This window comes from Streptomyces sp. NPDC001443, from assembly GCF_053597355.1.
In genome coordinates this window covers 1-84,840 of the sequence record NZ_JBSFIA010000023.1, presented here as the reverse complement: position 1 = coordinate 84,840, position 84,840 = coordinate 1, and the positions used below count along the sequence as shown (strand labels likewise).

83 protein-coding genes, 2 tRNA genes and 1 riboswitch are annotated in these 84,840 nt (G+C 72.7%); of the genes, 23 read left to right on the top strand and 62 right to left on the bottom strand.

Translation table 11 applies throughout. The features are described 5' to 3' along the window. The 5 genes from ACWC24_RS23645 to ACWC24_RS23625 all read left to right on the top strand — a co-directional run. Positions 1–2,187 (top strand): 4'-phosphopantetheinyl transferase superfamily protein (locus ACWC24_RS23645; protein ID WP_450664844.1); only part of this gene is annotated, 2,187 nt, incomplete at its 5' end. Then, positions 2,184–2,516, top strand: coding sequence for an acyl carrier protein (locus tag ACWC24_RS23640; protein ID WP_450664843.1), 333 nt, complete (start codon positions 2,184–2,186; stop codon positions 2,514–2,516). The genes ACWC24_RS23645 and ACWC24_RS23640, both read left to right, overlap by 4 nt. Before the next feature lie 3 nt (positions 2,517–2,519). Further along, on the top strand, positions 2,520–3,341 hold the full coding sequence (locus ACWC24_RS23635) for an alpha/beta fold hydrolase (protein WP_450664842.1): 822 nt from the start codon (positions 2,520–2,522) through the stop codon (positions 3,339–3,341). Next, positions 3,338–4,564 (top strand): glycosyltransferase, encoded by a 1,227-nt coding sequence (locus ACWC24_RS23630; RefSeq protein ID WP_450664841.1) that lies wholly within the window; start codon positions 3,338–3,340, stop codon positions 4,562–4,564. The genes ACWC24_RS23635 and ACWC24_RS23630 overlap by 4 nt, the downstream gene beginning before the upstream one ends. Further along, positions 4,561–5,685, top strand: a complete 1,125-nt coding sequence (locus tag ACWC24_RS23625; RefSeq protein WP_450664840.1) for a class I SAM-dependent methyltransferase — start codon at positions 4,561–4,563, stop codon at positions 5,683–5,685. The genes ACWC24_RS23630 and ACWC24_RS23625 overlap by 4 nt, the downstream gene beginning before the upstream one ends. Before the next feature lie 108 nt (positions 5,686–5,793). On the opposite strand, the gene ACWC24_RS23620 is transcribed toward ACWC24_RS23625, so the two are convergent. The 6 genes from ACWC24_RS23620 to ACWC24_RS23595 form a co-directional block, all read right to left on the bottom strand. Then, the gene (locus ACWC24_RS23620; RefSeq protein ID WP_450664839.1) at positions 5,794–6,357 is read right to left on the bottom strand and encodes a hypothetical protein; all 564 of its coding nucleotides are present in this window, start codon (positions 6,355–6,357) and stop codon (positions 5,794–5,796) included. Positions 6,358–6,486: 129 nt separating this feature from the next. Beyond that, the gene (locus ACWC24_RS23615) at positions 6,487–7,560 is read right to left on the bottom strand and encodes an Ldh family oxidoreductase (RefSeq protein ID WP_450664838.1); all 1,074 of its coding nucleotides are present in this window, start codon (positions 7,558–7,560) and stop codon (positions 6,487–6,489) included. 20 nt (positions 7,561–7,580) lie between these two features. Then, positions 7,581–9,290, bottom strand: coding sequence for a thiamine pyrophosphate-dependent enzyme (locus ACWC24_RS23610; RefSeq protein WP_450664837.1), 1,710 nt, complete (start codon positions 9,288–9,290; stop codon positions 7,581–7,583). A 13-nt stretch (positions 9,291–9,303) separates the two neighbouring features. Continuing rightward, positions 9,304–10,164, bottom strand: a complete 861-nt coding sequence (locus tag ACWC24_RS23605; protein ID WP_152891885.1) for an amidohydrolase family protein — start codon at positions 10,162–10,164, stop codon at positions 9,304–9,306. Between the two features lie 238 nt (positions 10,165–10,402). Further along, positions 10,403–11,602 (bottom strand): L-2-hydroxyglutarate oxidase, encoded by a 1,200-nt coding sequence (gene lhgO / locus ACWC24_RS23600; RefSeq protein ID WP_450664836.1) that lies wholly within the window; start codon positions 11,600–11,602, stop codon positions 10,403–10,405. Between the two features lie 59 nt (positions 11,603–11,661). Next, a complete protein-coding gene (locus tag ACWC24_RS23595; RefSeq protein ID WP_450664888.1) occupies positions 11,662–13,101 on the bottom strand; it encodes an aldehyde dehydrogenase family protein in 1,440 nt (479 codons plus the stop codon). A 301-nt stretch (positions 13,102–13,402) separates the two neighbouring features. Here ACWC24_RS23595 and ACWC24_RS23590 point away from each other — a divergent pair, with 301 nt between their 5' ends. Continuing rightward, positions 13,403–13,690 (top strand): putative quinol monooxygenase, encoded by a 288-nt coding sequence (locus ACWC24_RS23590; protein WP_450664835.1) that lies wholly within the window; start codon positions 13,403–13,405, stop codon positions 13,688–13,690. Between the two features lie 79 nt (positions 13,691–13,769). On the opposite strand, the gene ACWC24_RS23585 is transcribed toward ACWC24_RS23590, so the two are convergent. The 12 genes from ACWC24_RS23585 to ACWC24_RS23530 all read right to left on the bottom strand — a co-directional run bounded on the left by ACWC24_RS23585 (position 13,770) and on the right by ACWC24_RS23530 (position 25,194). Beyond that, positions 13,770–14,798, bottom strand: a complete 1,029-nt coding sequence (locus ACWC24_RS23585; RefSeq protein WP_450664834.1) for a methionine synthase II (cobalamin-independent)-like protein — start codon at positions 14,796–14,798, stop codon at positions 13,770–13,772. 3 nt (positions 14,799–14,801) lie between these two features. Further along, positions 14,802–15,275, bottom strand: a complete 474-nt coding sequence (locus ACWC24_RS23580) for a GlcG/HbpS family heme-binding protein (RefSeq protein ID WP_450664833.1) — start codon at positions 15,273–15,275, stop codon at positions 14,802–14,804. Beyond that, positions 15,272–16,057, bottom strand: coding sequence for an alpha/beta fold hydrolase (locus ACWC24_RS23575; RefSeq protein WP_450664832.1), 786 nt, complete (start codon positions 16,055–16,057; stop codon positions 15,272–15,274). The genes ACWC24_RS23580 and ACWC24_RS23575 overlap by 4 nt, the downstream gene beginning before the upstream one ends. A 26-nt stretch (positions 16,058–16,083) precedes the next feature. Then, positions 16,084–16,455, bottom strand: coding sequence for a VOC family protein (locus ACWC24_RS23570; RefSeq protein WP_152891899.1), 372 nt, complete (start codon positions 16,453–16,455; stop codon positions 16,084–16,086). Then, positions 16,452–17,249 carry a fumarylacetoacetate hydrolase family protein gene (locus ACWC24_RS23565; protein WP_450664831.1) on the bottom strand — a complete coding sequence of 266 codons (798 nt, stop codon included), beginning with the start codon at positions 17,247–17,249 and terminating at the stop codon, positions 16,452–16,454. The genes ACWC24_RS23570 and ACWC24_RS23565 overlap by 4 nt, the downstream gene beginning before the upstream one ends. Further along, positions 17,246–18,694: an NAD-dependent succinate-semialdehyde dehydrogenase gene (locus ACWC24_RS23560; RefSeq protein ID WP_450664830.1), complete on the bottom strand. Its 1,449-nt coding sequence runs from the start codon at positions 18,692–18,694 to the stop codon at positions 17,246–17,248. Before ACWC24_RS23560 ends, ACWC24_RS23565 begins: the two co-directional genes overlap by 4 nt. A gap of 55 nt (positions 18,695–18,749) precedes the next feature. Beyond that, a complete protein-coding gene (locus ACWC24_RS23555) occupies positions 18,750–19,673 on the bottom strand; it encodes a VOC family protein (RefSeq protein ID WP_450664829.1) in 924 nt (307 codons plus the stop codon). A 148-nt stretch (positions 19,674–19,821) separates the two neighbouring features. Continuing rightward, positions 19,822–20,730 carry a LysR family transcriptional regulator gene (locus ACWC24_RS23550; protein ID WP_450664828.1) on the bottom strand — a complete coding sequence of 303 codons (909 nt, stop codon included), beginning with the start codon at positions 20,728–20,730 and terminating at the stop codon, positions 19,822–19,824. 189 nt (positions 20,731–20,919) lie between these two features. After that, a complete protein-coding gene (locus ACWC24_RS23545; protein WP_450664827.1) occupies positions 20,920–21,870 on the bottom strand; it encodes a sugar ABC transporter substrate-binding protein in 951 nt (316 codons plus the stop codon). A 179-nt stretch (positions 21,871–22,049) separates the two neighbouring features. After that, positions 22,050–23,066: an ABC transporter permease gene (locus tag ACWC24_RS23540; RefSeq protein ID WP_450664826.1), complete on the bottom strand. Its 1,017-nt coding sequence runs from the start codon at positions 23,064–23,066 to the stop codon at positions 22,050–22,052. Next, positions 23,063–24,592, bottom strand: a complete 1,530-nt coding sequence (locus ACWC24_RS23535; protein ID WP_450664825.1) for a sugar ABC transporter ATP-binding protein — start codon at positions 24,590–24,592, stop codon at positions 23,063–23,065. The genes ACWC24_RS23540 and ACWC24_RS23535 overlap by 4 nt, the downstream gene beginning before the upstream one ends. Before the next feature lie 38 nt (positions 24,593–24,630). After that, positions 24,631–25,194 (bottom strand): carboxymuconolactone decarboxylase family protein, encoded by a 564-nt coding sequence (locus ACWC24_RS23530; protein ID WP_450664887.1) that lies wholly within the window; start codon positions 25,192–25,194, stop codon positions 24,631–24,633. A 234-nt stretch (positions 25,195–25,428) separates the two neighbouring features. Between ACWC24_RS23530 and ACWC24_RS23525 the strand changes: the two genes are divergently transcribed. Next, positions 25,429–25,833: a cupin domain-containing protein gene (locus ACWC24_RS23525; RefSeq protein ID WP_450664824.1), complete on the top strand. Its 405-nt coding sequence runs from the start codon at positions 25,429–25,431 to the stop codon at positions 25,831–25,833. A gap of 98 nt (positions 25,834–25,931) precedes the next feature. On the opposite strand, the gene ACWC24_RS23520 is transcribed toward ACWC24_RS23525, so the two are convergent. The 7 genes from ACWC24_RS23520 to ACWC24_RS23490 all read right to left on the bottom strand — a co-directional run bounded on the left by ACWC24_RS23520 (position 25,932) and on the right by ACWC24_RS23490 (position 32,617). Continuing rightward, positions 25,932–27,263 carry an MFS transporter gene (locus tag ACWC24_RS23520; RefSeq protein ID WP_450664823.1) on the bottom strand — a complete coding sequence of 444 codons (1,332 nt, stop codon included), beginning with the start codon at positions 27,261–27,263 and terminating at the stop codon, positions 25,932–25,934. Positions 27,264–27,527: 264 nt separating this feature from the next. Further along, positions 27,528–28,478, bottom strand: a complete 951-nt coding sequence (locus tag ACWC24_RS23515) for a catechol 2,3-dioxygenase (protein WP_450664822.1) — start codon at positions 28,476–28,478, stop codon at positions 27,528–27,530. Continuing rightward, positions 28,478–29,617, bottom strand: coding sequence for a 4-oxalomesaconate tautomerase (locus ACWC24_RS23510; RefSeq protein WP_450664821.1), 1,140 nt, complete (start codon positions 29,615–29,617; stop codon positions 28,478–28,480). Before ACWC24_RS23510 ends, ACWC24_RS23515 begins: the two co-directional genes overlap by 1 nt. Continuing rightward, complete coding sequence (locus tag ACWC24_RS23505; RefSeq protein ID WP_450664820.1) at positions 29,614–30,324, bottom strand: 4-carboxy-4-hydroxy-2-oxoadipate aldolase/oxaloacetate decarboxylase; 711 nt, start codon at positions 30,322–30,324, stop codon at positions 29,614–29,616. Before ACWC24_RS23505 ends, ACWC24_RS23510 begins: the two co-directional genes overlap by 4 nt. Next, positions 30,321–31,073 carry a PIG-L deacetylase family protein gene (locus ACWC24_RS23500; RefSeq protein ID WP_450664819.1) on the bottom strand — a complete coding sequence of 251 codons (753 nt, stop codon included), beginning with the start codon at positions 31,071–31,073 and terminating at the stop codon, positions 30,321–30,323. The genes ACWC24_RS23505 and ACWC24_RS23500 overlap by 4 nt, the downstream gene beginning before the upstream one ends. Before the next feature lie 185 nt (positions 31,074–31,258). Further along, positions 31,259–31,909 carry a GntR family transcriptional regulator gene (locus ACWC24_RS23495; RefSeq protein WP_450664818.1) on the bottom strand — a complete coding sequence of 217 codons (651 nt, stop codon included), beginning with the start codon at positions 31,907–31,909 and terminating at the stop codon, positions 31,259–31,261. Between the two features lie 198 nt (positions 31,910–32,107). Further along, positions 32,108–32,617 (bottom strand): hypothetical protein, encoded by a 510-nt coding sequence (locus ACWC24_RS23490; RefSeq protein WP_450664817.1) that lies wholly within the window; start codon positions 32,615–32,617, stop codon positions 32,108–32,110. Positions 32,618–32,747: 130 nt separating this feature from the next. Here ACWC24_RS23490 and ACWC24_RS23485 point away from each other — a divergent pair, with 130 nt between their 5' ends. The 3 genes from ACWC24_RS23485 (at position 32,748) to ACWC24_RS23475 (ending at position 35,645) form a co-directional block, all read left to right on the top strand. Further along, complete coding sequence (locus ACWC24_RS23485) at positions 32,748–33,092, top strand: cupin domain-containing protein (RefSeq protein ID WP_450664816.1); 345 nt, start codon at positions 32,748–32,750, stop codon at positions 33,090–33,092. A gap of 309 nt (positions 33,093–33,401) precedes the next feature. Further along, positions 33,402–34,562, top strand: coding sequence for a Gfo/Idh/MocA family protein (locus ACWC24_RS23480; RefSeq protein WP_450664886.1), 1,161 nt, complete (start codon positions 33,402–33,404; stop codon positions 34,560–34,562). 78 nt (positions 34,563–34,640) lie between these two features. Further along, entirely contained in the window at positions 34,641–35,645 is a 1,005-nt protein-coding gene (locus ACWC24_RS23475; protein ID WP_450664815.1) for a Gfo/Idh/MocA family protein, read from the top strand. Between the two features lie 37 nt (positions 35,646–35,682). Here the strand turns inward: ACWC24_RS23475 and ACWC24_RS23470 are convergent, their stop codons facing one another. From ACWC24_RS23470 to ACWC24_RS23440, 7 genes are all read right to left on the bottom strand, one after another. Beyond that, positions 35,683–35,868, bottom strand: a complete 186-nt coding sequence (locus tag ACWC24_RS23470; protein WP_152891614.1) for a hypothetical protein — start codon at positions 35,866–35,868, stop codon at positions 35,683–35,685. A gap of 69 nt (positions 35,869–35,937) precedes the next feature. Beyond that, positions 35,938–37,188 carry a serine hydrolase domain-containing protein gene (locus tag ACWC24_RS23465; protein WP_450664814.1) on the bottom strand — a complete coding sequence of 417 codons (1,251 nt, stop codon included), beginning with the start codon at positions 37,186–37,188 and terminating at the stop codon, positions 35,938–35,940. Between the two features lie 199 nt (positions 37,189–37,387). After that, complete coding sequence (locus ACWC24_RS23460) at positions 37,388–38,284, bottom strand: ATP-binding cassette domain-containing protein (RefSeq protein WP_450664813.1); 897 nt, start codon at positions 38,282–38,284, stop codon at positions 37,388–37,390. A gap of 2 nt (positions 38,285–38,286) precedes the next feature. Further along, a complete protein-coding gene (locus tag ACWC24_RS23455; protein ID WP_450664812.1) occupies positions 38,287–39,351 on the bottom strand; it encodes an ABC transporter permease in 1,065 nt (354 codons plus the stop codon). Position 39,352: 1 nt separating this feature from the next. Next, a complete protein-coding gene (locus ACWC24_RS23450; protein WP_450664885.1) occupies positions 39,353–40,372 on the bottom strand; it encodes a substrate-binding domain-containing protein in 1,020 nt (339 codons plus the stop codon). 98 nt (positions 40,373–40,470) lie between these two features. After that, positions 40,471–41,457 carry an aldo/keto reductase gene (locus ACWC24_RS23445; RefSeq protein ID WP_450664811.1) on the bottom strand — a complete coding sequence of 329 codons (987 nt, stop codon included), beginning with the start codon at positions 41,455–41,457 and terminating at the stop codon, positions 40,471–40,473. A gap of 221 nt (positions 41,458–41,678) precedes the next feature. Continuing rightward, positions 41,679–41,752, bottom strand: a tRNA-Pro gene (locus tag ACWC24_RS23440). Between the two features lie 100 nt (positions 41,753–41,852). Between ACWC24_RS23440 and ACWC24_RS23435 the strand changes: the two genes are divergently transcribed. From ACWC24_RS23435 to ACWC24_RS23425, 3 genes are all read left to right on the top strand, one after another. Then, the gene (locus tag ACWC24_RS23435; protein WP_450664810.1) at positions 41,853–42,371 is read left to right on the top strand and encodes a DUF309 domain-containing protein; all 519 of its coding nucleotides are present in this window, start codon (positions 41,853–41,855) and stop codon (positions 42,369–42,371) included. 47 nt (positions 42,372–42,418) lie between these two features. Continuing rightward, positions 42,419–43,192, top strand: coding sequence for a precorrin-6A synthase (deacetylating) (gene cobF, locus ACWC24_RS23430; RefSeq protein WP_450664809.1), 774 nt, complete (start codon positions 42,419–42,421; stop codon positions 43,190–43,192). Positions 43,193–43,318: 126 nt separating this feature from the next. Continuing rightward, the gene (locus ACWC24_RS23425) at positions 43,319–43,858 is read left to right on the top strand and encodes a hypothetical protein (protein WP_450664808.1); all 540 of its coding nucleotides are present in this window, start codon (positions 43,319–43,321) and stop codon (positions 43,856–43,858) included. Here the strand turns inward: ACWC24_RS23425 and ACWC24_RS23420 are convergent. Further along, positions 43,770–44,546, bottom strand: coding sequence for a cobalt-precorrin-6A reductase (locus tag ACWC24_RS23420; RefSeq protein WP_450664807.1), 777 nt, complete (start codon positions 44,544–44,546; stop codon positions 43,770–43,772). The genes ACWC24_RS23425 and ACWC24_RS23420 overlap by 89 nt on opposite strands. A 119-nt stretch (positions 44,547–44,665) precedes the next feature. On the opposite strand from ACWC24_RS23420, the gene ACWC24_RS23415 reads away from it, so the two are divergent. Next, positions 44,666–45,454 carry an HAD-IIA family hydrolase gene (locus ACWC24_RS23415; RefSeq protein ID WP_450664806.1) on the top strand — a complete coding sequence of 263 codons (789 nt, stop codon included), beginning with the start codon at positions 44,666–44,668 and terminating at the stop codon, positions 45,452–45,454. Positions 45,455–45,484: 30 nt separating this feature from the next. Here ACWC24_RS23415 and ACWC24_RS23410 read toward each other — a convergent pair whose 3' ends face one another. Both ACWC24_RS23410 and ACWC24_RS23405 read right to left on the bottom strand, forming a co-directional pair. After that, positions 45,485–46,285 carry a sulfite exporter TauE/SafE family protein gene (locus ACWC24_RS23410; RefSeq protein ID WP_450664805.1) on the bottom strand — a complete coding sequence of 267 codons (801 nt, stop codon included), beginning with the start codon at positions 46,283–46,285 and terminating at the stop codon, positions 45,485–45,487. Between the two features lie 80 nt (positions 46,286–46,365). Next, positions 46,366–47,553, bottom strand: coding sequence for a thiolase family protein (locus tag ACWC24_RS23405; RefSeq protein ID WP_450664804.1), 1,188 nt, complete (start codon positions 47,551–47,553; stop codon positions 46,366–46,368). Between the two features lie 175 nt (positions 47,554–47,728). Between ACWC24_RS23405 and ACWC24_RS23400 the strand changes: the two genes are divergently transcribed. Then, entirely contained in the window at positions 47,729–48,538 is an 810-nt protein-coding gene (locus ACWC24_RS23400) for an alpha/beta fold hydrolase (protein ID WP_450664803.1), read from the top strand. A 46-nt stretch (positions 48,539–48,584) separates the two neighbouring features. Here ACWC24_RS23400 and ACWC24_RS23395 read toward each other — a convergent pair whose 3' ends face one another. Together ACWC24_RS23395 and ACWC24_RS23390 are read right to left on the bottom strand one after the other, a co-directional pair. Further along, positions 48,585–49,829: an amidohydrolase gene (locus ACWC24_RS23395; protein ID WP_450664802.1), complete on the bottom strand. Its 1,245-nt coding sequence runs from the start codon at positions 49,827–49,829 to the stop codon at positions 48,585–48,587. A 65-nt stretch (positions 49,830–49,894) separates the two neighbouring features. Next, positions 49,895–50,794 (bottom strand): Cof-type HAD-IIB family hydrolase, encoded by a 900-nt coding sequence (locus ACWC24_RS23390; RefSeq protein ID WP_450664801.1) that lies wholly within the window; start codon positions 50,792–50,794, stop codon positions 49,895–49,897. Between the two features lie 507 nt (positions 50,795–51,301). On the opposite strand from ACWC24_RS23390, the gene ACWC24_RS23385 reads away from it, so the two are divergent. The 3 genes from ACWC24_RS23385 to ACWC24_RS23375 are packed head-to-tail and all read left to right on the top strand — an operon-like array spanning position 51,302 to position 54,413. Then, positions 51,302–52,705, top strand: coding sequence for a glutamine synthetase (locus ACWC24_RS23385; RefSeq protein WP_450664800.1), 1,404 nt, complete (start codon positions 51,302–51,304; stop codon positions 52,703–52,705). Position 52,706: 1 nt separating this feature from the next. After that, entirely contained in the window at positions 52,707–53,858 is a 1,152-nt protein-coding gene (locus ACWC24_RS23380; protein WP_450664799.1) for an amidohydrolase family protein, read from the top strand. A 24-nt stretch (positions 53,859–53,882) separates the two neighbouring features. After that, a complete protein-coding gene (locus ACWC24_RS23375; RefSeq protein ID WP_450664884.1) occupies positions 53,883–54,413 on the top strand; it encodes an NUDIX hydrolase family protein in 531 nt (176 codons plus the stop codon). A 39-nt stretch (positions 54,414–54,452) separates the two neighbouring features. On the opposite strand, the gene ACWC24_RS23370 is transcribed toward ACWC24_RS23375, so the two are convergent. The 3 genes from ACWC24_RS23370 to ACWC24_RS23360 form a co-directional block, all read right to left on the bottom strand. Continuing rightward, positions 54,453–56,294 (bottom strand): ABC transporter ATP-binding protein, encoded by a 1,842-nt coding sequence (locus ACWC24_RS23370; RefSeq protein WP_450664798.1) that lies wholly within the window; start codon positions 56,292–56,294, stop codon positions 54,453–54,455. Between the two features lie 329 nt (positions 56,295–56,623). Continuing rightward, positions 56,624–56,881 carry a hypothetical protein gene (locus ACWC24_RS23365; protein WP_450664797.1) on the bottom strand — a complete coding sequence of 86 codons (258 nt, stop codon included), beginning with the start codon at positions 56,879–56,881 and terminating at the stop codon, positions 56,624–56,626. Positions 56,882–56,990: 109 nt separating this feature from the next. Further along, on the bottom strand, positions 56,991–57,422 hold the full coding sequence (locus tag ACWC24_RS23360) for a DUF1360 domain-containing protein (RefSeq protein WP_450664796.1): 432 nt from the start codon (positions 57,420–57,422) through the stop codon (positions 56,991–56,993). A 395-nt stretch (positions 57,423–57,817) separates the two neighbouring features. Between ACWC24_RS23360 and ACWC24_RS23355 the strand changes: the two genes are divergently transcribed. After that, complete coding sequence (locus ACWC24_RS23355; RefSeq protein ID WP_450664795.1) at positions 57,818–60,070, top strand: WD40 repeat domain-containing protein; 2,253 nt, start codon at positions 57,818–57,820, stop codon at positions 60,068–60,070. Positions 60,071–60,168: 98 nt separating this feature from the next. On the opposite strand, the gene ACWC24_RS23350 is transcribed toward ACWC24_RS23355, so the two are convergent. Beyond that, positions 60,169–60,242 (bottom strand) — tRNA-Pro (locus ACWC24_RS23350). Between the two features lie 139 nt (positions 60,243–60,381). On the opposite strand from ACWC24_RS23350, the gene ACWC24_RS23345 reads away from it, so the two are divergent. Together ACWC24_RS23345 and ACWC24_RS23340 are read left to right on the top strand one after the other, a co-directional pair. Next, on the top strand, positions 60,382–61,089 hold the full coding sequence (locus tag ACWC24_RS23345; RefSeq protein ID WP_450664794.1) for a transketolase: 708 nt from the start codon (positions 60,382–60,384) through the stop codon (positions 61,087–61,089). A 44-nt stretch (positions 61,090–61,133) separates the two neighbouring features. Further along, positions 61,134–62,054 carry a transketolase family protein gene (locus tag ACWC24_RS23340; protein ID WP_450664793.1) on the top strand — a complete coding sequence of 307 codons (921 nt, stop codon included), beginning with the start codon at positions 61,134–61,136 and terminating at the stop codon, positions 62,052–62,054. Positions 62,055–62,136: 82 nt separating this feature from the next. Here the strand turns inward: ACWC24_RS23340 and ACWC24_RS23335 are convergent, their stop codons facing one another. The 13 genes from ACWC24_RS23335 to ACWC24_RS23275 all read right to left on the bottom strand — a co-directional run bounded on the left by ACWC24_RS23335 (position 62,137) and on the right by ACWC24_RS23275 (position 75,349). Continuing rightward, positions 62,137–63,474, bottom strand: a complete 1,338-nt coding sequence (locus ACWC24_RS23335; protein WP_450664792.1) for an MFS transporter — start codon at positions 63,472–63,474, stop codon at positions 62,137–62,139. A gap of 129 nt (positions 63,475–63,603) precedes the next feature. After that, positions 63,604–63,960, bottom strand: coding sequence for an MmcQ/YjbR family DNA-binding protein (locus tag ACWC24_RS23330; RefSeq protein ID WP_450664791.1), 357 nt, complete (start codon positions 63,958–63,960; stop codon positions 63,604–63,606). Positions 63,961–63,990: 30 nt separating this feature from the next. Further along, the gene (locus tag ACWC24_RS23325; protein WP_450664790.1) at positions 63,991–64,530 is read right to left on the bottom strand and encodes an N-acetyltransferase family protein; all 540 of its coding nucleotides are present in this window, start codon (positions 64,528–64,530) and stop codon (positions 63,991–63,993) included. Next, positions 64,527–65,132, bottom strand: coding sequence for a helix-turn-helix domain-containing protein (locus tag ACWC24_RS23320; RefSeq protein WP_450664789.1), 606 nt, complete (start codon positions 65,130–65,132; stop codon positions 64,527–64,529). Before ACWC24_RS23320 ends, ACWC24_RS23325 begins: the two co-directional genes overlap by 4 nt. Positions 65,133–65,243: 111 nt before the next feature. Beyond that, entirely contained in the window at positions 65,244–66,146 is a 903-nt protein-coding gene (locus ACWC24_RS23315; protein ID WP_450664788.1) for a LysR family transcriptional regulator, read from the bottom strand. Positions 66,147–66,210: 64 nt separating this feature from the next. After that, the gene (locus tag ACWC24_RS23310) at positions 66,211–67,410 is read right to left on the bottom strand and encodes a glycine C-acetyltransferase (protein ID WP_450664787.1); all 1,200 of its coding nucleotides are present in this window, start codon (positions 67,408–67,410) and stop codon (positions 66,211–66,213) included. Between the two features lie 34 nt (positions 67,411–67,444). Beyond that, positions 67,445–68,473, bottom strand: coding sequence for an L-threonine 3-dehydrogenase (gene tdh, locus ACWC24_RS23305; RefSeq protein WP_450664786.1), 1,029 nt, complete (start codon positions 68,471–68,473; stop codon positions 67,445–67,447). Between the two features lie 446 nt (positions 68,474–68,919). Then, entirely contained in the window at positions 68,920–69,489 is a 570-nt protein-coding gene (locus tag ACWC24_RS23300) for a GAF domain-containing protein (RefSeq protein WP_450664785.1), read from the bottom strand. Between the two features lie 130 nt (positions 69,490–69,619). Further along, entirely contained in the window at positions 69,620–70,240 is a 621-nt protein-coding gene (locus tag ACWC24_RS23295) for a GTP-binding protein (protein WP_152894160.1), read from the bottom strand. Continuing rightward, positions 70,218–70,589, bottom strand: coding sequence for a DUF742 domain-containing protein (locus ACWC24_RS23290; RefSeq protein WP_351604946.1), 372 nt, complete (start codon positions 70,587–70,589; stop codon positions 70,218–70,220). The genes ACWC24_RS23295 and ACWC24_RS23290 overlap by 23 nt, the downstream gene beginning before the upstream one ends. Before the next feature lie 2 nt (positions 70,590–70,591). Further along, positions 70,592–71,026 (bottom strand): roadblock/LC7 domain-containing protein, encoded by a 435-nt coding sequence (locus ACWC24_RS23285; RefSeq protein ID WP_384720877.1) that lies wholly within the window; start codon positions 71,024–71,026, stop codon positions 70,592–70,594. A gap of 56 nt (positions 71,027–71,082) precedes the next feature. Further along, complete coding sequence (locus ACWC24_RS23280; protein WP_450664784.1) at positions 71,083–73,743, bottom strand: ATP-binding protein; 2,661 nt, start codon at positions 73,741–73,743, stop codon at positions 71,083–71,085. A gap of 424 nt (positions 73,744–74,167) precedes the next feature. Continuing rightward, a complete protein-coding gene (locus ACWC24_RS23275; RefSeq protein ID WP_450664783.1) occupies positions 74,168–75,349 on the bottom strand; it encodes an MBL fold metallo-hydrolase in 1,182 nt (393 codons plus the stop codon). 200 nt (positions 75,350–75,549) lie between these two features. Here ACWC24_RS23275 and ACWC24_RS23270 point away from each other — a divergent pair, with 200 nt between their 5' ends. Then, on the top strand, positions 75,550–76,161 hold the full coding sequence (locus ACWC24_RS23270; protein WP_450664782.1) for a TetR/AcrR family transcriptional regulator: 612 nt from the start codon (positions 75,550–75,552) through the stop codon (positions 76,159–76,161). Between the two features lie 126 nt (positions 76,162–76,287). Here ACWC24_RS23270 and ACWC24_RS23265 read toward each other — a convergent pair whose 3' ends face one another. Together ACWC24_RS23265 and ACWC24_RS23260 are read right to left on the bottom strand one after the other, a co-directional pair. Further along, complete coding sequence (locus ACWC24_RS23265) at positions 76,288–77,073, bottom strand: SGNH/GDSL hydrolase family protein (RefSeq protein ID WP_450664883.1); 786 nt, start codon at positions 77,071–77,073, stop codon at positions 76,288–76,290. 252 nt (positions 77,074–77,325) lie between these two features. Then, positions 77,326–78,252, bottom strand: coding sequence for a M23 family metallopeptidase (locus ACWC24_RS23260; RefSeq protein ID WP_450664781.1), 927 nt, complete (start codon positions 78,250–78,252; stop codon positions 77,326–77,328). Between the two features lie 4 nt (positions 78,253–78,256). Next, positions 78,257–78,416, bottom strand: a riboswitch (cyclic di-AMP (ydaO/yuaA leader). A 452-nt stretch (positions 78,417–78,868) separates the two neighbouring features. On the opposite strand from ACWC24_RS23260, the gene ACWC24_RS23255 reads away from it, so the two are divergent. Then, positions 78,869–79,666, top strand: a complete 798-nt coding sequence (locus ACWC24_RS23255) for a tyrosine-protein phosphatase (protein WP_450664780.1) — start codon at positions 78,869–78,871, stop codon at positions 79,664–79,666. Between the two features lie 53 nt (positions 79,667–79,719). Here ACWC24_RS23255 and ACWC24_RS23250 read toward each other — a convergent pair whose 3' ends face one another. The 6 genes from ACWC24_RS23250 to ACWC24_RS23225 form a co-directional block, all read right to left on the bottom strand. Next, a complete protein-coding gene (locus tag ACWC24_RS23250; RefSeq protein WP_450664779.1) occupies positions 79,720–79,845 on the bottom strand; it encodes a DUF6126 family protein in 126 nt (41 codons plus the stop codon). Beyond that, positions 79,842–80,516: a helix-turn-helix domain-containing protein gene (locus tag ACWC24_RS23245; protein ID WP_450664778.1), complete on the bottom strand. Its 675-nt coding sequence runs from the start codon at positions 80,514–80,516 to the stop codon at positions 79,842–79,844. Before ACWC24_RS23245 ends, ACWC24_RS23250 begins: the two co-directional genes overlap by 4 nt. A gap of 166 nt (positions 80,517–80,682) precedes the next feature. Then, positions 80,683–81,075, bottom strand: a complete 393-nt coding sequence (locus ACWC24_RS23240) for a hypothetical protein (protein ID WP_450664777.1) — start codon at positions 81,073–81,075, stop codon at positions 80,683–80,685. Positions 81,076–81,106: 31 nt separating this feature from the next. After that, positions 81,107–82,492 carry an aspartate aminotransferase family protein gene (locus ACWC24_RS23235; RefSeq protein WP_450664776.1) on the bottom strand — a complete coding sequence of 462 codons (1,386 nt, stop codon included), beginning with the start codon at positions 82,490–82,492 and terminating at the stop codon, positions 81,107–81,109. Continuing rightward, positions 82,489–84,372, bottom strand: coding sequence for a 1-deoxy-D-xylulose-5-phosphate synthase (dxs, locus tag ACWC24_RS23230; RefSeq protein WP_450664775.1), 1,884 nt, complete (start codon positions 84,370–84,372; stop codon positions 82,489–82,491). Before dxs ends, ACWC24_RS23235 begins: the two co-directional genes overlap by 4 nt. A gap of 27 nt (positions 84,373–84,399) precedes the next feature. Beyond that, on the bottom strand, positions 84,400–84,840 hold a 441-nt coding region (locus ACWC24_RS23225), incomplete at its 5' end, for a flavodoxin-dependent (E)-4-hydroxy-3-methylbut-2-enyl-diphosphate synthase (protein WP_450664774.1).

Sequence of the window (84,840 nt, the reverse complement as noted above, 5' to 3'; positions counted from 1 at the left end):
TCCGCCACCATGACCGGACCGGGATCCGCCGCCGGAACCGAGCCGGAGTCCGCCACCATGACCGGACCGGGATCCGCCGCCGGAACCGAGCCGGAGTCCGCCACCATGACCGGACCGGGATCCGCCGCCGGAACCGAGCCGGAGCCCGCCACCATGACCGGACCGGGATCCGCCGCCGGAACAGGGGCGGGATCCGCCGGGGCCGGGCCGGGATCCTCCGTCGGTCCGCTGCCGTCGCGGCCGCCCGTGCGGCTCGACCTCGGCGGGGCACTGATCTCGCTCGCAGGACCGGAACTGGCGAGCCTGCGCGCCGAGTTACAGGCGACTCCGGCGGCTCCCCGCGCCGCCACCAGGTCCGTGCTGGGCACGCTGACCGACCAGTTCCCCGCCGCCGCCGAGCTGGACGCCCTGCTGCGCGACACCGCGGACACGGCTGCCGCGCTGATCACCGCGCGTACCGCTCCCCGGCCGACCGGCCCACCCGCTCCCCCGGCCCCCGCCGCCGCCCCGGCCCCGGCCGCCGGGCCCGGCCCCGCCGGCGCCCCGGTTCCGGTGTCCGTCACCGGGACGTGGACGCCGGGCGGCAGCCCACCGGCGACGGGCACCGGCATACGGACGTCGGTCGTCCGCGTCTCGCCGGAGACCATGCCGTACCTGCTCGACCACTGCTTCTTCCCCCAGCGGCCCGGCTGGCCGGACGTGGCCGACCGCTGGCCGGTCGTCCCGGCGACCACGATCGTGCAGCACCTGATGGACGCGGCCCGGGAGGCGGCGCCGGGCAGGGTGCCGGTCGCGGTGCACGGCGCCCGGTTCGAGGAGTGGCTCACGGCCACCCCCGCCGTCGACGTCCAGGTCACGGCGGAGCCGGTGGCACCGGACCGGCTCGCGCTGTCCTTCGGCCCCCGGGCCCGCGCCACCGTGGAACTCGCCGACGGCTATCCGGCCCCGCCACCCGCGCGCTGGCGGACCGACCCCGCGGGCGAGCGCGCGCCCGGCCGCACGGCGGCCCAACTGTACGGCGAGCGCTGGATGTTCCACGGTCCGGCGTTCCAGGGGGTGACCGAGCTCTCCGCGCTCGGCGAGCGGCACATCCGCGGGATCATCACCGTCCCGGCCGCGCCCGGCGCCCTGCTGGACAACGTCGGCCAGCTCCTCGGCTACTGGATCATGGCGACCCGCACCGAGCGGACGGTCGTGTTCCCGGTCGGGATGCGGGAGATGCGCTTCCACGGCCCGCATCCGGCGCCGGGGACGCCGGTGGCGTGTCTGGTGCGGATCACCTCGCTCACCGACACCGTGCTGGAGGCCGACGTACAGCTCTCGGTGGCCGGTGCGGTGTGGGCGGAGCTGCGCGGCTGGCAGGACCGCCGGTTCGACAACGACCCGCACACCCGGCCGGTGGAACGCTTCCCGGAGCGCAACACCCTGTCCGAGGTGCGTCCGGGGGGCTGGTCACTGGTGCACGAGCGGTGGCCGGACCTGGCGTCGCGCGAACTGATCATGCGCAACTCGCTCGGCGGGGCGGAGCGTTCGGAGTACGCCAGGCACGCGCCGCGCGGTCGTCGGCAGTGGCTGCTGGGCCGGATCGCGGTCAAGGACGCGGTACGCCAGTGGCTTTGGGACCACGGCGAGGGCCCGGTGTTCCCGGCGGAGCTGCGGGTGCACAACGACGACGTGGGCCGCCCGTACGTCACCGGGGTGCACGGCCGCGAACTGCCCCCGCTGGACGTCTCGCTGGCCCATCGCGCGGAGGCGGGCGTGGCGATCGTACGGCCGCACACGCCCGCGCCCGGGCCGGGCATCGACATCGAGGAGGTCACCGACCGCGACCCGCAGGCGGTGGCGAGCGTGCTCCGCGCGGACGAACTGCGGCTGCTGCACGGGCTGTGCGCGGCCACCGGCGACTCCGAGGCCCTGTGGTTCACCCGGTTCTGGGCCGCGAAGGAGGCGGTCGCCAAGGCGGAGGGCACCGGATTCGGCGGCCGGCCACGGGACTTCGTCGTGCTGGAGGCGTCCCCGGCCGGGGACGAGCTGACCGTCTCGGGGCGTCTGGAACGCGCGTACGCGGTGCGCTGTGCGCCGGCCGTGAATCCGTCCGGACTGACCGAGCGGGCCTATGCCGTGGCCTGGACCACGGGACCGATCGGTCCGACCGGAATCCCCCACGAGGAGGAGTACGCCCGATGAACGCCACCCCCCGCCCCGCCGACGCGGACCCGGTGCCGCAACAGGCGACGGTCCTCGCCGACATCGCCGGACTGCTCGCCCGGCTCGTCGAGGACGAGTACGGCCTGGACGACGTCGAGATCGGCATGACGACCACCTTCAACCGCGATCTGGAGCTGGAGAGCATCGACCTGGTGACCCTGTCGGGACTGCTGGAGGAGCGGTACGGCGGACGGGTCAACTTCGCCGAGTTCCTGGCCGGGATGGAGTTCGACGAGATCATCGAGCTCACCGTCGGGCGGCTCGTGGAGTACGTGGTGAGCAGCCTGAAGGCGGCGGGGGCGAGCTGACGCATGACGATGGTCGACATCGGCGGACTCCGGTTGCACGTACAGCGCCTCGGCCCCCGGGACGGCCGTCCGGTCACCGGCACCGCGGTGCTCGTCCACGGTCTGCTCACCGACAGCCTCGCCAGCTACTACTTCACCGTGGCCCCCGGGTTCGCGGCGGCCGGCCTCGACGTCGTCATGTACGACCTGCGCGGCCACGGCCGCAGTGAACGGCCGCCCGACGGCTACACGCTGGACCGGAGCATCGACGACCTCGAGGCGCTGCTGGACCGGCTGGCGGTGACCGGACCGGTGCACCTGGTCGGCAACTCCTACGGCGGCACGATCGCCTTCGGCTACGCGGCCCGTCACCCCGGGCGGGCGGCCAGTGTGTCCCTGATCGAGTCCGAACCGGCCACCGCCGCCTGGGCGTCGAAGCTCGGCGGCATCCTCGACCGGGTGATGACCGAGCTGGCGCACAACGAGCCCGACGCCCTGGCCTGGATCACCGCCCATCGGGGCCACAACACGGCGCGGCTGGCCCGGGGCGCGGCCCGGCTCGCCCGGGACACCACCCTCGGCAGGGACATCCCGGCCAGCGGGGTCCTGACCGAGGAGCGGATCGGCGCGGTGCACTGTCCGGTGCTCGGCGTGTACGGGGGTGACTCCGACCTCGTCGAACTGGCGCCCTACCTGCGGTCGTTGCTGCCGGACTGCCGGACGGTGGTGGTACCGGGGCACGAGCACTCGGTGCTGGTGGAGGCGGCGGGGACGGTGGGCGGCCACGTCCTGGCGCTGATCCAAGGGGCCTCGGCGGTCCGGCGGCCGGGGGTCGGTGCGCCGTGAGCGGATTCCTTTTCGTGGCACCGCCGTTGGTCGGGCACATCAACCCGGCCGTCGGGGTAGCCGACCGACTGCTCGCGCGGGGTCACCGGGTGGCGTGGGTCTGCCCCGACCCCGCCCTGGTGGGACGCCTCGCGGGTGACCGGGCCCCGGTGTTCCCGTGCGCCGGGCCGGTGCCGGGGACGGGCGAGGCGAGGCGGCCGCCCGACCTGCGAGGTCCCGAGGCGCTGAGGTTCCTGTGGGAGTGGTACCTGCTGCCGCTGGCCGAGGCGATGGCGCCGGGGGTGCGGGCGGCCGTCGAGACGTTCCGTCCGGACGTGGTCGTCGCCGACCAGCAGGCCTTCGCCGGTGCGCTGGTCGCCGAGCGGGCGGGGCTGCCGTGGGCCACCTCGGCCACCACCTCGGCCGAGTTCGCCGACCCGCTGGCGGGACTGCCGAAGGTCGGCCGGTGGATCGCGGAGCGCCTGGCGGACCTGCGCGCGGCCGTCGGGGACCCGGCGGGCGACACCGATCCGCGGTTCTCTCCGTATCTGGTGCTGGCGTTCAGCACGGCCGAGTTCGCCGGTCCGCACGCGGCGGCTCCGGGCGGCCCGGTCCACTGGGTCGGCCCGTCCGTCACGGCCCGGCCTGAACCGTCCGCCTTCCCCTGGGAGTGGCTCGACCCCGGCCGGGCCGCGGTGCTGGTGACCCTGGGCACCGCGAACACGGACGTCGGCGGGCGCTTCCTCGCCGTCTGCCGGGAGGCCCTGCGCGAACGGGCCGACCGGGTGCAGGCGGTCGTCGTCGACCCGGCGGGCACCCTGGGCGCGGACGACACACCGGCGCGGTACGGCACCGGGCGCGCGGCCGGGCACAGCCCGGACAAGGATCTGCTGGTGCTGCCCTCCGTGCCCCAACTCGCCCTTCTGGAAAGGATGGACGCCGTGGTCTGCCACGCCGGTCACAACACCGTGTGCGAGGCGCTGTGGCACGGGGTCCCGCTCGTCGTGGCCCCCATCCGCGACGACCAGCCGGTGGTGGCCGGGCAGGTCGTGGCCGCGGGGGCGGGCGTCCGGGTCAGGTTCGGGCGGGTGACCGCCGCCCGGCTGGGCGCCGCGCTCGACTCCGTGCTGCACGAACCCGGGCACCGTGCCGCCGCCGAGCGGATCGGTACGGCCTTCCGCGCCGCCGGGGGCGCCCCCGCGGCGGCGGACCGTCTCGAACAACTCGCCAGGGAGAGCCGATGAGTGACCACACCGAGCAACCGGCCGAGCAAGAGATCGGGCGGCCGGCCGGACCGGACGCCGAGGAGCCGGACCGGGCCGGACGGGTGGCCGCGCTGCGCCCCGGCTACCTGGCCGAGCTGGCCGAGGGCCCGGAGCGTTTCTTCGAGCCGCCGCGCACCACCTGTCCCTGGTGCGGCTCCGGTCGGCTGACCACCCGCCTGCGCACCACCGACCTGCTCCAGCACAAGCCGGGCCGGTTCGTCCTCGACCGGTGCGAGGACTGCGGGCACGTCTTCCAGAATCCCCGGCTGAGCGAGGCGGGGCTGGAGTTCTACTACCGCGACTTCTACGACGGCCTCGGCGAGAAGAAGCTCGGCGACACCTTCGGCGGCCGCACCGGGATGTACCGGGACCGCGCCGAGTCGATGCTGCCGTACGATCCCGCCCCGAAGACCTGGCTCGACGTCGGCACCGGGCACGGCCACTTCTGCGCGACCGCCCGCGAGGTGCTGCCCGGCACGGAGTTCGACGGGCTGGACTTCACCGACGGAGTCGAACTCGCCGCCGCCGAGGGCCGCGTGGCGCACGGCCACCGCGGCGCCTTCCCTGACCTGGCACCACAACTCGACGGCCGGTACGACGTGGTGAGCATGTTCCACTACCTGGAGCACAGCACCGACCCCGAGCGGGAACTGCGGGCCGCGTGGCAGGCGGTGCGGCCCGGCGGCCATCTGCTGATCGAGGTCCCGGACCCCGAGAGCCGCTACGCCCGGCTCCTGGGCCGCTGGTGGCTGCCCTGGCTCCAGCCGCAGCACCTGCACCTCGTGCCGGTCGCCAATCTGCGCCGCCGGCTGACGGACCTGGGGTTCACGGTGGTGGCGGAGCAGCACGCCGAGCCGCACGACCCGGTGGACCTGCTCGCCGCCGTGTGGCTGGCGCTGGACCACGCCGCCCCGCGCGAGGACGCGCCCTGGCTGCCGCGGCCGCCGGACGCGCTGCGCCGGGCCGGACGGGTGGCGCTGCTCGTCGCGGGGATCCCGGCGCTCGTCCTGGGCACGCTGCTGGACCGGTTCGCGGTCCGCCCGTTGTCGCACCGCCTGGGTCTGTCCAACGCCTACCGTCTGGTGGCCCGCCGGGACTGACCCGAGCGGCACCGCGCGGCCCCCGTACCGCCCGTCCCCACCCCCGAAAAGCGGGACGGGCGGTACGGGGGCCGGACCCGGACGGCCCGGTCCCCGCCCGCGACGCGGTCAGCCGAGCTTCAGCTCGGCGTAGACCTTGTTCGCGGTGTCGCGCACGACGACGCGTGAGACGGCGAAGCTGTCCCAGTCGCCGATCGCCGACAGGTCGATGGTGGCGTACCAGACGCCCCAGCCCGGCTTGCCCGGCAGTTCCAGGAGCTTGCCGTGCGCGACGCCGGCGGTGGTGTGCACCGTGACGCGGGAGGCGGTGCCCTTGCCTCCGTAGTACAGACCGGAGAAGAGGTAGTGGACGCCCGCCCCTTCCGTCTGCATCGACACACCGGGCTGACCGAGGTCGATGTTGCCGTCGACCACGCTGCGGAACTGCGGGTCGGGGTCGTCGACCGTCGTCCAGTGCTTGCCCTCCTCGGTCAGCCAGAACTCGGCGGTGCCGGGCACGACGACGTGCTCTCCCGGGGCGACGATCCGGGGCGTGGCGGCGGCCTTCCAGGCCACCGGCGCGGCGGAGACGGACGCCGTCCGGTCCGGTGCGGCGGCGTGCGCCACCGTGGGCGCACCGATCAGCGCGACGGCGACCGCGGCCGCGGCCACGTGCTTCTGGATCCCGGTCATGGAATGAACAACTCCTTGCGGTGTGACCGACGTTCGGACGATGGGAGGGCGCCTCTCCACTCGTCCAGACCACCGATGTCCGCCGATCGGTTGCCCGTACCCCGACCTGAATCCCGCGTCCGGGTCCGGCTATTCGGCGGTCGCCGGCAGGGCGACGCCCAACTGCCCGGCGCGTTCGGTGAGGTCGCGCCAGACCTTCGGCGCGACCGGCACACCCCGCGCGGCCCGGTCCGCCGCCGTCGCGGCGCTGCGCTCACCGGGGTAGTACACGCCGTCCGCGCCGTCGGCCGTCGGCAGGCCCTTGAGGGTGCTCAGGGTGTCGTCGACCGCTGCCGTGAAGCCGTGCGTGCCGCCGAAGGCCGCCGGGTCGAGCGCGATGAGCAGCGCGTTCTGGCGGTGCTTGCGGCCGGCCGGGTCGTCCGAGTGGAAGGCGGCGAAGATCGGCGCGCCGACCAGGACGCTGGTGAGCAGTTCGAAGGCGAGGGACATGCCCGAGCCCTTCGCGCCGCCCAGCGGCAGCGGCATGACGGCCTGCTCGGGGTCGGTGGTGGGGATGCCGTCCGCGGTGGCGGCGGCACCCTCGGGCAGCGGGGTGCCGTTCGTCTTCGCCTGGCGGATCTTTCCCAGCGCGATGGTCGCGGTGGCCATGTCGAGGAGCAGCGGGGCGTGGTCCTCGGCGGGTACGGCGACGGCGAGCGGGCTGGTGGCCACGGCGGCGCCCTTGACGCCGGTGTAGCCCATGTTCGGCATGCCGGCGACGAAGCCGATCCCGACCAGGCCCTGCTCGGCGATCCGGGAGACGTAGTAGCCGATGGCGCCGGTGTGCACGGTCTCCCGTACGCCCACCGAGGCCACGCCCGTGACCTTGGCGCGACGGACGGCCTCGTCGGCTGCCGCGGTGAGCGCGACCGGGCCGGGGGCGCGGTCGGCGTCGACGACGGCGGCGGCCGGGGTGCTCGACTCGACCGTGACGTCGGGGTCGGCGTTGGCGACGCCCTTGGCCAGCAGGTCCAGGTAGGCGGGGACGCGGGCGATGCCGTGCGAGTCGACGCCGCGCAGCGCGGCCCAGACGAACACGTCGGCGGTGGTGCGGGCGTGCTCGGGGCCGAGCCCGCCCTTCTCCAGCAGGGCGGCGGAGAAGGTGCGCAGGTCCTCGGCATGGACCAGGACCTTGCCCGGCTTGGGCGTTGGGGTGTCGGACATGGTGGCGGGTGCCTCCTGGATCAGCGGGTGACGAGGACGTCGACGACGGCGGTGGTGCCTTCTTCCACGGCCTTGAGCGCGCGCTCCAGGGCCGGGAGGAGGGCGTCGGTGGTGTCGACGGTCTCGGTGTGCAGCCCGAACGGCTCGGCGAACGCGGCCAGTCGGGGCAGGCGGGTGAGGTCCTGGCCGAGCCATTCCCCGGTCTCGGCCGCCGCGCCCTCGGGGTAGAACCTGCGGTGGTTGAGGTTCATCGACTTGTAGACGCGGTTGTTGAACACCACGATCAGCACCGGGATGCCGTACGCCTTGGAGGCGTCGTACGACTGGATGACCGGGTTGTAGGCGAAGGCTCCGTCGCCGACGGTGAAGACCACCGGGCGTTCGGGGACGGCCAGTTTGACGCCGAGCGCGACCGCGATGCCCTGGCCGAGGCCGCCCTGCACGTAGAAGTACGAGTCGGGGGCGTCGGTCCGGACGTGGCGCTTGACCACCTTGCTGTGGGTGATCGTCTCGTCGACGACGATGCCGTCCTTGCCTTCCAGCAGCTTGCGCAGCAGGGTGGCGACCCGCACCGGGTCGACACCCTCGGAGTCCGCCGCCTCGGTCTCGGCCCGGTCGATCGCGGCCTGCTCGGCGGCGAACCGGGTCTGCTGGGCGGCGACCCGCTCGGCGACCTCGGCCTCGTCGAGGTCCTTGGCCCGCTTGGCGAGCTGGCGCAGGGTGTTGGCGGCGTTGCCCTCCAGGTACTTGTCCGCGAACAGGACCTGGTAGACGACGTGCGGGCGCTGCGGGACCTGGTCGATGACGACGATCTTCGCCTTCGAGGGCTTGCGGCTCGGCGGGTAGAACGGGACGCGGCAGTTCACCAGGAGGATGAGGTCCGCGGTGTCCATCCAGGGGCCGATGTCGGTGCCGGCGTGCAGCGGGTGGGTGCGCGGGAAGTTGCCGCACACCGCCGAGTCAGGTTCGACGACCGGGATGTTCCACGCCTCGGCGAAGGCGACCAGGGCCTCGAAGCCGCCGGCCTCGCGGCCGATGGTCTCGGTGACGATCACGGGGTTCTTCGCCTCGCGGATCATCTGGGCGACCGGGTCGACCTCTTCGGGCGAGCTGTGCGTGGAACCCGGCTCGACGATCGGCTTGGCCTCACGGCCGTTCCACGGCTCCAGCAGGATCTCCAGTGGGATGTTCAGGTACGCCGGGCCCTGCGGGGCGCGCCAGGACAGCTCGGCGGCGCGGGAGATCATGGTCGGCAGCGTGTGCACGCTGGCGGCCTCGTTGGACCACTTGGTGAACGGCTGGGCGATGTTGTGCGGTCCGCCGACGATCGACAGGTTGCGGTACCACTGGCCGCCCGGGTCGTGGCCGGGGGCGTCGCCGTAGGTGGTGGACTCCGAGGAGGTGACCACCATGGGGACGCCCGCCAGGAGCGCGCCGTGCACGGCCATCGAGCCCTGGAGCAGGCCGGGGGCCGCGTGCAGGAGCACTCCCTGGGGGCGGCGCTTGACGAGTCCGTAGCCGGTGGCCATGCCGACGGCGACGGTCTCGTGCGTGAGGTCGAGGTACTGCGGTGCGGGCTCCGCGTCGCGGTGGCGGCGGGCCAGGGCCTCCCACACCGGGGCCCACTCGGACCCCGATGAGCAGAAGAGGTAGTCGGCGCCGACGGCGTTGAAGGCGGAGACGACGGCGTCACCGCCGTCGACGCCCGGCATGTCGTTGCTGTCCGTCATCTCTGGTGTGTCCTCAGCCCTCGATCGGCCAGTTCAGGACCTCGGAGATACCGCGGCCCATGATCCATTCAAGCTCCTCGGGGGTGAAGTCCCAGTGCTTGGTGAACTGCTCGATCGTGTCGGTGTAGGTGATGCCGTGGCCGAGCAGGCGGGTGATGTCGGTGCCGTAGAAGCAGCGCTGCGGGCCCATCTTGTCGACCATCTCGCGCACGTACTTCTGGATGTTGTGGTTCGGGAACGGCTGCGTGGAGTAGCCGGGCAGCGCCGAGACCTTGACGTAGATGTTGGGGTGGGCGGCGAGGTCGGCGGTCTCCTGGACCCAGTAGCCGATCGCGTCGTCGACACAGCGGGCCATGATGCCCATGTGGTCGATGATGATCTTCAGCTCGGGGTGCCGGGCGGCGATCTCGCCGAGCTCGCGCTTCCAGATCGGGGCGTGGACCATGGTGGGGATGCCGAGTTCGGCGGCGACCGGCCAGTACCAGTCGTTGGTGCCGTCGATCATCCAGTTGCGGTCCTGCGGCCGGTGGAAGGTCAGGCGCGTGCCCTTGACGTGCGGGTTCTGCGCGAAGTCCGCCAGCATCGCCTTGCCCTCCTCGGGCTTGTTCTGCGGGATGCGGGCCATGATGCCGAACCGGTCGGGGTGCGCCTCGCAGGCCTCCAGGGCGTAGTCGATGCGGTCGCCCTCCCAGGACGGCGGCAGGATCAGCGCGCGGTTGACGCCGGCCTCGTCCATCAGCTCCAGGGCCTCCTCGTAGGAGAAGGGGTCCTCGCGGTGGCCGTTCAGCCGGATCCGCTCGCGGGCGCCGGGGACCCAGGGGCGGTCCGGGGTCTCTTCCTTCCAGATGTGGATCTGGGTGTCGACAACGAACATGCCGCTACTTCTTTCTCTTCGCGGAGCAGGGGGGTGGGGCGTTGCTGAGGGAACGCTAGGCGGGCCGTGAGGCCTTGCGGAGCCCCTGGGAGCGCAAGCTGTTGTTGCGCGAAATCACGCTGTACGCAGGGCATTCGTTGGATGCGCGGGCGTATGCGAAGGCGCCGGGCATCGCCCGGCGCCTTGGTCGTACGTCACCCCTTGCCGTGCCGGGCGTCACCCGGCACGGCAAGGGGCGTCAGGCGTCGCCGAGAGCCGCGTCGGTGATGTGCTCGGCGATGGCCATGGAGGCCGTGGCGGCCGGCGAGGGGGCGTTGCGCACGGCGGTGATCCGGCCCACCCGGTGGATGCGGAAGTCGTCCACGAGGGTGCCGTCGCGGTCCAGGGCCTGGGCGCGGACGCCCGCGCCGCCGCGGACCACGTCCCGGACGCCGACGCCGGGGACGTAGTGCCCCGCGTCCCTCATGAAGGCCGCCGTGGAGAACGATCCGCGGTACTCCTTGATGCCGGTACGCCAGTGCCGGGCCGCCATCCGCCAGGTGCCGGGGTAGGCGGCGAGGCCGAGCAGGTCCCGCGGCGAGATCCGGGTGCGCCGGTAGCCCTCCCGGGCCAGCGCCAGGACCGCGTTGGGCCCCACCTCCACCGTGCCGTCGACCCGGGGGGTGAAGTGCACGCCGAGGAAGGGGTAACGCGGGTCGGGCACCGGGTAGATGAGGCCGCGCACCAGGTTCGTGCGGTCCGGCCTGAGCAGCATGTACTCGCCCCGGAAGGGGACGATCCGCGGCTCCTGCCGGTCGTGGGCGAGCCCGGCGACCGTGTCGGACTGGAGTCCCGCGCACAGGATCAGCCGGTCGACGCGCACCCGCTCCGCCGCGGAGGTCACGTCGATGCCGCCCGGTGCCTCGGTGATGCCGGTGACCTGGAAGCCGAGCCGCACCTCGCCGCCGCAGTCGGTGACGTCCCGCGCGAACTCCCGGGCGATCGCCGGGTAGTCGGTGATGGCGGTGCGCGGGGAGTGCAGGGCGGCGATGCCTCCCGCGTGCGGCTCCAGCTCCTTGATCTCGTCCCGGGAGATCCTCCGCAGGTCCGGTACGTGGTTGTTCCTGGCCCGCTCGTAGAGGCTGTCCATGCGGCCGAGTTCGTCCTCGCGGACCGCCACCACCAGTTTGCCGATCTCCCGGTACGGCAGCGCGCGGTCCTGGCAGTACTCGCGCAGCAGGGACACCCCGCGCACGCACAGGGCGGCCTTGAGGCTGCCCGGCGTGTAGTAGAGACCGGCGTGCACGACGCCGGAGTTGTGGCCGGTCTGGTGGAGCGAGACCTCCTGTTCCTTCTCGAACACCACGACGCGGGTGCCGGGGCGGCGCAGGGCGATCTCGCGGGCCGTGGCCAGGCCCACGATGCCGGCCCCGACGACGCCGATCGTCTCGTCGGCCATAGGCGTCCTCCTCTCTTCTCCGCTTGCTCGCTGGCTCTTTGCTGTCCTGCGGTCCTGCTTCAGGCGCCGAAGTGGACGGCGACCGTCTTGACCCGGGTGGAGAAGCGCAGGACTTCCTCCCCCTGCTCCTTGTAGGCCGTGCCGGAGTCGTGGAAACCACCGAAGGGCAGGTGCACGTCCCAGCCGGTGGTCGTGGTGTTGACCGCGATCTGGCCGCACTCGGCCTCGTCGGCGAAACGGTACGCGGCGCCGAGGTCGCGGGTGAAGACGGCGGCGGCGAGCCCGAACCCGGAGTCGTTGACCGCCTCGACGGCCTGCTCGAAGCCGTCCACGGCACGCACCGCGAGGACCGGTCCGAAGACCTCCTCGCGCCAGATCGCCGTCTCGGGGGTGACGTCGGCGAGCACGGTGGGCCGGACGTAGCAGCCGTGCGCCCGCTCGCCCTCGGTGTCGGCGCCGCCGCCGGTGAGGACGACGGCCCCCTGCCCGACGGCCCGGTCCAGGTCGGCGAGGACGCTGTCGCGCTGCCGGGGGCTGGACAGCGGGCACAGAGTGGTGGCCGGGTCCGTGCCCGGTCCGACGGTCAGTGTCTCGACCTCGGCGACCAAGAGACGGGTGAACTCCTCGTACACCGGCCGCTCCACGATCACCCGGCTGGTGGCGGTGCAGCGCTGGCCTGCCTGGCCGAAGGAGGCGGCGACGACCGCCTTCGCGGCGGCAGGCAGGTCCGCGTCGGCCAGCACGACGGAGGCGTTCTTGCCGCCGAGTTCGCCCTGGAAGCGGACGTTGCGGTCGGCGAGGCGACGACGGATGCGGTCGCCGACGGCGTTGGAACCGGTGAAGGTGACCCCGGCGATCCGCGGGTCGTCGAGGAGCGCGTCCTCGATCAGGGCGGTACGGCCCGTGACGACGTTGAGGACCCCGGCCGGCAGGCCCGCGTCGTGCAGGGCGCGGGCGAAGTGCAGCCCGGACAGCGGGGTTTCGGTGGCGGGCTTGAAGACGGCCGCGTTGCCGGCCGCGAGCAGCGGGGCGAGCTTGCGGGCCGGGGTGATCAGCGGGTCGTTCCACGGGCTGATCACCAGGATCACCCCGATGGGCTCGCGCTGGGTGTGGGTACGGGTGTCCGGGCGGACGTCGTGCAGCAGGGTGCCGTAGCCCTGCCGGGCCAGGCCCGCGTAGTAGTCGAGGAAGTCCGCGGCCTTCCCGGCCTCGCCCCGGGCCTCGGCCAGGGTCTTGCCGTTCTCGGCGGTGACGTCGGCGGCGATCTCGTCCAGCCGCTCGCGGATCAGCCGTGCCGCCCCGGTGAGGATCCGGGCCCGCTCGAAGGGGCTGGTGCGCCGCCATTCGGCGAAGGCGCGCTCGGCGTGGTCGTAGGCCCGGGTGACGTCCTCGGCGCCGAGGGCCGGGACACGGGCGAAGGGGGTGCGGACGTCGGCGGGGTCGTGGACGTCGATCCACGCGCCGGTCGCCACCCACTCTCCGCCGGAGAGCGCTTCCACAGTACGCAAAGAGATCACTTCCTTGGTCGGCCGCGGTGCGGGCGGTGTGGTCCGGACAAGTGGTCGGGACCGGGCGGTCCGGCCGTGCGGCCGGGCGGGCCGGATGCGACAACACACCATGTCGGGGCGGGTCCACCAGCTCCGCGACGGCAGGCAATGCTTGCGCCGCGCGCGGGTCGGCGCCGGCGGGATCCGTGCTGGAATCGGCGGGCCGGACGGCCCGTGCGGGACCGCCGGGAAGTCGATGACCATCCGAGTACGACCCGAGTACCGCCCGAGTACGACCCGAGGAGAGACAGTCATGGCCTACGCAGTCGTCGCCCACTACCGCTGCGCGCCCGCCGACGAGGCCACCGTGCGCGCCGCGCTGCTGAAGGCGCGGGAGTCCACCCGTGCCGAGCCGGCGAACCTGCTGTACGAGGTGCACGCCGTGGCAGGCGAGCCCGGCGGCTTCCTGCTCTACGAGCGGTACACGGACGTGGCCGGCTTCGATGCGCACAAGGCGGCCGGGCACTTCAAGGAGCTGATCGTGGAGACGGTGTGGCCGTTGCTGAGCGACCGCACGGTCACCTTCGCCGAGGTCCTCTGAGTCCGGCCGGAAAGCCGGAGGAAGCCGGAAGGAGGGGGCCCGGCCGGGTCCCCTCCTTCCGGCCGCTTACCGCCCCGGGTCAGAACTCGTTGCCCCACACATAGCGGGCGAGGGTCTCCACCAGGACGAGCTTGCGGCGCTGGTCCTCCGCGTCGAGCAGCGGCCGTGCCGCCACGTCGGCGAAGCCGCGGGACGGGCTGACGGCCGCGTCCTCCAGGTCCTTGAACTCCCCCACGGCGTCGATCCGTTCCATCATGGAGTCGATGTCCTCCAGGTCCGGCACGGTCGCGTCCACCACGCCGAGGCAGACGTCCCGGTCCTCGGGCAGCGCCCTGAGCAGGTCCAGTTCGGCCTCGGTGCCCCGGTCGAGGGGCAGTACCCAGCGGTCCACCGGGACCTCGGCGTACAGCCGTTCGGCGCGGGCCCGGTCCACCGCGGCGGGCGCCGTCCAGCCGGGTGCGAGGGCGATGCGTACGCCCTCCGGGCGCCGGTCCAGACGTACCGCGGCGGCTTCCACGGCGAGCGCGTCCTCGAAGGAGAGGGCGCCGGGGACGTCCGGGTCGATGGCCAACTCGCCGAGAAGCAGCGGGTTGTCGAGCTGGATGACGCGTACGCCCTGGGCGACCAGCAGCTGGATCTCCGCGTGGACGATCTCCGCGAGAGCCTCGCCCAGCTCGCGGGCCGAGGCCACCCCGAGGCCGGGCTCGAACGTGGTGGCGGCCAGATAGGCCGGTGACGGCAGGGTCGCCTTCGTGGCGATCACCGTGAGTTCGGTGAGCCGGGCGGCCCAGTCCGCGAGCAGCGGCCCGTTGGCCTTGGGCAGTGCCTCGGCGACCCAGCGGACCAGACCGTCGGCGTCCTGCTCGCCGGTCCGGCGGAAGCCGGAGACCCCGTCGAGGACCGCGCCGCGGAAGTCCTCGCGGGGGAAGTGGCCGTCGGTGACGACGGTGGAGCGCAGCCTGCGCTGGAACACCACCGCCTCCTGGACCGCCTTGAGTTCGGCCGCCGCCAGGGCGTCGGCGTCACCGGCGGCGCGGGCGGCGACGAGCTCCGCGGGGCGCACCAGGCTGCCGTGGTGGTCGATGCGGTAGTTGAACGTGTCCGCCATGGGTCAGTCCTTTCCGGGCCCGGCCGGCTTGCCCGCGACGCCCCAGGCGGCGAACTCCAGCTCGTAGCCGAGGGATGCGAGGACGTCGTCGGCGAGCTGCTGGTCCTCGTCCGCGGTGCCGCCCGCGATGCCGAGGCCGCCGATGATCTCGCCGTCCTTCTTGATGGTGACGCTGCCCTCGGCGGCCATGATCGGCAGGGCCGCGCCGGGCAGTTGGGACAGCTGGGAGAAGAAGACCGGCTGGCTCTCCTGCCATTTCTTCAGCATCGGGCCGGGGCGCTGCATCACGGCCGCGGTGTACGCCTTGGCGCGGGCGATGTCCGGGGTCAGGGGGCGGGCCCCGTCGGGCCGGCGGATCGCCACGACGAAGCCGCCGGCGTCGACCACGGCCACGCTGACCGCCTTGCCGAGGGACTGGGCGCGGTGGTGGACGGCGGCGATGATCTCCTCGGCCGCTTCGAGGGTCACGTTGCTCATGCGGTGTCCTTCGGGACGGTCAGGGTGCGGCGCAGCCGGGCGATCGCCGCGTTGTAGGCCTGGGGTGTCTCCCAGTACATGGAGTGCGGGGCACCGGGGACGATCTCCAGGTGCGAGCCGGGCAGCAGTTCGTGGGCGCGGGTGACGGTCTTGACGCCGAGGACGGCGTCCCGCTCGCCGGCCAGGAAGGCGACCCGCACCCCGCTGTCGCGGATGTCGTCCAGGGACGGTCCGTCGGTGTCGAGGTTGCGCAGGTCCTGCATCCGGGCGACGTTGAAGGTGCCCATCTGCTGGAAGAGGAAGGTGAGGTCGGCGCGCTCGCGCTGGAACGGCTTGGTGAGCAGGCGGTCGATGACGGGCAGCTTGACCGCCTCGGCGCGGTCGGCGGCGGCCAGTTCCCTCAGCTCGGGGTGGCTGATGCCGCCCAGGGAGTGGCCGAGGACGACGGAGGCGACGCGTTCGGGGCGCAGCAGGGCGGCCCGCAGCGCGGCGACGGAGCCGATGGACTGGCCGACCAGCATGACGTCGGTCAGGTCCTCGGTGTCGAGGACGGCGACCACGTCGCCGGGGAAGTCCTGGCCGTCGAACTCGGGCATGGAGGAGTCGGACTTGCCGAAGCCGCGCAGGTCCACGGTGACGACCGTGAACTCCTCGCGCAGCGCGGCGACCTGCTGCCACCAGGCGGCGTGGTGGCCGCCGCTGCCGTGCACGAACAGGATCGCCGGACCGCTGCCGTGGCGCTCGTAGTAGATGGAGGTGCCGTCGGAGTCGGCGAAGGGCATGGGGAGGAACTCCTGCTCGGTGGCGGTCAGTTGGGGCGCTTGGCGTGGTAGACCAGTTCGATCATGGTGTGGTCGGGGTCGTGGATGTAGCAGAACTTCGACTGGTTCTCGGGGCGTTGGATCGGGCGGGTGTGCCGGATGCCGAGCTCCTTGAGGTGGGCGAGGAAGTCGTCCCAGTCGTCGACCTCGACGGCGAAGTGGTAGGGCGCCATGCGCTCCATCTCCTCGACCGGGGTGAAGTGCAGGTCGAAGTTGCCGCGTGTCATCAGCACCACGCGGGTGTTGGACTTGGGCATGATGCGCTTCATCCCGAAGACCTTCGTGTACCAGGCGGCGGTCCGGTCGGGGTCGGTGGTGGGGAAGTTGACGTGGTGGATGTAGCGGGGTTCTGCGCTCATGGCCGGTTCCCTTGCTCCTCTTCGAGTTGTACGGGGTTGGACAGCGTGCCGATGCCGCTGATCTCGACCTCCACGGTGTCCCCGGGCGCGAGTCCGCAGGTGGACTCGGCGCCCATCCACAGCACGTCCCCGGGCAGCATGGTGTTGTGCCTGGTGATCTCGACGATGTAGTCGAAGGGGTCGAAGACCATGTCGCCGGTGGGGAACGCGGCGCGTACCTCGCCGTTCACCCGGAGCGTCGTCGTCTGGGCGAGGGCGTCGACGTCCGTCTCGATCCAGGGCCCCATGGGTTTGAAGGTGTCGCTGTTCTTGCTGCGCCAGAAGGTGCGGTCCTGGTGCTGCCAGGTGCGGGCGCTGACGTCGTTGCCGATGGTCCAGCCGAAGACGGCCGCGCGGGCCTCGTCGTACGTGGCGTGGCGCAGGGTGCGGCCGATGACGGCGACGAGTTCCGGCTCGGCCTCGAAGCGTCCCTCCACCTCGGCCGGTCGGACGATCGGCGTGCGGTGGCCGGTGAGCGCGTTGTTGGCCCGGTAGCCGACCTCGGGCCGCTCGGGCACGACGGCGGCGGGGTTGCCCAGCCGGGCGGCGTGCTCGATGTGCCGGGGGTAGTTCATGCCGACCGCGTAGAACACGGGCGGCACGACGGGCGGCAGCCAGACGGCGTCGGCGCGGGGCAGGACCCCGAGGACCTCGGGGTGGGTCTCGATCGGGGAGCCGGACAGCAGCTCGACGTCCTCCTCCCCCACCCTGGCCCACATCGCGCGCCCCCCGGCCGAGACTCGGGCGTACCTCATGGCACCAGCAGGTGGGAGACGCGCTTGGTGACGAGGTACGCGTCCAGCGCCTCGGGGCCGCCCTCGCGGCCGTAGCCGCTCTCCTTGACGCCGCCGGAGGGGGCCTCGGAGACGGATCCGCCGCAGTGGTTGACGGAGAGGATGCCGGCCTCGAGCCCGGCCACCAGCCGCTCGGCGGTGGCCGCGGACTCGGTGAAGGCGTAGGCGGCCAGTCCGTACGGAGTCGCGTTCGCGATCGCGAGCGCCTCGTCGAGGTCGGTGAACGGGACGATCGGCGCGAGCGGCCCGAACGGCTCCTCGTGCATCAGTTCCGCGTCCGCCGGTACGCCGGTCAGGACGGTCGGCGCGAAGAAGTAACCGGGGCGGTCCAGGCGTTCGCCGCCGGTGCGGATCTCGGCGCCGCGGGCGACGGCGTCCGCGGTCAGGCGCTCCATGGTCTTCAGCCGACGCTCGTTGGCCAGCGGGCCCATCGTGGTGCCCTCGGCGAGGCCGTCCCCGACGACGACGGCCTCGGCGGCCCGTACGAACTCGGCGGTGAAGGCCTCGACGATGCTCTCGTGGACCAGGAAGCGGCTGGGCGAGGTGCACACCTGGCCGGCGTTGGCGAACTTCGCCTGTGCGGCCCGGCGTGCGGCCTTCACGGGGTCGGCGTCCGCGCAGACGATCACCGGGGCGTGTCCGCCGAGCTCCATCAGGGAGGGCTTCATGACCCGGCCCGCGTGGGCGGCGAGCAGCTTGCCGACGGGGACCGAGCCGGTGAAGGCGACCAGGCGGACGGCCGGGGCGTCGATCAGGTGGGCGGAGACCTCGGCCGGCTCTCCGAAGACGAGGTTGAGGACCCCGGCGGGCAGGCCCGCGTCGGCGAAGCAGGCGACCAGGGCGGCGGCGGTGGCGGGGGTCTCCTCGGAGGCCTTGATGACGATCGAGCAGCCCGCGGCGAGCGCGGAGGAGATCTTCCGCATCGGGCCGCCGGCCGGGAAGTTCCACGGTACGAACGCGGCGACGGGGCCGACCGGTTCGCGCCGCACGGTCAGCAGGGTGCCGGGCTCGGAGGGGATGATGCGGCCGTAGGCGCGGCGCGCGTCGTCGGCGTGCCAGCGCAGGGTGTCGGCGACCCGGCGGGCCTCGCCGGTGGCCTCGGCCAGCGGCTTGCCCTGCTCCAGGGTCATCACCCGGCCGACCTCGGCGGCGCGCTCGGTCAGCAGGTCGGCGGCGGTGTGCAGGATCCCGGTGCGCCGGGCTACGGGCGTCTCGCGCCAGGTCCGGAAGCCGGCCGTCGCGGCGTCGAGCGCGCGGTCCAGGTCGGCGGGGGTGGCCAGCGGTACCTCTCCGATCACCTTCTCGGTGGCCGGGTCGACGATCGGGGCGGTACGTCCGGTGCCGCCCTGGCACCACTCGCCCGCGATGTACATGCGGACGGCGGGGTAGCCGTGGTCGGTGGTCATGGGTGGGTGCCCTCTCAGGAGCGAGCTGGGGTCCGGCCCGCGGGCCGGGGACGGTTCAGGACGCGGGGGTGGCGTCCTGCTGGTCGCGGTTGGTGCGCAGCGCCCAGATGTGGTGGGGCGGGGTGGTCTCGTGCACCCGGGTCTCGTAGGTGTCGTCGACGCGGTCCATGTCGGCCGCGTACTCGACCCGGCCGCCGCAGGGGGCGTGCAGGAAGCGGAAGACGTTGGAGCCGATGGTGTGGCGGCCGAGCCGGCGGGCCTCCCGCCACCCGTGGTCGATCATGTGGTTGCCGCCCTCGATCACGTCGTCGAAGCCGGGGACCTCGTAGGCGATGTGGTTGACGCCCGCCTTGTCGGGGCGGTGGCACAGCAGCATGGTGTGCTGGTCGTCGTCGCCGGGGGCCTGCATGAACACGCCCATGGGTTCGACCACGTCGGTCGGGCGGAAGCCGAGGCGGCCGGTGTAGAACGCGACGGCCTCGTCCTTGCCCTGTTTGGGGATGTTGAGCGCGACATGGCACATGCGCAGCGGGCGCACCCGGGTGATCGGCTCCAGCGCCGCGTTCCAGCGCCGGACGCTGCCGAGCGCGTTGGCGGGCCGGGGCTCGACGGTCGCGGGCCGCGGCCGGGCGAGGGTGAGGCCGACGCCGAAACCGGTCTCGTCCACGGTGTGGTGGACGCCGTCGGCGCTCTCGCGCACCGGGCGGTCCTTCGCCACCGCGGCCACCAGCCGTTCCAGCTCCTGCGTGGTGTCGACGCCCCAGACCACCTCGCGCAGGGTGGGGCCGCTCTCCACCGGCGGCGGCAGCAGGGTGCCGGGGTCGGTGTCGAGGTGGAGGGTCTGTCCGGTGAGCGTCTCGAACACGGCGTGTTCGCCGGTCCGTTCCAGTAGGAACAGACCGAAGTCGTCGAAGAACCGGGCGCATTCGTCGAGGTCGTCGATGCTGTAGGTGACCGATTCGATTCTCTGGATTCCCATGGATTCCTCGTTTCCGGGTCGCCTGGCGAGCGTAGATTTCGGGGTGCGAGGGCCTCAATGGCCCGAGCTCCACGGAGTGCGCAATCGTTTCTTGCGCGACCGGCCCGCGCTCTCGCGCTTTCGCACCACCGCGCTTTTCGTACGGCCGTTATCGCAGCGCGGGGAACGGATTGCGCGCGAACCAGTCGGCGAGGAACTCCAGGAACACACTGATCTTGCGCGGGGTGTCCTGCCCCGGACCGTAGATCGCGTACAGCGGGCGGTCGGGTACGGCCAGTTCCGGCAGCAGCACCTGGAGGGCGCCGGAGACGAGGTCGTCGTAGGCCGGCCGCTGGGGCAGCAGTGCGATGCCCCGGCCGTGCACGGCGGCCTTCTGGAGGGCGATGTAGGAGTTCGACGAGAACGCGATGTTGCGGATCTTGTGCAGGGTGCTCGCGTGACCGTGCCCGATGCGCCACACCGGGTCGTTGACGTGCACGAGGCAGTCGTGGGCTGCGACGTCGTTCGGGTGCGCGAGGGCGCCGTGCCGTTTGATGTAGTCCTGCGAGGCGCACAGCACGAAGGGCAGCGAGGAGATCTTCTTCAGGCGGACGCTGGAGTCCCGCAGGTCCCGGGTGTGGAAGGCGACGTCGAATCCGCCGTCCAGGAAGTCGTAGGTGCGGTCCGACATCCCGCCGAGTTCGAACCGGACCTGGATTTTCGGATGGGCGGCGGAAAAGGCGGCGATGGCGTCGCCGAGATCCAGACTGCCTATCCATTTGGGGCAGATGATGCTGAGCGTCCCCTCGGCCCGGTCGTGCAGCCGGGCGATGCCGGCGTCCTCGGCCTCGATCTCCTCCAGGATGCGGGCGGCGAACTCCGCGTACCGCTGTCCGGGCTGGGTGAGGCTGACCGAGCGGGCGGTGCGGTTGACCAGGCGGACCCCCACCTGGCGTTCCAGCTCGGCGACGTGCCTCGACACCAGCGAACCCGACGAGCCCAGCTTCTTGGCGGCCCCGCTGAAGCTGCCCACCTGGGCGACGGTGACGAAGCTGTGCATGAGGAGCAAGCGATCCATGTTTCCTCCGGGGACCACTCCCTGTCCGGCCCGCGCCGGGACAGGGGGCAAAGGGGTCGCCGAACCCCGCCGGAATGTCCTGACAGCGGCTCCACCAGGACATCTCGGCGACTCGACGGACGTGCGGCTCGGACATGACGAGTCGGGCACCGGTGACCGGTGGGGGCCCGGCGGCAGGTCCGGTGGGACCTACTTCGGGCAGTACTGCGGCGCCTCGCTCAGGTTGTCCTTGGTGACCAACACAAGAGGAATGTTGGCAATCTTGTCAACCTTCTTCTTGGCAAGGAGGGCGACCGAGTTCTTCACCGCGGTCTGCCCGATGGTCAGCGCGGAGTTCGCGACGGTGGCGGAGAACTGACCGCTCTTGACCGCGGCGAGCCCCTCGTCGGTGCCGTTGACGGTGACGATCTTGACGTCCTTGGCGCCCGCCGCGTCGAAGGCCTTGCGCACGGCGAAGGCCATCTCCTCGTTGGCGACGAAAGCGTAGTCGAGGTCCGGATTGGCCTGGATCATGTTCTCCGCCACGTCCTGGGCCTTTGCGGGGTTGAACATGCCGGGCTGGTTGGCGACCACCTTCGCGGTCGCCGGCAGCCCGCTCTTGAACCCGCCCACCAGCAGGTCGGAGGCGGCCCCCGGGGCGCCCGCGACGATGCCCACCTGGACGTCCTTGCCACCGGCGTCCTGGGCGATCCAGCCCGCGTCCAGGCTGCCGACCTTCTTCAGGTCCACGACGGCCGCGCCGAGGATGTCGCCGGCGTCGCTGGTGGCCACGGAGGTCAGGTAGATCGGGATGCCGGACGCCTTCGCCTTGGCTATGTCGCCCTTGAGCGCGTCGACGTTCACGGTCTGCACGATCAGCGCGCTGACGTTGCGGGAGATCATGTCCTCGATGTTGGACAGCTCGGTCCCGGCGTTCTGGTGCGAGTTGGACGTGTAGACCTTGGCGTCCTCGGTCTTCGCCGTCTGCTCGACGGCCTTCTGCAGACAGCTGTGGAAGCTGGTGTCGCCGCCGTTGACGAACCCGAGGGTGACGTCACCGGAGCTCGACGGGTCGTCGCTGTCGGCACAGGCGCTGAGCACCAGGGTGGTGCAGGCGACCGCGGCGAACAGGGCGTGGCGGGAACGGGCGGGAAGTCTCATGGTGGACCGCCTTTCGGGACGGGCTGGGGCACGAAGGACCGCGGGCGCGGCGGACTGCCGGTACGACGGGCTGCGGGCGCGACGGACCGTGAGCACGGCGGGCTGTGATCAGGACGTGCGGGAGCGAGGAGGGTGCGAGGGGGTGAAGAGGGTGCGGGGGGAGAGGGTGCGGGGGGTGCTCAGTGCCGCGCGGAGCGGGCCTTGTGCATCTCGTTGGCGACGGCCGCGACGAGCAGCACCGCGCCGACGGAGACCGGCTGGTAGTTGCTGGAGAAGTCCAGGAGGTTGAGGGCGTTGGCGACCACGCCGAGGAGCACCAGGCCCAGGGCGGTGCCGGTCACGGTGCCGTAGCCGCCCGCGAGCGAGGTGCCGCCGATGACGACCGCGGCGACGACGGCGAGTTGCAGCGAGAGGCCGGCGGTGCCGCCGGGGCTGCTGGAGCCCAGCCGGGACAGCAGCATCAGGCCCGCCAGCCCGGAGAGGGCGCCGGTGGTGCCGTAGAGCACGAGCTTGCGCGCCGTGACGTTGATGCCGCTGAGGCGGGCGACGTGCTCGTTGCCGCCGATGGCGAAGGCGTCCCGGCCGAACACGGTGAACCTCATGACCAGGGCGGTGGCCGCCAGCACCAGGACCGCCACGACCAGCAGATACGGGACGCCGAGCACCTTGTTGTTCCCGAGCGCGAACATCCGGGTGCCGATGGAGATGGTGTTGCCGTCGTGCACGAGGAGGGCGACACCGTCTAGCAGGGTGGCCGAGGCCAGGGTCGCGACGAAGGGCGCCACCCTGGTGAACGTCACGACCAGCCCGTTGACCAGGCCGATGGCCGTGCCCAGCAGCAGCGCGACGGCCACCGCGTAACCGGTGGGCTGTCCGCTCGCCAGCAGCTTGGCCGCGACGGCGGCGGTGACCGCGACGTTGCTGCCCATGGAGAAGTCCATGCCGCCCGCGGTCATCAGCAGCGTGAGACCGGCGGCGAGCACGGCGTTGACGCTCACCTGGCTCAGGATGTTGACGATGTTGCGGTCGGTGGCGAAGGTGTCGGTCCGCAGCGCGGTGAAGGCGACCACGATCACCAGGACCGCGAGGAGACCGGCGTGCGGCACGCCGCGCAGGGCGCCGGGCGAGAACCGGGAGCGGCGCCGGGCGGGCGGCTCGGAGACGCCGGGGGCGTCGGCAAGGGTCTTGACGCTCACTGCGGTTGACCTCCGAGAGCGGTGGCGACGAGCTCGTCGCGCGTGATGGCGGTGATGTCGTGCACGGCGACCGTGCGGCCGGCGCTGACCACGACGACCCGGTCGGCCAGCCGCATGACCTCCTCGGCGGAGGAGGAGGCGAGCAGTACGGCCACTCCGCGCGCGGCGAGGTCGTCGACGAGGGTGTGGATGTCGGCCATGGCCGCGATGTCCACGCCGTTGGTTGGGTCTTCGAGGAAGCAGGCGGCCGGTCCGGTCTCCAGCCACTTGCCCAGCAGGACCTTCTGCTGGTTGCCGCCGGACAGCGCGCTCACCGGAGGGTTCCCGGAGAGGGAGACCACCCCGTAGGCGCGGCGCACCGGTTCGGCCCGGCGGGCGAGCCGGTCCCGGCGGTGCAGCCGGCGGCGGGTGAAGCGGTCGTCGGCGAGCATCAGGTTCTCGTCCAGGGACAGGTCCGGTACGAGTCCCAGGGTGCGGCGGTCGCCCGTGACGCAGCGCAGGCCGCTGCGGAGGGAGGCCGGGATGCTGCCGACGGCCACCGGGCGGCCGTCCACGTGCAGTTCGCCGCGGTCGGGCCGCTGCCGTCCCGACAGCAGGTCGAACAGCCTCGACTGCGCGTCGCCGGCCGGTCCGAGGACGGCGACGACCTCGCCCCTGCGCACCTCGACGGAGAAGTCCCTGATCGCCCGACCCTGACTCAACGAACGTATGTCCAGGCCGAGTTCGTCCTTCGGCGCGGGGCGTTCGGGGCGCCGTGAGACGACGTCCCGGCCGACCATGGCGCGGACCAGTCCGGCGGGGTCCAGGTCCGCGGCCGGCCCGGTGCGCACCACCGATCCGTCCCGCAGGACGGTCACGCGGTCGGCGACGGCCATCACCTCGTCGATGTAGTGCGAGATGTAGACGACGGCGACGCCGTCGTCGCGCAGCCGGCGCACCAGGGCGCGGATCCGGTCGGCGTCCTTGGCGCTCAGACAGGCGGTCGGTTCGTCGAGGACGAGGACGCGGCCGCCGCGGCGGACCTCGCGGGCCACCTCGACCATGGTCTGCTCGGCGACGGTGAGCGAGCCCGCGGTCCGCGCCACGTCGATGTCGATGCCGAGCGAGCGCAGCGCCTCGCGGGCCTGCTGCCGTACGGCCTTCCAGCGCACCGCGGCGGCCCGGGTGGGCAGGTCGCCGAGCAGGACGTTCTCGGCGACCGTGAGGCCCATGGCCAGTTCGCGGCGCTGCGGCACCGAGGCGATGCCGAGCCGGCGGGCCCTGCGCACGGTCAGCCCGGGGTGCGCGTGACCGTCGACCTCCACGGTGCCGCCGTCGGGCTGGTGCACCCCGGACAGCACCTGCACTAGGGTCGACTTGCCGGCGCCGTTCATGCCCATCAGGGCGTGGATCTCGCCCGGGTACAGGTCGAGGTCGACCCCTTTGAGCGCCGCCGCCCCGCCGAAGCTCTTGCGGACGCCCCGGATCCGCAGGACGGCCGTGGCGGCCGTACCGGCACCGCTGTCGGTGCTCTTGCTCGCGGTCACGGCAGTACCTCCCTGCGTACGCGGGCGGGTCGGGGAACTCACGGCTGCGGCCGTTCGGCCGCGGCGAGGAGGCGTCCGTAGCCGCGGATGTCGGGGAACGGGGGTTCCTTGTCGGCCTGGAGGTCGACCTGGAAGGTGTTCAGACACATGCCGAGCATGGTGAAGTTGCCGAGCGCGCCGATGGTGTCGACCAGGCCTTTGGAGCCGAAGTGCGCGAGGGCGCGGGCGAACGTCTCGTCGGTGACGAAATGCTCGTCGAGGATCTCCCGGCAGAACTGGTAGAAAACCTGGTCCACTTCGTTGTCGAAGACCGCTTCGCGCTTTTCGGCGATGGCCTCCACGGCGGTCCGCGGAATGCCGGCCTCGATCGCCTGGTGCACGTGCGCGTTCCACGAGTACTGCGCGTCCCAGTTGCGGGCCGCCATCAGCAGCGTGAGTTCCCGCAGATGCTTGGGAAGACTGCAGTCGAACCGGGCGAACGCGCCGAGCGACTCGGCCCGTTCGCACATCTCCGGGCTGTGCAGCCAGACCCGGAAGGGGCCGCGGACGGCACCGCGGCGGCCGGCGATACGGGCCGCCAGTTCCTGCTGCCGCGGGTCCATTTCCTCTTCGTCGAGAACGGGGAGCCTCATCTGGCCGTTACCTGCCTTTTCTTTCCGGCGCGTTTCACTCACGGGTCGAGAAGCCGTGCGGTGACAGGTGACGGTACAGCCGGGTCCGGGATGCTCACCCTCCTCGGAATGCAAGGTAAACCTGCACGCCGGAGGGCACTTGTCGACGCCCCGGCGACCTAACGTCGTTCCTCGCATCACGTCGGAAGTGGAAGGGAACCCCGGATGACCACGATCATCAAGGTCGCGTCAGTGCCGCTGCTGGACAGGGGCGGTTCGGTCGTGACGACGCCGCTGATCACGACCCCGTCGGCGGGCGGGGAGAACCGCATCACCAGCGGGATGAGCGTCTATCCGGTGGGCTCCGGCGCGCCGCTGCACTCGCACAACTGCGACGAGCACGTGACGGTCCTCGACGGCGAGGCGGAGGTGTGGGTCGACGGCGAGGTCACCAGGCTGGAGCGGTACGACACGACGTACATCCCCTCCCCGGTCCCCCACCTCTTCCGCAACGTCGGCGACCGTCCGCTGCGCATCCTGTGGGTGTACTCCTCAGGCCACGTCACGCGGACGTTCACGGAGACGGGCACGACGGTGGAACACCTCTCGGCCGCGGACCAGATGGGCTGATCCCGGCCCGGCACCCCCCCAAAGGCGCGACGCCGGCCCCCGCGTGGTTGCGGGGGCCGGCGTCCCTCATGGTCCCCCGGGTCCGGGTGGGGTCGCGGTCAGTGGGCGGCGACCAGTTCCTGTTCCGCGCTGTCCGTGCCCGCGGCCCTGGTGCTGCGCAGGGCGGCGATCCCGATGAAGACCATCGAGGACAGGCCTGCCAGGGCGAAGGCGGTGAAGCCCCAGTCGCCGTGGTTCGCGGCGAGCAGCTGGCCGCCGAGCCACGGGCCGAAGACGGCACCGAAGCGGCCCATGCCGGAGGTCCAGCCGACGGCGGTGGCGCGGTCGCCCGGGTTGGAGCGGATCGAGACGGTCGCGTAGATCATCGTCTGGGCGCTGTTGAGGAAGACGCCGGTGAGGAAGACGACCACCATGGTCACGCCCATCGGCATGTGGACGCTGAGCAGGAAGACTCCGGCGGCGGTCAGCGCGAACCAGAGCGCGGAGACCCGCGGGGCGCCGAAGCGGTCGGCGGCCCGGCCGGCCAGCAGCATGCCCACGATGCCGCCGAGGTTGAAGACGACCACGAAGGTCAGGGCGGAGCCGAGCTCGTAGCCCTCGGCGCGCATCAGGGTGGGCAGCCAGGTGGCGACGCCGTAGACCAGCAGCAGACCGCCGAAGGAGGCCAGCCAGTACAGCAGGGTCTGCGTCCACTCGCCCCCGCGGAAGAGGTTGACCAGCGCGTTCCAGCGGTCGGCCGCGCCCTGGCGGACGGACGACTTGGTCGCGGGCAGCTCCACGTCGTAGCGGTCGGCCAGCGCGCGGGCCTCCTCGGTGCGGCCCTTGGCGACCAGGAAGCTCAGCGACTCGGGCAGGAACTTGGCCAGCACCGGGGCGAAGAGCAGCGGGGTGACACAGACCCAGAACGCGGACTGCCAGCCGACCGGCTCCACCAGCCACTTGGCCACGTAGGCGGAGAGGATGCCGCCGGCGTGGTGGGCGGTCATCAGCAGGCCGATGACGATGGCGCCGCGGCCGCGGGGGGCGTAGTCGGAGACCATGCTGATCGCGGTGGGCAGCAGGCCGCCGAGGCCGATGCCCGCCAGGGTCCGGCCGAGGCCGAAGACCGCGAGGCTGTCCGCCAGGGCGCACACGCCGGAGGCCAGCGAGAACAGGGCCACGCAGGCGACCATGAGCTTCTTGCGGCCGATCCGGTCGGCGACGGTGCCCGCGGTGAGGGCGCCGACCAGCATGCCGAAGGTGGCGTAGCTGCCGAGGTCGCCGGCCTGGTCGGGGGTGAGGCCGAAGGTCTTCGTCGCGAGCAGGTGCGGCAGCACCGAGCCGTAGATGAACATGTCGAGGCCGTCGAAGAGGACGGCCAGCCAGCACAGACCGACGACCAGGAAGGCCAGTCTGCTGCCGCGGGCGGGCAGCGCGAGGGAGGAGGACATCTTTGTTTTCCTCTCGTCCAGGAGGCGTTCCCTGGAGGAACTCGATGAGGGTCCCCCTGCTCGGGCGGGACCGAGGACTCGGGGGAGGGTCGTCGCGGCTCGTGCGGCCGACCCGGTGTGCGCTAGACGCTAAGGATCTCCCCCAGGAGTGTCAACGCTTTTGTCAACAATCTCATCAACGATCTGGTGGAGGGGCCTCGTCGTCGTATGCGCGCGGGGGTGGGCGCGCACCTCGGTGCGCGCCCACCCCCGCGGAAGTCCCCGTTACGCGACCGGCGGTGTGCCGTGCGTGTGGAAGGACTGGATCGTCTTGAGGCCCCAGGCCTGCCCCTTGGCGCGCTCCGCCTCGGTCCAGGTGATCAGCGGCCAGTCGGGGGCCAGCACCAGCCGCGTGAGCGGGTTGCACAGCTCGATCCGGTTGCCGCCCGGCTCGTAGACGTACAGGAAGAACGTCTGCTGGATGGCGTGCTTGTGCGGACCGGTCTCGATGAACACACCGCTGTCGATGGCGAGATCGGCGGCGCGCAGGACGTCCTCGCGGGTGTCGGTCGCGAAGGCGATGTGGTGCAGCCGGCCGGCCGAGCCGGTCCAGTCCGAGGTGTAGACGACGTCGTACGACTTGTCGGTGAAGGTCAGCCAGCGGGCGGCGATCTTCCCGGTGTCGAGGCGGATCTGCTCGGTGGGCCGGGCGCCCAGCACGTTCTGCTGGAACTCGGCGTTGGCGAGCACGTCGGCGGCCAGGAAGTTGATGTGGTCCAGGCGCCGCACGCCCACGCCCCGGTTCGGCTTGGCCTGCGGCTGGTTCTTCAGGGCCGGCTTCAGCTCGTCGGGGGCCCGGTAGTACTCGCTCTCCCAGTACAGGGCGTGCTCGTGGCCGTCCGGGTCGGTGGTGACGTACAGCTTGCCCAGGCCCGGTTCGTCCTCGGCCCAGTGGCCGGTGCCGCCCGCCGCCTCGATCGCCTCGATCCGGCGGTGCAGGGCCTCCTCGCTGGAGGTGCGCAGGGCGAGCCGGCCGAGGCCGGGCTGTTCCCGGGCGGTGAGCACCAGGCTGTGGTGCTCGTAGTCGTCGAAGGTGCGCAGATATACGGTGTCGCCCTGCTGCCCGTTGACGGTGAGGCCCAGGTAGTCGGTGAAGAAGGCGACGCTGGCGTCCAGGTCCGGGGTGAAGAGCTGGGCGTGGCCGATGTGGGCGATGTCGCCGAGCGGCGGAGTCATCACTGACCTCCTCGGGATGGTGCGGATGCGGGCGCGGCACACGGTGCCGGGGACCGGAACGGTCCCGTCTCGGCGGACCTGGGGAACACGGTGCCGTCGAAGATCTTGCGAGCCGTGCGGACGACGGCCGTGCGGCGGGCTGTGGGCAGGCCGTCGGGTCCGGCCCCGAGGCTACTTTCGATGTCCAGGAACCCGGTGGGATGTTCTATGCGAACTCGGTCACCCCGGGCCGGGAGCCGGGCGAGCCCGGCGCCCACGCCCCCTTCGATCCGAAGGCCCGCGGCGACGCTCGCGGCCCCGAGCACCCCGATCGACGGATGGCAGCGCACCGGAATGAAGGTCCGGGTGGTGATCGCACCGCCGTCACGCGGTGCGGCGAGCAGAGTGAGCTTGGGCACGGTGGTGTCCGAGACGTCGCCCAGCCCCATCAGCCGGCCCGCCGCCAGGCGGATCTCCCGCAGCCGGTCGGCCAGCGCGAGGTCCTCCTCCAGGTCCTTGGGGCTCTCGTAGCCGGTGACCTTGAGGTCGGCGGCGGCCATGAGCACGGTCGGCATGCCGTTGTCCACACAGGTCACCGGTATGCCGTCGATGATGTCCCGGACGTTGCCGGTGGGCAGCAGCGGGCCCTCCCCCGGCGGGAACTCGATCGTCACCGCCGCAGCCGTACCGGGCACCCCGGAAATCTCTGTGACCCCAGCGTAGGAAAGGCGGCCGCCAGGCGTCGGGAAGGTCGCGGTGGCGAGGTCGCCGCTGTTGACCATCCGGATGCGTACGGCGGTGCGCTCCGGCCCCGCCGGGACCAGCCCGCGTTCCACCGCGAACGGGCCGACCCCGGCCAGGATGTTCCCGCAGTTCTGACGGTCGCTCACCTCCGGCCGGTCGACGGCCACTTGAAGAAACAGGTAGTCGACGTCGGCCCGCGGGTCGGCGGACGGCGAGATCACGCCCACCTTGCTGGTGAGCGGGTGCGCCCCGCCCAGGCCGTCGATCTGCCGCTCGTCCGGGCTGCCCATGACGCGCAGCAGCAGCGCGTTGCGGGCGGCCGGTTCGGCGGGCAGGTCGGCGGCCAGGAAGTAGGCGCCCTTGGAGGTGCCGCCCCGCATCAGCAGGCAGGGCACCTCCTCGGACCCGCCGGTCACGATCCGGCTCCCTCGCCGGTGTACTCCTCGTAGCTGCGGTACTCGACGCCGAGGCGCACCAGGGTCTCGCGCAACCTGTAGCGGTCCAGGCCGAGTTCGCCGTCGAGGAAGGCGGCCCGGGTCCTGGCCTCCTTGGCCTCGCGGGCCTCGGACGCCTCGACCGTGGCGCGGGCGCGTTCGCGGGGGACGACCACCACGCCGTCGTCGTCGGCGAGGATCACGTCACCGGGGCGCACGACCTGGCCGTCGATGGCGATCGGCACGTTGACCGAGCCGCCGGTGGCCTTGACCGTGCCCTGCGAGGAGACCGCCCGCGCCCAGGCCGCGAAGCCCATGTCGCGCAGTTCCTGGGTGTCGCGGATGCCGGCGTTGGTGACCACGCCCCGCACGCCGCGCCGCTGGAGCGCGGTGGCGAACAGCTCGCCGAACATGCCGTCGGTGGACGGCGAGGTGGTGGTCACCACCAGGATGTCGCCCTCGCCGCACTGCTCGACGGCCGCGTGGATCATGAGGTTGTCGCCGGGCCAGCTGAGCACGGTGACCGCGGTGCCCGCGACCCGTACGCCCTGCTGGACGGGACGGATGTCCGGGCCGAGCAGGCCGGTACGGCCCATCGCCTCGCTGACGGTGGCCACGCCGAAGCCGGCCAGCGCGTCGACGTCCTTGGCGTCCGCCTTCGGCGGGCCGGTGACGATCACGCCGCTCATGCCAGCTCCTTCGCGATCTCCGGGTACGGACGCATGTAGGCCTCGGCCATGGTCTTGTGCGCCAGGCCCAGGTTGGGGCCCGCGTTGCGCTTGAGCTGGACGCCGCGGCGGACGGCGAGGTCGGTGTAGTAGTCCCACAGGTGCTGCTGGGCGCCCAGGCACTCCATGGCCTTGCGCTTGGTGTCCCACACCTCGGTGATGTCGAGCAGCACCTCGGGCTTGAAGCCGCTCATCTCGGGCTGGTGCGGCTCGAAGAAGAAGACCGGCGGGGCGCCGATGATCTCGCCGGGGCCGGGGTAGCCGATGGCCTGGGCGAGCACGCGGGCCTCCAGCGCCATGCGGTTCGCGGCCGGGTGGTCGCCGTTGTAGGGGTCCTCGACCGGGTGGGTGAGGACGACGTCCGGCTGGGTCTCGCGGTAGACCTCGACGAGCTTGTCGGTCAGCTCGGCGGTGGCGACCAGGGGGTAGTCGCCGGCGTCGAAGAAGCGGACCTCGGCACCGAGGGCGGCGGCGGCGCGCTCGGCCTCGTCGCGGCGTATCGCCTTGATCTCGTCGAGCGTCCTGCCCTCGCGCCACGCCTTCGCGGACTCCCCGCGCTCCCCGAAGGTCAGGCACGCGATGGTGACCTTCTCTCCCCTGGAGGCGGCCAGGGCGATGGCTCCGCCCGCACGCCAGACGAAGTCCCCGGCGTGCGCGGTGATGACGAGGGTCGAGCGTGGTGGGCCGGCGGGCGCGTTGCCATGCGTCATTGCTGGGATCTCTCCTTCTTACGGGCTCGGTCGGCCGCCGGGCGCTGTCGCCTGTGCCGACGGGGCGGGCGCGCTCGGCCCTTCGGGCCTGCGCGCGCACCCTTCCGACACAGGCACGCCCTCTCGGCTCACCGGCCTTGATGGACAGGTACGCGCCCGTCCCGCGTGTGCCGGTCGGCTGCGCTTCAGTCGCGCAACGCCGCGATCACGCTGTCGAGATGGGCGCGGACGGCCGCTTCGGCCGCCTGCGGGTCCCTGGCCCGGATCGCTTCGATCATGGCCAGGTGCTCGTTCAGGGATTGCTGCGGTCGTCCGGGACGCAGCGCCAACTGGAAGCGGTGTCGCACCAGTTGGGCGTTGAGCCGTTCCAGCAGTTCCTGGGCGGTCCGCTGGTCGGAGAACTCCCGGATCCGGACGTGCAGTTCGTGGTTGAGGTCGGAGTAGGTCACCGGCTCGCCGTCGGCCACGGCCTTGGTCATGGCCGTGCCGAGGTCGGTCAGTTCGCTCAGCTGATCGTCGCTGGCCGCGACGGCCGCCTTCGCCGCGCACAGCCCTTCGAGGACCATGCGGCACTCCGTGATGGCGACCGCTTCGTCCACGGTCACCACCCGCACCCGCGAACCGCGGTTGCGGATGCGCTCGACGAGTCCCTGGGACTCCAGGTCGATGAGCGCGGCCCGGATGCTGGCCCGTGTCACACCGAACTGCTCGGCGAGCTCGTTCTCCACCAACCGCTGCGCCGGTGCCATGTCGCCGTGCAGGATCGCCTGCCGCAGCCGCGTCAATGCGTGCTGCTTGGCCTGCTCCCCGGTGCTCGGACGGGCTTCTGTCGGCATGTGCCCTCCCTGAGTGAGTGCCTGTCGAACCTAAATCTAGCCAAACAAGATTGTCAACAATTTTGTCTGCTGTATTGCGCGCATGATCGGCCCCAGGGGCGCGTGATTCGTCGGCGCCGCGGTCCCGGGGCGGTGCCGGGTGCTCCTTCCGCGCCGTCCCCGACCGGCCCACCGACCGGCCGGGCGCGGGTCCGGTCCCTACTTGATGAGGGCGTTCGCGACCACGACGGCCAGTCCGAGCAGCGCGTCCCCCAGCCCGACCAGCACGCACTTGGTCCAGGACCGCCGCAGGCGCCGCGAGGTGACCAGGCCCAGCGCGAACAGCAGCGCGATGTTCAGGGCGAACGCCGGGTACTCCACGCCGTTCGGCGGCAGCCTGCCCCAGCCCGCCGCGGCCAGCAGCGCCACCGTGGGCAGCACGGCGGCGACCAGCGGCCACTCGTCGGCGAGGCTGCGCAGCAGGTCCCGGCGGCGCTGGGGCCGGCGCTCGGCGACGTAGTGGGCGTAGCCGTGCGCGAACGCCGACGCGAGCGCCGTGACCAGCAGCCAGGCGGCGTCGTAGCGACGGCCCGCCTGGTCGGTGCGGCCGTACTGGGTCAGCGCCGCGACCATCGAGCTGGCCAGTACGGCGCCGTAGACACCGCCGAAGAAGACGGCCTCCAGGGTGTCGTGCCGGTGCGCGTCGGCGGTCGCCGTCGTCTCGGTCATACCTCGACGATCACGCGCGCCGGGCGCCCGCGCCAGCGCGCGCGGCCCCGACGAAGTGTCCCGCCGCACGAGCCGATACTGCACACCCTGTCGGCGGCCGTCCGGCGGCTCCGCTGGCTAGGGTCGGCCCATGATCCCCAGCTTCGTGGTCCACGTCCCCGACGCCGAGCTCGAACCCGAGCCGCTCGACCCCGCCCAGATCGTCTCCGGCAGCCCCGAGGTGACCGGGAAGGTGGTCTGGGAGTCCGACGACGGCCGGCAGCTCCGCGGGGTCTGGCAGATCACGCCCGGCGTCGTCACCGACACGGAGGCCGACGAACTGTTCGTCGTGGTCAGCGGCTCGGCGACGATCGAGGTCGAGGGCGGTCCCACGCTGCGGGTCGGACCGGGTGACCTGGCGGTGCTGCGCGAGGGCGACCGGACGACGTGGACGGTCCACGAGACCCTGCGCAAGGTGTACGCGATCAATCTGTGAGGGCCGCCGGGCACCGCGCCCGCCCGGACGGGCCCGGACAGCGCAGGACCGGGCCGGGCGGGGCGGGACAGGGCGGGATAGGGCAGGGCCGGGCAGGACAGGACAGGACAGGACAGGACAGCGTAGGACCGGACAGCGCAGGACCGGACAGGGCGGGGGCGGACAGGACCGGGCAGGGCAGGGCCGGACAGCGCAGGACCGGGCAGGGCGGGGCCGGGCAGGGTGCCGTCCAGGGTCTTTGACACCGGGGTCTCCCGCGCCCAGGGTGGGCCGGACGGATACCCGGACCGGTCCAGGAGGGCTGTCATGGTGCTGCGTACGCTCGGTGTCGCCGTCGTCGGGTTCGGCTGGATGGGCCGGGTGCACTCCCGGGCGTACGCCCGGGTCCGGCACCACTATCCGCACCTGCCCCTGGCTCCGCGGCTGGTGGCGGTCGCCGACGACGTGCCGGGCCGGGCGGAGGAGGCCGCCGGACAGTTCGGGTTCGCCACCGCCGTGCGCGACTGGCGCGAGGTGGCCGCCGACCCGCGTGTCGAGGCGGTCAGTGTCACCGCCCCGAACTTCCTGCACCGGGAGATCGGGGTCGCGATGGCCGAGGCGGGCAAGCACCTCTGGATCGAGAAGCCGGTGGGCCTGACGGCGGCGGACGCCCGCGCGGTGGCGGACGCGGTCGCCGGGGCCGGAGTGCAGGGAACGGTCGGCTTCAACTATCGCGCCGCACCGGCCGTCCAGGCCGCCCGCGAGCTGATCGCCACCGGCGGGATCGGCACCGTCACCCATGTCCGCATCCGGCTGTTCAGCGACTACGCCGCCCATCCGGAGGCCGCGCTGACCTGGCGGTACGAGCGTCGGCGGGGCGGCAGCGGAGTGCTGGGCGACCTCGCCTCGCACGGCGTGGACCTGGCCCGGTACCTGCTCGGCGACCTCGCGTCGCTGACCGCCGACACGGCCGTCTTCGTGCCGCGGCGGCCCCGCCCGTCCGGCGCGACGGCCGGGCACGAGCGGGCCCCGGGCGGGGAGTGCGGACCGGTCGAGAACGAGGACTACGTCAATTGTCTGCTCCGCTTCGCCTCCGGGGCCCGCGGTGTACTGGAGGCCTGCCGGGTGTCGGTCGGCGAGCAGAACAACTACGGCTTCGAGGTGCACGGCACCCGCGGCGCCGTCTTCTGGGACTTCCGCCGGATGAACGAGCTGGGCGTAAGCCGTGGCACGGACTACCAGGACCAGCCGGTGACCACGCGCCATGTCGGGCCGGGCGACGGCGAGTTCGGCGCGTTCCAGCCGGGCGCCGCGAACGCGATGGGCTACGACGACCTGAAGGTGATCGAGGCGTACCGCTTCCTGCGCTCGGTCGCCGAGGGCACCCCGTACGGCGCCGGCCTCGGCGACGCCGTGGCGAGCGCGGCCGCGCTGGACGCGATGGCGCGGTCCGCACGGGACGGCACCTGGGTCGACGTGGCGTCGCGGTAGGCGGGTTCGGGGTATTTGTACCGACAAGAGTGGCGGCCAGACGTCGCCCGCCCCCGCACCCAAGGAGCGTCCGTCCCCATGCGCATCGGAATCCTCGGCCTCGGCCGCATCGGCGCCTTCCACGCCGAGACCCTCTCCGCGCTCGACGCCGTTCGGTCGCTCGTCGTCGCCGACCCGTTCGCCCGGGCGGCCGAGGCGGCGGGCGAGCGGTTCGGCGCCGAGGTCGCGGACTCGCCCGAGGAGATGCTGGCCGCCGGGGTGGACGGCGTCGTGGTGGCGGCGGCGACCGACGCCCACCCGGCGCTGATCCTGGCCGCCGTGGACGCGGGTGTCCCGGTCTTCTGCGAGAAGCCCGTCGCGCGCACCATGCGCGAGGGCGTCGAGGTGATGAAGGCGGTCCGGGGCCGTGGCGTCCCGGTCCAGATCGGCTTCAACCGCCGCTTCGACGCGGGCTTCGTCGCGGCCCGCGCGGCCGTCCGGTCCGGCGAGCTGGGCAGGCTGCACACGGTCCGGTCGACCACCCTGGACCCGGCGCCGCCGCCGGCCGCGTACGTCGCCGCCTCGGGAGGCATCTTCCGCGACTGCTCCGTGCACGACTTCGACATCATCCGCTGGGTGACGGGCCGTGAGGTGACCGAGGTGTACGCGGTCGGCGGCAACCGCGGCGCCGACTTCATCCGGGAGGCCGGTGACGCCGACACCACGGGCGCGGTCCTCACCCTGGACGACGGCACGATCGCCCTGGTCTCCAACAGCCGTCACAATGCCCGTGGTTACGACGTCCGGCTGGAGCTGCACGGCTTCTCGGACTCGATCGCCGTCGGCCTCGACGACAAGCTGCCGCTGCGCTCGGTGGAACCGGGCGCGCGTTTCCCGGCCGGTGTCCCGCACGACTTCTTCATGGACCGCTTCGGCGACGCCTACCGCGCCGAACTCGCCGCGTTCACCGAGGTCGTCGCCGGCACCAGGCCGTCCCCGTGCCGGATCGCGGACGCGCTGGAGGCCGGCTGGATCGCGGAGGCATGCGCGCTGTCGCTGCGCGAGCACCGGCCGGTACGGATCGACGAGGTGCGGGCCACCTGACGGGCGGCCCGGGCTTCCCATCGCCGTCACCGTCGACTCACAGACAGTAGCGCACCAGCCACTCGTCCGGGTCGTAGGCGTTGCGTGCCGGGTCCGGCGCGGTGGCCGGCCGCTCCTCGACCGTGTCCTGCGGCCGGATCCGCTCCGGCAGGGCGCCGAACCGCGCCTGCCGCCGGGCCTCCGCGGTGTCCGGCACCGTCTCGTCGTGCTCCGTGTGCGTCAACTCGGCCTCCCCGTAGCAATGTCCGTCCACGTGTCCGGCACGCGGGCGCCTTCACCGCTTCGACGTATTTCACCGGGCCGCGGGTTCCGCCGGAAGGTTGAAGACATGGTCGGGAGAGATGATTTTTGTGATCGCCTCGCCGAGGACGGTGCTCGGCTCGGTGCCCTTGTAGTCGACATCGGTGTTGATGAGCACGACCAGCGTCGCCTGCGCCGAGGGCAGGTAGACGGTCAGCGACTCGTAGCCCGGCAGCGAGCCGTTGTGACCGATCCAGCCCTTGACGTTGAAGATGCCGAGGCCGTAGCCGACACCCGGGACCGGGGTCGCCGGAGTGGTCAGCCGCTGCTTCTGGACGGCGGGGCTGACCATGGCGCTGCCGTCCGGCAGGACCCCCGTGGCGACCGTCCGTGCCCAGATCCGCAGGTCGTCCAGTGTCGAGACCATCGCTCCCGCGGTCCAGGCCCAGGAGGTGTTCCAGCCCGCGGCGTCCTCGACCTGCCCGCTGGCGGTCTGGTTCGTGTAGCCCTGCGCGTGCGGCTCCGGGAACTCGGCCCCGGTCGGGAGGAGACTGTGGTCCATCCCGGCCGGCTTCAGGATGTGGTCGTGGATGTAGTCCTCGACGTTCTGCCCGGAGAGCTTCTCGACGACCAGGCCGAGCAGGATCAGATTGGTGTTGGAGTAGTCGAACTTCTGGCCCGGCTGGAACAGCACCGGATGCTTGAACGCGTAGTCGAGGAGCTGCTGAGGCGTGAAGGAGCGCTGCGGGTCGGACGTGAGGGCCTTGAAGAAGCCGTCGTCGTCCGTGTAGTTGAACAGGCCGCTGCGCATCCCGGCCAGCTGGCGCAGGGTGATCCGGTCCCCGTTGGGCACACCGTCGACGTACCGGTCGATCGTGTCGTCGAGGCCGGCCTTCTTCTGGTCGACCAGTTGCAGCAGCGCCGTGACGGTGAACGTCTTGGTCTCGCTGCCGATCCGGGTGTACAGGTCCGTCGACATGGCCCGGCCGTCGCTCTTGTCGGCGACGCCGAAGGCCTTCACGTACTGCCCCTGGTCGGGTGTCCAGATGCCCACGCTCGCACCGGGGATGCCCGCCTCTCTGATCACGTGCTGCACGGTCGCGTCCAACAGCCGCTGCACGGCCGGGGTGAGGTCGCGGACGCCGCCGGCGGAGGGGGACGGCAGCCGCGGGGCGACGGCGGTGGCGCCCGGATCGGTCGGTGGCGCGGCCAGGGCCGCCCCTCCGGCGACCGGCACCATGAGCATCCCCACCGCGGTGGCGAGGACGGCTCCCCTGCGCAGTCGTGTGCACGCGTGCGTCATGGGCCAGCTCCTCCGTGCGGAGACAGAAGGAAGCGGATCCGCCCGGTCGTCGCCTCGCGCGGCGAAGGCCGGACGGCCCCGCATCCCCTCAGCATAAGAGCGGCCGTACCCCGCCGCCTGTCGACGACGGCGCGGGGCCCGTGCCACGGCCGCACGCCGTCCGGGCGGGGAACGGGCGCGGATGGCACGCGTCCCTGCTCTACGCCTCGGGCAGTTCCTCCACGTCGACTCCGTGGACCTGGGCCAGCTCGTGCCTGAGCGCGGCGAGTTCGGCCCCGCCGGCCATGTGGTCGGTGAGCTCCGCCAGGCTCACCTCGCTGCGGTCGGCGCCGAGCTCGAGGGTGCCCAGGCGCAGCACGCAGAAGTGGTCGCCGACCAGGTAGGCGTGGTGCGGGTTGTGGGTGACGAGGACGACCCCGAGGCCGCGCTCGCGGGCGGCGGCGATGTACTTGAGCACGACGCCGGACTGCTTGACGCCGAGCGCGGCCGTCGGCTCGTCCAGGATCAGCACCCGGGCGCCGAAGTGGACGGCGCGGGCGATGGCCACGCACTGGCGCTGGCCGCCGGAGAGCGTGCCGACGGGCTGCTCCAGGTCGTCCAGGACGATGCCCATGGTGCGCAGTTCCCCGTCCGCGGTCCGCTTCATCCGCTCGATGTCGAGGCGGCGCAGGGGCCAGGGACCACGCGTCATCTCCGAGCCCAGGAAGAAGTTCCGCCAGACCGGCATGAGCGGGACGGTGGCGAGGTCCTGGTAGACGGTGGCGATGCCCAGGTCGAGGGCCTCGCGCGGGGTGCTGAAGCGCACCGGCGCGCCGTCGACGAGGAGTTCGCCCTCGGTGTGCCGGTGCAGCCCCGAGATGATCTTGATGAGGGTGGACTTGCCCGCGCCGTTGTCGCCCAGGACGCAGGTCACTCGGCCGGGGCGGACCGCCAGGTCGACTCCGTGCAGGGCGCGGATGTTGCCGTAGGACTTGCCCGCGCCCCGGAGTTCGACGACGGGCGCGACCTGCGCGGGCGCGGTGTCCTCGCGGACGCCGCCGTGCGGACCGTTGTCATGCGGGCCGCTGCCGTGCGGGCCGCTGCCGTTGGTAGTCATGTTCACCTCCGGGTCGCCGTACGGCGGACCCACAGATTGACGAGGGCCGCGACCAGGAGCATCACGCCGAGGAACGCCTTGAACCAGTCGGGATTCCAGTTGGCGTAGACGATGCCCTGGTTGACCATGCCGAAGATGAAGGCGCCGATGACCGGGCCGATCGCCGAACCGTAGCCGCCGGTCAGCAGGCAGCCGCCGATGACCGCGGCGATGATGTACAGGAACTCGTTGCCGACACCCTCGCCCGACTGCACCGTGTCGAACGAGAACAACAGGTGCATACCGACGAACCAGGCGCCGGCCCCCACCCCCATGAAGAGGACGACCTTGGTGCGGCCGACGGGCACGCCGACCGCGCGGGCGCTGTCCTGGTCGCCGCCGACCGCGAAGATCCAGTTGCCGAACCGGGTGCGCAGCAGCAGCCAGGTGGCGGCCGCGGCGAGCACCAGCCAGTAGACGATGGTGATCTTGAAGCCCACTCCCCCGACGGTGAACTCGGAGGCGAAGACCTTCCTGGCCTGGTCGAAGCCGTCCATGTCGGCGATCGAGTCGCTGGCGACGTTGCCGGTGAAGATCTTGGTGACGGCGAGGTTGGAGCCCTGGAGGACCAGGAAGGAGCCCAGGGTCACCAGGAAGCTGGGCAGCCCTGTCCTGATCAGCAGCCAGCCGTTGAAGGCGCCGACGGCCAGGGAGACGACCAGGGCCACGGCCACACCGGTCCACACGTTCACCGTGAGCTGGAAGCTCAGGACGGCGGCGGTCAGCGCCGAGGTGGTGACCGCGACACCGGCGGACAGGTCGAACTCGCCGCCGATCATCAGCAGGGCCACCGGCAGCGTCATGATGCCCATGACGGACGCCTGGTAGAGGACCGTGGACAGGGCGCCCGTGGTGCGGAACGAAGGGGCGACGGCGAAGAAGAAGACGTAGACGCCGATCGCCGCGATCAGCGCGCCCACCTCAGGGCGGGCCATCAGTCTGCGCACCGGGGAACGCCGGGTGCCGCGGCCGTCCGTGCGGCCGGCCGGCGGCGAGGCGCTCGCCGCCGGTGCCGTTGCTCGGGTCATCTCAGCGGGTGCCCTTCGCGGCGAACGCGGCCACCTTGTCGACGTTGGACTTGTCGACGAACGCCGGACCGGTCAGCACCGGTTGCTCCCCGCCGCCGCTGTAGTTCCCGTTGTTCTTGTAGAGCCACAGGGAGTCCACCGCCAAGTAGCCCTGGAGGTAGGGCTGCTGGTCGACGGCGAACTGGATGTCGCCCTTGGAGATGGCACTGGTGAGCTGCTTGTTGAGGTCGAAGGTGGCGATCTTCGCCTTGCTGCCCGCGTCCGCGACCGACTGCACCGCGGTCAGCGCGTACGGCGCGCCGAGGGCGACGACGTAGTCGATCGCGCCGTCCTGCTTCAGCTTGGCGGTGATGGTGGACTTCACGGACGGCATGTCGGTGCCGTTGACGTAGAGGGTCTGTGTGATGCCCCGGAAGGACTTCTTCAGGCCGTCACAGCGCTGGGTGAGGCCGACGTTGCCCTGTTCCTGGATCACACAGACGGCGTTCTTGGCGCCGACCTCGTTCAACTTCTTGCCGAACGCCTCGCCCGCCACGCTCTCGTCCTGCCCGAAGAACGACATCAGACCGAGGTTCTTCCAGTCGCTCAGCCCGGAGTTGAGACCCACCACGGGTATCCCGGCCGCTTGCGCCTTGCTCGCGACGGCCTTCATCGCGTCCGGCTTGGCCAGGGTGATCGCGATGCCGTCGACCTTCTGGTCGATGGCGTTCTGGACCAGGTTGGCCTGGCTGCCGGCGTTCGGGTCGGCGGAGTAGACGAGCTTGATGTTGTCCTTGTCGGCGGCGGCCTGCGCGCCCTTGTGGACGATGTCCCAGAAGGTGTCGCCGGGGGCCTGATGGGTGACCAGCGCGACGGTCATCGCGGGCGTGCCGGCCTTGCCCGCGGCCGCGCCGTCCCCGCCCTCCTCGGACTTCTTGCCGCCCGAACCGCTGGAGCAGCCCGCGAGGATCAGAGCCGCCGTGGCGGCCAGCGCCGCCACGGGGGCCCATCTGCGGGAGCGGACGTGCGAAGAGCGATCCATCATGCCTGCACCTCACTGTGCGACGGGGGGAACGCCGGGTCGGCTTCCAGACCTACCCGCTGCGGTCGGGCGTATCCCTGACGACGGCAGGCACCGGGTCAGTGGGCCCCGTCCAACCTGGCTCGCTGATGGACCGTCAACTCCAGTTCCACGGACGCGAGATTCTCCTCCAGCTGGGCCACCGAGGACGCCCCGGCCAGCGGTACGACGGGCAGCGGACCGCCCAACTGCCAGGCCAGGACGACCTGGTTGACGGTCGCCCCCGTCTCCCGGGCCACCTCGCGCAGCACGGCCAGGCGGGCCGGGGTGCCGGGGTGGTCGTAGTCCGGCGGGAGCGGCTTGTCCGTACGGGTGTAGGCGCCGCCCACGAGCGGCGAGTAGGCGACCAGGGTCAGCTCGGGCTCCGCCCGCAGATAGCCGAGCAGTTGGCCGTCCGCGTGGCCCAGACTGCCGTCCGGGAACAGTCCGCTCGGCATGTCGGTGCGCGGGCGCAGATGGCTGTGCTGGTACTGGAGCACCTCGTAGCCGGGCAGTCCCGCCGCCGCCGCGAGGGCACGGGCCCGCTCCACCCGCCAGACGGCGTGGTTGCTGACGCCGAGCAGGCCGACGGTGCCCTCGGCGACCAGGGCCGCGAAGCCCTCTACCGTCTCGTCGAGCGGGACGGTGTGGTCATCTATGTGGGCGTAGAGCAGGTCGAGCCGCTCCATGCCGAGCCGCTCGCGGCTGCGTTCGGCGGCCTCGCGGATCGCCTTGGCCGACAGGCCCTCCGGGTTGTCGAGGTAGCCGGTGCCGGGAGCCAGCGGGCGGGCACCCAGCTTGGTGGCGATGACGATCTCGTCGCCGACGCCCCGGCTGCGCCGCCAGCGGCCCAGCAACTCCTCGCTCTGGCCGCCCTGACCCCCGTCCTCCCAGAAGGCGTAGTTGTTCGACGTGTCGATGAAGTTCCCGCCCGCCTCGACATAGCGGTCGAGGACGGCGAAGGAGGTCTTCTCGTCGGTGCGCGAGCCGAACAGCATCGCACCCAGCGCGAGCACACTCACCTCGCGGCGGGTACGCGGATCGGCGCCTATCGTGCGGTACTTCATTATGATTCCTCCCGTTCGCCCACGTTCGGGGCCTGTGAAACGGGAGTCTGCAACTTGAAGAGCACTTGAAGTCAAGACCGTTTACGCGGCCCGGACGGGCAGAGGACCCGGGGCCCACGCGGCCCGGCCGCCGAAGACGCCGAAGGGAGTCAAAGAAAGCCAAAGAAAGCCAAAGAAAAAGGGCCTCCCCGGGCTTTCGCCCGTGAAGACCCTTCGCACCGTCGGGACGACAGGATTTGAACCTGCGACCCCTTGACCCCCAGTCAAGTGCGCTACCAAGCTGCGCCACGTCCCGGTGCGGTTCCCGCGGCGAACCGCGTGATCACGCGGTCCGTACTTTACCCCACCGCGGGGGCTGCGCCGAAGGGGACGCCCGGCGCGGGACAATCGGTGGCATGAGCAGCACATCGGACGCGGGCGGCGTACGTGACCGGGACGGCGAGGGGCGGGCCCGCAGTGCCCGGCCCCGGGACGGGCTCGGACGGCCGCTGCCCTACGGCGCGCCCGGCGTGGAGCGCCAGCCCGAGGGGATCGTACGCACCCCCGAGCAGACCGTCGCCGAGGCGCAGGCGCTGCTGGACGACGGAAAGCCGTTCCACGCGCACGAGGTCTTCGAGGACGCCTGGAAGTCCGGCCCCGACCGGGAGCGGTCCCTGTGGCGCGGGCTGGCCCAGCTCGCGGTGGGGCTCACGCACGCGGCCCGGGGCAACGCCACCGGCGGGGCACGGCTGCTGCGGCGCGGGGCGGGGGCCGTGGAGGAGTGGGCGGCGGGCACCGGAGCCCGGCCGTACGGGCTGGACCTCCCGGGGCTGACCGGCTGGGCGCGGGAGCTGGCGGGCGAGGTGGAGAGCGGCCGGGGCGAGGTGGACGCGCGGGAGCGGGCGCCCCGGCTGCGGGGGCGCGCCGCCGGGTGACTGGACCCGCACCGCCCGGTGTCGGTGCCGTACGGCAGACTCGGGGCGTGCGAAGGATTCATGTCATCGGTATCGGCGCGGGCGACCCCGACCAGCTGACCCTCCAGGCGGTCAGGGCGCTGCGCGGCACGGACGTCTTCTTCATCCTCGACAAGGGCGAGGTGAAGAGCGACCTGACACGGCTGCGCCGGGACATCCTCGACGCGCATCTGCCGGAGGGGTCGTACCGCCTGGTGCAGGCGCGCGACCCGGAGCGGGACCGGGCCGCGGGCGGCGGCGCGTACTCCCCGGCGGTCGGCGACTGGCGCAGCGCCCGCGCCGGCATCTACGAGCGGCTGATAGCCGAGGAACTGGGCGAGGACGACAGCGGCGCGTTCCTGGTCTGGGGCGATCCCGCGCTGTACGACAGCACGATCGGCATCCTGGAGGAGGTGCTCGGCCGGGGCGAGGTCGCCTTCGAGTACGACGTCGTGCCGGGCATCAGCAGTGTCTCGGCGCTCGTCGCCCGGCACCGCACGGGACTGAACCGGGTGGCGCGTCCGGTGCAGATCACCACGGGGCGGCGGCTGGCCGAGGGGTTCCCGCAGGACGTGGACGACGTGGTCGTGATGCTCGACGCGCACCAGACCTTCCGGCAGTACGCGGACCAGGACATGGACATCTACTGGGGCGCCTACATCGGCACCCCGGACGAGATCCTCGCCTCGGGCCCGATCGCCGAGGCCGCCCCGCGCATCGAACGGCTGCGGGCCGAGGCCCGCGAGCGCAAGGGGTGGATCATGGACACGTATCTGCTGCGCCGCAATCCCGACGCGCGGTAGGCAGCCGCCCGGTACTCGGGGCCCGGCGCCCGGGTGCCACGCACACGGGTGCTCGGCACCCGCAAGCCCTGGGCCGCGGGCCGAAATCCGGGTGCCGGGTGCGGCGGCGGTCGCCATATTCTGGGCATGTCCCCGGCCCCCGTCCGCTTCCACGATCCCGGTGTCACCGACGGCCGCTTCAGGTTGTCGGCGCTGGTGTGCTGCCCGCGCTGCGAGCGGGTCGCCCACTTCGAGCGGCTGCCGGGCGCCGCAGCGGACGGGCAGTTCCGGTGCCGTCCGCGGCAGCGGGTGGTGTGCCGGTCCTGCGGCCTGTCGCGGGTCTCGGGCCCGGGAAGCGGCTGGATCCGGCCGCCCCTGTGGCTGGAGACCACCACCCGGCACGGCACGATCTCGGCGTACAACCTCGAACAGCTCGACCTGCTCCGGCGGTTCGTGGCCGCGTCGCTGAGGGAGCGGGCGCCCTGGTACGGGGAGGCGCGGAAGACGACGTATGTGGCCCGGCTGCCCGCCTGGATCAAGAGCGCCAAGAACCGGGACGAGGTGCTGCGCGCCATCGACCGGCTGCGGGCCCCGGTGGTCAGCGCGGACCCGGGTCCGGCTGGTCGAGGCCCGACCGGTCGAGGCCCAGCCGATCGAGGACCCCGGCGACATCGGGCACCGGCGTGACGCCCTCGGGCAGCGCGGGCCGTCGTACGACCACCACCGGCAGGCCCAGTTCACGGGCGGCCGTGAGTTTGGCCGCCGTCGCCGCTCCCCCGCTGTCCTTCGTCACCAGCACGTCGATCCGGTGCGCGCGCAGCAGCCGGGACTCGTCGGCCAGGGTGAACGGTCCGCGCGCCGCGACCACCACGGTGTCCGGTGGCAGCGGCGGCTCGGGCGGTTCCACCGACCGTACGACGAAGTGGAGTTCCGTCAGTCGCGCGAAGGCCGCGAGGCCCAGCCGCCCGGTGGTCAGCAGGACCCGTCGGCCGATCCCCGGCAGCAGTGCGGCGGCCGCCTCCAGGGAGTCGACGGAGTGCCACCGGTCCCCCGGGCCGGGCCGCCAGCCCGGGCGGCGCAGCACGACCAGCGGCAGCCCGGTGGCCGCCGTGGCGCGGGCCGCGTGAGCGGTGATGCCGGCGGCGAAGGGATGCGTGGCGTCGACCACGGCGTCCACCCGGTGTTCGCGCAGCCAGTCGGCGAGCCCCTCCGCACCGCCGAACCCCCCGACCCGCACGTCCCCTTCGAGCGCCGCCGGCCGGGACACGCGTCCGGCCAGGGAGGTGGTCACCCGCACCCCGGGACGTGCCGCGAGGTCGGCGGCGAGGAGGCGGGCCTCGGTGGTACCGCCGAGGACCAGGATGTGCGCGGACATGACGACGAGCCTACGGGGCCGCCGCTCCGCCTTTCCGGCGGGCGGGTGTGCCGGTGAGCGGTCCGCCGGGTGGGTGCTGTCCGCGGGCCGGGGGCGGCCGCGGTCGCTATCGTCCCCCCATGGAGTCAGTGCGTGCCGTCCTGGTCGACATCGACGGTGTGCTCACCGTGTCGTGGCAGCCGCTGCCCGGCGCGGTCGAGGCGCTGCGCAGGATCCGCGAGGCGGGCCTCGGGGTCGTGCTGGTGACCAACACCACCTCCCGGACCCGGGCGTCCATCGCGGCCGCCCTCGGGGACGCCGGGTTCCCGGTCACCGCCGATGACGTGCTCACCGCGCCCGCCGCCACCGCCGCCCATCTCGCCGAACGGTTGCCGGGTGCCCGCTGCGCGCTGCTGAACTGCGGGGAGATCGGGGAGGACCTCACGGGCGTCACGGTGCTCGACGACGGTGACAGCGGCACGGTGCCGGACGTGGTGATCGTCGGGGGCGCGGGTCCCGGGTTCGGCTACGCCGCCCTGAACCGGGCGTTCGCCCATCTCCAGCGGGGGGCGCGGCTGGTCGCCATGCACCGCAATCTGTACTGGCGGACGGACCAGGGGCTGCAACTGGACTCCGGGGCGTTCCTGCTGGGGCTGGAGGCGGCGGCGCGGACGGAGGCCGAGGTCACCGGGAAGCCGTCGCGCGCGTTCTTCGAGGCCGCGCTGGCCCGGCTCGGCGCCGCTCCCGGCGAGGCGCTGATGGTGGGCGACGACATCGAGTCGGACGTACTGGCGGCCCAGCGCGCCGGTCTGACCGGGGTCCTGGTGCGGACCGGCAAGTACCTTCCGGAGACCCACCGGGACGCGAGCGGCACCCCGGACCATGTGATCGACTCGTTCGCGGACCTTCCCGGCCTGCTGGGGCTGTAGCCGCCGGACGGCAGGCCGGGGCAGCGCCGCCTACCGCAGCAGGAGCTGCACGCCTCCCACGACCGTCGCCGCGATCACGAGCCGTTCGAACAGTCGCTGGTTGATCTTCTGCGCGGCCCAGGTGCCGAACACCGCGCCGGGCACGACGAACACCGCGAGCGCCGCGTCGAGGAGCAGCGAGCGGCCGTCGATCAGGCCGAGGCCCACGCTGAAGGGCACCTTGCCGACGTTCACGATCAGGAAGAAGAAGGCCGAGGTGCCCAGGAAGCCGAGCTTCCGGAAGCCCGCCGACAGCAGGTACAGCGACATCACCGGGCCGCCGGCGTTGGCGACCATGGTCGTGAAGCCGCCGAGCACTCCGTAGGAGCGGGCCTTGATCCGGCCCGCCCGGCCGGTGACCGCGTCCGGTTCGCCCCCCTCGTCCGTCGAGTCCGCCGCCTCCGCCGCGTCGGACCTGCGGCGCCGCCAGACCGTCACCCCGGCCATCAGCAGCAGGATCGCGCCGATCGAGGTCCGTACCGCGCCGTCGTCGGCCCATTCCAGGAACAGGGTGCCGACGACCACGCCCGCCACCACGGCCGGGAACAGCTTCAGCAGCGTGGGCCAGTGGGCGTGCCGCCGGTAGGTGCGGACCGCGAGCAGGTCGCCCGCGATCAGGACCGGCAGCAGCACGCCGGTGGAGGCGCGGGCGGGCAGCACCGCCGCGAAGATCGCGAGGCTGACCGTGTTGGCCCCGCTGACGGCCGTCTTCGAGAAGCCGACCAGCAGCGCCGCGAAGGCGAGGGCGGCGAACTGCCAGCCGGATATGTGCCAGAGCGTCATCGTGTTCATGCGGAGGCCGATGCTATGCGCACGCAACCCGCGCCCGTAAGCACCGTCCCACCCGGCGCCTCCTGCCGCCCGGCAGGGGGCTAGGAGCGCTCGACCAGCACCGCGCTCCCCTGGCCGACCCCGACGCACATGGTGGCCAGGCCCCGTCGGCCCCCGGTGCGGCGCATCCGGTGGAGCAGGGTGGTGAGGATGCGGGCGCCGGAACAGCCGAGCGGGTGGCCGAGGGCGATGGCGCCGCCGGTGGGGTTGACGAGCTCGGGGTCGATGCCGAGTTCGTCGACGCAGGCGAGGGCCTGGGCGGCGAACGCCTCGTTGAACTCGGCCTCCTGGAGGTCGCCGATCGCCCAGCCGGCCCGGGCGAGCACCTTGCGGGTGGCGGGGACCGGCCCGATGCCCATCACGTCGGGGTGGACCCCCGCGGAGCCGCCCGCCACATAGCGGCCCAGCGACTCCAGGCCCAGTTCCTCCAGCGCCTCCTCGCTGACCAGGAGCAGGCCGGCGGCGCCGTCGTTCATGGGCGAGGCGTTGCCCGCGGTGACCGTGCCGCCCTTGCGGAAGACGGGCTTGAGTCCGGCCAGCCGCTCGTAGGAGGTGTCCTCGCGGATGCATTCGTCGGCGTCGACGACCACGCCGTCCGCCCGCCGCACCGGCAGGAGTTCGGCGTCGAAGTGGCCGTTCTTGCGGGCCTCGGCGGCGAGCCGGTGGCTGCGCAGGGCGAACTCGTCCTGCCGCTCGCGCGGGACGCCGTACCGTCCGGCCACCTCCTCCGCCGTCTCGCCCATCGACAGCAGTCCGTGCAGGTCCTTCATCGCGGGGTTGACCAGGCGCCAGCCGAGCCGGGTGTCGACGGTCTCGATGCGGTGGGGCAGGGCCTCGTCGGGGCGCGGCAGCACGAAGGGGGCGCGGCTCATCGACTCGGAGCCGCCCGCGAGCACGATCTCGGCCTCGCCCGCGGCGATGGTGCGGGCCGCGGCGGTGACGGCCTCCAGGCCGGAGGCGCACAGCCGGTTCACGGTGGCGCCCGGCACGGACTCGGGCAGGCCGGCGAGCAGGGCGGCCATCCGGGCGACGTTGCGGTTGTCCTCGCCGGCCTGGTTGGCGGCACCCCAGTAGACGTCGTCGACGCGGGCCGGGTCGAGCGCGGGCACGTCCGCGACCAGCCCGCGGATCACGGTCGCGGCGAGATCGTCGGGCCGTACGGCGGACAGGGAGCCGCGCAGCTTGCCGATGGGGGTGCGGCGGGCGGCCGCGAAGTGGACGGGGCGCACGACTGGACTCCTGACCGTCATCGCCGGGCCGACGGGCCGGGCCGCCGGACGTCCGGCCGCCGGACCTGGCACCGGGCGTCGACTTAATTAGCACTGCTAGTTTTCGATGATAGACCGTCGCCGGACCACCTGGGAAGATCCTCCCGAGATCTTCGCCGACCCGACCGGAGGAGTCATGGCCGACACCCGCGAGCACGTGTTCAGCGGCACCCGGGGCAGGGTCGTCGTCCGCGAGTGGCCGCACGAGCGGCCGCGGTACCTCGCGCTCCTGGCGCACGGCTACGGCGAGCACATCGGCCGGTACGAGGGCGTGGCCGCGGCCCTCGTGGCGCACGGCGCGGCCGTCCTCGGGCCCGACCACCAGGGGCACGGCAGGTCGGCGGGCGAGCGCGTGCTGATCGAGGACTTCGAGGACGTCGTCGACGACGTGCGGGCCGTGGCCGCACTGGCCGTGGCCGCGCACCCGGACCTGCCGCTGGTCGTGGTGGGGCACTCCATGGGCGGTCTGGTCGCCGCCCGGTACGCGCAGCGCCACGGCGGCACGGTCGCCGCGCTGGTGCTGTCCGGACCGGTCATCGGGGCGTGGCGGACGCCGAGCCTGCTGCTCGCCCACGACGAGATCCCGGACGTCCCCGTCAGCCCGGCCGCGCTCTCCCGCGACCCGGCCGTCGGCGTCGCGTACACGGCGGATCCCCTGGTCTGGCACGGCCCGATGAAGCGGCCGACGGTGGAGGCGTTCGTACGGACCCTGGAGACCGTCGCCGAGGGCGGCGACGTCGGCCGACTGCCGCTGCTGTGGCTGCACGGCACCGACGACCGGCTCGTCCCGCTCGCCGGCAGCCGGACCGGGGTCGAGCGGCTCAGCGGCGGGAGCCTGGTCCAACGGATCTACCCGGGCGCCCGGCACGAGGTGTTCCACGAGACGAACCGGGCCGAGGCGCTCACAGACCTCGTCCACTTCCTGGACGGCGTGCTCACCGGCTGACCGACCCCGGCCGACAGACCCCGCGTCCGCCACGGCGCGGTCGGCGTCAGGCGGCGAACCGGCTCAGCGCGGCCGACACCAGTGTCCGTACGCCGGGCACCAGCACCGAAGGGTCGGGGGCGAACAGCGGGCTGTGGTTGCCCGGCACCGCCGCGACCTTCTCGGCGAGTTCCGCGCCGGGCGCCGCCTCCCACACGTCGGCCGGGGTCGAGGTCACGAACCAGTAGTCGTACGGCACGCCGGGCGGCGCCAGCAGGGAGAAGTCCTCGCTGCCCATCGCCGGGCCGAAGTCGAACACCGTGGCCGCGCCGAACAGTTCACGGTGCACGGCGGCGATCTCCGCGTCGAGCGCGGCGTCGTTGACCGTGTTCGGATAGCCGGAGCGGACCGTGACCTCGGGCGGCCGCGGGCAGCCCGCCGCCGCGCACTCGCCCTCGGTGATGCGCCGTACGGCGGCGAGGACCCGCTCGCGCACCACCGGGTCCTGGGTGCGCAGGTTCAGCGCGAGCCGGGCCTCGGCGGGGATGATGTTGCGCTTCGTGCCGGCGTGGAACATGCCGACCGTGAGGACCGCCGGGTCCTTCGCGGCGATCTCCCGGGAGACGACCGTCTGGAGCCGGGTGACGACGTACGCGGCGGTCACCACCGGGTCGACCGTGGACTCGGGCCGCGAGCCGTGCCCGCCGACCCCGTGCACGACGATGTCGACGTCGTCGGAGGCGGACATGGTCAGGCCCGGGGTGTGCGGGTAGAAACCGGCGAGGCCGGGCGCGACGTGCTGGCCGAACAGGACGTCGGGGCGCGGGAAGCGCTCGTGCACCCCGTCGGCGACCATCGCGCCCGCCCCGCCGCCGGACTCCTCGGCGGGCTGTCCCACCACGACCAGCGTGCCCGACCAGGTCTCCCGGGCGGCCGCGAGCGCCTCGGCGGCGCCCACCAGCCAGGTGATGTGCAGGTCGTGGCCGCAGGCGTGCATCACGCCGTCGACGGTGGAGGCGTAGTCGAGACCGGTGGCCTCCTGCACGGGCAGCGCGTCCATGTCGCCGCGCAGCCACACCACCGGCCCGTCCCCGTTGGCGAGGACGCCGACGACACCGGTGCCGGCGACGCCTTCCGTCACCGTGTACCCGGCCGCGCGCAGCCGCCGGGCGAGCCGGTCGGCGGTGCGGTGCTCCTTGAAGGACAGTTCGGGGTGCCGGTGCAGGTCCCGGTAGAAGTCCTCCAGTTCACCGGACTTCAGCCCGGAGGTCAGGTCCAGGGCGAGGCGGGCGACGGCGGCCGGTTCGGTCATGCGGCACTGCTCCCTCGGGTCGCGGGTCGAGGAGCTCACCTTGACACAGGACCGGCCCTCGGCGACTACCGGTTCGGCCCGCTCCGCACCGGCAGGTCCAGCATCCGTACGACGGTGCGCAGGACGCCGTTCTCGTTGTTGGAGGGGGCCAGGTGCCGGGCCCGGCGCACCACCTCGGGGTGGGCGTTGGACATGGCGAACGACCACTCGGCGGTGTCCAGCATCTCCAGGTCGTTGAGGTAGTCCCCGAACACCATGGTCTGCGCGGGCGTGATGCCCAGGTCGCGCTGGAGCCGGCGGACGGCGGCGCCCTTGTCTGCGGTGCGGTTCATCACGTCGACCCAGTGCTCGCCGGAGACCACGACCTGGTGGGAGGCGGCGAACCGCTCCAGGGCCGGGGCGACGGTGTGCTCGGCCGAACCGAAGGCGAACAGGGCCACCTTGATGATGTCGTCGTCGACGGCGGTGACGTCCTCGACGATCCGGTGCTCCAGGTAGTACCGGCGCACCTCGGCCAGGAAGGCCTCGTCGGTGCGCTCGACGTAGGCGGCCTTCTTGCCGCACAGGATCGCGCCCATGTCGACGCCGTCGGCCACGAGCCGGCGCGCGGTGTGCGCGATCCCGTGGGCGACTGCGGGATCCAGCGGGTCGGAGCTGAGCTCGACGCCGTCCCGGACGACGTACGTGCCGTTCTCCGCTATGAACACCATGCCCTCGGCCACCTCGGCGAACTCCCGCGCCAGGGTGGCGTACTGGCGGCCGCTGGCCGGGCTGAACAGCACGCCCCGCTCGCGCAGCAGCGCCAGCACCTCCCACAGCCCGTCCGGTACGCGCTTGTCGTCGTCCAGGAGCGTGCCGTCCATGTCCGTGACGACGAGCCGGATGTCCGCACGGGCCTCGGCGGCCAGGTGCTCCGCGGCCGGATGCTCGGTGGGCGTGTCGAGGGGCGTGCGGGAGTACGGCATGTCCTGGCTTTCCGCTGTGGGAGGAATTGTCCCCCATCCTACCGGGGGCGCCCGCCGGAGCCGTCCTGCCCCCTGGTCAGGGCACCGCCCGGCCCTTGGTCGGGGCACCGTCCGGCCCTTGGTCGGGGCACCGCCCGGCCCTTGGTCGGGGCACCGTCCGGTCTCCGGTCGAGGCACCGTCCGATCTCTGGCCGGAGCACCGCCCGGCCGATTCCCGGGACAGGCCGATCACCGGACGGCACAATGACGAGGGTGTCCACCGACGCGCCTGTTCCCGGTGATCCACCAGGTGGCCCGCGCGGACCGCGACCTGCGCGGCGGGCCCGACCCGCCGGACCGGCTCCGCCGCCCCGCTCGCGGTGGCACGCCGGCCCCGACTCCCCCGACGCGGTACCGCAGTTCCGCGCGGTGGCCGTGAAACCCTGACGCGAGACCCTGACGCCAGATTCCGACGCGAGATCCTGACGCGAGACACCGAGCCGACCGAGTCCGTCGAGGAGGACGTCCATGACCACCCTTGCCGATCCCGTCCCCGGCGGGCGTCCCGGTGACGTCGAGCGGGCCACCGCGCTCGCGGCCGAGCTGACCGGGCGGGGCGTGCACGGTGTCGTGCTGGCCTACGTCGACACCGCGGGCATCACCCGGGTGAAGACGGTCCCGACCGCGAAACTGGCCGCCGCGACCGCCTGGGGCGTCGGCATGTCACCGGTGTTCGACACCTTCCTCGCCGACGACCGCATCGTCACCACGGACGTCCTCGGCACCCCGGACGGCGATCTGCGCCTCTACCCCGACCTCGACCGGCTGGTCGTGCTGGCCGCGCAGCCCGGCTGGGCCTGGGCCCCGGTGGACCGGATGACCCAGGACGGCGAACGGCATCCGGGGTGCGGCCGTACGCTGCTGCGCCGGACCGTCGCCCGCGCCGAGCGGGAGAGCGGGATCACCTTCCGGGCGGCCGTCGAGGTCGAGTGGGCGGTGGGCCTCGGCCAGGCTCCCGACGGAGAGTTCGTGCCCGCGGTGTCGGGGCCGGCCTACGGCGCCGTCCGGCAGGTGGAGCTGAGCGACTTCACCGCCGAGCTGCTGGCGGCGTTCGCGGCGCAGGGCGTGGAGGTCGACCAGCTCCATCCCGAGTACGCGGCCGGGCAGTTCGAGGTCTCCGTGGGCGCGCTCGACCCGGTGGCGGCGGCCGACCGCAGCGTGCTGGTGCGGCAGACGATCCGGGCGGTGGCCCAACGGCACGCGCTGCGGGTCTCCTTCGCCCCGGCGGTCCTCGCCGAGGGCGTCGGCAACGGCGGCCATGTCCATCTGTCCGCCTGGCGCGACGGGGTGAACCTGCACTCCGGCGGCGACCGCAGACACGGCATGACGGCGGACGCGGAGGGCTTCGCGGCCGGGCTGCTCTCCCATCTCCCGGCCCTCACGGCGGTGATCGCGCCGAGTCCGGTGAGCTATCTGCGCCTCAAACCGTCCCAGTGGGCAGGGGTGTTCACCGCCTGGGGTCTGGAGACGCGGGAGGCGGCGCTGCGCGTCATCAGGGGTACGGCGGGACAGCGCGCCCGCAGCGCCAACCTGGAGGTCAAGCCGGTGGACCTGGCCGCCAACCCCTATCTCGCCCTCGCCGCCCTGATCGCCGCCGGGCTGGACGGTACGGCGTCGGGGGCGGAGCTGCCCGAGGAGATCACCGGGGACCCGGCCGGGCTCGGCGCGGAGGAGGCGGCCGCGCGGGGCGTGCGCCGGCTGCCGGTGTCGCTGGCGGAGGCGGTCGCCGAGTTCCGCAAGGACGAGGTGCTGCGCACGGCCCTGGGCCCGGTCCTGGCCGACGCGGTGATCGCCGTGCGCGAGGGGGAGATCGCGGCCGCCGGGGGGCTGGACGACGCGGGGCTGGCCGCCGCCTACCGCTGGAAGTACTGACGTGGACGGCCGCACCGGCCCGGTGCACGAGGCGCTCGCCGCACTGCCCCTGACGGACCATCACTGCCACGGCGTGCTCACCGGCACCCCGGCCGACGGGGACTTCGAGTCGCTGCTCACCGAGGGCGAGGCCTGGCCCGGCAGCGGGATCTCGCCCTTCGACGCGCCGGCCGGTGTCGCCGTACGACGCCACTGCGCACCCCTGCTGGACCTGCCCCGGCACGTCGGCGTCGAGGAGTACCTGCGCCGCCGGAGCGAACTCGGCGCGGCGGAGGTGAACCGTCGCTTCCTGACCGCCGCCCACACGGACGTGTTCTGCGTGGACACCGGCTTCGCCCCGCACCCCCTCACCACCCCGGCCGCTCTCGCCGCGGCCGCAGGGGCGGGCGCGGTGGCGTACGAGGTCGTCCGGCTGGAGAGCGTCGCCGAGGCGGTGGTGGCCGGCGGCGTGGAACCGGACGGGTACGCGCAGGCGTTCCGGTCGGCCGCCGAGGCGGCCGTACGGCGGCCGGGCGTGGTCGCGGTGAAGTCGGTGGCCGCCTACCGCACGGGCTTCGACCTGGACCCGGCACGGCCCACGGCGGCGGAAGTCACCGACGCGGCCCGCCGCTTCACGGCGGACGGCGGACGGCTGGCCGATCCGGTCCTGGTGCGCCAGCTGCTGTGGACCGCCGTCGACCTCGGTCTGCCGCTCCAACTGCACACCGGTTTCGGCGACAACGACCTCCGCCTGCACCGGGTGGATCCCAGCCTGCTCACCGACTGGCTCCATCGGGTGGCCGGCACGATCCCGGTGCTGCTGCTGCACTGCTGGCCCTACCAGCGTCAGGCAGGCTATCTGGCGGCCGTGTTCGAGCAGGTGTACCTGGACGTGGGGCTCACCCTCCACCATGTCGGCCCGGTCCGGGCGCGCGCGGTTCTGGAGGAGGCGCTGGAGCTCACGCCTCCGCGCAAACTCCTGTACAGCTCGGACGCCTATGGTGTGGCCGAGTTCTACTGGCTGGGCGCGCTGGCGTTCCGCCGGGGGCTGGCCGAACTGCTCCAGGCCCGGGTGGACGACGACGAACTGGGCCTGCCCGACGCGCTGCGGTTCGCGCGGTGGGCGGGAGCCGACAACGCCCGCCGGGTCTACCGGTTTTCCGACAGCCACTGAAAGTATGATCAAGCAATGTCTGACATGACCGAAACCACGCCCGGTTGGCTGAGTTCCGACGACCTCGAACAGGCGCGTGCCCGCATGCCGATCCTGTACGTCGACGCCGTGCCCGTCCGCGTCGACGACAGCGGGGAAGTCACCAGCATCGGACTTCTGTTGCGGATCGGACCGGACGGCACGGTCAGCCGCACCCTGGTCTCCGGCCGGGTCCTGCACCACGAGCGCGTCCGGGACGCCCTGCTGCGCCATCTGGAGAAGGATCTCGGCCCGGTGGCCCTTCCCCGGGTCCCGACGTCCATGCAGCCGTTCACCGTCGCCGAGTACTTCCCGACGCACGGCGTCACGCCTTACCACGACCCGCGCCAGCACGCGGTGTCCCTCGCCTACATCGTCCCGGTGACCGGCGACTGCCGCCCCGCCCAGAACGCCCTGGACCTGGTCTGGTTCAGCCCGCAGGAGGCGGCGTCGCCCGCGGTGCAGAGCGAGATGCCGGGCGGCCACGGCTTCCTGCTGCGGCAGGCGCTGGCGCACGTGGGCCTGTCGGCGTCCTGACCGCCGTACCGCCCGTCCCGGCCGGCCGGGACGGGCGGATCAGTGCAGGTCGGCGGGTGCGGGACCGGTGGTTGCCGGGCCTGTGGTTGCCGGGCCCGCGTCGAGGAAGCCGCCCGACTGGTGCTGCCAGAGTTTCGCGTAGGCGCCCTGCGACGCGAGCAGCTCCTGGTGGCTGCCCTGCTCGACGATCCGTCCGCGGTCGAGGACGACGAGCCGGTCCATGGAGGCGACCGTGCTCAGCCGGTGCGCCACCACCAGCGCGGTACGCCCCTCCATGAGCCGCCACAGCGCCTTCTGGACGAGGATCTCGCTCTCGGAGTCCAGGGCGCTGGTCGCCTCGTCGAGAAGCAGGATCGGGGCGTCGCGCAGGATCGCCCGCGCCAGGGCGACCCGCTGGCGCTGTCCCCCGGACAGCTTGACCCCGCGCTCGCCCACCATGGTGTCGAAGCCGTCCACCAGGGCGTCGGCGAACTCCGTGACGTGCGCCGCCTCGGCCGCGCGGCGGATCTCGGCGTCGGTGGCGTCCGGCCTGGCGAAGGCGATGTTGTCGCGCAGCGAGCGGTGGAACATCGCGGGGTCCTGCGGTACGTAGGCGATCAGGCCGCGCAGGTCGGCCTGGCGCAGCCTGCTGATGTCCTGGCCGCCGACCAGGATCCGGCCGGCGTCGATGTCCGTCATCCGCAGCAGCAGCCGGGTCAGGGTGGTCTTGCCCCCGCCGGACCGGCCGACGAGACCGACCCTCGTCCCGTCGGGCACGCACAGCTCGAGGCCCTCGAAGAGCGGCGTCGCGCCGTGGTGCGCGAAGGTGACCTGCTCGAAGTGGACGTCGGCGGGCCGGGCCGTCAGGGGTTCGGGCGTCTCCGGGTCGAGCACGGTCGGCGGGGTGAGCAGCAGTTCGGTGAACTGTGCGGCCTCGGTCAGCGAACTCTCCAGGCGGCGGTAGATCTGGTTGAAGTCGAACATGATGCGGGTGGCGTTGGAGTAGTAGGTGAAGGTGACGACGACCGTCTCCACGTCGTGCCCGCCACCGAGCGCGACCGCGAGCAGCAGGCCCAGCGCGTTGGTCAGCACGGACATCGGCGCGACCAGGGTGTCGATGCGCAGGTTGCCGTAGTCCCAGGACCGCAGGGTGAGCCGCCTCGACTCCGCGACGCGGGAGCGGTGTTCGGCGGCCTCGCGCTCCTCGGCGGCGAACGCCCGGACCGTGTCCATGTTCATCAGGCTGTCGGCGACATGACCCGAGACCCGGGCGATCGCCTCCTCTCGCCGGTCGACGAGCTTCTGACGGCGGCGGATCAGCGGGACCACGCACAGCGCCGTCGTCGCGATCATGGCCAGGAGCCCGACGACGAGCAGCGGCTCGTAGCGCCACAGCACCACCGACCCGAAGAGCAGCGGTACGAAGCTCCCCATGACCTGGAAGGTCATCGTGTCGACGAACTCCTCGAAGCGGGAGGCGAAGCTCAGCACCCGCTTGGTCAGCGACCCGGCGAAGTTGTCGTGGAAGAACGCGGCGTCCTTGGCGAACAGTTCGTCCATGCCGACGACGTACAGGTGCTCGATGCCGAGCGCGTCGAGGCGGTTGAGGCAGTGCAGGCCGACGCGCCACAGCGTCTCGGCGAACAGCAGCACGCCGGCGAAGGCGAGAACGTACGGCAGTGCCGCGCCGATGCCGACGTCCCCGTCACCGGCGATACGGCCGACGAGCCTGGCGACGACCAGCGGCGCGATGTAGTTGAGGCCGATGTTGCCCAGTGCCGGAAGCAACATGCCGGGCACCGCCAGCCGGCGGAGCCGGGCCGTCTCCCTCGCGTAGTGACGAAGGGCGAGGAGCACCGGGCCCCTGCCCGGCCTGGCCTTGCGCGATTCGGGCGATCCCATGCCATCCTCGTGAGGTCTGGTCCGGGCTGCTCTGGAATCGCAGTGTCCCGCGACGGGCACGCGCGGTTCAAACGGTTTTCCGCGCGCAAGGGCGATTTACGGACGCCTGACGGCCTGCGCACGCCTTGCGCCGTTTCGCCCGGTCCGGAAGTTCCGGGAGCGGTGACGGGCATGAGCACGGGCATGCGAAAAGGGCCCGGGCGGGACCGGGCAGGGAGACACCGGTGGCGGCATCGAAGTGGACCGCGCCGTAGTGGCGTTCGCCCCGGACGTCGTGCTGTTCGTCGGCGTCGCGCGCGGCGTCGAGGACGTCGCTCCGGGGGCGTCGGTCACGAGCTGGGTGCCGCGCCCCGGGGGACCGTGATCCGGGCGTGCCCGCCGTGCGGACAGTGCACCAGACGTTCGCCGAGGCCTACGGCTTCGATCTCCGCGAGGAACGCGGACGGCGGCGAACGCATCACCGTGCAGTCGTCGTAGTGCACCGGCAGGACCGTGCGGGGGGCGAGGCGCCGGGCCGGCTCCGCTCCCTGGCGGCAGCAGTCCGCGCGGCGGGCGGGGGCCGGCAGCCGGCCCGGCAGCGCCGTCACGCGTGCCCGGGAACCCGCGTGGTGCACCGTGAGGGAGCGCCCGGTCCGCAGGCACCGCCGGGACCGGCCGCACCCCGGTCCCGGCCGACCCGGGTCGGGCCGGGGCAGGTCAGCTGTGGCCGGTCGTCTTGTCCACCAAGGCGCCGTACAGCAGTTGTGAGACGTCCGCGCCCGCCACGGCCGCGAGACCGCCCATGACGGTGCGCGTCGCACGCGGCCAGAGCAATTGGCCGGCGGTCAGCGTCGAACCCACCCACACGTTCATGCAGAACGGACAGGTCACCAACTCCCCCACCGTCTCCGCCCCCTCGTAGGACCATGTCGTCTCGTGCAGCTCGGCGGGACCCTGCGGGCCGACGTACCGGGTGAAGGGTGCGCGCAGCGGGCTGGTCACCGAGGCTTTGGTGAGCAGTCGGCTGAGGCGGAAGGTGGCCAGTGAGGTCAGCACCACGTCCCGCGGTTCGAGACGGTCCGGCAGCGGACGGCCGCGCAGTCGTACCGCCGTCGCCCAGACGGCCGTGTACGCCCCGAAGCCCGCCATGGCCGCGAGGTAACCGCCGAGTGGGCGCTCGTGCCCGGCGGAGTAATCGTGTCGAGCGTGCCGTAGAAGCCGGTCGCACCATCGTGCGGTGCGGCTGTCGTCTGCTGTCTTCATGGGCCCGGTCCGTCCTGTCCGCCGCGTTCTCGGTCCCTCGTGGCGCGGAGATGCCGGCCACTGGTTCGGCGGCGACCGGACATCGCGCTCCTCGACGCCGGGTCCCCGCCCGTCCTCGCGACAAACAAAGCGGCGCCGTCGGCCCCCGAAGGGACGACGGCGTCCTGCTTCCGGACACCGGGCGCCCCCGTCCGGTCCGCCCGCGCCGCCGACAGCCCGGTCGGCGCCTCCGGCAGCGCCGGGCCGGGGGAAGTGTCGGTGTGGGCTGGTTGGATGGGGTCATGTCTGATGGTCTGCGCGCTGATGGTTCCGGGGTGCGATCCGCCGAGGTGGACGGGCGACCGGCGGACGGGGGGTTCCTGGTGCATGCCGATCCGGGGGAGGTGCTGAAGCTGCTGGACGGGGCCTCGGGTCCAGCGGCCCGGTTGACGTCCGCGGTCTACCGGGGGTCGCTGCACCTGCACCGGGGTGCGGGCCCAGCGGTACGGCGTCAGGTGCTGGCGTTGACGGCGGCCCGGTTCGGGGATCAGGACCTGGCGCGACGGTTGGCCGAGGTGACGGTCGACGGTGCCCCGGCAGGGGCGGGCGGCTGGGTCCCGGTATGGGCGACCGGGGCGTCGGCGGATCAGCGGTTCCGGCAGTGCCTGACGGGTCATACCGACGGGGTGTGCGCGGTGGCGACCACGGTCGTCGACGGCCGCCCGGTCGCCGTCACCGCAGGCTCGGACACAACGGTGCGCGTGTGGGACCTGGCCACCGGTCAGCCTGCCGGACCGCCCCTGGAAGGCCACGCCCACAAGGTGACCGCAGTGGCGACGGCCGCCGTCGACGGTCGGCCGGTCGCCGTCACCGGTGATGAGGACACGGTCCGGGTGTGGGACCTGACCACCGGTGGTCCGATCGGTGCCCCGCTCACCGGCCGCACCGACCAGGTTGCCGCGTTGGCCACGGCGATGCTCGACAGCCGTGCCGTCGCCGTCGTGGGAAGTCACGACGGAACGGTGCGCGTGTGGGACCTCGGCACGGGCCGGGTGCTCGCCTCGGCCGAAGGCGTCGGCCGCCCCCGGGTACTGGCGACGGCGGTGGTGGACGACCGCCCGGTCGCCCTCACCGTCCCCGCGGACCACGACGGGACGGTGCAGGTCCGGGACCTCGGCACGGGCCGGACGCTCGGCCCGCCCCTCGAAGGACACACCGGCTCGGTGTACGCCGTGGCGACGGCCGTCATCGACGGTCGACCCGTCGCCGTCACGGGCGGTTACCATCCCGACCCCACGATACGGGTGTGGGATCTGGCCACGGGTCGACCCGTCGGCCCGCCACTCGCCCCCGAGGCCGACACCGACTCCGTCGGGGCGGTGGCGACGGCCATCGTCGATGGCCGCCCGGTGGCCGTCGCCATCACCGAATTCAACGGAAGCACGTCGATGCAGATGGTGGATCTGGGCACGGGCCGAACAGTCGGCCGGCCCATGCACACCCGTAACCACGCTGCCGGCGTCAACGGCCAATGCGCGATGACCTGTGTGGCGACGACAGTGGTGGACGGTCGCCAGGTTGCCGTCACCGGCTGCGACGACGGGACGGTCCAGGTGTGGGACCTCACGGCCGGTCAGCCCGCCGAACCGTCCCCGGAAGGCCACGCCCACGAGGTGACCGCGGTGACGACGGCTGTCGTCGACGGTCGGCCCGTTGCCGTCACCGGCACGTGGAGCACCGATGACGACGGCACCGTCAACTTGTGGGACCTGGCCACCGGCCGGCCGGTGGGCGAGCCCCTCCACGCCCACTACAGTCCCGTCCACGGGCTGGCGACCGCAGTGGTGGACGGCCGAACGGTCGCTGTCAGCCTCGGCGACGACCCGACGGCTGCGGTCTGGGACCTGACGACCGGCCAACCCGCCGCCCAGCCCTCCGAAGGCGGCATCTGGTGTACGGGTGTAGTGGTGACCACGGTCGTCAACGGTCGTCCGGTCGCTGTCACGGGCGACAGGAACGGCATGCAGATGTGGGATCTGGGCACGGGCGATGCCACGGAACCCTTCGGCAACTGCCACGTGATCTCATTGGCGACCGCTGTCGTCGGCGACCGTCCGGTCGCCGTCACCGGCAGCGCGGACGCGACGGTACGGGTGTGGGACCTGACCACCCGCCGGCAGGTCGGCGAACCCCTCACCGGCCACACCGGGGGCGTTCGGGCAGTGGCGACCGCCGTCGTCGGCGACCGTCCGGTCGCCGTCACCGGCAGCGCGGACGCGACGCTGCGGGTGTGGGACCTGACCACCCGCCGGCAGGTCGGCGAACCCCTCACCGGCTCGGTGCATGCCGTGGTGACGGCCGTGGTGGAAGGCCGCCCGGTCGCCGTCACCGGCAGCGGGCACGGAGTGCGGGTGCGGGACCTGACCACCCGCCTGCAGGTCGGACCCGAACTGCTCTTCCCCGGCCGGGTCAACGCGCTGGCCGTCACGTCCGACGGGCGGATCGTGGTGTGCTTCGACCGTGACATCACGGTCCTCACCCACCTCGACCACTGATCCGTCCCGGGGCGCCGGTCCCCGACCGGTCCCCGAAAAAGATCGAGGGCCGGTTTCGGATGTCTCCGAAACCGGCCCTGATCTGCGACTGTCTCCAGTCGGGACGACAGGATTTGAACCTGCGACCCCTTGACCCCCAGTCAAGTGCGCTACCAAGCTGCGCCACGTCCCGGTGCCTTCTGACCTGGGGTTTCCCCCGGCCGAGCACGCAGGAAAACAATACCGCACTCCGGCCGGTGGTCGCGCACCCCTTTGTCCGGGGTCCACTTCCGCTTGACCTCAAGTTTGGTCGAGGTTGAAGGATCGTCCGTATGACGACCACCACGGAAGAAGACCGGACGTACGGCTTTGCGGACCTGCCCCGGCTGATGGGGCTGATGACGGGCGACGAGAAGCACGGCCCGGCCGCGACCTCCACGCTGGACGTGCTCTGGGTGCTCTACGACCGGGTGCTGCGGGTCGGTCCCCGGAGCGCGGGAGACCCCGGACGGGACCGGTTCCTGCTGTCCAAGGGCCACGGGCCGATGGCGTACTACGCGGTGCTGGCCGCCAAGGGCTTCGTGCCGGTGGACCTGCTGGCCGGGTTCGGCTCGTACGACTCGCCGCTCGGTCACCATCCCGACCGGGTGCTGGTCCCGGGCACCGAGATCGGCAGCGGGTCGCTCGGGCACGGTCTGCCGATCGGCGTCGGTACGGCGCTGGGACTGCGCGCGCAGGGGCTCGACGACCCCCGGGTGTGGGTGCTGGTCGGCGACGCCGAACTGGACGAGGGCAGCAACCACGAGGCGATCGCGTTCGCCGGGCCCGCCGGGCTCGACCGGCTGCACACGGTCGTCGTCGACAACGCCTCCGCCGCCCACGCCCGGCCCGGCGGGATCGCCGCCCGGTTCGAGGCGGCCGGCTGGTCCACGGCCACCGTCGACGGCCGGGACCACACGGCGCTGTACGAGGCTTTCACCGCCGCCCATCCGGGACGCCCACGGGTCGTGGTGGCCCGGGTCGAACCCAAGTACTCCTGAACCGCAGCCCCCTCACCTCGCCCAGGAAAGGAACCGAGGCATCCATGGACACCATGCGCGACCGCTTCGCCCCCACCGTCTCCCGGCTGCTCGACGAGGATCCGCGGGTCGCGGTCGTCCTCGCCGCGATCGGCACGGACGGCTTCGCGGCGGCGGCCCGCCGGCACCCGGACCGGGTGATCAACGTCGGCATCCGGGAACAGCTCCTGATCGGCACGGGGGCCGGTATGGCGCTGACCGGCCTGCGGCCGGTACTGCACACGTTCGCCAGTTTCCTCGTCGAGCGGCCCTTCGAGCAGATCAAGCTGGACCTCGGGCACCAGGACGTCGGCGCGGTGCTGGTGAGCGCCGCCGCGTCCTTCGACTGGCCCGCGGGCGGGTACACCCACATGGCTCCGGGCGACGTGGCCCTGCTGGACACCCTGGACGGCTGGACCGTGCACGTGCCGGGACACCCCGACGAGGCCGAGACCCTGCTGCGGCACGCCGTGGCCGCGGGCGACGACAAGGTGTACGTACGGCTGTCCGTGCAGGCCAACGCCCGGGCCCTGCCGGTCGACGGGCTGCGGGCGCACACCGTGCGCGAGGGCCGCCGGGGTGTGGTCGTCGCCGTCGGTCCCATGCTCGACGCCGTACTGGCCGCCACGGAGGGGCTCGACGTCACCGTGCTGTACGCGGCGACCGTACGGCCCTTCGACGCGGCCGCGCTGCGACGGGCCACCGAGGGGGCGGCGGCGGACGTGGTCCTGGTCGAGCCGTATCTGGCGGGCACCTCGACGGCGGCCGCGAACGACGCCCTCGGCGACGTGCCCCACCGGGTCCTCGGCCTGGGCGTGGGCCGGCGGGAGCTGCGGCGCTACGGGACCCTGGCGGAGCACGTGAGCGCGCACGGGCTGGACCCGCACTCGCTCCGGCAGCGGATCACCGGCTTCCTGTCCGGCGGGCGGGTCGCGGTACACGGCTGAACGGCGGTGCGCGGGAGTCGGTCAGCCGCACTCGGGGCGTACGGGGGCTCGGCCGGTGCGGGCGGCAGGACGGGCGCGGGCGTCAGCCTCGTCGCGGGATGTCGGCACGGTCGGCACGGACGAGACCGCGGATCGCGGGGACCGCGAGCAGGGCGACGGGGACGACGAGGCTGACCGCGGCGGAGACCAGCAGCACATGGCCCGCGCCGAGCAACGACGCCGCGGGGCCGGCCAGCGCCTGTCCGACGGGCATCATGGCCAGCGAGCCGGCGACGTCGTACGCGTGGATGCGGTTGAGGACGTCCGGCGGGACCTGGGTCTGCACACTGGTCGCCCACATCACGCCCCAGAAGGACATGCCCGCCCCGGCGACGGCGGCGCAGGCCGCCATGGCCGGTGTCCCGAGACCGGCGCCGACCGCCCACGGGAACGCGGCGAAGCCGAACAGCGCGACGGCACCGGCCCGCAGCATCCGGCGGGGGCGCAGCCGCAGGGCGAGCAGCCCGCCGACGACCGTACCTGCGCCGAGGGCGGAGTTGACCAGGCCGTAGGCGCGGGGGCCGTGCTGCTGCACCACCTCCGTGGCCACCAGCGGCACGGTCGGACCCCATACCGCGACCATGTACAGGCACCAGATCGCGATCACGCCCCACAGCCAGGTGCGGGCCCGGAACTCCCGCCAGCCCTCGACCAGATCGGTCCTGAAGCCGGCCGTGGCCGTGTCGGATCGCGCGGCGGCGGCCGGGGCGAGCGGGGGCAGGCGGAGCAGCAGCAGGCACAGGGCGCTGACCGCGTAGGTGGCGGCGTGGACGGCGAACACCGCGCCCGGCGAGGCGAAGCCGACGAGCAGTCCGGCCAGGGCGGGGCCGGCGAGCTGGGCGGCGGACTCGGCGACGCGTATGGCGCCGTTCGCGCCCTGGACGTCGGCGGCCAGCCGGGGCACGGTGCTGGCGACACCGGGCTGGAACACGGCGGCGGCCACGCCGTTGACGAAGCCGATCAGACAGATCTCCCAGAGCACCACATGGCCGGCGAAGAACAGGCAGGCGGCCAGGGCCTGGGTGCCCAGGCGCACCAGATCGGCGCCGATCATGAGGCTGCGGGTGTCGAAGCGGTCGGCGACGACCCCGCCGAACACGACCAGTCCGGCGAAGGCGGCGGCCGTCGCGGCCATGGCGAGACCGACCGCGCCGGCGCCGTACCCGTGCTGGAGCAGGCCCGCGGCGAGGGCGACCGGCAGCATGGTGTCGCCGAGTCGGGCGACGGCACGGCCGACGAAGAACAGGGCGAAGTCCCGCGACCGGAACAGCCGCGACCGCTCCCTGGGCGGTGCCTCTTCGTACGCCCGCCCGGCCGCCCCGGTCGAATCGGTCGTCCTGGCCGTCTCGGCCGTCTCTTCCGACGGCGGTGTCCCGGTCATCCGCTGCTGCGCCCCTCCCCGACGAGGTACGGGTGCCGTGGGACCCGGCCCCACCCCGGCCGGTCCGGTCCCGCCCCCCGCTACCGCCGACGGATCATGCCACGCGGCACCGGCGACGCCCACGGAATTTCAGTCCGCGGGCCGTCCGAGGTCCGGGTGCTCCTCCAGCAGCCGGGGCGATGCCGCCTGGCGCCAGGAGTCGGCGAGGATGTCCCGCAGCTCCCCCTCGTCCTCCAGCGCGGCCAGCCGGGTCCGCACCCAGGCGAACTGCGCCTCGTGACCGGCGATCCAGAACTTCCCGGGCTCGGCCAGGACCAGTTCCTCGCGCTCCTCCTTCGGGCAGCGCACGGCCATGGAGGTCTCGTCCTCGGGCAGCGTGGCGAACATCTTCCCCGCGACCCGGAAGGTGGGCATGTTCCAGGCGGTCTTCTCCGTGGTGTCCGGCAGGGAGAGGGCGATACGGCGTACGTCTTCGGCATCCGGCATGAGGGGCACCGTAGCCGCTGCCACCGACAGTCAGCCCGCGCCGACCGTCCCGCCCACGTGCTTGTAGTAGAGGGTGGTCGGCCGCAGCACCCCGTCCGGACTCGCCGCGTAGTCGGGGATCACGCCGGCCCTGGTCCAGCCGGCGGAGCGGTAGAGGCGTTCGGCGGGGCTGTCGGTCTCCGTGTCGAGGTGCAGGAGGGTGATGCCGGCTTCGGCGGCCGCCTGCTCGGCGGTGGCCAGCAGGGCGCGCCCGAGGCCCCGGCCGCGGGCGTCCCGGTGCACCATCAGTTTCACGAGTTCGGCGCGGTGCCGGCTGTTGGGCTTGTCGGCGAAGGCCAGGGTGACGGTGCCGAGCACGCGCCCCGCGTCCCGCGCCACCCACACCGCGAGCCGCCCGGAGTCGACCGCCTCGGCCCGCCCGCGCCACCAGGCGATCGCGTCCGTACGGTCGAGCGGTGCCAGGAAGCCGATCGAGGCGCCGCCGTGCACGGTGTCGGCGAGCAGTTCGGCCAGCTCCGGGACGACGGCGAGCAGCCGGGGCGCGTCGAGCCGGGTCGTGGTCGCGGTCACGGCAGCACCACCGCCAGCACGTACCGCGCGTCCACGCCTGCGGGGCACCGGAACCGGGTCGGCCCCCACACCCGCAGCCGCAGGCAGTCACCCGCGTCGAGCCGGTGTGCGACGTCCTGGGCGGTCACCTCCAGGGTCCCTTCGAGCACCCAGACGTGCTGTTCCAGGCCCGGCACGGGCGGCCGGTCGTAGGCGATGTCGGCGCCCGCCGTGAGCCGTCCCTCGACCAGTTCACCGCGCAGTCCGGCCTGTGGCGGCGACACGGACCGCCGTACGAACCCGGAGGCCGGGTCCTCCCACACCGGTTGCTCGGCCGCCCGCACCAGCCGGGCGGGCTCCGCCTCCACCTCGCTGAGCAACTGGGACATGGTCCGCCCGTAGACCGCGCACAGCCGGTTGAGCTGCGCGGCGGTGGGGCTGATCTCGGCCCGCTCGGCGCGGGACAGGGTGGAGCGGCTGACCCCGCTGCGCTCCGCCGCCTCCCCCAGCGACCAGCCATGCCCGGCACGCAGCTCGGCCAGCCGGGCACCGAGCCGGATGTCCAGTCGGGCATCGGCGCCCTGCCCGGCGCCCGCTCCGGTCGTATCCACTTCCTGCTTCATACCGAAGAGGGTATCCCAGATTCGGGAATCAATCCCAAATTCGGGACGAGGCAACGCAAGTCCGCTCCAGAATTCAGGACACATCAGGACAAAAAGAGAACGCGCCCGGCTTCAGTGCCGTGCAGCTTCGGCCAGCGCGTCCAGCACCGGCCGGATGAGCGGATGCCCCTCGGCGCCTCTGCGCACCGCCGCGAAGACCCGGCGGGTGGGGGCCACCCCGTCGACCGGTCGTACGACCACACCGCTCAGGTCCATGCCGCGCAGCGCCGACCGGGGCACCAGGGCCACCCCGGCGTCGGCCGAGGCCAGCGCCACCACCGCGCGGAAGTCGTCCGAGGAGTGTTCGAGCCGGGGCTGGAAACCGGCGTTCTCGCAGGCCATGACGACCACGTCATGGCAGGGGTTGCCGGGGTAGGGGCCGATCCAGGGGTCCTTGGCCAGCTCGGCGAGCGGGACCTCGACGGTGTCGGCGAGCCGGTGGACGACCGGAACGACCGCGTCGAAGGGCTCGGCGTACAGCGGGACATGGGTCAGCCGCGGGTCGTCGGCCGACGGGGCCCCGCGGTACTCGACGGCCACGGCCACGTCGACCTGCCGGTCCAGCACCATCGGGAGGCTGGCGTCGCCCTCCGCGTCCTGGACCCGGATGCGGATGCCGGGCGCCGAGACGGCGAGCCGGGCCACCGCGGGCGCGACGACCTGGGCGATGCCGGTGGCGAAGGCCGCGACGGTGACCGTGCCGGCCTCGCCCGAACCGTAGGCGGCGAGTTCCGCCTCCGCCCGCTCCAACTGGGCCAGGACCGCGTTGGTGTGGCCGAGCAGGATCTCGCCGGCCGGGGTCAGCCGTACCCCCTTGGCGCTGCGCTCGACCAGGCGGTGGCCGGTCTCCTGCTCCAGCGCGGTGAGCTGCTGGGAGACCGCGGAGGGGGTGAGGTACAGCGCGGCGGCCGCCGCCGTGACCGTACGGTGGTCGGCCACCGCACGGAGGATGTGGAGCCGCCGCGCTTCGATCATGGGACCGATTCTCTCAAACGGAACGAGGTGTCCCGTTCCGCCCGCTCGGTCCCGGTACCCCGGGTCAGGCCTCCAGCTCGGCGCGGGCCGCGACGAAGGCGTCGACCGCGCGGTTGACGTCGTCCGTGGAGTGCGCCGCGGAGAGCTGGACGCGGATGCGGGCCTGGCCCTGCGGGACGACCGGGTACGAGAAGCCGATCACGTACACCCCGCGCTCGAGGAGCAGTTCCGCCAGCCGCGCAGCCCGCGCCGCGTCGCCGATCATCACCGGCGCGATCGCGTGGTCGCCGGGCAGGACGTCGAAGCCCTCCTCGGTCATCCGGGAACGGAACAGCGTCGTGTTCTCCCGCAGCCGCACCCGCAGGTCGTCCGCCGACTCCAGCAGGTCGAGGACCTTGAGGGAGGCCGCCGCGATCACCGGGGCCAGGGTGTTGGAGAAGAGGTACGGACGGGACCGCTGGCGCAGCAGCGCGACGATCTCCGCGCGGGCGGCGACATAGCCGCCGGAGGCACCGCCGAGGGCCTTGCCGAGCGTGCCGGTGATGATGTCCACACGGTCCATCACGCCGTGCAGCTCGGGGGTGCCGCGGCCGCCGGGGCCGACGAAGCCGACCGCGTGGGAGTCGTCGACCATGACCATGGCGTCGTAGCGCTCGGCGAGGTCGCAGATCTCGTCCAGCGGTGCCACGTAGCCGTCCATGGAGAAGACGCCGTCGGTGACGATGAGCTTGCGGCGCGCACCGCCCTCGCCGGCCTCCTTCAGCTGCCGCTCCAGGTCCGCCATGTCGCGGTTGGCGTAGCGGAAGCGGCGGGCCTTGGACAGCCGGATGCCGTCGATGATCGAGGCGTGGTTGAGGGCGTCGGAGATCACCGCGTCCTCGGCGCCGAGCAGCGTCTCGAAGACACCGCCGTTGGCGTCGAAGCAGGAGGAGTACAGGATCGTGTCCTCCTGGCCGAGGAACGCCGACAGCCGCGCCTCCAGCTCCTTGTGCACCTCCTGCGTACCGCAGATGAAGCGCACCGAGGCCATGCCGTAGCCCCAGCGGTCGAGGGCCTCGTGGGCGGCGGCGACGACCTCGGGGTGGTCGGCGAGGCCGAGGTAGTTGTTCGCGCAGAAGTTGAGGACCTCGCCGGGGCGGCCGCCGGCGGTGACGGCGACGGTCGCGGACTGCGGGGTGCCGATCACGCGCTCGGGCTTGTGCAGACCGGCGGCGCGGATCTCGTCGAGGGTGGCGCGCAGGTCGTCGCGCACGGAGTCGAACATCGAAAGCTCCTAGGAAGAGGCGGGTGACTTGCGGCTACGCGGTCCAGTCGAGGATGACCTTGCCGCCGCGGCCGCTCGCCGCGTCGGCGAACGCCGCCTCGAAGTCGCGGTGGCCGTACCGGCCGGTGATCACCGGGGCGAGGTCGAGGCCGCCCTCCAGCAGGACCGACATCGCGTACCACGTCTCGAACATCTCACGGCCGTAGATCCCCTTGATGGTGATCATCGAGGTGACGATGCGGGCCCAGTCGACCGGGAACTCCTCGGACGGCAGACCGAGCATGGCGATCCGGCCGCCGTGCGTCATGTTGGCGATCATGTCGCGCAGGGCCTCGCCGCGCCCGGACATCTCCAGACCGATGTCGAAGCCCTCGCGCAGACCGAGGGTGCGCTGGCCGTCGGCGATGGTGGCGTCGGAGACGTTCAGCGCGAGACTCGCGCCGATCTTGCGGGCGAGTTCCAGGCGCTCCTCGCTGACGTCCGTGACGACGACGTTGCGGGCGCCGGCGTGCCGGGCCACCGCCGCGGCCATCAGGCCGATCGGACCGGCGCCGGTGATCAGCACGTCCTCGCCGACCAGCGGGAACGACAGCGCGGTGTGCACGGCGTTGCCGAACGGGTCGAAGATCGCGGCGACGTCGAGGTCGACCGGGACGCGGTGCACCCAGACGTTGGAGGCGGGCAGGGCCACGTACTCGGCGAAGGCTCCGTCGCGGCCGACCCCGAGCCCGACCGTCGCCCGGCACAGGTGACGGCGCCCGGCCAGGCAGTTGCGGCACTTGCCGCAGACCAGGTGGCCCTCGCCGCTGACCCGGTCGCCCTCGTCGATGTCCACGACGTCACGGCCGGTGGCGACGACCTCGCCGACGAACTCGTGCCCGACCACGAGCGGGGTGCGGATGGCCTGCTGCGCCCAGCCGTCCCAGGCCCGGATGTGCAGGTCGGTGCCGCAGATACCGGTCCGCAGGACCTTGATCAGAACGTCACCGGGACCGATCTCGGGCTCCGGGACGTCCATGAGCCACAGTCCGGGCTCAGCCTTCTGCTTGACCAGCGCCTTCAACGGTACGGCTCCTGTGGGTGAGGTCCCTGCCGCGGGCATGCCGAAGGCACCCGCAGCCGGGGAGTGCAGTGGAATCGCCTAGCAATCTGCCGTATCGCGTTGCCCCGGTCCATCGAGGTTTTCTTAAGCGGCGCCACAGCTCTGCTTCACACCGGTCCGCCGTGCCCGCCCGGCCCGGCCCACCCGGCCCGGTCCGTCCCCCGGTCGGCCCAGTCCCCCGTGTCCCCCTGACGGCCCAGCCCGCCCGTCCCCCGGTCGGCCCTGTCCGCCCGGAGCGGGAGGCCGCTCCGGCAGGAGAGGCCGTCTCGGAGCGGAAGGCCTTTTCCGAGCAGGAGGCCGCTTCCGAGCGCGAGGCCGTCCCGGAGCCGGGGGCGGCTCAGAGCGGGAGGCCGTCCCGGAGCCGGGGGCGGCTCAGAGCGGGAGGCCGTCCCGGAGCCGGGGGCGGCTCAGAGCGGGAGGCCGTCCGCCTCGCTCCGTTCGATCCGTGCCGTGAGCTCGGCGGCCGTCGACTTGATGGTCTCGAGGCCGGTCCTCCCCCAGGGCCGGGGCGCGGCGTCGGCCACGCACACCGTGCCCAGCACCATCCCGCCGGAGGCGACGAGCGGGGCGCCGAGATAGGAGTGGATGCCGTAGTCGTAGACGATCGGGTTGCCCGCGAACCGCGGATAGTCGCGGACGTCCTCCAGGACCAGCGCCTTGCGCCGGACGACGACGTGGGGGCAGTACCCGTGGTCGCGGGGCAGCCAGCGGCCCACCTCGGGCCGGCCGGGCGGCGCGGGCGGGGGGACTCCCGGCAGGTGCAGCCCGGCGAAGTACTGCCGGTCCTCGTCGATGAAGTTGACCATGGCGTACGGGGCCCCGGTGAGGTGGGCGAGCCGGTCCGCGAAGGCGTCGAGCTCGGGCTCGGGCCGTTCCCCCAGCCCCAGCCGCCGCAGCCGCAGCGCGCGGGCGGGCGCCTCCCTGTCCTCGGGGGTGAGCAGCAGCCGGCCCGCCGGACGCGGTGGGTCGTAGCTCATGACCGGTCTCCGGCCGGGCGCGCGAGGGCCGGAGCCGGATGGGTGCGGGCCGGGTCCGGGTGGGTGCGGGTCATGTGCGGGCTCCGTGGGCGGGTGCGGGGGTCGCGGGCCCCGTGGACGGGTGCGGGGATCACAGGTGGACGCCACGGCTGGGCTCGGGGGCCGCCGGGGCGTGGGCGATGAGGTGGCGTACGAGGGTCAGCAGGGTCTGGACGCCCGAGGCGGAGATACGGGCGTCGCAGCGCACCACGGGGATACCGGGGCCGAGGTCGAGGGCGGCCCGGACCTCTTCGGAGGCGTAGCGGTGGGCGCCGTCGAACTCGTTGATCGCCACGATGAAGCCGAGACCGCGTTCCTCGAAGAAGTCGACGGCGGCGAAGCACTCCTCCAGGCGGCGGGTGTCGGCCAGGATGACCGCGCCGAGCGCGCCTTCGGAGAGCTCGTCCCACATGAACCAGAACCGCTCCTGTCCGGGCGTGCCGAACAGGTAGAGGACGTGCTGAGGGTCGAGGGTGATGCGGCCGAAGTCCATCGCCACGGTCGTCTCGACCTTGTTCTCGATGCCGTCGAGATTGTCGGTCGTGGCGCTGACGGTGGTGAGCAGCTCCTCCGTGCTGAGCGGGGCGATCTCGCTCACCGTGCCGACGAAGGTCGTCTTGCCGACCCCGAAACCGCCCGCCACCAGGATCTTCAGCGCGGTGGGGAAGGGCATGGGGCCGTTCTCGTACTCAGAGCTGTCGTCGTAGTCCATCGAGCACTGCCTCCAGAAGGGCCCGGTCGGTGGGGTTGTGGTGGAACTCGGGAGGTTTGGTGGTCAGTACCCCGCAATCGACCAGGTCGGACAGCAGCACCTTGGTGACGGCCGCCGGCAGTTTCAGATGGGCGGACACCTCGGCGACCGAGACGGGCGCGCGGGAGAGGGCGAGGGCCTGTGCGTGCTCCGGGCCGAGGTAACCGAGGGGGGTGACTCCGGTGGCCCGCACCTGCGAGATGAGGTCGAGCGCGATGGTGGGCCTGGTGCGGCCGTTGCTGACGGTGAAGGGCCGCACCAGCCGTCCGGCCGCGTCGTCGAGCCAGGGCCCGTCGCCGGCCGCCGCCACGCTCAACGCCTCATCACCGGGGGGTCGGCGGCGTGCTGCCGTGGCGCGGTCACCAGGTACGGGCGGACGCTCTTGACCAGCATGGCCATCTCGTAGCCGAGCACCGCGGCGTCGGCCTCGCGGCCGGCGAGCACCGCGAGGCAGGTGCCGGAGCCGGCGGTGGTCACGAACAGCAGGTTCGCGTCGAGTTCGACGACCACCTGCCGTACGTCGCCGCCGTCGCCGAAGCGCACCCCGGCGCTGCGCCCGAGGGAGTACAGGCCGGAGGCCAGGGCGGCCATGTGGTCGGCGCTGTCGTGGTCCAGGCCGTGGACGGACTTCACGAGGCCGTCGCAGGAGAGGAGGACAGCACTGGTGGTGTGCGGGACGCGCTGCACGAGGCCGCTCATCAGCCAGTCGAGATCGGACGAATGACTGGTCGGCACATCGCTCGCCATGGTGGATCGACTCCTTGGGGTACGAAGGTCGGCGGGAGCTGTGGGGGGTGCGGTGGTCATCCGGCAGGCGCGCTCCCGTCGTGCCGGGCGGTGTGCTGGTCGGTGTGCCGGTCGGGTCCGGGCGCGGACCGGCTGTCGCGCGCACCGGACGCCTCGGGGGCGGCGGGCGCCACGGGCGGGTCCGCGGGCTGCGCCCGGGCTATACGTGCCTTGTCCAGGAAGGACGTCGGTACGACGACGACGGGTGGCGACGGTTCGACGGCGGACGGCGCCACGGCGGCAGCGGGCGGCGGTACGGCGATGGGCGTCGGCGTCGGCGTCGGCGTCGGCGTCGGCGTCGGCGTCGGTACGAGCTGTACGTCGGAGAGGGACGAGCCGGGGGGTGCGGCCGCCTCCAGGCTCTGCTGGGCCTCGGCCAGACCGACACCGCGCTGGAAGGCGGCCATCAGGCCGGGGTCGTGCGCGGCGACGTGGTCGGAGTCATGGCGGGGCGCGGGGCCGCCGCGGAGCTGGGGGACGATGTGCTCCTGGGCGCGTCGGCGGGGCAGCCGGGGTTTGCCCATGGTGCCGCGCACCGCGCCGACGCGCGGCGTGGGCAGGCCTTGGGTGCTCTCCGCGACGGTCCGGCGTTCCTCGGGCCGGATCCCGGGCACGGCCGAGGCCGGGTTGGACCGTTCCCCCCGGGGGCCGCGCACGGGCAGGGGGACGGGCGCGCCCCCGATCGGCGGGGAGGCGTCGGGGGTGCCGCGCGGGGCCGGCAGCTCGCCGTGGCCGCCGGACGCTCCGCCGCCGTCCGCGCCCGGCGGCGGCCCCGGTTCACCGGCGCGCGCCGGTGCGCCCGGACCCGCGGTGCCCTGCGGCAGGGCGCGGACCCCGGCGTTCGACCGCGGACCGGCTCCGGCCGCCTCCGGCCGCGTACCGCTGCCCGCACCGCCCGTGGACGCGGCCGGGCCCGAGCCGCTCCCCGGCCGGGGGGCGGCGGAGCCGTTCGCCTTCGCACGCGGACCGGTGCCGTTCGCCACGGGGGACGCCCCGCCGCGGCCCGGCGCGGGACCAAGTCCGCCGCCGTCGCGGGTGAGGGCCGGTCCGTTCCCGGTGAGCGGGCGTCCGTTCCCGGTGCGGGAACCGCCGTTCACCCCGTCGGTCGGGTGTGCCGACCCGGCACCGCCCGGCATCGGGATCGGGCCGCCGCGGCGGCTCGGCACGGGGGCCCGGCCGCCGGCACCTGCCGGGGTCGAGGCGGAGCCCGGGGAGGCCGTGCCGTTCCCGGTCGACGCACTCCCGCGGCCACCGGGGGAACGTCCGGCCGTCCCCCCGCCGTCGGCGGGAACGACGGTGCCACGGTCGTCGTCACGCCCCTGCCGACGCCGTCGGCCGGTCGGGACGGCGGGCGCGAGGTGCCGTCCGGCCTCCCGGGCCGATCCGGTCCCGGACTGCTGCGGTCCGGGCGGACCGGCCGCCGGGTCCTGCGGCCGCGTCACGGCCACGGCCCCGACGACGCCGTCCGGCGCCGTGCCGAGCAGCCCCTGCGGTACGACCAGGACGGCCTGCACCCCGCCGTAGATGTTGGTCTGGAGGCGGACCCTGATGCCGTGGCGGCGCGCGAGCTGGGAGACGACGAAGAGCCCGATGCGGCCGTCGGCGAGCAGCCGGGCCACATTGACCTGGTCGGGGTCGGCGAGCAGGTCGTTCATCCTGCTCTGCTCCTCGGCGGGCATACCGAGCCCGCGGTCCTCCACCTCGACGGCGAGCCCGGAGGTGACGAGGTTGGCGCGCAGCAGCACCTGGGTGTGCGGGGCGGAGAACACCGTGGCGTTCTCCACGAGTTCGGCCAGCAGGTGGATGACGTCGGCGACGGCGTGACCGCGCAGCTCGCCGTCGACCGGGGGGACGAGCTTGACGCGCGAATACTGCTCGACCTCGGCGATCGCGGAGCGCAGCACCTCGGTCATGGAGACCGGGTTGCTCCACTGCCGGCGCGAGACCGCCCCGCCGAGCACGGCGAGGTTCTCGGCGTGACGGCGGATGCGGGTGGCGAGGTGGTCCACGTGGAAGAGGCCCTTGAGCAGGTCGGGGTCCTCGATCTGGTTCTCCAGCTCGTCGAGGATGGAGATCTCCCGGTGCACCAGCGACTGGAGCCGCCGGGCGAGGTTGAGGAAGACCTCCAGCTTCTGTTCGCTGCCCGTCTGACTGGAGAGCTGGGCGGCCTGCACGACGGCGGTGACGGCGCCGTCGTGCGCGCGGGCCAGGTCCGCGGCGAGCAGTTCGAACTCGTCGGCGTCCTTGGCCGGACCGCCCCGCGGCTTGCGCCGGGGCGCGTTCTCGCCGCGTCGTAACGCCTCGACGACGGCGCGCAGATCGGCCTCGCCGCGGGCGCTGCTGCGGCGCAGCGCGGCGATCCGGTCGGTCACCGACCGGGCGGCACGGTCGGCGGCGACGGCGGCGATCAGGATCCCGGCCACGGTGACCGCGAGGGCGCCGGTCAGTACCGCCCACAGGGTGATGCCCTGTCCGGCTCCGGCGGAGCGGGCGGTGACCAGGATCGCCGCGCACGCGCTGAGGGCGACCGCGATCGGCGGCAGCACGGCGAGCCGCAGGAGTTGCGGCCGTATGTGGGCCTCGGGCAGCGGAGCGGCGGGGCGGGCGACCGGCCGCCCGTGCCGCCCGCCGCCGTCACGGCGGTCTGCGCGTGCGGCCGGTGCGCGGAGGTGAGACATCGGTGTCCTCGTGCTGGTCCGTCGAGCCTGAGCCTGGTTGCTCGCGCGTGGTGCGCAGCTCGGGCGTGCGCCATCGCGGTGCCGGTCGGGAGAGCCGAAGAATTCGGCCCTGCGTCGCCCGGCGGACACTCACAGTAGTCGCGGTTGCGACAGGTGCGGTGGGCAGTTGGCAAACTCCCACGGTGAGCATCCCGCTCTGGTATGAGGCCTCGCACGGAAGACCGATGAACCCATCAGACCCCCCGCCCCCAGGGGGAACACGAAGGGAACCCGGGAGCAAAAGAGCGATCTCAACCGATCAGAAACAGTCACTGTCGGTGATGGCGACAGGGCGGGAACCGCCACCGCCCGACCGCGCATGGGCACTGACGAAGCACTAGAGGGAACGGGGCCGTGCGTGGTCCGGCCCCGGAAGGATCGACCGCTACTCCACCGCGAGAGCCGGTTCCGGTCCGGACGACGCCACCGGCGGCCACGTGGGCCAGCCCCCGGCGGGCGCCTTGGCGACGGCACGCCACCACGGCGCCGAGGGTGCTGCCACGGTCGGCTCGAACGGCTCGCCCGCCACCGGGGCCGCCAACGCCACACCCGCCTTGTGCGTGGCGCGCATCGTGCCCTCGCCCGGCTCCGCCCACGGGTGCGGCGCCAGATTGAAGGTGGCCCAGTGGATGGGCATCATCACGCCGACCGTCGGGTCCGCGGACTGGAGGTCGAGGTGGGCCTGGACACCCTCCTCCGGAGTCATGTGAATATCGGGCCAGAACTCCGAATAAGCACCGATCTGGATCATCGTGGCGTCGAACGGGCCGTGGGCCGCGCCGATGTCCCGGAAGCCGTCGAAGTAGCCCGTGTCGCCGCTGTGGTAGATCCGGTGCTCCTCACCGGCCACGACCCAGGAAGCCCACAGCGTGTGCTGGGTGTTGCGCAGACCCCGGCCGCAGAAGTGGCGCGCGGGGGTCGCGGTCAGGGTGAGGCCGCCGATCCGGGTCGACTCGTGCCAGTCCAGCTCGCGCAGCCGGTCGGCCGCCACACCCCAGTGTTCGAGGTGCTCACCGACCCCGAGCGGCACGGCGAACAGGGTGTCCGTGCCCGCCAGCGCCTTGATCGTGGGCATGTCGAGGTGGTCGTAGTGGTCGTGGGAGATGACGACGACGTCGACCGGCCCGAGCGCGGCCAGCGGCAGGGGAACCGGGTGCAGCCGCTTGGGGCCGGCGAAGGCGAACGGCGAACAGCGCTCGCCCCAGACCGGATCGAACAGCACCCGTCGGCCGTCGATCTCGGCGAGCACGCCGGAGTGCCCCATCCAGGTGAGCCGCAGTCCGGAGGCGGGCGGCCGGGCGAGGTCGGCGAGGGTGGTGGCGTGCACCGGGATCGTGCCGCTCGGCGCGCGGTGCGACTTGGCCTCCCGGTCGAAGTACACCTTCGCGAGGGCGGAGGCGGAGCCCGAGGGCCGGATCCGGGACGGGCCGCCGGGGTTCTGGAAGACCCCGTCCTTGAAATGGGGCGATCTGCGGATACGCGCGAGGCGCCCGCCGCTCGGGTCCGCGCCGAAGGCCGCGGGCTGCAACGAGCGGAGCCCGAGGCTCGAGGAACGGAAACCGGGCACGGCACCTCCAGGTGGAGTCGGGACGTTTCATTATGGTCAGCTCCCGGGACGACACCGGCCCCCGGCCGTACGTTCCCGCTCTGCGACAACGCCGGTGCCCGGCCGTACGTTCCCGTCCTGCCGCAACACCGGTCGGCCCTACGTTCCCGCCCGCCCGCATCGCCGTTCCGGCGACCGAGGTGCGGCACTAAGGTGACCGGGTGGCGAGAGTGCGGTTGAACGTGGCGGAACGGCGCGAGGAGTTGCTGCGGGCCGCCGTGCAGCAGATCGAGGCGCGGGGCGTGGCGGCGGTCAGGATCGTCGACGTGGCCTCGGCGCTCGGGGTGAGCAACGCGCTGGTGCTCTACCACTTCTCGACCAAGGAGAAGCTGGTCGCCGCCGCCTTCACGTACGCGGCCGAGGAGGACCTGGCCCGGCTGAGCAAGCTGCTCGGCCGCCGGACGACCGCGCTGCGGCGGCTGCGTTCGGCCGTGCGCTGGTACGCCCCCACCGGGCAGGCCAAGGGCTGGCGGCTGTGGATCGAGGGCTGGGCGGCGGCGCTGCGCGAGCCCGCGCTCCAGGACGTCACCCGCGACCTCGACCGGCGCTGGAAGGCGGCGCTCGCCGAGGTGGTCGCGGACGGTGTGGCCGCCGGGGAGTTCGAGTGCCCGGACCCCGCGGCCACGGCGCTGCGTCTGACGGCCCTGCTCGACGGGCTCGCCGTACAGCTGACGTCGTACGCCGGTGCCGTCTCGCGGGCCCGCGCGCAGGAGTGGGTGGACGAGGCGCTGGCCCGGGAACTGGGTCTGGCGCGGGAGGCGTTGACGGCGTAGGCGCTCGGGCCTGTCCGGCAATTCCCGTCCGCCCGGCGACGAGGCGAATTGCCGGACAGGCCCTGGACCGGACGCGGGCGCGGAGCCGACCGGAGAGCCGGCCCCGCACCCGTGACTGTCGGCCGCTCAGGCCACGGACGCGATGCGTTCCTTGATGTCGTCCGGGGACAGCGCACCCTTGGCGGTGACGTGGTCGCCCGAGGACTCCCCGCGCAGCCGTCGGCCGATCCACGGGACCAGGTACTCACGCGCCCAGTGGACGTCGTCGCGCCGTACTTCGAGGGTGCCGCGCGGCGGCAGCGCCGGCCAGGGCTGCTCCGGGTCCGCCGGCACCTCCACGCCGAGGGTCTGGCCCGCGCGCAGTGCCACGCGCGTGTGTCCCTCGGGCGAGAGGTGGAGCCGGTCGCCGTCCCAGGCCCGGCGGTCCTGGACGGACTTGAGCGACCACAGGTCCAGCACCGGGCAGCCGTACCGGTCGGCGACGGCCCGGACGTGCCCGTTGTAGGTCGCGATCTTCCCGCGCAGGTGCTTGAGCAGGGGAACACCGCGGGTGTCGAAGCCGGTTGTCACCATGACGGTGCCGGACACGGCGGTCAGCGCGGCGATCGCGCGCTCGAACCGCTCCGCCACCTCGTCGGGGTCGGTCCCGGGCCGGAGGATGTCGTTGCCGCCGGCACAGAAGGAGACCAGGTCCGGCGCGAGCCGGACGGCCTGCGGAAGCTGGTCCTCCACGATCTGGTCGAGGAGCTTTCCACGTACCGCGAGATTGGTGTACTGGAAGTCGCCCTCGGGCTGCCGGTCCGCCAGGAGTACCGCGAACCGGTCGGCCCAGCCGACGAACGCCCCGTCGGGGCCGGGGTCGCCGACGCCCTCGGTGAAGCTGTCCCCCACCGCTACGTACGACCCGATCACTGCTCTGCCGTCACTCTTCGAATCGTCTGCCACATCGGCTCATGATTCACCCTCGAATGTGACCTACGCGACCGTAGCCACGGGTTGACGGACGGTGAGATAAGCCACTCCTAAAGAGTTGTCCAATCGGGGAATAAGCGTGCGATCCGGGACGTCGACGCAGTACCCGCACCCGGGTGCGCCAAAGGCCGGACCCGGGGATCGGGGTCCGGCCTTCGACGGCGGAGAGGCGCGCGGGAGACGGCCCGTCGGTCAGACGGCGACGCCGTGCGAGCGGAGGTAGGCGAGCGGGTCGATGTCCGAGCCGTAGTCCGGGGTGGTGCGGATCTCGAAGTGCAGGTGCGGGCCGGTCACGTTGCCGGTCGCGCCCGAGAGACCGACCTGCTGACCCGGGGTCACGGCCTGGCCGGCCGAGACGGAGAGCTGGGACAGGTGGGCGTACTGCGCGTAGTGGCCGTCGGCGAGCCGGATGACGACCTGGTTGCCGTACGCGCCGCCCCAGCCGGCCGAGACGACCGTGCCCGCGCCGACGGCCTTGAGCGAGGTGCCGGTCGGGACGACGAAGTCGACGCCGGTGTGGTGACCGCTGGACCACATGCTGCCCGCCACGTGGTACGCGGTGCCGATCGGGGCACCGGCGACCGGGAGCACGAAACCACTGCCGGCGGTCTGCGGGACGGCGGACTTCGCGGGGGACGACTCCACCGAAGAGGAAGAGGTCTCCGCCGACGCGGACTTCGGGGCGGCGGCCTGCGGCGCGGCGGACTCGGCGCCCCCGCCCGTCACGGCCTTCGCGCCGATGGTGAGCTTCAGACCGGGGTGGATCAGCGACGGATCGGCCCCGACGGCCGCCCGGTTGTCCTGGTAGAGCCGGTGCCAGCCGCCGTCGACGTGCTGGGCGTCGGCTATCTTCGCGAGGTGGTCGCCGGCGACCACCGTGTAGATACGGGTACCCGCGCTCTGCCCGTCGGTCTGCTCGGCGGTCTTCTGGCCGCTCGTCGCGACGGACTGCACGGCCGTTCCGGGAACCGGCTGGGCGGCGGACTGCGGCGTCGCCGCGTGGGCTCCGGTGGCCCCCAGCAGCGGGAGGGCGAGCGCGGCGCCGCCGGTTCCGGCGACGGCGAGCGAGCGGCTGAGGCGCGGGGCCTTGGGACGGCGGTGCTTACCCTTGGCGGGCATGGCGAATTCCTCTCCGGCGCCTACGAGGTGAGCTGTCGGGTGCGGACTGGAGATGTCCGGCCGCGCTCGCGGCGCGGCTGAACCCCTAGCCTGTTCCGATGACGGGACCAGGCGGTCGAGCCTGTGGGTCCCCCGCTCCTGCCGTGCACGGGTGAGTGTGCGGGCACCGGGCGGCGGCAGGATTAGGCGTCCGCCCGGATCGGTGTGGAACGTAAGCGAGCCCGCCACAACGGGACAAGCGACGCCTTCCGGATGTGCCCGTTTTGCTTGATCCGTTACGAGAGATCCCGATTACCCTCCGTGAATTCCCTCCCCTCCCGCTTCACATCTCCCCAAAAAAGCGCACTGATTGCGTGAACATGACATAGCACTCACGGTCACCGATATGACCCTCCTCACGCACCCTCCACCCAGTCACCTTTATTCCGGGGCGACTTCCAGCAAAGAGCGTAATTGGGGCAGATCAGATAGAAGTGACATACGAGGCTGATCGCCGCACCGAGGCTTTGGCCTGTGGACAACGCGGTCGCCCTCGAACCGATGTCGTATCGTCGTCAGCGCATCCCGTCGGCCACCCGCCGAGCCACGCCGACGGGGCGAGCGGGAGGAGCCCCCCTTGACGCAGCAGGTCCCGTCGACCGAGCCCGAACTGGCCGGAGTGCGCAACTTCCGCGACGTCGGCGGACTGCCCACCGCCGACGGGCGGCGGGTGCGCCACGGCGTGCTGTTCCGCAGCGGTCACCTGGCGCACGCGACGGACGAGGACACGGCGTTCCTGTCCTCCCTGAAGCTGCACACGATCTTCGACTTCCGCAACGCGGCGGACCGGAAGCTGGAGGGCCCGGACGTCGAGCTGCCCGGCGTGCGCAACGTGAACCTGCCGCTGTCGGACCCGGCGGACGGCTCCGAGTTCTGGAAGATGGTCCGCGACGGCGAGATCGAGCAGCTGCGCGCGATCCTCGGCGAGGGCAAGGCCGCGCACCGGATGATCATGTCGTACCGCACCATCGTCAAGGAGCGGACGGGCGAGCACTCACGGGTGCTGCACTCGCTCGCCGAGGACAGCGTCCCGGCCCTGATGCACTGCGCGGCGGGCAAGGACCGCGCCGGCCTGTCCATCGCGGTGACGCTGCTGGCCCTGGGCGTGGAGCGCGAGGCGATCCTCGCCGACTACCTGGAGTCCAACGCCACGCACCGCCGCTACAAGGTGCGCCGCAGCGACAAGTCCTCGGCCGGCTACTCCCCCGAGGTCATGGAGTTGCTCGGCCCCCTGTTCGACGCGCGGGCGGAGTACCTGACCGCGGCGCTGGAGACCATCGAGGAGAACTGGGGCGGCGTGGACACCTACCTGGAGCAGGGCCTCAAGCTGACCCCGGAGACCCGGGAGCGGCTGCGCGAGCGGCTCCTCGACTGACCTCTCGGCCCGGCGGCGGCCCGCCGCCGGGCTCGTACTACTGCTGCTGCCTGCTACTGCTGCTGCGCGCCGATCTCGAAGAGCAGCCAGATGAACGCCGCGAGGACGTGTCCGACGGCGATGTAGATGATCAGCCTGATCCAGAGGGAGCGGGGGAACTTCTCCTCGATGTCGCTCATGGCCTCTCTCCGATGACGTTGCCGAGGCACAGTGCGGCCGTCGGACTCTGCAGCAGGGTGTGTACGAACAGCAGCTCGACCCCGTCGGGGTCCTGAGCGGCGATACGGTGCGGGGTCAGCGAGTCGAAGTGCGCGCTGTCGCCCGGACCGAGCAGGTGGGTGGCGTCGGCCAGACGCAGCCGCAGGCGCCCGGTGAGGACGTACAGCCATTCCTCGCCGGGGTGCACGCGGACGATGTCGCCCTGCGAGCCGTACGGGACGCGCACCCGCAGGGCCTGCATCCCGCGGCCGGGCGAGCCGGCCTGCCAGTACGTCCAGCCGCCCGCGGCGGTCGGCTCCGTGTCACCGGCGCGCAGTACGGCGTCCCGGTCGGGGACCGTCTCGCCGAGCAGCTCCGAGACTGTCGTACCGTAGACGCGGGCGAGCGTGAGCAGCATCGGCAGCGAGGGCTGGCGCCGCCCGGTCTCCAGCCGGGAGAGATGGGCGGGCGACAGCCCGGCGGCGCGGGCGGCGGCCTCCAGGGTCAGCGAGGCCTGGCGGCGCAGGGCGCGCAGCCGCGGCGCGACGGCCGAGAGACCTTCGGCGCTCTCCGCCGCCGGTTCCGCGGCCGGCTCTGCTGCCGGGCCGAGCGGCGGCCCGGACCCGGCTTCTGGGAAGCTCATGGCATCCATTGAGCCAGCTCGATTGCCTCCCTGGCAAATAGCTTGCCTCTCAGGCAAACCGAAAGGTGTGGGACGCGGACCGGCCGTACGGCGCCGAAGCCTCGGGTCCCGGAGCCGGCCCGCTCCCGACGGCCCCGAGCCGGTGATCCACCGGACAGGACCTGGTGCCGCGGGACTACTCCGCCCCGCCGCGCCTGTCCTCGACGTGGACGACGTGGAGTTCGGTGCCGTCGCGGTGGCGCTTGGACCGCCCGAACACCCCTATCGCGATGTCCGACCGCTCGTGCGGCTCGTCGGGGCCTACGTAGGTGAGGACGTCGTTGTGCTGCCCGGTGACGACCCACCCCTCGGCGTCCTTGAGGTCGATCACCCCGAAGTCCCCCGCCGGGGATCCGGCGTGCACCGGTCCGAACTCCCGCAGGATCCCGGTGGCCTGGTCCGCGAGGTCTCCCTCCGGGGCGGTGAGCACGACACAGGTGCCGTGCTCGAACAGCACCCACGACTTGCCGGGGTCGGTGAGGAGCCGCCGCCACATGTCCTTGAGCATCTCGGTGTTCACGGCCGTCATCATGCCGCAGGGCACCGACACCCCGCCCGGACTACCGGTTGGCCACCGCCTGCTTGATCAGTGTCCGGCCGAAGTCCCAGACCAGTCCGCCCCCGTTGTGCGCGTCGTCCATCACCTCGGTGAAGGCGTCCACGAACCGGTCCACCTCCCGTTCGCCGACGACCAGCGGCGGGATCAGCTTGATCACCTCGAGGTGGTCGCCGGAGACCTGGGTGAGGATCCGGTGCCGCTGGAGCAGCGGGACGACCACCATCTGCGCGAACAGCCCCTTGCGCGCGGCCTGGAGCATGCTCCAGCGGCCGCGCAGCTTCAGCGACTTCGGCCGGCCGAACTCGATACCGATCATCAGGCCCCGGCCACGGACGTCGGCGAGCAGCTCGTACTTGTCGGTGAGCGCGGCCAGCCGGGACCGCAGCAGGTCCCCGGTGGCGCGGGCGTTGGCGACGATCTGGTCGTTCTCCATGACCGACAGCACGGCGAGCCCGGCGGCCATGGCCTGGGCGTTCGACCCGAAGCTCGCCGAGTGGACGAGCACCCGGTCCATCGACGAGTAGACCTTCTTGAAGATCCAGTCCCGGCCGAGCGTGGCGCCGACCGGCACGTAGCCGCCGGAGAGCGCCTTGGCCACGCACACCAGGTCCGGTTCGACGCCGTCCTCGTGCTGGTAGGCGTAAAAGTCGCCGGTCCGACCCAGCCCCGTCTGCACCTCGTCGGCGATGAGCAGCGCCTTGTGCCGGTGCAGCAGTTCCTGGGCGGCGCGCAGGTAGCCGGGCGGGGCCTCGTGCACGCCCTTGCCCTGGATCGGCTCGACGACGAGGGCCGCCACGTCGCCCTTCCTCAGCTCCCGGGCCAGCGCGTCGAGGTCGCCGAGCGGGACCGCGGTGTCGGGCAGCAGCGGCGCGAAGCCGTCCCGGAAGCCGGTCTCGCCGTTGACGGAGAGGGAGCCGGTGGTCAGGCCGTGGAAGGCGTGGTCGCAGTACAGGATCCGCGGCCTGCCGGTGGCGTAGCGGGCGAACTTCAGCGCGGTCTCGACCGCTTCCGTGCCGCTGTTGCCGAAGAACACCCGGTCCAGGTGCGGGCTGTGGGCGAGGAGCCGCTCGGCCAGCAGTCCGGGCAGCGGCTGGCAGTCGAAGCGGGTGAGGTCGGCGAGCGAGGCGTCGAGGACGTCGTGCAGCGCCTTGCGGACCACGGGGTGGTGGCGGCCCAGGCCCATCACCCCGAACCCGGCGAGCATGTCCAGGTAGTCGTCGCCGTCCTCGTCCCAGAAGTAGGCGCCCTCGGCGCGGGTGTAGACCTTGTCGAAGCCGATGGTGTGCAGCATGCGCGGGAGCTGGTGGTTGAGGTGCTTGGCGTGCAGCTCGTAGCGCTCGGCCCCGCGCTCGGCCAGCAGCGCGGCGAGGTCGAACTCCTCGGTCATCCGTGTTTCTCCTTGACTGCCAGGCTTGCGCTGATCCGTCCGGCGATCTCGACCGGGGTGAGACCGATGTCGGCGAGCACCTCGGCGCGCTTGGCGTGCGCGAGGAACTGCTCCGGGATGCCGAACCGCCGCACCGGTACGTCGACCTCGGCGTCGCCCAGGGCCAGCGCGACCGCCGCGCCGACCCCGGCCGCGCGGCTGTTGTCCTCGACGACGGCCACCAGGCGGTGCTCGGCGGCCAGGCCCGGCAGCGCCGGGTCGACGGGCTTGACCCAGCGGGGGTCGACCACGGTGCAGCCGGTGCCGCGCGCTTCGAGGAGCTCGGCGGCCTGGAGGCAGACCGGGGCCATGACGCCGACGGCCACCAGCAGCACCTCGGGCGTGCCCGGGCTGCGGTGCAGGACGTCGAGGCCGCCCACCTGGCCGACGGCCGGGATCCGTGGGCCCACCGACTCCTTCGGGAAGCGCACGAGCGTCGGCGCGTCGTCCACGGCCACGGCCTCGCGCAGTTGGGCGCGGAGCTGGTCGGCGTCGCGCGGCGCGGCGATCCTGAGCCCGGGGACGACCTGGAGGATCGACAGGTCCCACATGCCGTTGTGGGAGGCGCCGTCGACACCGGTGACGCCGGCCCGGTCGAGCACGAAGGTGACGCCGCACCTGTGCAGGGCCACGTCCATCAGTAACTGGTCGAAGGCGCGGTTGAGGAAGGTGGCGTAGACGGCCACCACGGGATGCAGTCCGCCGGTGGCGAGACCGGCCGCCGAGACGGCCGCGTGCTGTTCGGCGATGCCGACGTCCCACACCCGGTCGGGGAAGCGGGCCGCGAACTTGCCGAGGCCCACGGGGTGCAGCATCGCGGCGGTGATCGCCACGACGTCGTCGCGCTCCTGCCCGATCGCGACCATCTCGTCGCCGAACACCGAGGTCCAGGACGGCCCGCCGGCCGGGGCGAGCGGCGCGCAGGTGAGCGGGTCCATCACGCCGACGGTGTGGAAGTGGTCCTCCTCGTGGGCGAGGGCGGGTTCGTAGCCGCGGCCCTTCTCGGTGAGGCAGTGGACGAGGACGGGCCCGTGGAAGCGCTTGGCGCGGCGCAGCGCGGACTCGACGGCGTTGAGGTCGTGGCCGTCGATCGGTCCGACGTACTTCAGCCCCAGGTCCTCGAACATGCCCTGTGGCGCGAAGGCGTCCTTGAAGCCCTTCTTCGCCCCGTGCAGCGACTCGTACAGCGTGGGGCCGACCACCGGGGTGCGCAGCAGTACGTCCTTGCCCCAGGCGAGGACCTGCTCGTAGCCGTCGGTGGTGCGCAGGGTCGCCAGGTGGTTGGCGAGGCCGCCTATGGTGGGCGCGTAGGAGCGCTCGTTGTCGTTGACGACGATGATCAGCGGGCGGTCCCTGGCGGCCGCGATGTTGTTCAGCGCCTCCCAGGCCATCCCGCCGGTGAGGGCGCCGTCGCCGATGACCGCGACGACATGGCCGTCCTCCCCCTGTACCTGGCGTGCCTTGGCGAGGCCGTCCGCCCAGCCGAGCGCGGTGGAGGCGTGGCTGTTCTCGACGATGTCGTGCTCGGACTCCTCGCGCGAGGGGTAGCCGGAAAGGCCGCCCTTGCCGCGCAGCTTGGAGAAGTCCTGACGTCCCGTCAGAAGCTTGTGCACGTAGCTCTGGTGGCCGGTGTCCCAGACGATGCGGTCGACCGGGGACTCGAAGACCCGGTGGAGCGCGATGGAGAGTTCCACCACCCCCAGGTTGGGCCCGAGGTGTCCGCCGGTCCTGGCCACCGCGTGCACCAGGAAGTCCCTGATCTCCTCGGACAGTTCACCGAGTTCCGCCTCGGACAGCGCCTTAAGGTCGCGTGGTCCCCGGATGGTCTCCAGAATGGTCACGCTCGGGCCCCCTTCGGTTCGTGCCGTTCAGTTCACGGTGACGGCCGGCTCCCCCGCCGCGACGCCGTCCTGTTCCATCTGCTCGGCGATCTTCATCGCCTCCTCGATCAGGGTCTCCACGATCTTCGACTCGGGCACGGTCTTGATGACCTCGCCCTTGACGAAGATCTGCCCCTTGCCGTTGCCGGACGCCACACCCAGGTCGGCCTCACGCGCCTCACCCGGACCGTTCACCACACAGCCCATCACCGCGACCCGCAGCGGGACCTCCATGCCCTCCAGGCCCGCCGTGACCTCCTCGGCCAGCCTGTAGACGTCGACCTGCGCACGGCCGCACGACGGACACGAGACGATCTCCAGACCCCGCTGCCTCAGGTTCAGCGACTCCAGGATCTGGATACCGACCTTCACCTCCTCCACCGGCGGCGCCGACAGAGACACCCGGATCGTGTCCCCGATCCCCTGCGA

Excerpts from the sequence above, each read along its gene's own strand:
- ACWC24_RS23640 (WP_450664843.1), top strand. The coding sequence starts at position 2,184 with ATGAACGCCACCCCCCGCCCCGCCGACGCGGACCCGGTGCCGCAACAG.
- ACWC24_RS23635 (WP_450664842.1), top strand. The coding sequence starts at position 2,520 with ATGACGATGGTCGACATCGGCGGACTCCGGTTGCACGTACAGCGCCTC.
- ACWC24_RS23625 (WP_450664840.1), top strand. The coding sequence starts at position 4,561 with ATGAGTGACCACACCGAGCAACCGGCCGAGCAAGAGATCGGGCGGCCG.
- ACWC24_RS23620 (WP_450664839.1), bottom strand. The coding sequence starts at position 6,357 with ATGACCGGGATCCAGAAGCACGTGGCCGCGGCCGCGGTCGCCGTCGCG.
- ACWC24_RS23615 (WP_450664838.1), bottom strand. The coding sequence starts at position 7,560 with ATGTCCGACACCCCAACGCCCAAGCCGGGCAAGGTCCTGGTCCATGCC.
- ACWC24_RS23610 (WP_450664837.1), bottom strand. The coding sequence starts at position 9,290 with ATGACGGACAGCAACGACATGCCGGGCGTCGACGGCGGTGACGCCGTC.
- ACWC24_RS23605 (WP_152891885.1), bottom strand. The coding sequence starts at position 10,164 with ATGTTCGTTGTCGACACCCAGATCCACATCTGGAAGGAAGAGACCCCG.
- lhgO (WP_450664836.1), bottom strand. The coding sequence starts at position 11,602 with ATGGCCGACGAGACGATCGGCGTCGTCGGGGCCGGCATCGTGGGCCTG.
- ACWC24_RS23590 (WP_450664835.1), top strand. The coding sequence starts at position 13,403 with ATGGCCTACGCAGTCGTCGCCCACTACCGCTGCGCGCCCGCCGACGAG.
- ACWC24_RS23585 (WP_450664834.1), bottom strand. The coding sequence starts at position 14,798 with ATGGCGGACACGTTCAACTACCGCATCGACCACCACGGCAGCCTGGTG.
- ACWC24_RS23580 (WP_450664833.1), bottom strand. The coding sequence starts at position 15,275 with ATGAGCAACGTGACCCTCGAAGCGGCCGAGGAGATCATCGCCGCCGTC.
- ACWC24_RS23575 (WP_450664832.1), bottom strand. The coding sequence starts at position 16,057 with ATGCCCTTCGCCGACTCCGACGGCACCTCCATCTACTACGAGCGCCAC.
- ACWC24_RS23570 (WP_152891899.1), bottom strand. The coding sequence starts at position 16,455 with ATGAGCGCAGAACCCCGCTACATCCACCACGTCAACTTCCCCACCACC.
- ACWC24_RS23565 (WP_450664831.1), bottom strand. The coding sequence starts at position 17,249 with ATGAGGTACGCCCGAGTCTCGGCCGGGGGGCGCGCGATGTGGGCCAGG.
- ACWC24_RS23560 (WP_450664830.1), bottom strand. The coding sequence starts at position 18,694 with ATGACCACCGACCACGGCTACCCCGCCGTCCGCATGTACATCGCGGGC.
- ACWC24_RS23555 (WP_450664829.1), bottom strand. The coding sequence starts at position 19,673 with ATGGGAATCCAGAGAATCGAATCGGTCACCTACAGCATCGACGACCTC.
- ACWC24_RS23550 (WP_450664828.1), bottom strand. The coding sequence starts at position 20,730 with ATGGATCGCTTGCTCCTCATGCACAGCTTCGTCACCGTCGCCCAGGTG.
- ACWC24_RS23545 (WP_450664827.1), bottom strand. The coding sequence starts at position 21,870 with ATGAGACTTCCCGCCCGTTCCCGCCACGCCCTGTTCGCCGCGGTCGCC.
- ACWC24_RS23530 (WP_450664887.1), bottom strand. The coding sequence starts at position 25,194 with ATGGACCCGCGGCAGCAGGAACTGGCGGCCCGTATCGCCGGCCGCCGC.
- ACWC24_RS23525 (WP_450664824.1), top strand. The coding sequence starts at position 25,429 with ATGACCACGATCATCAAGGTCGCGTCAGTGCCGCTGCTGGACAGGGGC.
- ACWC24_RS23520 (WP_450664823.1), bottom strand. The coding sequence starts at position 27,263 with ATGTCCTCCTCCCTCGCGCTGCCCGCCCGCGGCAGCAGACTGGCCTTC.
- ACWC24_RS23515 (WP_450664822.1), bottom strand. The coding sequence starts at position 28,478 with ATGACTCCGCCGCTCGGCGACATCGCCCACATCGGCCACGCCCAGCTC.
- ACWC24_RS23505 (WP_450664820.1), bottom strand. The coding sequence starts at position 30,324 with ATGAGCGGCGTGATCGTCACCGGCCCGCCGAAGGCGGACGCCAAGGAC.
- ACWC24_RS23500 (WP_450664819.1), bottom strand. The coding sequence starts at position 31,073 with ATGACGCATGGCAACGCGCCCGCCGGCCCACCACGCTCGACCCTCGTC.
- ACWC24_RS23495 (WP_450664818.1), bottom strand. The coding sequence starts at position 31,909 with ATGCCGACAGAAGCCCGTCCGAGCACCGGGGAGCAGGCCAAGCAGCAC.
- ACWC24_RS23490 (WP_450664817.1), bottom strand. The coding sequence starts at position 32,617 with ATGACCGAGACGACGGCGACCGCCGACGCGCACCGGCACGACACCCTG.
- ACWC24_RS23485 (WP_450664816.1), top strand. The coding sequence starts at position 32,748 with ATGATCCCCAGCTTCGTGGTCCACGTCCCCGACGCCGAGCTCGAACCC.
- ACWC24_RS23475 (WP_450664815.1), top strand. The coding sequence starts at position 34,641 with ATGCGCATCGGAATCCTCGGCCTCGGCCGCATCGGCGCCTTCCACGCC.
- ACWC24_RS23465 (WP_450664814.1), bottom strand. The coding sequence starts at position 37,188 with ATGACGCACGCGTGCACACGACTGCGCAGGGGAGCCGTCCTCGCCACC.
- ACWC24_RS23460 (WP_450664813.1), bottom strand. The coding sequence starts at position 38,284 with ATGACTACCAACGGCAGCGGCCCGCACGGCAGCGGCCCGCATGACAAC.
- ACWC24_RS23455 (WP_450664812.1), bottom strand. The coding sequence starts at position 39,351 with ATGACCCGAGCAACGGCACCGGCGGCGAGCGCCTCGCCGCCGGCCGGC.
- ACWC24_RS23450 (WP_450664885.1), bottom strand. The coding sequence starts at position 40,372 with ATGGATCGCTCTTCGCACGTCCGCTCCCGCAGATGGGCCCCCGTGGCG.
- ACWC24_RS23445 (WP_450664811.1), bottom strand. The coding sequence starts at position 41,457 with ATGAAGTACCGCACGATAGGCGCCGATCCGCGTACCCGCCGCGAGGTG.
- ACWC24_RS23435 (WP_450664810.1), top strand. The coding sequence starts at position 41,853 with ATGAGCAGCACATCGGACGCGGGCGGCGTACGTGACCGGGACGGCGAG.
- ACWC24_RS23425 (WP_450664808.1), top strand. The coding sequence starts at position 43,319 with ATGTCCCCGGCCCCCGTCCGCTTCCACGATCCCGGTGTCACCGACGGC.
- ACWC24_RS23420 (WP_450664807.1), bottom strand. The coding sequence starts at position 44,546 with ATGTCCGCGCACATCCTGGTCCTCGGCGGTACCACCGAGGCCCGCCTC.
- ACWC24_RS23415 (WP_450664806.1), top strand. The coding sequence starts at position 44,666 with ATGGAGTCAGTGCGTGCCGTCCTGGTCGACATCGACGGTGTGCTCACC.
- ACWC24_RS23410 (WP_450664805.1), bottom strand. The coding sequence starts at position 46,285 with ATGAACACGATGACGCTCTGGCACATATCCGGCTGGCAGTTCGCCGCC.
- ACWC24_RS23400 (WP_450664803.1), top strand. The coding sequence starts at position 47,729 with ATGGCCGACACCCGCGAGCACGTGTTCAGCGGCACCCGGGGCAGGGTC.
- ACWC24_RS23395 (WP_450664802.1), bottom strand. The coding sequence starts at position 49,829 with ATGACCGAACCGGCCGCCGTCGCCCGCCTCGCCCTGGACCTGACCTCC.
- ACWC24_RS23390 (WP_450664801.1), bottom strand. The coding sequence starts at position 50,794 with ATGCCGTACTCCCGCACGCCCCTCGACACGCCCACCGAGCATCCGGCC.
- ACWC24_RS23385 (WP_450664800.1), top strand. The coding sequence starts at position 51,302 with ATGACCACCCTTGCCGATCCCGTCCCCGGCGGGCGTCCCGGTGACGTC.
- ACWC24_RS23375 (WP_450664884.1), top strand. The coding sequence starts at position 53,883 with ATGACCGAAACCACGCCCGGTTGGCTGAGTTCCGACGACCTCGAACAG.
- ACWC24_RS23370 (WP_450664798.1), bottom strand. The coding sequence starts at position 56,294 with ATGGGATCGCCCGAATCGCGCAAGGCCAGGCCGGGCAGGGGCCCGGTG.
- ACWC24_RS23360 (WP_450664796.1), bottom strand. The coding sequence starts at position 57,422 with ATGGCGGGCTTCGGGGCGTACACGGCCGTCTGGGCGACGGCGGTACGA.
- ACWC24_RS23355 (WP_450664795.1), top strand. The coding sequence starts at position 57,818 with ATGTCTGATGGTCTGCGCGCTGATGGTTCCGGGGTGCGATCCGCCGAG.
- ACWC24_RS23345 (WP_450664794.1), top strand. The coding sequence starts at position 60,382 with ATGACGACCACCACGGAAGAAGACCGGACGTACGGCTTTGCGGACCTG.
- ACWC24_RS23340 (WP_450664793.1), top strand. The coding sequence starts at position 61,134 with ATGGACACCATGCGCGACCGCTTCGCCCCCACCGTCTCCCGGCTGCTC.
- ACWC24_RS23335 (WP_450664792.1), bottom strand. The coding sequence starts at position 63,474 with ATGACCGGGACACCGCCGTCGGAAGAGACGGCCGAGACGGCCAGGACG.
- ACWC24_RS23330 (WP_450664791.1), bottom strand. The coding sequence starts at position 63,960 with ATGCCGGATGCCGAAGACGTACGCCGTATCGCCCTCTCCCTGCCGGAC.
- ACWC24_RS23320 (WP_450664789.1), bottom strand. The coding sequence starts at position 65,132 with ATGAAGCAGGAAGTGGATACGACCGGAGCGGGCGCCGGGCAGGGCGCC.
- ACWC24_RS23315 (WP_450664788.1), bottom strand. The coding sequence starts at position 66,146 with ATGATCGAAGCGCGGCGGCTCCACATCCTCCGTGCGGTGGCCGACCAC.
- ACWC24_RS23310 (WP_450664787.1), bottom strand. The coding sequence starts at position 67,410 with ATGTTCGACTCCGTGCGCGACGACCTGCGCGCCACCCTCGACGAGATC.
- ACWC24_RS23300 (WP_450664785.1), bottom strand. The coding sequence starts at position 69,489 with ATGAGCTACGACCCACCGCGTCCGGCGGGCCGGCTGCTGCTCACCCCC.
- ACWC24_RS23295 (WP_152894160.1), bottom strand. The coding sequence starts at position 70,240 with ATGGACTACGACGACAGCTCTGAGTACGAGAACGGCCCCATGCCCTTC.
- ACWC24_RS23285 (WP_384720877.1), bottom strand. The coding sequence starts at position 71,026 with ATGGCGAGCGATGTGCCGACCAGTCATTCGTCCGATCTCGACTGGCTG.
- ACWC24_RS23280 (WP_450664784.1), bottom strand. The coding sequence starts at position 73,743 with ATGTCTCACCTCCGCGCACCGGCCGCACGCGCAGACCGCCGTGACGGC.
- ACWC24_RS23260 (WP_450664781.1), bottom strand. The coding sequence starts at position 78,252 with ATGCCCGCCAAGGGTAAGCACCGCCGTCCCAAGGCCCCGCGCCTCAGC.
- ACWC24_RS23250 (WP_450664779.1), bottom strand. The coding sequence starts at position 79,845 with ATGAGCGACATCGAGGAGAAGTTCCCCCGCTCCCTCTGGATCAGGCTG.
- ACWC24_RS23245 (WP_450664778.1), bottom strand. The coding sequence starts at position 80,516 with ATGGATGCCATGAGCTTCCCAGAAGCCGGGTCCGGGCCGCCGCTCGGC.
- ACWC24_RS23240 (WP_450664777.1), bottom strand. The coding sequence starts at position 81,075 with ATGACGGCCGTGAACACCGAGATGCTCAAGGACATGTGGCGGCGGCTC.
- ACWC24_RS23235 (WP_450664776.1), bottom strand. The coding sequence starts at position 82,492 with ATGACCGAGGAGTTCGACCTCGCCGCGCTGCTGGCCGAGCGCGGGGCC.